Origin of the sequence: Providencia sp. PROV175 (assembly GCF_032707045.1) — a bacterium.
GTDB lineage: Bacteria > Pseudomonadota > Gammaproteobacteria > Enterobacterales > Enterobacteriaceae > Providencia > Providencia hangzhouensis.
In genome coordinates, this window is the sequence record NZ_CP120533.1 from 749,727 (window position 1) to 865,069 (window position 115,343).

General features: G+C 40.7%; 96 protein-coding genes (2 of these 96 cut by a window edge). 57 read left to right on the forward strand and 39 right to left on the reverse strand.

What is annotated here, in order from left to right:
* The 3 genes in view from P3L44_RS03180 to P3L44_RS03190 are tightly spaced (at most 45 nt apart) and all read left to right on the forward strand, a layout consistent with a single transcriptional unit that may run on beyond the window.
* Positions 1 to 1,121, forward strand: the 3' portion of a protein-coding gene (locus P3L44_RS03180) for an efflux RND transporter periplasmic adaptor subunit (protein WP_164454978.1). The gene continues 148 nt to the left of window position 1, outside the view; only the last 1,121 of its 1,269 coding nucleotides appear in the window; its start codon lies off the left edge, out of view; it ends in the stop codon at positions 1,119 to 1,121.
* 3 nt (positions 1,122 to 1,124) lie between these two features.
* On the forward strand, positions 1,125 to 4,262 hold the full coding sequence (locus P3L44_RS03185) for an efflux RND transporter permease subunit (RefSeq protein WP_272661683.1): 3,138 nt from the start codon (positions 1,125 to 1,127) through the stop codon (positions 4,260 to 4,262).
* 45 nt (positions 4,263 to 4,307) lie between these two features.
* Positions 4,308 to 4,730 carry a DUF411 domain-containing protein gene (locus P3L44_RS03190; RefSeq protein WP_125891909.1) on the forward strand — a complete coding sequence of 141 codons (423 nt, stop codon included), beginning with the start codon at positions 4,308 to 4,310 and terminating at the stop codon, positions 4,728 to 4,730.
* A gap of 48 nt (positions 4,731 to 4,778) precedes the next feature.
* Here the strand turns inward: P3L44_RS03190 and P3L44_RS03195 are convergent, their stop codons facing one another.
* The gene (locus P3L44_RS03195; RefSeq protein WP_140172075.1) at positions 4,779 to 5,771 is read right to left on the reverse strand and encodes an aldo/keto reductase; all 993 of its coding nucleotides are present in this window, start codon (positions 5,769 to 5,771) and stop codon (positions 4,779 to 4,781) included.
* A 191-nt stretch (positions 5,772 to 5,962) separates the two neighbouring features.
* Positions 5,963 to 6,739, reverse strand: coding sequence for a peroxide stress protein YaaA (gene yaaA / locus P3L44_RS03200; RefSeq protein WP_004905658.1), 777 nt, complete (start codon positions 6,737 to 6,739; stop codon positions 5,963 to 5,965).
* Positions 6,740 to 7,124: 385 nt separating this feature from the next.
* Here yaaA and tal point away from each other — a divergent pair, with 385 nt between their 5' ends.
* Together tal and mog are read left to right on the forward strand one after the other, a co-directional pair.
* A complete protein-coding gene (tal, locus tag P3L44_RS03205) occupies positions 7,125 to 8,078 on the forward strand; it encodes a transaldolase (protein WP_036958561.1) in 954 nt (317 codons plus the stop codon).
* A gap of 191 nt (positions 8,079 to 8,269) precedes the next feature.
* Positions 8,270 to 8,851 carry a molybdopterin adenylyltransferase gene (gene mog / locus P3L44_RS03210; RefSeq protein WP_004905653.1) on the forward strand — a complete coding sequence of 194 codons (582 nt, stop codon included), beginning with the start codon at positions 8,270 to 8,272 and terminating at the stop codon, positions 8,849 to 8,851.
* Positions 8,852 to 8,929: 78 nt separating this feature from the next.
* Here the strand turns inward: mog and satP are convergent, their stop codons facing one another.
* A complete protein-coding gene (gene satP, locus P3L44_RS03215; RefSeq protein WP_004905651.1) occupies positions 8,930 to 9,496 on the reverse strand; it encodes an acetate uptake transporter in 567 nt (188 codons plus the stop codon).
* 336 nt (positions 9,497 to 9,832) lie between these two features.
* On the opposite strand from satP, the gene dnaK reads away from it, so the two are divergent.
* Together dnaK and dnaJ are read left to right on the forward strand one after the other, a co-directional pair.
* Complete coding sequence (dnaK, locus tag P3L44_RS03220) at positions 9,833 to 11,749, forward strand: molecular chaperone DnaK (protein ID WP_272661682.1); 1,917 nt, start codon at positions 9,833 to 9,835, stop codon at positions 11,747 to 11,749.
* A 111-nt stretch (positions 11,750 to 11,860) separates the two neighbouring features.
* The gene (dnaJ, locus tag P3L44_RS03225; protein ID WP_109911858.1) at positions 11,861 to 12,997 is read left to right on the forward strand and encodes a molecular chaperone DnaJ; all 1,137 of its coding nucleotides are present in this window, start codon (positions 11,861 to 11,863) and stop codon (positions 12,995 to 12,997) included.
* A gap of 67 nt (positions 12,998 to 13,064) precedes the next feature.
* Here the strand turns inward: dnaJ and P3L44_RS03230 are convergent, their stop codons facing one another.
* A complete protein-coding gene (locus P3L44_RS03230; RefSeq protein ID WP_272661681.1) occupies positions 13,065 to 14,465 on the reverse strand; it encodes an amidohydrolase in 1,401 nt (466 codons plus the stop codon).
* A 115-nt stretch (positions 14,466 to 14,580) separates the two neighbouring features.
* Entirely contained in the window at positions 14,581 to 15,429 is an 849-nt protein-coding gene (locus P3L44_RS03235) for an EamA family transporter (RefSeq protein ID WP_140172078.1), read from the reverse strand.
* 389 nt (positions 15,430 to 15,818) lie between these two features.
* Between P3L44_RS03235 and nhaA the strand changes: the two genes are divergently transcribed.
* A complete protein-coding gene (gene nhaA, locus P3L44_RS03240; protein WP_004905642.1) occupies positions 15,819 to 16,994 on the forward strand; it encodes a Na+/H+ antiporter NhaA in 1,176 nt (391 codons plus the stop codon).
* Between the two features lie 189 nt (positions 16,995 to 17,183).
* Complete coding sequence (gene nhaR, locus P3L44_RS03245; RefSeq protein ID WP_125891919.1) at positions 17,184 to 18,104, forward strand: transcriptional activator NhaR; 921 nt, start codon at positions 17,184 to 17,186, stop codon at positions 18,102 to 18,104.
* A 55-nt stretch (positions 18,105 to 18,159) separates the two neighbouring features.
* On the opposite strand, the gene rpsT is transcribed toward nhaR, so the two are convergent.
* Positions 18,160 to 18,420 carry a 30S ribosomal protein S20 gene (gene rpsT, locus P3L44_RS03250; RefSeq protein WP_004914688.1) on the reverse strand — a complete coding sequence of 87 codons (261 nt, stop codon included), beginning with the start codon at positions 18,418 to 18,420 and terminating at the stop codon, positions 18,160 to 18,162.
* Between the two features lie 588 nt (positions 18,421 to 19,008).
* Here rpsT and ribF point away from each other — a divergent pair.
* The 9 genes from ribF (at position 19,009) to P3L44_RS03295 (ending at position 31,970) form a co-directional block, all read left to right on the forward strand.
* A complete protein-coding gene (gene ribF / locus P3L44_RS03255) occupies positions 19,009 to 19,947 on the forward strand; it encodes a bifunctional riboflavin kinase/FAD synthetase (RefSeq protein ID WP_004905636.1) in 939 nt (312 codons plus the stop codon).
* Positions 19,948 to 19,975: 28 nt separating this feature from the next.
* Positions 19,976 to 22,786: an isoleucine--tRNA ligase gene (ileS, locus tag P3L44_RS03260; RefSeq protein WP_110592418.1), complete on the forward strand. Its 2,811-nt coding sequence runs from the start codon at positions 19,976 to 19,978 to the stop codon at positions 22,784 to 22,786.
* On the forward strand, positions 22,786 to 23,289 hold the full coding sequence (gene lspA, locus P3L44_RS03265) for a signal peptidase II (protein WP_004905631.1): 504 nt from the start codon (positions 22,786 to 22,788) through the stop codon (positions 23,287 to 23,289). The genes ileS and lspA overlap by 1 nt, the downstream gene beginning before the upstream one ends.
* 82 nt (positions 23,290 to 23,371) lie before the next feature.
* Positions 23,372 to 23,842 (forward strand): FKBP-type peptidyl-prolyl cis-trans isomerase, encoded by a 471-nt coding sequence (gene fkpB, locus P3L44_RS03270; protein WP_004905629.1) that lies wholly within the window; start codon positions 23,372 to 23,374, stop codon positions 23,840 to 23,842.
* Complete coding sequence (ispH, locus tag P3L44_RS03275; RefSeq protein ID WP_004905626.1) at positions 23,823 to 24,776, forward strand: 4-hydroxy-3-methylbut-2-enyl diphosphate reductase; 954 nt, start codon at positions 23,823 to 23,825, stop codon at positions 24,774 to 24,776. The genes fkpB and ispH overlap by 20 nt, the downstream gene beginning before the upstream one ends.
* 298 nt (positions 24,777 to 25,074) lie before the next feature.
* The gene (gene dapB, locus P3L44_RS03280; RefSeq protein WP_110592416.1) at positions 25,075 to 25,896 is read left to right on the forward strand and encodes a 4-hydroxy-tetrahydrodipicolinate reductase; all 822 of its coding nucleotides are present in this window, start codon (positions 25,075 to 25,077) and stop codon (positions 25,894 to 25,896) included.
* A 445-nt stretch (positions 25,897 to 26,341) separates the two neighbouring features.
* Positions 26,342 to 27,505: a glutamine-hydrolyzing carbamoyl-phosphate synthase small subunit gene (gene carA, locus P3L44_RS03285; RefSeq protein WP_180359518.1), complete on the forward strand. Its 1,164-nt coding sequence runs from the start codon at positions 26,342 to 26,344 to the stop codon at positions 27,503 to 27,505.
* Positions 27,506 to 27,519: 14 nt separating this feature from the next.
* Positions 27,520 to 30,741, forward strand: a complete 3,222-nt coding sequence (gene carB, locus P3L44_RS03290) for a carbamoyl-phosphate synthase large subunit (RefSeq protein WP_004905617.1) — start codon at positions 27,520 to 27,522, stop codon at positions 30,739 to 30,741.
* A 203-nt stretch (positions 30,742 to 30,944) separates the two neighbouring features.
* Entirely contained in the window at positions 30,945 to 31,970 is a 1,026-nt protein-coding gene (locus tag P3L44_RS03295; protein WP_272661680.1) for a MerR family transcriptional regulator, read from the forward strand.
* Between the two features lie 203 nt (positions 31,971 to 32,173).
* Here the strand turns inward: P3L44_RS03295 and P3L44_RS03300 are convergent, their stop codons facing one another.
* Complete coding sequence (locus tag P3L44_RS03300; protein ID WP_004905610.1) at positions 32,174 to 32,851, reverse strand: DedA family protein; 678 nt, start codon at positions 32,849 to 32,851, stop codon at positions 32,174 to 32,176.
* A 158-nt stretch (positions 32,852 to 33,009) separates the two neighbouring features.
* A complete protein-coding gene (gene metC, locus P3L44_RS03305; protein WP_140172083.1) occupies positions 33,010 to 34,194 on the reverse strand; it encodes a cystathionine beta-lyase in 1,185 nt (394 codons plus the stop codon).
* 413 nt (positions 34,195 to 34,607) lie between these two features.
* On the opposite strand from metC, the gene exbB reads away from it, so the two are divergent.
* From exbB to yedF, 4 genes are all read left to right on the forward strand, one after another.
* A complete protein-coding gene (gene exbB / locus P3L44_RS03310) occupies positions 34,608 to 35,552 on the forward strand; it encodes a tonB-system energizer ExbB (RefSeq protein ID WP_272661679.1) in 945 nt (314 codons plus the stop codon).
* Between the two features lie 5 nt (positions 35,553 to 35,557).
* On the forward strand, positions 35,558 to 35,986 hold the full coding sequence (exbD, locus tag P3L44_RS03315) for a TonB system transport protein ExbD (protein WP_094961939.1): 429 nt from the start codon (positions 35,558 to 35,560) through the stop codon (positions 35,984 to 35,986).
* A 1,528-nt stretch (positions 35,987 to 37,514) separates the two neighbouring features.
* Positions 37,515 to 38,729: a selenium metabolism membrane protein YedE/FdhT gene (gene yedE / locus P3L44_RS03320; RefSeq protein ID WP_004905600.1), complete on the forward strand. Its 1,215-nt coding sequence runs from the start codon at positions 37,515 to 37,517 to the stop codon at positions 38,727 to 38,729.
* Positions 38,726 to 38,965, forward strand: a complete 240-nt coding sequence (yedF, locus tag P3L44_RS03325) for a sulfurtransferase-like selenium metabolism protein YedF (RefSeq protein ID WP_004905598.1) — start codon at positions 38,726 to 38,728, stop codon at positions 38,963 to 38,965. The genes yedE and yedF overlap by 4 nt, the downstream gene beginning before the upstream one ends.
* Positions 38,966 to 39,143: 178 nt before the next feature.
* Here the strand turns inward: yedF and P3L44_RS03330 are convergent, their stop codons facing one another.
* Positions 39,144 to 39,659 (reverse strand): GNAT family N-acetyltransferase, encoded by a 516-nt coding sequence (locus P3L44_RS03330; protein ID WP_004905596.1) that lies wholly within the window; start codon positions 39,657 to 39,659, stop codon positions 39,144 to 39,146.
* A gap of 236 nt (positions 39,660 to 39,895) precedes the next feature.
* Entirely contained in the window at positions 39,896 to 40,801 is a 906-nt protein-coding gene (gene rdgC, locus P3L44_RS03335) for a recombination-associated protein RdgC (protein ID WP_004905595.1), read from the reverse strand.
* Positions 40,802 to 41,004: 203 nt separating this feature from the next.
* Here rdgC and mak point away from each other — a divergent pair, with 203 nt between their 5' ends.
* Positions 41,005 to 41,910 carry a fructokinase gene (gene mak / locus P3L44_RS03340; protein ID WP_140172086.1) on the forward strand — a complete coding sequence of 302 codons (906 nt, stop codon included), beginning with the start codon at positions 41,005 to 41,007 and terminating at the stop codon, positions 41,908 to 41,910.
* A 765-nt stretch (positions 41,911 to 42,675) separates the two neighbouring features.
* A complete protein-coding gene (locus P3L44_RS03345) occupies positions 42,676 to 44,625 on the forward strand; it encodes a bifunctional 2',3'-cyclic-nucleotide 2'-phosphodiesterase/3'-nucleotidase (RefSeq protein ID WP_004905590.1) in 1,950 nt (649 codons plus the stop codon).
* A 166-nt stretch (positions 44,626 to 44,791) separates the two neighbouring features.
* Here P3L44_RS03345 and P3L44_RS03350 read toward each other — a convergent pair whose 3' ends face one another.
* The 3 genes from P3L44_RS03350 to P3L44_RS03360 all read right to left on the reverse strand — a co-directional run bounded on the left by P3L44_RS03350 (position 44,792) and on the right by P3L44_RS03360 (position 47,334).
* The gene (locus P3L44_RS03350) at positions 44,792 to 45,091 is read right to left on the reverse strand and encodes a type 1 fimbrial protein (RefSeq protein ID WP_094961944.1); all 300 of its coding nucleotides are present in this window, start codon (positions 45,089 to 45,091) and stop codon (positions 44,792 to 44,794) included.
* Between the two features lie 429 nt (positions 45,092 to 45,520).
* On the reverse strand, positions 45,521 to 46,120 hold the full coding sequence (locus P3L44_RS03355; protein WP_004905586.1) for a nitroreductase family protein: 600 nt from the start codon (positions 46,118 to 46,120) through the stop codon (positions 45,521 to 45,523).
* A 353-nt stretch (positions 46,121 to 46,473) separates the two neighbouring features.
* Positions 46,474 to 47,334 (reverse strand): MetQ/NlpA family ABC transporter substrate-binding protein, encoded by an 861-nt coding sequence (locus P3L44_RS03360; protein ID WP_136134858.1) that lies wholly within the window; start codon positions 47,332 to 47,334, stop codon positions 46,474 to 46,476.
* Positions 47,335 to 47,574: 240 nt separating this feature from the next.
* Here P3L44_RS03360 and P3L44_RS03365 point away from each other — a divergent pair, with 240 nt between their 5' ends.
* A complete protein-coding gene (locus tag P3L44_RS03365) occupies positions 47,575 to 48,609 on the forward strand; it encodes an isopenicillin N synthase family dioxygenase (protein WP_272661678.1) in 1,035 nt (344 codons plus the stop codon).
* A 48-nt stretch (positions 48,610 to 48,657) separates the two neighbouring features.
* The gene (locus P3L44_RS03370) at positions 48,658 to 49,941 is read left to right on the forward strand and encodes a cystathionine gamma-synthase family protein (RefSeq protein ID WP_200129221.1); all 1,284 of its coding nucleotides are present in this window, start codon (positions 48,658 to 48,660) and stop codon (positions 49,939 to 49,941) included.
* A gap of 47 nt (positions 49,942 to 49,988) precedes the next feature.
* Here the strand turns inward: P3L44_RS03370 and P3L44_RS03375 are convergent, their stop codons facing one another.
* Both P3L44_RS03375 and sbcD read right to left on the reverse strand, forming a co-directional pair.
* The gene (locus P3L44_RS03375; protein WP_272661677.1) at positions 49,989 to 53,672 is read right to left on the reverse strand and encodes an AAA family ATPase; all 3,684 of its coding nucleotides are present in this window, start codon (positions 53,670 to 53,672) and stop codon (positions 49,989 to 49,991) included.
* A gap of 1 nt (position 53,673) precedes the next feature.
* A complete protein-coding gene (gene sbcD, locus P3L44_RS03380) occupies positions 53,674 to 54,888 on the reverse strand; it encodes an exonuclease subunit SbcD (RefSeq protein ID WP_272661676.1) in 1,215 nt (404 codons plus the stop codon).
* Positions 54,889 to 55,138: 250 nt separating this feature from the next.
* On the opposite strand from sbcD, the gene phoB reads away from it, so the two are divergent.
* The 5 genes from phoB to nadS all read left to right on the forward strand — a co-directional run bounded on the left by phoB (position 55,139) and on the right by nadS (position 59,935).
* Positions 55,139 to 55,828, forward strand: coding sequence for a phosphate regulon transcriptional regulator PhoB (gene phoB, locus P3L44_RS03385; protein WP_036958559.1), 690 nt, complete (start codon positions 55,139 to 55,141; stop codon positions 55,826 to 55,828).
* A gap of 23 nt (positions 55,829 to 55,851) precedes the next feature.
* A complete protein-coding gene (phoR, locus tag P3L44_RS03390; protein ID WP_004905567.1) occupies positions 55,852 to 57,162 on the forward strand; it encodes a phosphate regulon sensor histidine kinase PhoR in 1,311 nt (436 codons plus the stop codon).
* A 491-nt stretch (positions 57,163 to 57,653) separates the two neighbouring features.
* Entirely contained in the window at positions 57,654 to 58,979 is a 1,326-nt protein-coding gene (gene brnQ / locus P3L44_RS03395; RefSeq protein WP_004905565.1) for a branched-chain amino acid transport system II carrier protein, read from the forward strand.
* Between the two features lie 161 nt (positions 58,980 to 59,140).
* Positions 59,141 to 59,464: a type II toxin-antitoxin system RelE/ParE family toxin gene (locus tag P3L44_RS03400; protein WP_180359519.1), complete on the forward strand. Its 324-nt coding sequence runs from the start codon at positions 59,141 to 59,143 to the stop codon at positions 59,462 to 59,464.
* Between the two features lie 168 nt (positions 59,465 to 59,632).
* On the forward strand, positions 59,633 to 59,935 hold the full coding sequence (gene nadS / locus P3L44_RS03405; protein WP_096864520.1) for a NadS family protein: 303 nt from the start codon (positions 59,633 to 59,635) through the stop codon (positions 59,933 to 59,935).
* A gap of 41 nt (positions 59,936 to 59,976) precedes the next feature.
* On the opposite strand, the gene ggt is transcribed toward nadS, so the two are convergent.
* From ggt to P3L44_RS03420, 3 genes are all read right to left on the reverse strand, one after another.
* The gene (ggt, locus tag P3L44_RS03410) at positions 59,977 to 61,743 is read right to left on the reverse strand and encodes a gamma-glutamyltransferase (RefSeq protein ID WP_140172092.1); all 1,767 of its coding nucleotides are present in this window, start codon (positions 61,741 to 61,743) and stop codon (positions 59,977 to 59,979) included.
* Between the two features lie 239 nt (positions 61,744 to 61,982).
* On the reverse strand, positions 61,983 to 62,585 hold the full coding sequence (locus P3L44_RS03415; protein WP_004905550.1) for a peroxiredoxin C: 603 nt from the start codon (positions 62,583 to 62,585) through the stop codon (positions 61,983 to 61,985).
* A gap of 217 nt (positions 62,586 to 62,802) precedes the next feature.
* Entirely contained in the window at positions 62,803 to 63,414 is a 612-nt protein-coding gene (locus tag P3L44_RS03420) for an ACP phosphodiesterase (protein WP_272661675.1), read from the reverse strand.
* A gap of 484 nt (positions 63,415 to 63,898) precedes the next feature.
* Here P3L44_RS03420 and queA point away from each other — a divergent pair, with 484 nt between their 5' ends.
* The 11 genes from queA to pgpA all read left to right on the forward strand — a co-directional run bounded on the left by queA (position 63,899) and on the right by pgpA (position 74,116).
* On the forward strand, positions 63,899 to 64,969 hold the full coding sequence (gene queA, locus P3L44_RS03425) for a tRNA preQ1(34) S-adenosylmethionine ribosyltransferase-isomerase QueA (protein ID WP_272661674.1): 1,071 nt from the start codon (positions 63,899 to 63,901) through the stop codon (positions 64,967 to 64,969).
* 91 nt (positions 64,970 to 65,060) lie between these two features.
* Positions 65,061 to 66,188: a tRNA guanosine(34) transglycosylase Tgt gene (gene tgt, locus P3L44_RS03430; RefSeq protein WP_004905543.1), complete on the forward strand. Its 1,128-nt coding sequence runs from the start codon at positions 65,061 to 65,063 to the stop codon at positions 66,186 to 66,188.
* Between the two features lie 94 nt (positions 66,189 to 66,282).
* Positions 66,283 to 66,615 (forward strand): preprotein translocase subunit YajC, encoded by a 333-nt coding sequence (gene yajC, locus P3L44_RS03435; protein WP_004905542.1) that lies wholly within the window; start codon positions 66,283 to 66,285, stop codon positions 66,613 to 66,615.
* Positions 66,616 to 66,641: 26 nt separating this feature from the next.
* Complete coding sequence (gene secD / locus P3L44_RS03440) at positions 66,642 to 68,489, forward strand: protein translocase subunit SecD (RefSeq protein ID WP_071585895.1); 1,848 nt, start codon at positions 66,642 to 66,644, stop codon at positions 68,487 to 68,489.
* A 10-nt stretch (positions 68,490 to 68,499) separates the two neighbouring features.
* Positions 68,500 to 69,468, forward strand: coding sequence for a protein translocase subunit SecF (secF, locus tag P3L44_RS03445; protein ID WP_004905538.1), 969 nt, complete (start codon positions 68,500 to 68,502; stop codon positions 69,466 to 69,468).
* 246 nt (positions 69,469 to 69,714) lie between these two features.
* Entirely contained in the window at positions 69,715 to 70,164 is a 450-nt protein-coding gene (gene nrdR / locus P3L44_RS03450) for a transcriptional regulator NrdR (RefSeq protein WP_004914623.1), read from the forward strand.
* Positions 70,165 to 70,169: 5 nt separating this feature from the next.
* Positions 70,170 to 71,285, forward strand: a complete 1,116-nt coding sequence (ribD, locus tag P3L44_RS03455; RefSeq protein ID WP_140172096.1) for a bifunctional diaminohydroxyphosphoribosylaminopyrimidine deaminase/5-amino-6-(5-phosphoribosylamino)uracil reductase RibD — start codon at positions 70,170 to 70,172, stop codon at positions 71,283 to 71,285.
* Between the two features lie 90 nt (positions 71,286 to 71,375).
* The gene (gene ribE / locus P3L44_RS03460) at positions 71,376 to 71,849 is read left to right on the forward strand and encodes a 6,7-dimethyl-8-ribityllumazine synthase (protein ID WP_004905531.1); all 474 of its coding nucleotides are present in this window, start codon (positions 71,376 to 71,378) and stop codon (positions 71,847 to 71,849) included.
* A 103-nt stretch (positions 71,850 to 71,952) separates the two neighbouring features.
* Positions 71,953 to 72,369, forward strand: a complete 417-nt coding sequence (nusB, locus tag P3L44_RS03465) for a transcription antitermination factor NusB (protein WP_036958557.1) — start codon at positions 71,953 to 71,955, stop codon at positions 72,367 to 72,369.
* Positions 72,370 to 72,612: 243 nt separating this feature from the next.
* Complete coding sequence (thiL, locus tag P3L44_RS03470) at positions 72,613 to 73,596, forward strand: thiamine-phosphate kinase (RefSeq protein ID WP_004905525.1); 984 nt, start codon at positions 72,613 to 72,615, stop codon at positions 73,594 to 73,596.
* A gap of 1 nt (position 73,597) precedes the next feature.
* Positions 73,598 to 74,116, forward strand: coding sequence for a phosphatidylglycerophosphatase A (gene pgpA / locus P3L44_RS03475; protein WP_004905523.1), 519 nt, complete (start codon positions 73,598 to 73,600; stop codon positions 74,114 to 74,116).
* A 465-nt stretch (positions 74,117 to 74,581) separates the two neighbouring features.
* Here the strand turns inward: pgpA and P3L44_RS03480 are convergent, their stop codons facing one another.
* From P3L44_RS03480 to fixA, 5 genes are all read right to left on the reverse strand, one after another.
* The gene (locus tag P3L44_RS03480) at positions 74,582 to 75,907 is read right to left on the reverse strand and encodes an MFS transporter (protein ID WP_410480045.1); all 1,326 of its coding nucleotides are present in this window, start codon (positions 75,905 to 75,907) and stop codon (positions 74,582 to 74,584) included.
* Between the two features lie 77 nt (positions 75,908 to 75,984).
* Positions 75,985 to 76,272: a ferredoxin-like protein FixX gene (gene fixX / locus P3L44_RS03485; protein WP_004905518.1), complete on the reverse strand. Its 288-nt coding sequence runs from the start codon at positions 76,270 to 76,272 to the stop codon at positions 75,985 to 75,987.
* On the reverse strand, positions 76,269 to 77,555 hold the full coding sequence (gene fixC / locus P3L44_RS03490; RefSeq protein WP_140172099.1) for an FAD-dependent oxidoreductase FixC: 1,287 nt from the start codon (positions 77,553 to 77,555) through the stop codon (positions 76,269 to 76,271). Before fixC ends, fixX begins: the two co-directional genes overlap by 4 nt.
* 54 nt (positions 77,556 to 77,609) lie before the next feature.
* Positions 77,610 to 78,551: an FAD-binding protein gene (locus P3L44_RS03495; RefSeq protein ID WP_004905511.1), complete on the reverse strand. Its 942-nt coding sequence runs from the start codon at positions 78,549 to 78,551 to the stop codon at positions 77,610 to 77,612.
* Positions 78,552 to 78,562: 11 nt separating this feature from the next.
* The gene (gene fixA / locus P3L44_RS03500) at positions 78,563 to 79,333 is read right to left on the reverse strand and encodes a putative electron transfer flavoprotein FixA (RefSeq protein ID WP_140172101.1); all 771 of its coding nucleotides are present in this window, start codon (positions 79,331 to 79,333) and stop codon (positions 78,563 to 78,565) included.
* A 533-nt stretch (positions 79,334 to 79,866) separates the two neighbouring features.
* Here fixA and caiT point away from each other — a divergent pair.
* The 6 genes from caiT (at position 79,867) to caiE (ending at position 86,966) form a co-directional block, all read left to right on the forward strand.
* Positions 79,867 to 81,384 (forward strand): L-carnitine/gamma-butyrobetaine antiporter, encoded by a 1,518-nt coding sequence (gene caiT / locus P3L44_RS03505; protein ID WP_140172102.1) that lies wholly within the window; start codon positions 79,867 to 79,869, stop codon positions 81,382 to 81,384.
* 34 nt (positions 81,385 to 81,418) lie between these two features.
* Positions 81,419 to 82,561: a crotonobetainyl-CoA dehydrogenase gene (gene caiA / locus P3L44_RS03510; protein WP_004905499.1), complete on the forward strand. Its 1,143-nt coding sequence runs from the start codon at positions 81,419 to 81,421 to the stop codon at positions 82,559 to 82,561.
* A 63-nt stretch (positions 82,562 to 82,624) separates the two neighbouring features.
* Positions 82,625 to 83,845 carry an L-carnitine CoA-transferase gene (gene caiB, locus P3L44_RS03515; protein ID WP_094961956.1) on the forward strand — a complete coding sequence of 407 codons (1,221 nt, stop codon included), beginning with the start codon at positions 82,625 to 82,627 and terminating at the stop codon, positions 83,843 to 83,845.
* A 71-nt stretch (positions 83,846 to 83,916) separates the two neighbouring features.
* The gene (gene caiC, locus P3L44_RS03520) at positions 83,917 to 85,476 is read left to right on the forward strand and encodes a crotonobetaine/carnitine-CoA ligase (protein ID WP_140172104.1); all 1,560 of its coding nucleotides are present in this window, start codon (positions 83,917 to 83,919) and stop codon (positions 85,474 to 85,476) included.
* An 88-nt stretch (positions 85,477 to 85,564) separates the two neighbouring features.
* Positions 85,565 to 86,350: a crotonobetainyl-CoA hydratase gene (gene caiD / locus P3L44_RS03525; RefSeq protein WP_272661673.1), complete on the forward strand. Its 786-nt coding sequence runs from the start codon at positions 85,565 to 85,567 to the stop codon at positions 86,348 to 86,350.
* A 22-nt stretch (positions 86,351 to 86,372) separates the two neighbouring features.
* On the forward strand, positions 86,373 to 86,966 hold the full coding sequence (caiE, locus tag P3L44_RS03530; protein ID WP_272661672.1) for a carnitine operon protein CaiE: 594 nt from the start codon (positions 86,373 to 86,375) through the stop codon (positions 86,964 to 86,966).
* Positions 86,967 to 87,044: 78 nt separating this feature from the next.
* On the opposite strand, the gene caiF is transcribed toward caiE, so the two are convergent.
* The 4 genes from caiF to xseB all read right to left on the reverse strand — a co-directional run bounded on the left by caiF (position 87,045) and on the right by xseB (position 91,323).
* Positions 87,045 to 87,437: a carnitine metabolism transcriptional regulator CaiF gene (gene caiF, locus P3L44_RS03535; protein WP_272661671.1), complete on the reverse strand. Its 393-nt coding sequence runs from the start codon at positions 87,435 to 87,437 to the stop codon at positions 87,045 to 87,047.
* Between the two features lie 595 nt (positions 87,438 to 88,032).
* Complete coding sequence (gene dxs, locus P3L44_RS03540) at positions 88,033 to 89,898, reverse strand: 1-deoxy-D-xylulose-5-phosphate synthase (RefSeq protein ID WP_272661670.1); 1,866 nt, start codon at positions 89,896 to 89,898, stop codon at positions 88,033 to 88,035.
* 252 nt (positions 89,899 to 90,150) lie between these two features.
* Positions 90,151 to 91,068, reverse strand: coding sequence for a (2E,6E)-farnesyl diphosphate synthase (gene ispA, locus P3L44_RS03545; RefSeq protein ID WP_272661669.1), 918 nt, complete (start codon positions 91,066 to 91,068; stop codon positions 90,151 to 90,153).
* Between the two features lie 3 nt (positions 91,069 to 91,071).
* Positions 91,072 to 91,323, reverse strand: coding sequence for an exodeoxyribonuclease VII small subunit (xseB, locus tag P3L44_RS03550; protein WP_125891971.1), 252 nt, complete (start codon positions 91,321 to 91,323; stop codon positions 91,072 to 91,074).
* A gap of 220 nt (positions 91,324 to 91,543) precedes the next feature.
* Here xseB and thiI point away from each other — a divergent pair, with 220 nt between their 5' ends.
* On the forward strand, positions 91,544 to 92,995 hold the full coding sequence (gene thiI / locus P3L44_RS03555; protein WP_004905472.1) for a tRNA uracil 4-sulfurtransferase ThiI: 1,452 nt from the start codon (positions 91,544 to 91,546) through the stop codon (positions 92,993 to 92,995).
* A gap of 70 nt (positions 92,996 to 93,065) precedes the next feature.
* Here thiI and P3L44_RS03560 read toward each other — a convergent pair whose 3' ends face one another.
* From P3L44_RS03560 to panE, 3 genes are all read right to left on the reverse strand, one after another.
* The gene (locus tag P3L44_RS03560) at positions 93,066 to 93,209 is read right to left on the reverse strand and encodes a Hok/Gef family protein (RefSeq protein ID WP_004905468.1); all 144 of its coding nucleotides are present in this window, start codon (positions 93,207 to 93,209) and stop codon (positions 93,066 to 93,068) included.
* A gap of 255 nt (positions 93,210 to 93,464) precedes the next feature.
* Positions 93,465 to 94,058 carry a protein deglycase YajL gene (yajL, locus tag P3L44_RS03565; protein ID WP_272661668.1) on the reverse strand — a complete coding sequence of 198 codons (594 nt, stop codon included), beginning with the start codon at positions 94,056 to 94,058 and terminating at the stop codon, positions 93,465 to 93,467.
* The gene (panE, locus tag P3L44_RS03570) at positions 94,018 to 94,932 is read right to left on the reverse strand and encodes a 2-dehydropantoate 2-reductase (protein ID WP_272661667.1); all 915 of its coding nucleotides are present in this window, start codon (positions 94,930 to 94,932) and stop codon (positions 94,018 to 94,020) included. Before panE ends, yajL begins: the two co-directional genes overlap by 41 nt.
* Before the next feature lie 187 nt (positions 94,933 to 95,119).
* Here panE and P3L44_RS03575 point away from each other — a divergent pair, with 187 nt between their 5' ends.
* Positions 95,120 to 95,611 (forward strand): YajQ family cyclic di-GMP-binding protein, encoded by a 492-nt coding sequence (locus P3L44_RS03575; RefSeq protein WP_004905465.1) that lies wholly within the window; start codon positions 95,120 to 95,122, stop codon positions 95,609 to 95,611.
* A gap of 205 nt (positions 95,612 to 95,816) precedes the next feature.
* Here the strand turns inward: P3L44_RS03575 and P3L44_RS03580 are convergent, their stop codons facing one another.
* The 9 genes from P3L44_RS03580 to P3L44_RS03620 form a co-directional block, all read right to left on the reverse strand.
* Positions 95,817 to 97,178 carry an MFS transporter gene (locus tag P3L44_RS03580; RefSeq protein ID WP_140172110.1) on the reverse strand — a complete coding sequence of 454 codons (1,362 nt, stop codon included), beginning with the start codon at positions 97,176 to 97,178 and terminating at the stop codon, positions 95,817 to 95,819.
* Positions 97,179 to 97,489: 311 nt separating this feature from the next.
* Positions 97,490 to 98,377 (reverse strand): heme o synthase, encoded by an 888-nt coding sequence (cyoE, locus tag P3L44_RS03585; RefSeq protein WP_004905461.1) that lies wholly within the window; start codon positions 98,375 to 98,377, stop codon positions 97,490 to 97,492.
* Between the two features lie 12 nt (positions 98,378 to 98,389).
* Positions 98,390 to 98,722 (reverse strand): cytochrome o ubiquinol oxidase subunit IV, encoded by a 333-nt coding sequence (locus P3L44_RS03590; protein ID WP_004905459.1) that lies wholly within the window; start codon positions 98,720 to 98,722, stop codon positions 98,390 to 98,392.
* Entirely contained in the window at positions 98,723 to 99,337 is a 615-nt protein-coding gene (locus tag P3L44_RS03595; RefSeq protein ID WP_004905456.1) for a cytochrome o ubiquinol oxidase subunit III, read from the reverse strand.
* A complete protein-coding gene (cyoB, locus tag P3L44_RS03600; RefSeq protein WP_036958554.1) occupies positions 99,327 to 101,318 on the reverse strand; it encodes a cytochrome o ubiquinol oxidase subunit I in 1,992 nt (663 codons plus the stop codon). The genes P3L44_RS03595 and cyoB overlap by 11 nt, the downstream gene beginning before the upstream one ends.
* Before the next feature lie 4 nt (positions 101,319 to 101,322).
* Positions 101,323 to 102,294, reverse strand: a complete 972-nt coding sequence (gene cyoA, locus P3L44_RS03605; RefSeq protein ID WP_140172112.1) for a cytochrome o ubiquinol oxidase subunit II — start codon at positions 102,292 to 102,294, stop codon at positions 101,323 to 101,325.
* Between the two features lie 427 nt (positions 102,295 to 102,721).
* On the reverse strand, positions 102,722 to 103,492 hold the full coding sequence (locus tag P3L44_RS03610; protein ID WP_125891979.1) for an outer membrane protein OmpK: 771 nt from the start codon (positions 103,490 to 103,492) through the stop codon (positions 102,722 to 102,724).
* A gap of 280 nt (positions 103,493 to 103,772) precedes the next feature.
* A complete protein-coding gene (ampG, locus tag P3L44_RS03615) occupies positions 103,773 to 105,275 on the reverse strand; it encodes a muropeptide MFS transporter AmpG (RefSeq protein WP_272661665.1) in 1,503 nt (500 codons plus the stop codon).
* Positions 105,276 to 105,405: 130 nt separating this feature from the next.
* Positions 105,406 to 105,987, reverse strand: a complete 582-nt coding sequence (locus P3L44_RS03620; protein ID WP_094962142.1) for a YajG family lipoprotein — start codon at positions 105,985 to 105,987, stop codon at positions 105,406 to 105,408.
* 257 nt (positions 105,988 to 106,244) lie between these two features.
* Here P3L44_RS03620 and bolA point away from each other — a divergent pair, with 257 nt between their 5' ends.
* From bolA to ppiD, 7 genes are all read left to right on the forward strand, one after another.
* Complete coding sequence (gene bolA / locus P3L44_RS03625; RefSeq protein ID WP_140172113.1) at positions 106,245 to 106,583, forward strand: transcriptional regulator BolA; 339 nt, start codon at positions 106,245 to 106,247, stop codon at positions 106,581 to 106,583.
* Positions 106,584 to 106,935: 352 nt separating this feature from the next.
* Positions 106,936 to 108,240, forward strand: a complete 1,305-nt coding sequence (gene tig, locus P3L44_RS03630; protein ID WP_004905445.1) for a trigger factor — start codon at positions 106,936 to 106,938, stop codon at positions 108,238 to 108,240.
* 539 nt (positions 108,241 to 108,779) lie between these two features.
* Positions 108,780 to 109,400, forward strand: a complete 621-nt coding sequence (gene clpP, locus P3L44_RS03635; RefSeq protein ID WP_004905443.1) for an ATP-dependent Clp endopeptidase proteolytic subunit ClpP — start codon at positions 108,780 to 108,782, stop codon at positions 109,398 to 109,400.
* 114 nt (positions 109,401 to 109,514) lie between these two features.
* Entirely contained in the window at positions 109,515 to 110,792 is a 1,278-nt protein-coding gene (gene clpX, locus P3L44_RS03640) for an ATP-dependent protease ATP-binding subunit ClpX (protein ID WP_094962144.1), read from the forward strand.
* A gap of 206 nt (positions 110,793 to 110,998) precedes the next feature.
* Complete coding sequence (gene lon / locus P3L44_RS03645) at positions 110,999 to 113,437, forward strand: endopeptidase La (RefSeq protein ID WP_004905440.1); 2,439 nt, start codon at positions 110,999 to 111,001, stop codon at positions 113,435 to 113,437.
* Positions 113,438 to 113,663: 226 nt separating this feature from the next.
* Positions 113,664 to 113,939, forward strand: a complete 276-nt coding sequence (hupB, locus tag P3L44_RS03650) for a nucleoid-associated protein HU-beta (RefSeq protein WP_004914513.1) — start codon at positions 113,664 to 113,666, stop codon at positions 113,937 to 113,939.
* 175 nt (positions 113,940 to 114,114) lie between these two features.
* Positions 114,115 to 115,343 carry the 5' portion of a peptidylprolyl isomerase gene (ppiD, locus tag P3L44_RS03655; protein WP_136134841.1) on the forward strand. It continues 643 nt past the right edge of the window, so 1,229 of the gene's 1,872 nt are visible here — the first part of the coding sequence; it begins with the start codon at positions 114,115 to 114,117; its stop codon lies off the right edge, out of view.

Sequence of the window (115,343 nt, forward strand, 5' to 3'; positions counted from 1 at the left end):
CAATGTATCCCAATACCAAATTTGATCAGCCAGGGAAATCTCCTTTTATGGATATGGATCTTGTTCCTAAATATGCGGATGAAAACTTGGCTTCAGCGAATAGCAAAGGGGTAACAATTAACCCAACACAGACACAAAATTTAGGGCTTAAAACGGTGGATGTGAAGTGGGGGAAATTAAACTATGACTTAACATTTCCAGCCGAAATTGCGTTTAATGACCATCAATTTGCTATTGTACAAGCACGCGAAAATGGTTTTGTTGAAAAAGTTTATCCATTCACAGTAGGTGAGAGGATCCAAAAAGGCGTTCCTATTGCTGAGCTAACGATCCCTGCATGGGTTGAAGCACAAAGCGAATATCTTGCGCTTAAGCAAATGAATGCGAGCCAACAAGATCTTAATAGTGTCATTGAGCGTTTACGTTTAAATGGCATGCCAGAAGGTGCGCTTTCTCAGTTTATTAAAACAGGGAAAGTGCAAACACGTTTTACTATTCAAGCACCTATTTCTGGGGTAATTACTGCACTTAATCTACGTTTAGGGATGAATGTATCCAAAGAAGTCGTTATCGCACAAATACAAGGAACAGATCCATTATGGATTAATGCATCTGTTCCTCAGTCAGTTGCTGAATTACTTAATCAACAAACACAATTTACAGTTTCTATTCCTGCCTATCCTTCGCAGTTATTTACTGTAAAAAACTGGTTGATATTACCCAGTGCAGATCAAGCAAGTCGTACAATTAATATTCGTACAGAAATTGCTGATCCTAACCATTTATTAAAACCAGGTATGACAGCATATTTAAATTTAGTTGCAGAAGGTAATGAAAGTTTATTGATCCCTTCACAAGCCATTGTGGACTCTGGGAAAGAACAGCATGTTATTGCTGTTGGTGAGAATGGTGAATTTATTCCCAAAAGAGTACGAGTGCTGAGTGAATCTCAACAAATGACAGCAATATCTGAAGGCTTACAAGTGGGTGAGCATATAGTGACTCAGGGTATTTTTTTGATTGATTCTGAAGCGAATATTGCTGGTGCATTAGCCAAGATGGAAGCGCTTCCTGAAGTATCAGCGTCATCTAATCATTCATCACATAAATCTCAGGAGTAGAGTATGTTGGAATGGATTATAAGACGCTCGGTTGCTAACCGATTTCTAGTGTTAATAGGAGTCGTGTTTTTAGTCGTTGCGGGTATTTGGAGCATTCGCAGTACACCAGTTGATGCATTACCTGACTTATCTGATGTACAAGTGATTATCAAAACCACTTATCCAGGGCAAGCTCCGCAACTGGTCGAAAACCAAGTTACCTACCCGATAACGACGACGATGCTATCTGTGCCAGGAGCAAAAACGGTACGGGGGTTTTCTGCATTTGGTGACTCATATGTTTATGTTATTTTTGAAGATAATACAGATTTATACTGGGCTCGTTCACGAGTTTTAGAATATTTAAATCAAGTCCAAAACCAATTACCCAAAGGTGCAGTAGCCTCCATTGGCCCTGATGCGACAGGTGTTGGTTGGATTTTTGAATATGCTTTAGTGGATAAAACTGGAAAACATAATCTAGCAGAACTACGTTCATTACAAGATTGGTTTTTGAAATATGAATTGAAGGCTTTGCCTAATGTTTCAGAAGTGGCAACCGTTGGCGGTGTGGTTAAATCTTACCAAATCTTAGTTGACCCACTCAAGCTCAGCCAATTTTCAGTGACATTACCTGAAACAAAACAGGCCGTTGAAATGGCTAACCAAGAAGCCGGTGGTTCATCGATTGAAATTGCTGAAGCTGAATATATGGTTAGAGCAAGTGGTTATCTTCAATCTATTGATGACTTCAATAAAATCTACCTAAAAACGCCAGAAAATGGTGTACCTATTTACCTACAAGATGTTGCTCGAATACAGGAAGGCCCCGAAATGCGTCGTGGGGTTGCTGAGCTAAATGGAGAAGGTGAGGTCGTTGGGGGAATTATTCTGCTTCGCTCTGGTGAAAATGCACGTAATGTGATTCAGGATGTAAAACAGAAACTTGAAGATTTAAGTGCTAGCTTGCCGGAAGGCATCGAAATTATCACGACTTATGATAGAAGCATTCTTATTGATAACGCGATTGATAATTTAAGTTATAAGTTACTAGAAGAATTTATTGTTGTCGCATTAGTGTGTGCCGTTTTTTTATGGCATTTCCGTTCTGCTCTCGTGGCAATTATTTCTTTGCCCCTTGGATTATTTATTGCCTTTATCGTCATGCGCTACCAAGGAATAAATGCAAATATTATGTCGTTAGGGGGCATTGCAATTGCGATCGGAGCAATGGTGGATGCCGCCATTGTTATGATCGAAAATGCACATAAAAAATTAGAAAAATGGCAACATGAAAATGAAGATAAAGTCATTGATAATGCCCAGCGTTGGAAAGTTATTACGGATTCCGCTGTTGAAGTTGGGCCTGCATTATTTATCAGTTTATTAATTATCACATTGTCTTTTATTCCTATCTTTACGTTGGAAGGGCAAGAAGGCCGTTTATTTGGTCCACTTGCATTCACAAAAACCTATGCCATGGCGGGTGCTGCGGCTTTAGCGCTGATTGTTATTCCAATTCTAATGGGATATTGGATCCGCGGTAATATTCCAAATGAAAATAAAAACCCACTGAATCGTTGGTTGATCTCACTCTATAGCCCTATTTTAATTAAGGTATTAGCGTGGCCGAAAACCACCTTATTAATTGGTTTCTTATCTTTATTTACGGTGATATGGCCATTAAAACATTTAGGTGGTGAATTTCTTCCTGCAATTAATGAAGGTGACTTACTTTATATGCCTTCAACATTACCGGGTGTTTCGCCTGCACAAGCGGCATTTTTACTACAAAATACGGATAAGTTAATCAAAACTATTCCAGAGGTGGATACGGTATTTGGAAAAGTTGGTAAAGCTGAAACAGCAACGGATTCAGCCCCGATGGAAATGATTGAAACAACGATACGTTTGAAGCCGCAAGCACAGTGGCGAGAAGGAATGACACTCGAAAAAATTATTGATGAGCTCGATGAAACTGTACGTTTACCTGGGGTTGCAAACTTATGGGTTCCACCTATTCGTAACCGTATTGATATGTTATCTACGGGAGTCAAAAGCCCTATAGGTATTAAAGTATCAGGCAGGGATCTTGAAGAAATCGATGCATTAGCCCAAGAAATTGAAAAAGTCACAAAATCGGTACCGGGGGTGGTTTCAGTTTTGGCTGAGAGGTTGGTAGGCGGACGCTATATTGATGTCAAAATTGATAGAGAAAAAGCGGCTCGTTTTGGTATGAGTGTCAGCGACGTACAAGTGTATATTTCAATGGCCACTGGTGGGGAAATGATTGGGGAAACAGTTGAAGGGATTGAGCGTTACCCAATTAGCATAAGATATCCTCAAGATTACCGAAATAGTGTATCTGCGATGAAGTTATTACCAATTTTAACGCCAAGCAAACAGCAAATAGTACTTAGTGATGTTGCAGATGTCTCCGTGAATATGGGCGCTCCCATGTTGAAAACAGAGAACGCACGACCAACAAGTTGGATTTATATTGATGCACGTGATCGTGATATGGTTTCTGTTATTAAAGATATTGATACAGCAATAAAAGATAATATTCAAATGAGGCCGGGTCTTAGCTATTCCTTTACTGGGCAATTTGAATTACTCGAAAGGGCTAACCAAAAATTAATGTTAATGGTTCCCGCGACCATCATGATTATTTTTGTACTGCTTTATTTAGCCTTTAGACGATTTAGTGAAGCTTTACTGATTTTATTAAGTTTACCTTTTGCTTTAGTGGGCGCGATTTGGTTCCTTTATTGGATGAACTTTAATTTATCAGTTGCAACAGGAACTGGATTTATTGCATTGGCAGGTGTCGCGGCTGAATTTGGCGTAGTTATGTTGATTTATTTACGCCATGCAATCGAAGATAAAGAAAAACAGCAAGGAATAAGCAAGCTATCAAACCAAGATTTAGACCGTGCATTATATGAAGGTGCAGTTTTACGTGTTCGCCCTAAAGCCATGACAGTTGCCGTAATTTTAGCCGGTTTATTGCCAATATTACTTGGAACAGGAGTCGGTTCAGAAGTGATGAGCCGTATTGCTGCACCGATGATTGGTGGAATGATAACTGCACCGTTATTATCCCTATTTATCATTCCTGCGGCTTATAAATTAATCTGTCAGTTACGCCATAAAAAATAGACACTTTTTAAGTACTAGTCATTATTATTGATAAGGTAAATAGCAATGAAGAAGATAATTTTAGGTGGAATGTTTTTACTGTCATTTTCTGCATTTTCTCAAAACCAGAGCGTGCAATTGTATAAAGATGCAAACTGTGGTTGCTGCCAATTATGGGGAGAAGGGGTTAAAAAAGCAGGGTATGACGTTGTGATCAATGAAATCAGTTATGATGACTTGAACAAACTAAATGATGAGCTGAATGTGCCATACAACTTACGCAGTTGCCACATTGCAAAATATAAAGGCAAAGTGATTGTTGGTCATGTTCCTGTCAGTAGCCTTGATGCTATTGATACCTTACCGGCGGATGTGGTAGGAATTTCTGTTCCTGGTATGCCAATTGGTAGCCTAGGGATGGAACAACCAGATGGTCGTACTCAGCCTTATTCTGTGGTGCAGTTTAAAGCCAATGGGGAATATCGTTAATTGAGATAAAATTCATTAAGTTGCAGGATATCCTGCAACTTATGAGGGTTATTCGTTTTCTAATATTAATTCGATGGCTTTGAGTTCATCTTGCGTAAAGTTACGATTTTTTAGGATCCCCATTGCATCATCAATTTGGCTAATACGGCTTGCACCGATGAGGACGGAAGTGATCCTATCATGTCTAAGCAACCAGGCTAATGCCATTTGGTTTAGCTTTTGTCCTCTTTTTATCGCCAATTCGTTCAGTTGTTTAACTTTTGATAAAATGGTTGAAGTGAGCCTTTCAGGGGGTAAAGAAGGATTGCCTGCCGCGCGTGAATCAGCAGGAATACCATTAAGGTAGCGATCAGTTAAAAGACCACCGGCTAGCGGGGAATATGCGATAGAGCCCACCCCTTCTTCTTCCAGTAAATCGAGTAAACCCTCTTCAGGAGTACGTTCTAGCATAGAATATTTCGGCTGATGGATCAGGCAAGGGGTTCCCAATTCATTGAGAATACCAATGGCTTCTTTGGCTAAATTCGTTGGGTAATTAGAAATCCCGACATACAGGGCTTTTCCTTGGCGAACAATGAGATCTAACGCTCCCATGGTTTCTTCTAATGGGGTGTTGGGGTCAGGCCGATGATGATAAAAGATATCTACATAATCCAAACCCATTCGTTTTAAGCTCTGGTCTAGGCTTGCCACCAAGTACTTTTTACTTCCCCAGTCACCATAAGGGCCATCCCACATAGTGAAACCCGCTTTTGATGAAATGATCATTTCATCACGATAAGGCAGGAAATCCTGTTGCATGATTTGGCCAAATGTACTTTCGGCAGATCCAGGAGGTGGTCCATAATTATTAGCCAGATCGAAATGGGTGATACCAAGGTTAAAAGCATGACGAAGCATGGCTTGGCAGTTATCAAAGGGTTTGTTATTGCCAAAGTTATGCCATAACCCTAATGAAATCAGTGGTAACCGTAACCCGCTACGGCCACATAAACGATATTCCATTTCAGTATAGCGCTTTGATGATGCAACATAAGGCATACTTCACCTCCAAAATAGTGGGTAAAACTCAATTTATACTGTCATAAAGCTAAAAAGTAGGCTGAGGAATCAATGCTAATTTGTTCTTGACTAGAAGGTTTATGAGTAAATTGTGATAGAGCCCGAAAAAAGAGTGAAGTATTTTGGCATTCGTGGGTATCGGCTGCGTGCCAATCCCCACGTTTTGTATATTAGGCTTGCTCTGAGCGGGTAAATACCAGCTCGTTACCTTTAGATTGGCTTTCATCAAATTGATAGCCTTCTAAATTAAAATCAGCTAGTTGGTCTGTTTTCGTTAATTTATTTTGGATGATAAAGCGGCTCATTAAACCCCGCGCTTTTTTTGCATAAAAACTGATAACTTTATATTTACCATTTTTTTCATCAAGGAAAATAGGCTTGATAATTTGCCCATCCAATTTCTTTGTATTCACCGATTTAAAATATTCATCTGAGGCAAGGTTGACTAATATTTGATCTTTTTGCTCCGCTAATGCGTGATTTAATTGCTTGGTAATGATGTCTCCCCAAAACTCATATAAATCTTTTCCACGGGTATTTTTTAATCGAATTCCCATTTCTAAGCGATAAGGTTGCATTAAATCTAGCGGTCTTAATATACCGTAAAGACCTGATAATATGCGTAAATGAGATTGAGCAAACGCAAAATCGTCTTGAGAAAAGGTTTCTGCTTGCATACCCGTATACACATCCCCTTTGAAGGCAAGGATCGCTTGGCGTGCATTTTCTGGGGTAAAGTCCGCATGCCATTCTGCAAAACGGGCAGCATTGAGCCCCGCAAGCTTGTCACTAATTTTCATTAAACTGGCAATATCTGCAGGGGTTAATTTACGACAGACATTAATTAATTTTTGTGACTCAGTAAGTAATTCAGGCTGAGTAAACTGCTGTGTCGCAAGTGGGCTTTCGTAGTCTAATGTTTTTGCAGGTGAAATTGTAATAAGCATGACTTGACCCTTTATAAAGAATGATACTGCTTACTTTAGCAAAAATTCTTCCTAATTGGCTAATTGATACGATAAGCCAAACCAATATTATTCTTTATTACAATGATAGCACAATATAACTAGCTAAAAGGATTCAGTTTCTAATTGGCTAGCGAAACCGATTGCCAATCAAATAGTTGCTTTTGACTAGATTTACTTGCTTGCAGCAATATAGATGCATGATATTATCTGTAGACGGTGCGGCGATAGCCACAATTCCTTTATAATACGCAAAGTAATTCAAGCTGTAGTTTGTTAGCCAACACCACAAGAGTCGCAAGAATTGTAGGTAGCTAACCACCGCTACAACTTGGAATATGACGGGTATAACAACGAGATTAAAGAAATGACCGATAAACTAACCTCATTACGTAGTCTGACAACTGTTGTTGCTGATACTGGCGACATCGAAGCGATGAAGCTTTACAAACCACAAGACGCGACCACAAATCCCTCGCTGATCTTAAATGCTGCACAAATTCCTGAGTACCGTAAATTAATTGATGAAGCGGTAGAATGGGCTCGTAAGCAAAGCAATAATCGCGAGCAACAAATTGTTGATGCTTGTGACAAGCTGGCTGTTAATATCGGTCTGGAAATTCTGAAATTAGTTCCGGGTCGTATTTCTACTGAAGTTGATGCGCGCCTGTCTTATGATGAAGAAGCTTGTATTGCTAAAGCGCGTCACTTAATCAAAATGTATAACGATGCAGGCATCAGCAATGACCGTATTCTGATTAAACTGGCTTCAACTTGGCAGGGTATCCGTGCTGCAGAGAAACTGGAAAAAGAAGGCATTAACTGTAACCTGACTTTATTATTCTCTTTTGCTCAAGCGCGTGCTTGTGCGGAAGCGGGCGTATACCTGATTTCTCCATTTGTGGGCCGTATTCTTGACTGGTACAAAGCGAATACAGATAAGAAAGAATTCGCACCACATGAAGACCCAGGTGTGGTTTCTGTTACTGAAATCTACAACTACTACAAAGCTCACGGTTATAAAACTGTGGTTATGGGCGCAAGCTTCCGTAACGTGGGTGAAATCATTGAACTAGCAGGTTGTGACCGTTTAACTATCTCTCCAGGCTTATTAAAAGAGCTGTCTGAATCACAAGGTGAATTAGTACGTAAACTGACTGATACAGGTAAAACTAAAGAGCCAGGCGCTAAGTTGACTGAAGCTGAGTTCTATTGGCAGCACAACCAAGATCCAATGGCGGTTGATAAACTGTCTGACGGTATCCGTAAGTTTGCAGTAGACCAAGAAAAACTGGAAAAAATGATTGCAGATTTACTGTAATTTGTTTCGTTTTTTCTTTCAAACCCAGCCAGTTGGTTGGGTTTTTTTATACCTATTTTTCATTGAGTTAGTTCTCAATTTCAAGATATAAAATCAAGGGCGCTTTATGCAATCGTTCATCATGGTATGATATTGCCCCTGTTTATTATTAAGTGAACAGTTTTTGATTGAATAATTTCTTTGAGGTTTGTATGGATGAATTGCGCATAGGTCTGGTTTCCGTTTCTGATCGTGCTTCGAGTGGTATTTATGAAGACAAAGGCATTCCCGCATTAGAAGAGTGGTTAGCGAAAACGTTGACAACCCCTTTTCGTATCGAAACTCGCCTGATCCCTGATGAGCAAATCATGATAGAGCAAACATTATGTGAGCTGGTGGATGAGTTTGCTTGCCATTTAGTCCTAACCACAGGCGGCACAGGACCTGCTCGCCGTGATGTCACGCCTGATGCAACCCTTGCGATTGCAGACCGTGAAATGCCAGGTTTTGGCGAGCAAATGCGCCAAATTAGCCTAAAGTTCGTCCCTACTGCGATACTGTCACGCCAAGTAGGGGTAATACGCAACCAGGCTTTGATTTTAAATTTACCTGGGCAGCCTAAAGCGATCGCGGAAACTCTGGAAGGTTTAAAAGACAAAGAAGGGAATGTGGTAGTTTCTGGTATTTTTGCCAGTGTTCCTTATTGTATTCAATTGCTTGACGGCCCATATGTAGAAACAGACCCTACGGTTGTGAAGGCATTTAGGCCTAAATCCGCAATTCGTCCTGAATAGTTTGCGATGTAATCAGGTGAGGCTTAGCTCACCTGATTAATAATATTTAATGCATAAAATCACATACGTTAGTTAAATTTAACCACGTTGGCCAATCGGTAATACCGTTTTGCCATATTGCTCATTTAATATTTCTGCGACCGCTAAATAAAATGCGCTAGCGCCACAGATAATTCCTTCAAAACCAGCAAATTTTAGTAATGCTGCATTTCCCGTAATATTGCCAATCGCTAATAAAGCGAATAATACAGTTAAGCTACCAAAGACAAATTGCAAAACAAAATTAGCTTTGAAGGTTCCTAAAAACATGAAAAAGGTAAAAATTCCCCAAATAGCGAGGAAAACACCTAAAAACTCAGGTGAAGTTGCTTCGGCTAATCCCATTGAAGGCAAAAATAATAACCCCACTAATGCAATCCAAAACATACCGTAAGAGGTAAATGCAGTTGCACCGAATGTATTGCCTTTTTTGTATTCAATCAGACCCGCAATAAATTGAGCAATACCACCATAAAAAATGCCCATACTTAAAATAACGGATGAAAGAGGGAAAAAACCTGCATTATGAATATTCAGTAGGATGGTTGTCATACCAAAGCCTAGTAAACCAAGTGGGCCTGGATTTGCAAGAGAGCTAGACTGCATATAACCTCTGGTAAAATATAAAAAATTCAAATAGATAAAAAACAAAAAGGTTTTGCCAAAGTGACAGCGGCGGCGCATCATACGCAGTTTTAATTGTTTAAACCATGATCACAAGACAGGTTTTTTTGCAATAAATGCAAATTTTTTTGATTCTCCCCCTTGATGAATGAATTTGTGACCCCATCTTAAAAGCATCAACTGATATCAATCCAAATTATTGCGTATTGAAAAATAATTTAGGCTCAGAGTGAAAACTCCCTTGAAAATGAAATATTGAGCCTCATATAGATTGATATCGAAATCATAGTGAAAAGAATTCCTTTGGAGGCGTTTTAGATGGGTAAAATCATTGGTATCGACTTGGGTACAACTAACTCATGCGTTGCAATTATGGATGGTACTACAGCTCGTGTTCTGGAGAACAGCGAAGGTGATAGAACTACTCCTTCCATCATTGCGTACACTCAAGATGGTGAAATTTTAGTTGGTCAGCCAGCAAAACGTCAGGCTGTGACTAACCCAGAAAATACTTTATTTGCAATCAAACGTTTGATTGGTCGTCGTTTCCAAGACGAAGAAGTTCAGCGCGACGTTTCTATCATGCCATATAAAATCATTGCGGCTGATAACGGCGATGCTTGGTTAGATGTGAAAGGCCAAAAAATGGCTCCACCACAAGTTTCAGCTGAAGTTCTGAAAAAAATGAAGAAAACAGCAGAAGACTATTTAGGTGAGCCAGTAACAGAAGCAGTTATTACTGTGCCTGCTTACTTTAACGATGCTCAGCGTCAAGCGACTAAAGATGCTGGCCGTATTGCTGGTTTAGAAGTAAAACGAATCATTAACGAACCAACAGCAGCTGCATTAGCATATGGCTTAGACAGAGAAGTTGGTAACCGTACTATCGCGGTTTATGACTTAGGTGGTGGTACATTCGACTTATCAATCATCGAAATCGATGAAGTTGATGGCGAAAAAACGTATGAAGTTCTGGCTACCAATGGTGACACACACTTAGGTGGTGAAGACTTTGATACACGTTTAATCAACTACTTAGTTGAAGAATTTAAGAAAGAACAAGGTGTTGACCTGCGTAACGACCCGTTAGCAATGCAACGTCTGAAAGAAGCTGCAGAAAAAGCGAAAATTGAGCTGTCTTCTGCACAACAAACAGATGTTAACCTGCCGTATATTACAGCAGATGCAACAGGTCCTAAACACATGAATATTAAAGTGACTCGTGCGAAATTAGAGTCACTGGTAGAAGATTTAGTTAAGCGTTCTATGGAGCCAGTTAAAGTTGCTCTGCAAGACGCAGGCTTAAGCGTGAGCGAAATCAACGATGTTATCTTAGTTGGTGGTCAAACACGTATGCCAATGGTTCAAAAAGTTGTTGCTGATTTCTTTGGTAAAGAACCACGTAAAGACGTTAACCCAGATGAAGCAGTTGCAATGGGTGCGGCAGTTCAAGGTGGTGTTTTAGTGGGTGATGTTAAAGACGTTCTGTTACTTGACGTAACTCCTCTGTCTTTAGGTATCGAAACCATGGGTGGCGTGATGACTTCGTTAATTGCGAAGAATACCACTATCCCAACTAAACATAGCCAAGTGTTCTCAACAGCTGAAGATAACCAAGCAGCGGTAACTATCCATGTTCTGCAAGGTGAGCGTAAACGCGCAAGTGACAATAAATCACTGGGGCAGTTTAACTTAGATGGTATTCAACCTGCACCACGTGGTATGCCACAAATCGAAGTGACTTTTGATATCGATGCGGATGGTATCTTGCATGTTTCTGCTAAAGATAAAAATAGTGGACGTGAGCAAAACATCACCATTAAGGCTTCTTCAGGTCTGAATGATGAGGAAATCGAAAAAATGGTACGTGACGCAGAAGCAAACGCTGAAGCTGACCGTAAATTTGAAGAGCTAGTTCAGGTTCGTAACCAAGCTGACCAATTAGTTCACGGTACTCGTAAACAAATCGAAGAAGCTGGTGATAAATTACCAGCTGAAGATAAAGCGAGTATCGAAAAAGCAACTTCTGAATTAGAAGCAGCAGCAAAAGGTGAAGACAAAGCGGATATTGAAGCGAAAATCCAAGCTTTAGTCACGGCATCTGCAAAACTTCTGGAAATCGCACAGCAAGAAGCTCAAACGGGCGGTGCAGCTGGCGCTGGCGCAGAAGCGAAAAAAGATGATGATGTTGTTGATGCTGAATTCGAAGAAGTTAACGACAAAGACAAAAAATAATGCCCTTAGCGGGCGCAGTAGCTATAGCAAATGATAGTTAATGGTTACTGATACCGGATACGGGCGTCGAGGAAACTCTACGCCCGTTCCGCATGTTAAGGGTAAAATTAAATGGCAAAAAGAGATTTTTATGAGGTATTAGGCCTCGAAAGAAATGCATCGGATAAAGATATTAAGCGTGCTTATAAGCGCTTAGCGATGAAGCATCACCCCGACCGTAATCAGGGGGATAAAGAATCAGAAGGTAAATTTAAAGAAATTAAAGAAGCTTACGAAGTTCTTTCTGACGAGCAAAAACGCGCCGCTTATGACCAATATGGTCATGCAGCGTTTGAGCAAGGCGGAATGGGCGGAGGCGGCGGCTTTGGTGGTGGCGCTGACTTTAGTGATATCTTTGGTGACGTCTTCGGTGATATTTTTGGAGGTGGCCGCAGACAGCAGCGCCCAAGCCGTGGTTCTGACCTACAGTACAACATGGAACTGACTCTTGAAGAGGCTGTCCGTGGAGTGACCAAAGAAATCCGTATTCCGACCTTAGAAACCTGTGATGTTTGTCATGGTAATGGGGCGAAACCGGGAACCAGTGCGGATACGTGCTCAACATGTCACGGTATGGGCCAAGTCCATATGCGACAAGGCTTTTTCTCTGTACAACAGCCTTGTCCAACGTGTCACGGTCGCGGTAAAGTAATCAAAGACCCATGCAACAAATGTCATGGTCATGGCCGTGTTGAAAGATATAAAACACTGTCAGTTAAAATTCCAGCAGGCGTAGATACGGGGGACCGTGTGCGTTTGTCAGGAGAAGGTGAAGCCGGAGAAAACGGGGCACCAGCAGGAGATTTATTCGTTCAGGTTCATGTATTACCTCATAACATTTTTGAGCGTGATGGTAATAACCTGCACTGCGAGGTTCCAATTAACTTTGCTGATGCAGCATTGGGTGGCGAAATTGAAGTGCCAACCCTTGATGGCCGTGTGAAACTGAAAATCCCAGCAGAAACTCAGACCGGTAAAATTTTCCGCATGAAAGGAAAAGGTGTGAAATCGGTGCGTGGTGGTTTGCAAGGTGATTTAATGTGCCACATTGTTGTTGAAACGCCTGTAAAGCTGAATGAAAAACAAAAAGAGTTACTCAAAGAATTTGGTGAATCACTAGGTGGAAAGAGCGGTGAGAAGAATAGCCCGCGCTCTAAAAGCTTTTTAGATGGCGTGAAAAAATTCTTTGATGATTTAACTAATAAATAATTAGTTAATAATTGGTAATGTTAGAATGGCTGACTGAGCATATTGCCAAGTCAGCCATTTTTTTATCTTATTTTACGACTTCACCACTTGCAACTACGGTTTCGCGGACTTTGTTAGCAAAGTTTTGAGCTTCTTTAATAATGGTGCCTTCATCTGCGGTCAGCAGCTGGCGGTCTTGCATCAATACCTTGCCATCAACAATAGTATGGCGAACATTAGCTCCATTTGCACCATAGACTAATGCGGCATAGGGGCTATACATAGGAACCATGTTTGGTGATTTAGTATCAATAACAATGATGTCAGCTAATTTCCCCGCTTCGAGAGAGCCTAATTTGTCTTCCATATGTAACACTCGCGCAGAACCCATGGTCGCCATCTCAACAACCGTAATGGGGGGCATCGTCGCTCTATCTTTATTGGCTAGTTTGTGAATTTTCCCCACTAAGTTCAGCTCATTTAATGTTGTTAACGAATTACTCGACATCGGACCATCGGTTCCTAAACCAACTCGAATACCTTTTTGAAGCATGGTCGTGACCGGCGCTACCCCCTTAGCAGATTTCGTGTTTGCACTGATATTATGTGCGACACCCACATCATACTGCTTGAGGAGATCCATATCTTTTTCATCAACCATGATTGCGTGAGCTGCAATAACTTTATTATTCAGCGCTCCAATATCAGCCATATATTGTACAGGGCTTTTCCCTCCCGTACGTTTGGCGATTTCTTCTTGCTCACGATCTGTTTCAGCAAGGTGGATCATCACTGGCACATTAAGTTCTTGAGACAATTTTGCGATTTTCTGTAAGTGCTCTGTGGTATTGGTATACGGTGCATGAGGTGCAAAGGCGGGGGTGATACGAGGGTGATCTTTGTATTGGTTGATAAAATTCACTGCATAATTGATACCTTCATCTGCATTTTTTGCATCAGCGACAGGAAATTGAATAACAGATTCACCAAGGACAGCTCTTAAGCCAATTTTATCAACGGTTTTAGCCACTTCATCTTCAAAATAATACATATCAACGTAAGTTGTGACACCACCTTTAATCATTTCAATATTAGCAAGGTTTGCGCCAACACGTACCATTTCACGAGAGACCATTTTGTTTTCTAATGGGAAGATATAACGGTGTAAACGGTCTGGCACATCATCGGCTAAAGAACGAAAAACGGTCATAGATGCATGTGTATGAGTATTAATTAACCCAGGCATGACAATGTCGCCATCAACATTTAGGATACTAGGTGCTTGATAACTTTGAGCCAGCTCAGGGCCACCAACAGCAATAATTTTATTACCTTTGATGACAACAGTACCATGGTCAATAACTTGTTTCTGGGCATCCATTGTTAAGATGGTTCCATCTACAATAATGATGTCAGCAGATGTAGCTGCAAAGCTAGAAAAAGAAGCACTAATAATGGAAATAGCCAGTAAAGATTTTAAAAACGACATTTTGGCCTCATATCTGGTGAGAAAATATAAAAATTATGAGTGAAAAAACATTAATACTATTTTTGAGAAAACTAAGTGTATTGCTTACTGATTGAATATTTAAAATAATAATTTTTTAATGGCTTAATTTTGCTAATAAAACACCAAAAACAATAACGACACAGGCAATGACTCGCATCACGTTGAATTTTTCTTTGAGAAATGCAATAGATAGGAACATGGCGAAGAGTACACTCGTTTCTCTAATCGCTGCGACCATGACAATTGGCGCTTGGCTCATCGCCCATATAGCAATGCCATAACTAATGAGCTGCATTAATCCCCCCAGTAACCCTGAACGCCAATATTGTTGAATTCCAACAAGTAAGGTTCCTCGGTATTTGATAAAACCAGGTACAGCTAACACCATGCCATTTAATAAAAATAGCCAGAGAGTATACGTCACGGGATCTTCACTTGCTCTGGCACCATAACCATCAGATAAGGTATAACAGGCGGTGAAGAAGGCTGTTGATATGGCAAAAACTAGAGCTTTCCCCTTGATATTTAATGTGAATTTTTTTCCTGCAAACGCAATCAGTACGACGCCACTAATAATGAATAAAACACCAATAAGTCCCATCAATGGAATTAACTCATTAAATAGCAAAGCACCTAATAGTGCCGTTATTAATGGTGCGGACCCGCGTGATATTGGATAAATCTGGCTTAAGTCACCGTGTGTATAAGCCTGACTTAAAAAATAGGTATAGCCAATATGAAACAGTACCGATAACGCTAACCAATGGATAGCTTCTGGTGATGGTAGGCCTAACCAAAGTATTGCTGGTATCGCTAAGGCGCCAGAAAAAACAGAAATCATGACTAGGCCGAAAAAACGGTCATTACCAAATTTAACTATAGCGTTCCAGCTTGCATGGCAAAAAGCTGCAAACAGCACAGAAAGTAATACGTAAGTTGTCATCGTTAAATTGTAATCATTAGTATTTTATTAGCAATCTAAACACATTGTTTTGCGAAACGTTTGGCAAATATTTTGTAAATAGTCTTCCATATTTATCGTTTTTACAAAAGGTATCGAAGAAAGAAACAGGCAAGTTTTTCTTGTGTAAATAAAAGGGATAAATTTTGATGTACTAGAAAAGTTGAATTTATAAAGTCTGTTTATCACAAAATTTATTATTTGTTTTTATAAAAGTTGTCTATAGTAAAATTAACGTTTTTTTCTCATTTGCCGTGATCTCTAACCCAAATAAGTCGGTAATTCCGAGTGTTAAGCGATAAATAAACGATTTTTTACGAATTAATAATTAGCATAGTATTAACATTCAAAAAAACATTGGGGTTAACTATATGACAGCAATTATTCGTAAATTTTTAAGGTTAGAAGCAGCAGGGGGCTTACTTCTGATTATTGCTGCCATAGTCGCTTTAATAATGGCTAACTCACCATTACAAGGGGCTTATCAGCAATTTTTAGATATTCCTGTATCCATTAAAATATCAGAGTTTGGTTTAGATAAACCGCTGATATTATGGATTAATGACTTCCTAATGGCGATTTTCTTTTTGGTGGTCGGCCTTGAAGTAAAGCGCGAATTATTAGAAGGATCCCTTGCAGGACGTGATAAAGCGATATTTCCAGCAATCGCAGCCTTAGGAGGGATGATTGCTCCAGCATTAATTTACCTATTATTTAATGGTGGAGATGCAGTTACCCAGCAAGGTTGGGCAATACCTGCCGCTACAGACATTGCTTTCGCGCTAGGTGTGATGGCCTTATTAGGTAAGCGAGTACCAACAGAACTTAAGGTGTTCTTATTAGCATTAGCTATTATTGATGACCTTGGTGTTATCGTGATTATTGCCTTTTTCTATACAAGTTCTGTTTCCTTGGTTGCATTGGGGTTGTCAGCACTGTGTATTGCCATTCTCTGTATGATGAATTGGCGTAGAGTAGAGAATACAGCGGCTTACTTAGTTATTGGGTTAATATTATGGGTGTGCATTTTGAAGTCTGGAGTGCATGCCACATTAGCAGGAGTCATTGTTGGCTTCTTGATCCCTTTACATGGTACTAACCAGACCAAGCCTTCAGAAGAATTGGAACACGTTTTACATCCATGGGTTGTTTACTTAATTCTACCTATTTTTGCGTTTGCTAATTCGGGTGTGCAACTTCAAGGTGTGACTTTTGAAGGTTTGTTGAGCCCACTGCCATTAGGAGTCGCTGCGGGGCTAATTTTGGGTAAGCCAATTGGGATTTTTCTGTTTAGTTGGATTTCGGTAAAACTTGGGTTTGCAAAATTGCCAGAGTCGATTAACTTAAAACAAGTTTTTGCCGTTTCTGTACTGTGTGGGATCGGTTTTACTATGTCTATTTTTATAACCGGCCTCGCATTTGATGGGCTGGATGAGGTGTATAGTACCTATTCGCGCCTAGGAATCTTGATTGGTTCTACGCTAGCTGCATTTTTAGGTTACTTTATGTTAAGAGTAGTGTTACCGAAACAAAAAGAACTAACCTAGTACAAGCTTATTGTGTAATTTTGCAAATTATTAGTAAGAATTTCCGAACTAATAATCTATGATATACCGTAGTGTGTTCATTAATACACTACGGTATTCATTTTAAAGGCCCTGAAAATATAGGGTACAGGTAAATGTGTATGGTCAATAGTAGTTACCATAACTAGCGACGGTACAAAAGGAATCGATATGCGGGTTTCACATCTTAATTTTAACCATCTTTACTATTTCTGGCATGTATGTAAAGAGGGCTCTGTTGTCGGAGCAGCAGAAGCGCTTTACCTGACACCTCAGACAATTACAGGGCAAATAAAAGCGCTAGAAGAGCGCTTAGGTGGCAAGTTGTTTAAAAGGCAGGGGCGAGGTTTAGTGCCATCTGAGCTTGGACAATTAATTTTTCGCTATGCAGATAAAATGTTTATGCTTAGCCAAGAAATGCTCGATATCGTCAATTACAGCCGCGAATCTAACTTACTGTTTGATGTCGGGGTTGCGGATACGCTATCAAAACAGTTAGTAAGTAAAATATTAGAAACTACGGTTGTTGAGCATGAACAAATTCATTTACGTTGTTTTGAATCAACCCATGAATTGTTATTAGAACAGCTCAGTCAACATAAATTGGATATGATTTTATCTGACTGCCCAGTTGACTCATCTCAGCAAGAAGGCTTGTTTTCGGTGAAATTGGGCGAGTGTAATATGAGTTTCTTTTGCCGTCAGCCTATTCCTAAAAAGCCATTTCCTGAATGTTTAGAGGAACGTCGGTTATTGATCCCTGGGCGGCGATATTTATTAGGTAGGCATATACTCGCTTGGATCCGCAATAAAAACTTGCAGGTTGAAGTATTAGGTGAATTCGATGATGCCGCACTTATGAAAGCATTCGGTATGCATTATAACGCAATTTTTGTTGCTCCGTCGCAATATACACCTGACCTTTTAGGTGGAGACGATATTGTAGAATTGGGGCGCTTAGAGAGTGTAAAAGAAGAATACTACGTTATTTTTGCAGAGAGAATGATCCAGCATCCAGCAGTACAACGAGTGTGTAATAAAGATTTCTCAGATTTATTTTCAGTTCCGCTTGATAGCCTAGATAAAAAATAATAATAAATAAAAAAACCGGCATAAGCCGGTTTTTTTAGCTAATCAAGAAGCAAGATTACATTGCTTTGATTTGAGCAACTAAGTTAGCTTTATGACGTGCTGCTTTATTTTTGTGGATCAGGCCTTTAGTAGCATGGCGATCAACAATAGGTTGCATGTCATTGAATGCTTTCTGAGCAGCTTCTTTATCGCCAGCAGCGATAGCAAGGTAAACTTTCTTGATAAAAGTACGTACCATAGAGCGACGGCTAGCGTTATGCTGACGACGTTTCTCTGACTGAACGGCACGTTTCTTAGCTGATTTGATATTAGCCAAGGTCCAACTCCCAAATGTATTCTATTGAGGACAATTCAAAGGTCGAGGAATATGCCCTTTCGCCCTTCATTTGTCAATGGATTTGTGCAAATAAACATCGTGTACTTCGATGTCCATGCGCTGTGAATGGTGCAAGATTCTATCAGCAAATATGAGAAGAATACAGATCTTCGCGTGAAAAAATGCGTAATTGATGGCAGAAATTTAAAAAGAGCGGAGACGAAAAAAAATTTTTGGCCTATCAATCAATGGTGAGTATGAAAATAGAACATAAAATGGTTGTTTTTTGTTCTTTTTAATCGTTTGGTTATAACCATTGAAGTGTAAAACATAAAAATATAATATTTTTAGAGACCTTGGAACAAATTTGTTGTATTGATAATCCATTGGTTACCCCAAAGTTTTTGATGTTCGAATGCAATAGCTCTGTTTGGGGAGCGTAATAACCCACTAATGGCATAAAATAGTGGGGAATAAATCGTGTAGAGATCAAAAAAATAGGGTTTAATGAAACCTTTTGTGAACTAAGGTTAACCTTATGCGTCGTACAAGGTATAATCCTGCAATTTCCTCGGTATTGAGCCTGTTATGGAGCTAATTCGCGGTATACAGAATATCCGGGCGTGCCATCATGGTTGCGTGCTGACTATCGGTAATTTTGATGGTGTTCATCGTGGGCATCAGGTTTTACTTCAAAATTTGAAACTTAAGGGTGCGCAGTTAGGGTTGCCAACTGTCGTAATGATATTTGAGCCACAGCCCCTTGAATTTTTTATTGGTGACAAAGCGCCGGCGCGTTTGACGCGTTTGCGAGACAAAGTTAAATACCTTGCAGATAGTGGTATTGATTACCTCTTATGTGTTGAATTTAACCAGCACTTTGCGTCATTAACACCTGCTGAGTTTGTTTCTGACTTACTTGTCAGTAAGCTTGGTGTAAAGTACCTCGCTATAGGTGATGATTTCCGCTTTGGGAAAAATCGCATGGGGGACTTTGCTTTTTTACAACAAGCGGGTAGTGAATTTGGTTTTGAAGTTGCAGATACAGAAAGCTTTTGTGATTCAGGGCTCCGTATCAGCAGTACAGCGATACGAAGAGCCATTCAAGAAAATAATCTTGAATTAGCAGAAAGCCTATTAGGGCACTCTTATCGTATTAGCGGGCGAGTGGTTCATGGTAACCAACTTGGTAGAACAATAGGTTTTCCAACGGCAAACCTACCGTTAAAACGTTTAGTCACACCAGTAACTGGTGTATATGCTGTAGAAGTTTACGGTTTAGGTGATAAGCCTTTACCGGGTGTGGCAAATATTGGCACACGTCCGACTGTATCTGGAAAAGGAACACAGTTAGAAGTTCATCTGATTGATGCAAATATGGATTTATATGGGCGTCATATCGATGTAGTGTTACGTAAGAAATTACGTGATGAGCAGCGGTTTGCTTCGTTGGAAGCGCTTAAGGAGCAAATTGCTAATGATGTAATTGCAGCGAGAGAGTATCTTACTGCAATAGGAATCAGATAATTTAGCGGAAAATTGGAACTGAGAATCGATGAGTGACTATAAAAATACCCTGAATCTACCGGAAACAGGGTTCCCAATGCGTGGCGATCTCGCTAAACGCGAACCACAGATGTTAGAGCGCTGGTACAAAGAAGGTTTGTATCAGGCAATCCGTAAAGCAAAATCGGGTAAGAAAACCTTTATTCTGCACGATGGTCCTCCGTATGCTAACGGCAGTATTCATATTGGTCACTCAGTTAACAAAATTCTCAAAGATATTATTATTAAGTCCAAAGGGTTGGCGGGTTATGATTCCCCATACATCCCAGGTTGGGACTGCCATGGATTACCGATTGAACATAAAGTTGAACAAATCGTCGGTAAGCCAGGGGAAAAAGTTTCCGCTGCTGAATTTCGTGCACAATGCCGTCAATACGCTAAAGAGCAAATTGAAGGGCAAAAAGCTGATTTCATGCGTCTTGGTGTTTTAGGTGAGTGGGATAAACCTTATCTAACAATGGATTTTAAAACCGAAGCTCATATTATCCGAGCATTGGCTAAAACCATTGCAAATGGCCATTTAGTGAAGGGGGCAAAACCTGTTCACTGGTGTACTGCTTGCGGTTCTTCATTAGCGGAAGCTGAAGTTGAATATTATGATAAAACCTCACCATCTATCTATGTTCGCTTCCCAGCCGTAGATGGCAAGGCTGTGTGCGAAAAATTTGGCATTGTTAGCGAAAAAACACCTTCGTTAGTCATCTGGACAACAACGCCTTGGACTTTGCCAGCTAACCGCGCGATTTCTTTAAACCCTGAGTTTAAATATGATTTAATCGAAGCAAATGGTGAGTTACTCATTTTAGCTGCTGACCTTGTCGAAGAGGTAATGAAAACGATAGGGGTTGAAGCGTGGGCAGTTCTAGGGGAGTGTGAGGGTTCTGCACTTGAACTTTTACGTTTCAATCATCCATTTATGGGCTTTGATGTGCCTGCAATTTTGGGTGACCATGTGACATTAGACGCGGGTACTGGTGCTGTTCATACTGCACCAGGCCACGGTCCCGAAGACTATGTGGTTGGTCAGAAATATGGCTTAGAAACAGCGAACCCTGTAGGGCCAGATGGTTGCTTCTTACCAAATACTTACCCAACATTAGATGGCGTGTTTATTTTTAAAGCTAATGACCTTATCGTTGAATTATTGAACGAAAAAGGCGCATTACTATACAAACAAGCGATTCAACACAGCTATCCATGCTGCTGGCGCCATAAGACTCCAGTTATCTTCCGTGCTACGCCACAGTGGTTTATCGGTATGGATAAAAACGGTTTACGTGAACAATCGCTGAAAGAAATTGATATTGTTCAATGGATCCCGGGTTGGGGGCGCGCACGTATTGAATCAATGGTTGAAAACCGCCCAGACTGGTGTATTTCTCGTCAACGTACTTGGGGTACCCCAATGTCGTTGTTTGTTCATAAAGACACTGAAGAGTTACACCCTCGTACATTAGAATTAATGGAAGAAGTGGCTAAGCGTGTTGAAGTGGATGGCATCCAAGCATGGTGGGATCTTGACCCAGCAGAGCTGTTGGGTGATGAAGCCGAAACATATCGTAAAGTACCTGATACCTTAGACGTATGGTTTGATTCAGGTTCAACGCACTTTGCGGTTGTGGACGCACGTCCTGAATTCCATGGTAATTCAGCGGATATGTACCTTGAAGGGTCAGATCAACACCGCGGCTGGTTTATGTCATCATTGATGTTATCAACCGCAATGAAAGGTAAAGCACCTTATCGCCAAGTATTGACACATGGCTTCACTGTTGATGGCCAAGGCCGCAAAATGTCTAAATCTTTAGGCAACACAGTGAGCCCTCAAGATGTCATGAATAAACTGGGTGCAGATATCTTACGTTTATGGGTTGCATCAACGGATTACACTGGCGAAATCGCGGTTTCAGATGAAATTTTAAAACGAGCGGCTGACTCATACCGCCGTATTCGTAATACTGCACGTTTCTTACTGGCTAACTTAAATGGTTTTAATCCTGAAACCGACATGGTGAAACCAGAAGATATGGTGGTTTTAGACCGCTGGGCGGTGAGCCGTGCTTTAGAAGCTCAGCAAGAGATAGCCAAAGCTTATGATGAGTACGATTTCTTATCTGTTATCCAAAGATTAATGCATTTCTGCTCCATTGAAATGGGGTCATTCTATCTGGATATCATCAAAGACCGTCAATACACCGCGAAAAGTGATAGCTTAGCGCGCCGTAGCTGCCAAACTGCGTTATTCCACATTGTTGAAGCATTAGTGCGTTGGATGGCTCCGGTTCTGTCGTTTACTTCTGATGAAATTTGGAATGAGTTACCAGGAAAACGTGCTCAATTTGTTCTTACCGAAGAGTGGTATGACGGCTTATTTGGTTTAGATGAATCAAATGAAATGAACAACAGCTTCTGGGCTGAGTTGTTAGCGGTTCGTGGTGAAGTGAATAAGGTGTTAGAACAAGCGCGTACTGATAAGCTTATCGGGGGCTCATTAGAAGCCGCTGTGACTTTGTATGCCGATAAAGCTCTGGCTGAAAAACTACAAAGCCTTGGTGATGAATTACGCTTTGTTTTACTGACATCACAAGCCCATGTCGCTGATATTGCAACGGCTCCAGCAGATGCGCAAGAAAGCGAATTGAAAGGCCTAAAAATTGCTTTCAGTAAAGCGGCGGGTGAAAAATGCCCTCGTTGCTGGCATTATGCAAGTGATATCGGTTCTTCGAGCGAGCAACCAGAAATTTGTGGTCGCTGTGTCACTAACGTAGCCGGTAACGGCGAAACGCGTAAGTTTGCTTAATGAAGACGCCAGTTTGTTCTACCGGTTTGCGTTGGTTATGGTTGACCATTGTGATCATCGTTGCGGATTTAGGCATTAAGCAATTAGTGCTTAGTGATCTAAATCTGTACGAGCCACACCCGATAATGCCATTTTTCAACATAATGTACGCACAAAATTTCGGAGCGGCATTCAGTTTCTTGGCTGATGAAGGTGGTTGGCAACGTTGGTTCTTTGCAGGTATTGCAATTGGGATATCTGTAATCTTGATGGTTATGATGTATCGCCAAAGTGCACAAAAACGCCTATCAAATATTGCTTATGCATTGATTATTGGCGGTGCTATCGGTAATTTAAGTGACCGTTTAGTCCATGGCTTTGTTATCGATTACCTTGATTTTTACGTTGGTAATTGGCATTGGCCGACATTTAACCTAGCGGATATGGCGATATGTATTGGTGCGGCACTTGTCATTTTTGAAGGTTTTTTACCTGATAAATCAAAGCAAGAAAAAGCCAAATAAGATGGCAGCGTACTAGGTTAGAATGCAATAACTCACAGCCCAGATTTTCTGGGCTGAATTTTATGATAAATAGGTTTGGTTTATGTCTACTCAAATACAGGCACAGAGCTCTGTTTTACTGCATTTCACATTGAAATTGGAAGATGGCTCTACGGCTGACTCCTCGCACGCACAAGGAAAGCCTGCGTTATTTGTTTTAGGGAATGACTCCTTATCGCCAGAACTTGAAGCCCAATTGATTGGACTTAATGAAGGTGAAAAGAAAAGTTTTTCACTGCCCGGAGATACTGTTTTCGGGAAACATAACCCTGACTTAGTTCAATATTTTTCATTGCGTGATTTTATAGAAACAGGCATTCCTGAAATTGGTACGATAATGCTATTTACGGCGATGAATGGCAGTGAAATGCCAGGTGTAGTAAAATCAATTGAAGGTGAGTCGATTACTATTGATTTTAATCACCCTCTCGCAGAGCAGCAGATTAGTTTTGATATCGAAGTGCTTGAAGTAGACCCGCAATTGGAGAATCACAATGCAAATATTAATGGCTAACCCTCGTGGGTTTTGTGCAGGCGTAGACCGCGCAATTAGCATCGTAGAAAGGGCGTTAGAAATATATGGTGCTCCGATTTACGTTCGTCACGAAGTGGTTCATAACCGTTATGTTGTTGATGATTTACGTCAACGTGGTGCTATTTTTATTGAGGAAATCTCAGAAGTACCAGATGGGTCTATTTTGATTTTTTCTGCGCATGGCGTTTCCCAAGCTATTCGTCAAGAAGCTCGCTCTCGCGATCTCACCATGTTATTTGATGCGACTTGTCCTTTGGTTACGAAAGTTCATATGGAAGTTGCACGAGCTAGCCGTAAAGGCAAAGAGGCTATTTTAATTGGCCATGCTGGGCATCCAGAGGTCGAAGGTACGATGGGGCAATATAGCAACCCTGAAGGTGGGATGTATCTTGTTGAAAGCCCAGAAGATGTTTGGAAACTGAAGGTGAAAGATGAAAATAATCTTTCTTTCATGACACAAACAACGCTTTCTGTTGATGATACTTCTGATGTCATTGATGCACTGACATCTCGCTTTCCAAGTATCGTTGGGCCTCGTAAAGACGATATTTGTTATGCAACGACTAACCGCCAAGAAGCAGCGAGAGAGCTTGCAGAACGCGCTGATGTTGTTTTAGTCGTCGGTTCTAAAAACTCATCAAACTCAAATCGTCTTGCAGAGTTAGCTTCGCGTATGCAAAAGCCTGCCTATTTAATTGATGGTGCGGAAGATATTAAAACGGAATGGTTAGCGGATAAAAATATTATCGGCTTAACAGCAGGGGCATCTGCTCCAGATATTCTAGTTAGGCAAGTTATTGATAGGCTTAAAGAATTAGGGGCTGACTCTGTTGTTGAATTGCAAGGGCGTGAAGAAAATATCGTCTTTGAGGTCCCTAAAGAATTAAGGGTTGAGGTTAAAGAGATTAATTAATCATTTGATTTCAATTATAGGAACAGCCGCGTTATGATTTATTCCTTAGCGGCTGTTGTAACTTATCCGCTCATCGCTCATATAGTCCCTTTCATCGTTTCTCTCCATTAACACTTTTACTGATAATCCTCGTGTTCTCTACGCTTTTGTTAATAACGATGCATTTTTGCTAGCAGAATGGGGTCAGGATAGTTAATCTGTATCACAATCATTTCTAAACTATGGGTAAAAATAGTTTTTTTATCCTAAACAACAGTTCAAATTTATCGATTTGCATTAATTAAAAAAAGGATAAGCCATGGCAAATTCAATGGTACGAGTCGCAATAGTTGGTGCCGGTGGGCGTATGGGGCGCCAGTTAATTCAAGCCGCGCAACAACAAGATGGAATTCAATTAGGTGCCGCGATTGAGCGCGAGGGCTCATCACTTATCGGGACTGATGCAGGGGAACTCGCAGGTATCGGTAAGCTAGGTATTGCCATTGTTGATTCACTTAATCAGGTTGTTAATGATTTTGATGTTGTCATTGATTTTACGCGCCCAGAAGGGACTTTACACTATCTTGCATTTTGTAAAGCAAACCAAAAAGCCATGGTAATTGGAACGACAGGGTTTGATGAGCAAGGTAAGCAAGCCATTGCCGAAGCTGCGAAATCTATTCCTATTGTCTTTGCGGCGAATTTCAGTGTTGGTGTCAATGTGGTGCTGAAATTACTGGAAAAAGCAGCAAAAGTGATGGGAAATTACACTGATATTGAAATTGTTGAAGCACATCACCGCCATAAAGTGGATGCGCCATCAGGTACGGCTTTGGCTATGGGAGAGTCTATTGCTAGTGCACTTGGGAAAGACTTAAAAGAGTGTGCGGTATATACCCGTGAAGGTTACACCGGGGAACGAGAACCTGGAACTATTGGCTTTGCAACTATCCGTGCTGGGGATATTGTGGGTGAACATACTGCAATGTTTGCAGATATTGGGGAGCGAGTTGAAATTAGCCATAAAGCCTCTAGCCGTATGACCTTTGCAAATGGAGCAATAAAAGCTTCAGGGTGGGTTTGTGCTAAAAATAATGGGTTATATGATATGAAAGATGTGCTTAGTTTGGATGATTTGTAGTTTTTTATTTTTTATTTTGTCTTTTAAATTATGGCATTGTAATCTATATTTATTATTATAATATCGATTTGAATTATTTTTATTCAAATCGATATTAATTGGTGTTTTCATGGTTTTTACCTTCAATTTTGCTCGTTAATTATCCTTTCTTCCTTCTTTTAGCTGAGTTATTATCAATAAACTAGTTATCTTGCTTTGCAACCGTTTACTTATTCATATTTACTGCTATTTATACTACTTATCCAACTAAAAGTGAGGTGGTTAAGTAAAAAAGTAAGATAAAAGTGAAAAAAATGCATTTTTTTCTAGACAAGACCCTATCTCATCATTAGAATGCGCGCAATTTGCCAAAAATTTGCTTAAAAACTCATTTTGGCATTGATTTAGATCGTGAAATCTGAATTAATATGCAAAAAACGTGATTTATTATTCTCCGGAGGGTGTTTTGATTAAGTCAGCTATATTGGTTCTGGAAGACGGAACCCAATTCCACGGGCGTGCTATCGGTGCAGAAGGCGCTGCAGTTGGAGAAGTCGTTTTCAACACGTCGATGACCGGATATCAAGAAATAATTACAGACCCTTCCTATTCCCGCCAAATTGTTACTCTCACTTATCCCCATATTGGTAATGTCGGCACTAATACTGATGACGAAGAATCCCCAAATGTTCATGCACAAGGCTTAATCATTCGTGACTTACCATTGGTTTACAGTAACTTCCGCGGGCAAGAAGGGTTATCCGAATATCTAAAACGCCATAATGTCGTGGCGATTGCGGATATCGATACACGTAAATTAACACGTTTACTGAGAGAAAAAGGCGCTCAAAACGGTTGTATCATTGCGGGTGATAACCCTGATGTTGCACTCGCATTGGAAAAAGCGCGTAGTTTTTCAGGTTTGAATGGGTTGGACTTGGCAAAAGAAGTCTGCACTAAAGAGATTTATAACTGGTCCCAAGGTTCATGGACGCTGGAAAATGGCCAGCAAGGCGCGAAAACTGCGGAAGAACTCCCTCTACATGTTGTTGCTTATGACTTCGGTGCAAAGCGTAATATCTTACGTATGTTAGTTGACCGTGGTTGCCGTTTAACGGTGGTGCCAGCAACTACACCAGCAGAAACCGTATTGGCGATGAACCCCGATGGTATTTTCTTATCGAATGGCCCTGGTGACCCGGCTCCTTGTGATTATGCAATCAAGGCAATTGAAACATTCTTAACCACAGAAATCCCAGTATTTGGTATTTGTTTAGGGCACCAATTACTCGCTTTGGCCAGCGGTGCTAATACCATGAAAATGAAGTTTGGCCATCATGGTGCTAACCATCCAGTTAAAGATTTAGACAAAGATGTGGTGATGATTACGGCGCAAAACCATGGTTTTGCGGTTGATGAATCGACACTTCCCGACACACTGCGCGTGACTCACAAGTCACTGTTTGATGGAACATTGCAAGGTATTCACCGTACGGATAAACCAGCATTTAGTTTTCAAGGCCACCCAGAAGCAAGCTCAGGGCCACATGATGCGGCAAATTTATTCGACCATTTCATTGAATTAATTAATGAATACCGTCAAAACACACCTCGTCAAAACGCACAATAATCGGGAGCAAAAAAATGGCAAAACGTACAGATATAAAAAGTATTCTGATTTTAGGTGCCGGCCCAATTGTGATTGGCCAAGCATGTGAATTTGACTATTCAGGTGCCCAAGCGTGTAAAGCACTGCGTGAAGAAGGTTACCGCGTAATCTTAGTCAACTCGAACCCTGCGACTATTATGACAGACCCAGAAATGGCGGATGCAACTTACATCGAGCCGATTCACTGGGAAGTTGTGCGTAAAATTATTGAAAAAGAGCGCCCAGATGCAGTATTACCGACCATGGGGGGCCAAACCGCATTGAACTGTGCGCTCGAATTAGAGCGTAAAGGCGTTTTAGCCGAGTTCGGTGTCACCATGATTGGGGCGACTGCAGATGCAATAGATAAAGCAGAAGATCGCCAACGTTTTGATAAAGCAATGAAAAAAATCGGCTTGGGCACTGCACGCTCAGGTATCGCACATAATATGGAAGAAGCATTTGCTGTTGCCGATGCGGTAGGCTTTCCCTGTATTATTCGCCCATCATTTACGATGGGAGGTACCGGTGGCGGTATCGCCTATAATCGCGAAGAGTTTGAAGAAATTTGTACTCGCGGTTTAGATTTATCCCCGACTAACGAATTATTGATAGATGAATCGCTGATTGGTTGGAAAGAATACGAAATGGAAGTTGTCCGCGATAAAAAAGACAACTGTATTATCGTTTGTTCCATTGAAAACTTCGATGCCATGGGGATCCACACAGGTGACTCTATCACCGTAGCACCAGCTCAAACACTGACTGATAAAGAATACCAAATCATGCGTGACGCATCGATGGCAGTATTGCGTGAAATCGGCGTTGAAACAGGTGGCTCTAACGTTCAATTTGCGGTAAACCCTAAAGATGGGCGCTTAATTGTTATTGAAATGAACCCGCGGGTTTCGCGTTCATCAGCGCTTGCCTCTAAAGCAACAGGCTTCCCAATTGCAAAGATTGCGGCAAAATTAGCCGTGGGCTATACCCTTGATGAGTTAATGAATGATATCACTGGTGGCCGTACCCCTGCATCATTTGAACCTTCCATTGATTACGTTGTGACAAAAATTCCGCGCTTTAACTTTGAAAAATTTGCGGGCACGAATGACCGACTCACAACGCAAATGAAATCAGTTGGTGAAGTGATGGCTATCGGTCGCACATTCCAAGAATCAATGCAAAAAGCGTTACGTGGGTTAGAAGTGGGCGCAACAGGCTTTGACCCGAAAGTAGCCCAAGAGGACCCTGAAGCTCTGACTCGTATCCGTCGTGAATTAAAAGATGCTGGTGGAGAGCGTATTTGGTTTATTGCGGATGCATTCCGTGCGGGGCTTTCTGTTGATGGTGTTTTCAATTTAACCAATATTGACCGCTGGTTCTTAGTGCAAATCGAAGAACTGGTACGTTTAGAAGAAGAAGTGGCTGAATTAGGTATCAATGGCCTGACCAAAGACTTCTTACGTGTACTCAAACGGAAAGGTTTTGCAGATGCCCGTTTAGCTAGTCTAGTCGGGGTTTCTGAAGCAGAACTGCGTAAATTACGTCAAGGCTATGATTTACATCCTGTATATAAACGTGTTGATACCTGTGCGGCAGAATTTGCAACAGATACGGCTTATATGTATTCCACTTATGAAGATGAGTGCGAGTCAAACCCAAATAATGCTAAACCGAAGGTGATGGTATTAGGCGGTGGGCCAAACCGGATTGGGCAAGGGATTGAATTTGACTATTGCTGCGTGCATGCATCTTTAGCGTTACGCGAAGACGGCTATGAAACCATTATGGTCAACTGTAATCCTGAAACCGTTTCAACTGACTATGATACATCAGATCGCCTCTATTTTGAGCCAGTGACACTGGAAGACGTACTTGAAATTGTGCGTATCGAGCAGCCAAAAGGCGTGATTGTGCAATATGGTGGTCAAACACCATTGAAATTAGCGAGAGCGTTGGAAGCTGCCGGTGTTCCTGTTATTGGTACGAGCCCAGATGCCATCGACCGCGCAGAAGATCGTGAACGTTTTCAGCAGGCCGTTAATCGCTTGAACTTGAAGCAACCACAGAACGCAACTGTCACAGCGATTGAGCAAGCAGTTGAAAAAGCAGCTGTTATTGGCTACCCACTGGTTGTTCGTCCATCCTATGTACTAGGTGGCCGAGCAATGGAAATTGTATATGACGAAATCGATTTACGTCGCTATTTCCAAACCGCGGTAAGTGTTTCTAACGATGCGCCAGTGCTACTTGACCGTTTCCTAGACGATGCGGTTGAAGTTGACGTAGATGCGATTTGTGACGGTGAGATGGTACTGATCGGCGGTATCATGGAACACATTGAGCAAGCAGGTGTGCACTCTGGTGACTCCGCATGTTCTCTACCTGCTTATACGCTTAGCCAAGAAATCCAAGATGTAATGCGTGAACAAGTTCGTAACCTTGCCTTTGAGTTACGTGTACGTGGCTTGATGAACGTGCAGTTTGCAGTCAAAAATAATGAAGTTTACTTAATTGAAGTCAATCCACGTGCGGCAAGGACTGTGCCTTTTGTCTCTAAAGCAACGGGTGTGCCATTAGCGAAAGTTGCAGCGCGTGTGATGGTAGGGCAAACCTTGGCACAGCAAGGGGTGACGGAAGAGGTTATTCCACCATATTACTCTGTGAAAGAGGTGGTATTGCCATTCAATAAATTCCCTGGTGTTGACCCAATTCTTGGGCCTGAAATGCGTTCAACAGGCGAAGTAATGGGCGTCGGCCGGACATTTGCTGAAGCCTTTGCTAAAGCGATGTTAGGCAGTAGCTCGACGATGAAAAAATCAGGCCGTGCACTGTTATCTGTTCGTGAGGGAGATAAAACTCGCGTGGTTGATTTAGCTGCTAAGCTGTTAAAACACGGCTTTGAGCTGGATGCTACTCACGGCACTGCGATTGTGTTAGGAGAGGCTGGTATTAACCCACGCCTCGTCAATAAAGTTCATGAAGGTCGTCCACACATTCAAGATAGAATTAAGAATGGTGAATATGATTACATTGTGAATACCACCGCAGGGCGTCAAGCCATTGAAGACTCAAAATTAATTCGTCGCAGTGCATTGCGTTATAAAGTCCACTATGACACGACGTTGAATGGTGGGTTTGCCACTACGATGTCGCTCAGTGCAGACCCAACCGATACAGTAATCTCTGTACAAGAAATGCATGCATTAATTAAGTAATAATTTAACGTTATCTATATAAGCCTCAGTATTCAATCTACTGGGGCTTTTTTATTGCTATTCTATAAAGCCATCTCCTGACGAGAGAGAAATTGTCTGCTGATATAATGGATAAGATGGAATTTTAATAAAAAGTGCAAAGTGGTGATTGACTCTCACGTAACGTGAGGCACTAACCTTAGTCGCAATTACAGGAGGAACATATGCTATTTCAAGTTGGTGAGATCGCGGAAAAAACAGGATTAACCGTCCGTACACTTCATCATTATGAAGAAATTGGCTTATTGGTACCAACTGCAAGAACCGATGCAGGTTATCGGCTTTACAACATGCAATGCATAGAGCGTTTAACGCAAATTCAATTGTTACGGCAAGTTGGAGTCAAACTGAAAAACATCGGTGAATTACTGGATGGCCAGAGTGGAGATATGACGAGTTTGCTGCAAGAGCGAATTGCATTATTAACGGAACAAATGGAGCAAATGGCGACATTACGTAATCGATTAGAGCAATTACACAGGCAAATGCAAACGGGGAATACTTTAACTCAGGCTGATTGGTTTTCTGTATTGGAGATGATGTCGATGTTTGATAAATATTTTACCCCTCAAGAATTGGAACAATTGCCATTATATACGGCGCATACGCTGAAAAACCAAGAGTGGCAACAGCGCGTAGCAACGGTAAGCAAGCTGATGGAACAAGGTGCAACACCTCAATCTACAGAGGTGCAACAAATTGCACATGAATGGATGACAGCGTTAGAAAGAGATACTGGAGGAAACCCTGATTTCTTTGCACGACTGAATCAAATTCATTTATCGGATAACACGTTAGCTTATTCATCAGGCATTTCTGTCGCAATGATCCAATTTGTTGCAGAGGGTTTTAGTGAATACCAATTATCACTGTTTAAACCCCATTTAACCGCGGAGCAATTTGCTTTTGTTCAGCAACATTATTTTGCTTCAGGGCAGGTGTGGCCTGAGTTAATTGCGGGTTTATATAATGCATTAAAAGCCCAAAAATCCCCAGATTCACCTGAAGTACAACAATTAGCACAAACATGGTTAACGATGTTCAACCAGTTTACGGGGGGAGATCCTGAGCTACAAGAGAGAATTCGGGCTATTTATCGTGAAGATCCCAAAATTTCTCAAGGGACATGGATGACTGCAGAAATTGGTCAGTACTTATTTTCTGCTATTAGTAGTTTGATGACTGAATAAACCAAATGGCCGCTGACTAGCGGCCATTTGGTTGTTGACAAAGCGGGATAAAAGCGTGGTTTTTCCCGCTTTGTGTTATCAGCCGAAAATCAATAAATTGATTTTCCTAGTTTATTTTCAAAACCTATTCGACTTGCCTCCAAACATAATATGTTTGTCAGCAGTCTGAATGGCCGCTGACTAGCGGCCATTGTTCAGTCATATTATGATTTCTCTTTGCTACTCGAGAGTGCTTTGCGGTGTTTCCAGTACATTACAATTGAGCCAATTAGGCCACTAATCAGTAGGATAACTGGGATAATCATCAACGCACTAATCACAATTTGCTCGTGTTCTTTCACAAAAGGAATTTGGTTTAGGGCATACCCTAAGGTGACAATCAAGCCAACCCATAACAAACCACTTAACCAGTTAAAAAACTGGAAACGGCGGTGGCTTAATTCAGATAATCCAGCAAGCAAAGGTAATATCGTTCTGACAAATGCAAGAAAGCGCCCTATAAGTAGCGCGTATAAACCTTGCTTATTAAACATATTGTTTGCTTTGGTGTGATATTCCTCAGGGATTTGCGCTAACCAGCGCTTCACAACCTTAGTTTCACTTAACCATCGGCCTTGCAGAAAACCCAACCAGCAACCTAAACTGGCTGCGGTTGTTAGCAATAATATCGTGGGTATAAAGTGCAAAACCCCTTTGGCAATTAATGCACCAGAAAGGATCAACAAGGTATCACCGGGTAAGAAAGCGGCGGGAAGGACGCCATTTTCTAAAACAATGACAACAAAAAGTACGGTATAAATAACCCAAAGCACTTCAGGGTTGGAGAGTTTAAGGAAATCGTGGTGCCAAAGTGCCAGTACGATTTCGCGTAGGACTTCCATAATCATTCCTGTATCTGCGTAAAAGCGAATTTCTTTATTATCTATATTACAGGAAAAAAAGGGTTCAAGTTTGATTTGTTTGAAGAATTAATCATTTAGTGGAGAAATTGCAGGAAACATTTAACGCAGCTCCTGCAATTAATATATTGATTTTTAATTTAAATTCTTTCGAAAGCTAATTGTAAATCGTGAATTAAATCATCGGTGTGCTCTAACCCGATATGCACTCGGAAGAAGGTTCCTTCTTTTGGTGAAAAATCATACTGCCGCATATTGAGTAAATCTTCTTTTTGGTATCCCAAAATCAGCGACTCAAAACCACCCCATGAATAACCCATTTTAAAATGATTAAAATTATCAAGAAAAGCGGTAAATTGCTCAGTGGTTAAGCGTGATTTTAGTTGGAAAGAGAAAAGGCCATTAGCACCTGTAAAATCACGGATAAAGAATTCATGGCCCGGTGAATTCTCAAGTGCAGGGTGAAATACCTGTTCAACTTCAGGACGTTGTTGTAACCAGTTAGCGACTTGTAAGCTATTAATTTGATGCTGTTTTAAGCGAGTCGGTAATGTATGTAGTCCTCGATTAGCCATATAAACGGTGTCTGGATCAGCGGTTTGGCCTAAGAGATATGAATTTTCGCGCAATGTTTCAATACAGCGTTGGTTTGCCACAGCAAGGCCGAGCATACCGTCGGAATGGCCATTGATATATTTAGTTGCTGATTGGATTGATACGTCAACATCAAATAATAAAGGTTTAAGTAAAACACCAGCAGCCCAAGTGTTATCAATCATAATCACAATTTCAGGGGATTTCGCACGTATTGTCTTTACGATTGTCGGTAAATCATGAACTTCCATGGTGATAGAACCGGGGGACTCCAAGAATACAATACGCGTATTGGGCTGAATTAAATCAGCGATACCTGTTCCGATGAGTGGATCAAAATACGTGGTTTGGATATTTAACTTAGTGAGAATATTGTCGCAAAAATTTTGAGTTGGGTCATAAGCTGAGCCTGTAACAAGGATATGTTCGCCAGCAGAAATAAACGACAAAATGGCATTTGTGATAGCTGCTGCGCCTGATGGGTAAAGGACGCATCCAGCACCTGATTCTAATTCTGTCATGGCCTCTTGAAAAGCGAAATGAGTTTGCGTACCACGGCGTCCATAAAATAGTACGTTATTTGCACGATGGCGAGTTGCATGTCGTTTTTCTTCAAGCGTATCAAAAATAATAGAAGAAGCTCGTTGAATAACGGGGTTTACTCCTTTTTGTGTGTATTTAGGGTTTCGCCCAATATGAACTAATTGTGTTTCAGGTTTTATGTCTGCCATGATTTTTCCCTACACAGGATGTGAACTAGTTAAACTCAAAGGTGATTTATACTAAGACGTTAAATGATCCTGATAGAAATGTAACCTGAGTATTCTTCAACTTTCAATTCATAGGTAAGTCTCATTTTCTCAGGTTGCGTATGAACACTTAATTGAGCTATGAATTATTAAGGAAAATAACCGCATAATAGAGAAGGACATGTTTGTCTAAACGCAAAAAAATATAAAAAAATCGCGAATACTAATGATAATTACTATCAATTCGCGCTGTGTTTGATATCATCAGCACCGTCTTTTTGAAAAGAGACGGACAGCGCGAGTCAAATTTCGCTTTTAAAGGTTAGTCGATGAATGGCACAATCATCGATATGAATTTTATTATACAACACTAAAAAGAGAGTAAAGGCCAACTGATGCGTAAACTAACAGCTTCTATTCTATTGGCGTTCGGCTTGATGGGGACGGCAGCAGTCGCTGAAACCACACCTGCAACAACACCAGCTGCGTCTCAAAATACACCATCAACACAACCGGCAGTAAACCCGGCTGCACCAACAACAACACCAAGTGCTGAAGTTGCATCAGTACCTGCTGAGCCTGCGCAAGGCGAAGCCGTGAACACAACAGTTGTTAATGAAAATATTGAAATTGCAACAGAAGCACCGACAGGGGGTTTTGATCAAGACTTATCTGTTTGGGGAATGTACCAAAATGCAGATAACGTGGTTAAAACCGTTATGATTGGTTTGGTGATTGCTTCTGTTATTACATGGGCTCTATTTTTCTCAAAAGGTTTGGAAATATTAGTCGCTCGTCGTCGCTTAAAAGCAGAAGCAAAAGCGATTGCTGAGGTAAAATCACTTGATGAGGCGGTCAGTATCGCAGAAGGCTTCAAAGCAAATAGCATTACTCGTATGTTATTAAATGAAGCTGTTACTGAGCGAGCTTTATCAGCGAATAGCTCTGATTTATCAGGCACAAAAGAGCGCACATCATTCCGTTTAGAAAGAGCTGTTGCTACGATTAGCCGTTATATGGGGCGTGGTAATGGCTATTTGGCGACTATTGGTGCGATTTCTCCATTTGTCGGTCTATTTGGGACTGTCTGGGGGATCATGAACAGCTTTATCGGGATTGCCCACTCGCAAACGACTAACCTCGCTGTTGTTGCCCCTGGTATTGCAGAAGCATTATTAGCGACAGCAATTGGTCTTATTGCCGCTATCCCTGCGGTTGTGATTTATAATATTTTTGCCCGTATGATCAACAACTATCGTGGTCAAGTAGGGGATGTCGCTGCTCAGTCCGCATTGTTACTGGGGCGTGATCTTGATCTGGCAAATAGCAAAGCAAGGTAATTATTATGGCAATGCGTTTAGGTGACGAACAAGACGATAGCGGTGAAATGCATGAAATTAACGTAACACCTTTTATTGATGTTATGTTGGTTTTATTGATTATCTTTATGGTTGCGGCACCATTGGCAACAGTTGATATTAAAGTCGACTTACCCGCCTCGACAGCGAAGCCGCAGCCGCGTCCTGAAAAACCTGTATTTCTAACGGTTAAATCGGATAGCCAGCTTTTTATTGGTGACCAAGCTGTGACAAAGGAACAGCTTGCTTCTACACTTGACCAAGCAACGAGTTCCAATAAGGAAACAACAATCTTTTTCCAAGCGGACAAGAGTGTTGATTATGAAACTATGATGGATGTAATGAATGCATTGCGTCAATCAGGGTACTTGAAGATTGGTTTAGTGGGAATGGAAGCGACATCATCCTCAAAATAAGCGAATTACATCGTATAAACGCGTTTTATCGTTAAAGGTAAAACGCGTTTTTTATTATCTAACCATACCATTAAGATAAGTTCGTGTCTTACTAACCTCCCTTAGGTACTATTTGTGAAAATCCAAGCGCATTTATTTATCTAATTAATTTTTTTTTAAAGAATTTTATTCTTATTTGACGCTTTTTATTCGCAATTTGATAAGGTAGCTTGACCATTGTGCCCATTTTTTTACTCTATTTTGGATGTTTTCGCTTGTATTCCCGATAAGTAATAAATATTTTCATTAATTTTTATAATGAATTATTGTGTGTTCTTCCTTTCTTATCATAGTAATTTCTATTGATATTACCTTTTTTTCTACCTACTCATTAGTCATATTGATTCATTTTCTTAGTTTTTTAATTCATAAATACGAGTTAAATAACCTATTAATTCTGGTTATTTTATCAATGACAATGCAATAATGATGTAAAACTTTATTAAAAATAAACCATGTTACCAATAAGGATTTATATAAGTATTATTTTTAATCTATTTTTGTATATTCCCTTATTAATAGGGCGGTTATTTAATAAAAGAGAGATTGGTCAAAAAATGATTGTTTATCATAGGTCTGGTTGTTTTTATTTTTAATTTTTAGGTTGATAAATCTTAATTACGTAAATACTACTAATAAATTATAATGAAAAATATGTTAATTTTATTAATGTTAAAAAAGTTTTATTATTCCAGGGAATATATTTTTAAAGCTAATTTATATATTTAATTAATATTAAATTTATTTTTAAATTTGAAATGAATTCTTTTTTATAAAAAATGTAAATTGTTTGTAATATCTTAACTATAGGTTAAATATTTTGCCTTATTCTTATGTTTTTTCTGTATCTTTTTGATTTGAATTGATTTTATGTTTTATTCTGTATCTTGTCATGAAAATGAAAAAACACTTGCGCAACAAAAGTGTTGCGCTATATTGCAACCAATAACATTTAGAAACACTTTTAAATACTTTATTATACTGAGTTATCTATTTTTATAATTTACTTATGCTAGGGAATCAATAAGGCCAATGCTAATTTGGAAATAATACAAAGTTAGTGAACGTTTAGGCCTTTGTATTAAAAATAGTTATAATTACTTAACAAGTAGGTCAGCTAAGTGAACGTATTTATACTGTGAGATAAGTGTTATTACTGGAGTCAAATGGGCTGACTACAGACTACGCATAGCAAGCGTCGCCGTAATAAGGCAATTTCATATTATACTCTTCTATAGATAAAATAAGACTACACTTCCAGCGTTATCATTGAGATAGCGCTTTTTTTTATTCCCATCTATTTCTTTAAATCTGAGTGTGCTCAAGATCAATCTGTCTCTCGTTTTATGATGAAATAACTTCACGAAAAAATTTATCGGAGTATGATGTTGCCACTTCGCTGTGGGGATCGATATAAATACTTATAACGATAATTATACAACGGCGAATTTCTCTGCCAAGGTCTGGCGTGAATGAATTGGAAGTAACAATGACTTGGTCTGATTTTAAATCTCGCTATCTCATCGGTTTTTGGAAACCATTACCTGCAGTTATTGCCGCAGGTATCTTATCAACCTATTACTTTGGCTTGACCGGCACATTCTGGGCGGTCACGGGTGAGTTTACGCGTTGGGGCGGGCACATCATGCAATTATTTGGTGCAGAGCCAGAGACATGGGGCTATTTTAAAGTTATTGGTTTTGAGGGTACACCTCTGGATCGTATTGATGGCGTGATGATCATTGGTATGTTTGCAGGGTGTTTTGCCGCTGCATTATGGGCCAATAATATTAAATTACGAATGCCTCAGCATCGGATACGTATTTTTCAAGCTATTTTAGGCGGTATTATCGCTGGATTTGGTGCTCGTTTGGCGATGGGGTGTAATTTAGCTGCATTCTTTACTGGTATCCCTCAATTTTCATTACACGCGTGGTACTTTGCTGTTGCTACTGCGGCAGGGTCATATTTTGGTGCGAAATTTACACTAATGCCAATGTTTCGCATCCCTGTGAAACTGAAAAAAGTCAGCACCGCATCGCCGTTAACACAAAATCATAATGTGGCGAAAAGACGCTTTAAACTAGGAATGGTGATTTTCACATTAGCACTAGCTTGGGGTTTTTATACTTTATTAGACTCCCCTGTGATGGGTTTTGCTATCTTATGTGGTATTGGCTTCGGGCTACTGATTGAAAGAGCGCAAATTTGTTTTACCTCTGCATTTCGTGACCTGTGGATCACCGGACGCACACATATGGCTAAAGCTATCATTATTGGTATGGCAGTCAGTGCAATTGGTATCTTCAGCTATGTACAGTTAGGCGCAACGCCAAAAATTTTATGGGCTGGGCCGAATGCAGTGATTGGTGGATTACTGTTTGGCTTCGGTATTGTGCTTGCCGGTGGTTGTGAAACGGGCTGGATGTACCGCGCGGTCGAGGGCCAAGTCCATTATTGGTGGGTAGGTTTTGGTAATATCATTGGTGCTACGGTGCTGGCTTATTACTGGGATGATTTAGGTCCTTGGTTGGCGACTGATTTTGACAAAGTTAATTTACTTGAAACCTTTGGACCAGAAGGTGGATTGCTAGTCACTTATGGATTATTAGCGGTCGCATTTGTGTTGATGTTGGTCTGGGAAAAACATTTTTTCCGTAAACGTTCTCAAAAAGCATCTAATGTATCCGTGGAGGTAATATGAGTAATAAAGACATTATCCCTGATTATCGTTTAGATATGGTCGGAGAACCTTGCCCATATCCAGCAGTAGCAACACTAGAAGCAATGCCATCGTTGAAAAAAGGCGAAATATTAGAAGTGGTAAGTGACTGCCCGCAGTCGATTAATAATATTCCTCTAGATGCGAAAAACTACGGTTATACGGTGTTGGATATTCAGCAAGATGGGCCGACTATTCGTTATCTTATCCAAAAATAACGGATACGCGTCATATTTTGCCCTGTCGCGGTGTTGGCTTCATGCGTTAGCCCTAGTCACATACTTGTGTATGCTCCTAGGTTCTAACGCATTTGCCGCTTTGCGACAGCACAAACTATTTAGCGTATTGGTATTGGTCATACTTCGTGCTGTAGCGTTGTTGACTGCACTTATAGGCTTACTCTTCTTGTTCTTGCCAATTAGTAATATCTAGGACCAGCTCGCATTCATCATCCATATAAGCGCCTGTTGGTACAAAACCAAGTTTTTTGTAGAACTCAAATGGGCTTTCTTCCCCTTCACCACAGCTATTATAAAGGCGTGGGTATCCTTTTCTTTTTAAATAATGGATGACTTGAACTAGGGCTTCACGGCCGAATCCCAGCTTTTGGTAGGGTTCAGCAATCATAAAACGCCAAAGCATAATACCGTTATATTCTAATTCATCATCATCTAACCCAGAATGCAGCATGATGAAACCGACAGGGACATCATCGGCGTAAATGCCTCGATACCATGCGCAATCAGAAAACTGGGCTTCCACCATGGAATAGGCATTGTCAGCCACCATATTACGTTGTGCTTCACTAAGCGTATGACTTAGTAAGCAAATTTCAGAAAAATTATCGGCGGTGACTTTTTGTAGGGTAACCAGTGAATTTTCATCTAATTCAGGTTCGATGAGCTCTTTCATAACATTTCCTTCGACAGAATATTGACCATAATCATCAGTGATGGGCTATTTTTATTATTGTTGTTGAACATAATTAAATATTAGAAATTTGCGATATGGATATAAATCAATCAACCAGAGATTTCACTACCAGTCAATGACTTAATTGTGGCTATGTAAGCGGGATCTAAAAAGTGATGGCAACTTACTTAAGTGTGAGTTGCCATTGTGAGGGCGATAGAGGGGATAGAAACAAATTAGTGCTCGGCTTCGCCACCTAATACATCAATCAAGCGAGCGATTAATGCACTAAGTTCACCTGTCATTAATACGTAATCAGCATCAAATTTTTGTGCGTAGTCTTCTTTAGCGATGTCGTCATTTTGGTCTTTTAATGTATCGCTAAATTTGAGGCGCTTCAGGGAACCATCATCAGATAACATGAACTGGATACGCTCTTCCCAATCCAAGGCCAGTTTGGTAACGAGTTTACCGGCTTCAATGTGGGTGGCAATTTCATCAGAAATGAGTTCTTGCTTCTTACAGCGGATAATACCACCTTCTTCTAAGATAGCTTTTAGCTCCGCTTCATCCATGACGGCAAAACCTTGTGGTAATGAGCCCGAACGGATCCATTCAGTGAGTGTTAGCTCTATTGGGTCTTTAAAAGTCAGAGGGACGACAGGTAAGGAACCTAAGCTTTTGCGGAGTAAGGCTAAATTGTCTTCAGCGCGTTTTGCACTTGCGGCATCAACAATAATTAATTGATTTACTGTATCAATCCAAATGTAGGTTTTACTGAATTTACTGAATGCACGAGGAAGGAGTGAGTGAACAACTTCATCTTTTAGTGAATCTTTTTCTGTTTTCTTCAGCTTACGGCCTTGGTCAGCTTCCAATTTTTCGATTTTATCCTGCAATTCTTGCTTAATTACAGGAGATGGCAGCATTTTTTCTTCTTTTTTAGCACAGATAAGAATTTGGTTACCCGCTGCATGTGTCAATGCATCACCACCATTCATAGGGGAAACCCAGCCAGTTTGCATCATATCTTGGCTACCACAAGGGTGATAGGCGAGGGCGGCAAGCTGTTTCTCTAAATCATCTGCGGAGAGTGCCAAATCCCGATTCAGGCGATAGACCAATATATTCTTGAACCACATGAAAAACCTACCTTTGTTAATAAATAGCCAGTTAGAGCAGGGGGCTATGATAGCGAATTGTCTGTTATTAAGCGAAAAAAAATGCGCTGTCGTTGAGGGCTGCTATCATTTCATTAGTTAACTATTGATAATACCCCTCAAAGCAAGCCATGATAGCTATAGAAGCCCTGACATAAAAACTTTAAATAGTAGAGAACATCATAATGAGAATAGGTATTGACCTTGGTGGAACCAAAATTGAAGTTATTGCATTAGATGACAGTGGCAATACTTTGTTTCGTAAACGTATTCCAACACCTCGTGGTGATTATGACGCGACACTTAAAGCGATAGCAAGTTTAGTGGCAGATGCAGAAACGGCGACTGGGTTGTCAGGTAGTGTTGGTGTGGGGATCCCTGGAACATTGTCTCCTGTGACTGGTAAAGTTAAAAATGCCAATTCCACATGGCTTAATGGTAAACCGTTTGATGCCGATTTAAGTCATCTATTAAACCGTGAAGTAAAAATGGCGAATGACGCTAATTGCCTAGCTGTTTCAGAATCGGTTGATGGTGCAGGTGCGGGTGAGAAGGTCGTGTTTGCTGTTATTATCGGAACTGGATGTGGTGCAGGAATTGCAATAAATGGGCAAGTGCATTCAGGGGGAAATGGCGTTGCAGGGGAATGGGGTCATAACCCTCTACCATGGCAAGATGAGCAAGATAGGCAATTTCTAGTAACAGAAAACTGCTATTGCGGGCTGACAGGTTGCACGGAATTGTTTGTCTCAGGCACAGGGTTTATGGCGGATTACGCGAAAATGTCAGGAAGCCAAAAAACGGGGATGGAAATTGTCGAATTAGCACAATCAGGTGATAAATATGCCAAGATCGCACTGGAAAATTACCTCAACCGCCTCGCAAAAGCCCTCGGACAAGCCATTAATATGTTAGACCCAGACGTGATAGTGCTAGGGGGCGGAATGAGCAATGTCGATTACTTATATGAAGCGTTGCCAGCAAGGATCCGCCAATGGGTATTTGGTGGGGAGTGTGATACGCCTATTCGTAAAGCGGTGCATGGCGATTCGAGTGGGGTGCGCGGAGCCGCTTGGCTATTTTCGTCCTAATTTACGCTGTAGCGTTGTTGGCGGCGCTTGGCTACTCGGGTCACATACTAATGTATGTTCCTATCTTTTCGTCATACTTCAAGCTGTGGCTGCGTTGGCTTCATTCAGTCACTCTAGTCACATACTTATGTATGTTCCTTGAGATGACCTCATTTTTCCGCCTTGCCACAACTTGAATTATTTAAAAAAAATGTAGTTTACTTTGAGGAGAAAACGACAAATTATCTTATTTTCGCCTAGTCATGGTACACATAAGTTAGAAAATAATATTGATATTTTAATGCTTAAATAATCATCTTTTTTTACTTAAATTAAATTTTAATTAATTGAAGATGATCTAATAAATATATTTATTAAATCAAATTTGATAAGTAAGATTGATTATTTTATTTATGTAACGAATTGTGGTTTTTTAATCAAAATAAGTTTACTTTGTATTAAGTGATATAAATCACAATTCTTTTTTTACTTCAAAAAATATTCACAATACCTCGACAAGATAACTTCAATTGTTTTGGGTGAATTTGTCATCATTAATTTATTTTTGTGAGCTATATAAAAATCAAGCCCAATAAAAAGATGAAAACCGTGATTTAGTCACAAAAAATGGTTAGTGTTTGCAGTGTATTATCATTAAAAATTGACGTCATGCACATAGTGTAAAATTTTAACGCTATTTTTGTTGTTTATTTGTTCAATTTTACAGGATAGGTACTCAAATTTGAGAGGCAATTTTCTCTCAATAATGGCAACTAAGGGGATTACATGAATAAAGTATTAAAACTTTCAACACTTGCTATGTTAGTCGCATTTAATGCGAACGCAGCAACAGTTGATTTACGCGTAATGGAAACATCGGATGTTCACAGCAACCTCATTGATTTTGACTATTATAGAGACAAGCCGACAGAGCAATTTGGTTACGTTCGTACCGCGACATTAATTAAAGCCGCTAAACAAGAAGCGACAAACTCAGTATTAGTGGACAACGGAGATTTAATCCAAGGTAGCCCATTAGCAGACTATATAGTAGGTGAAGGTTTAAAAGACGGTGAATCTCACCCTGCACATAAACTTTTAAATACTATGGGTTACACCGTAGGTAACTTCGGTAACCATGAGTTTAACTTTGGATTAGAATTCTTACATAAAGCTATTGATGGCGCAAAATTCCCATACATTAACGCTAATATTATTGATGCGAAAACGGGTAAAAACTACTTTAATCCATACATTATTGTAGATACACCGGTTAAAGATAGAGACGGTAAAACGCACACTATCAAGATTGGTTACATTGGTTTTGTTCCCCCACAAATTCTTATTTGGGATAAACCAAATTTAGAAGGCAAAGTTTTAGTTAATGACATTACTGAAACTGCGAAAAAATTTGTACCACAAATGAAAAAAGAAGGTGCGGATTTAGTTGTTGCTATTCCTCACTCTGGTTTTTCTCAAGAGCCATATAAAGCAATGGCTGAAAACTCAGTTTATTACCTCAGTGAAGTCCCAGGTATCGACGCTATCATGTTTGGCCACTCACACGGCGTGTTCCCTAGCAAAGATTTCAGCGATATCAAAGGTGTTGATATTGCAAAGGGAACAGTTAATGGTGTACCTGCGGTTATGCCAGGACAGTGGGGTGATCATTTAGGTGTGGTTGATTTAGTGGTCAATAATGATGATGGCGCGTGGAAAGTGGTTGATGCAACAGCTCATGCACGCCCTGTCTATGATAAACCAAATAAGAAAGCCTTGGTTGAGCGTGATGGCGACCTAGCAAAAATTATTGAACAAGAACACCAAGATACTCGTAAGTTTGTCGGAAAACATATCGGTAAAGCATCCGAAAATATGTACAGCTACTTAGCATTGGTTCAAAGCGACCCAACTGTACAAATCGTGAATGATGCTCAAATCGATTACACCAAAAACTTTATTCAAGGTGACCCTGACCTCGCAGATTTACCAGTTCTTGCAGCCGCAGCGCCATTTAAAGCGGGTGGACGTAAAAATTCACCGACTGAATTTATTGAAGTCGAAAAAGGTGATTTAACTTTCCGTAATGCTGCTGACTTATATTTATATCCAAATACATTAGTTGTAGTTAAAGCCACAGGTGCGGATGTCGTCGAGTGGTTAGAATGTTCAGCCGGGATGTTCAATCAAATCAACCCACAATCAACAGCACCACAAAGCTTATTGAATTGGAATGGTTTCAGAACTTATAATTTCGATACAATTAGTGGTGTAAATTACCAAATCGACCTGACTCAGCCAGCGAAATACGATGTTGATTGCCAAACAGTCAACAAAGATGCTAACCGAATCAAAAACGTAACCTACCAAGGTAAACCGATTGATCCAAAAGCAACTTTCTTAGTGGCAACGAATAACTACCGTGGCTACGGCGGTAAATTTGCTGGAACAGGTGATAATAATGTTGCATTTGCATCACCGGATGAAAACCGTTCTATTTTAGCGGCTTATATTGCTAAAGAGTCTAAAGATAAAGGACAAATTGCGACTAAAGCGGCTAATAATTGGTCATTCACTCCAATTAAAACAGACAAAAAACTGGATATTCGCTTTGAAACTGCACCAAGTGAAAAAGCAGCAAAATTCATCAAAGAGAATGCGCAGTATCCGATGAAACAAGTCGGTACTGATGATATTGGTTTCGCTATTTATCAAATAGATTTAACCGAGAAGTAATCTGAACACATTGATATCATTCAAGCCTACCTACGGGTGGGCTTTTTAGTGGCTAAATAATGTGTTTAAGAGGTACTTTTTAGAGGGGAAAATAGTGCTCGGAATATTAAGACAATTTTTACATTAAATATTCCGAGCAGTTATGATTAAGGTAACCATTATGGAGCTACTCATAAAAGACATTTAACATAGGTAACTTAGTGTGTTTATCATACTCAACTTTCACATATTCAGATTCTACCTTTTGGCCATTTTTTAAAGAACCAGTTATTGAAACATCTTTACCTTTTCGGTAACACGTAATATTCACTCGCTCTTTATGTTCAACCTTAACTGAACATTGTGGCTCATAGATATAACCTGTAAATGTAATTGTACCTCCTGATGAATTATTACTTGCATAGGTGAAAGAACAACTTGAAATGATTATAGCAACAACAGATGTTAGTAAAGATAAACCTTTCATAGTCCACCCCCTTAATAACACTTACACGATGGAACGTGTTTTTGTGCTCTCACTTTTAGTGTAGTTCAAATATCTATAATGCAAAACTAAAAATGAAAATATACTTAGAGTTTAGTAGGGTGATTGGCTAATGAATTGATAAATATCAACTTATGTAGTTGTCAAATTTCGCATGTTCAATTAATAGTCAGACGGTAACACGAGTGTAATAATAATAGTATAATTGTAAATATTTCTTTTTATTTCGATAAACTATTTTGAATAAATATGTTTTATTGAGGGTGCGGATTAATTTAGAATAAGTTATAAGTTAAAACTATGATCATCATTGGTGATGATATTGAATTATTCACCTTGATTATATCAAATAAATAAAATCCTCTCGTAAATATATTACGAGAGGATTATTTAAATTCTTAGTATTCTAGTTTATTTGAAAACTTTGAAACGAACATCGTCGTCCATAAAGTCTTTATCACCAGCGGGTGCATTAATCGAACCAAATACCATTTGAGCGCGTAATATCCAGTTAGCTGGTACATTCCATGTTGTTTGAACGTCATTATCAATCAGTGGATTGTAATGTTGCAAAGATGCACCGATATTTTCTTGTGATAATGCTGTCCAGACTGCAAATTGTGCGATACCACTGGCTTGTTCAGACCAAATTGGGAAATTATCCGCATATAAAGGGAATTGTTCTTGTAAACCTTTTACGATGTTTTCGTCTTCAAAAAACAGAATAGAACCAGCCCCTGCAGCAAAGCTATCAATTTTTTGTTCTGTTGAAGCGAAGGCTTGCTCAGGAACAATTTTACGCAGTGCTTCTTTAGTCATATTCCACAATTTTTTGTGTTCAGCACCAAATAAAATTACGACACGAGATGTTTGTGAGTTAAATGATGATGGTGAATGTTTAACTGCTTCTTTAATTAATTTCGTGACGTGTTCTTCTGATACAGGTAAAGCATCGCCGAGGTTATAAATGGTACGACGATTTTTAATCATTTCGATAAATGCGTTAGACATTTTAGTCTCCTAGCTTTTCATTAGCGCACGGCATGTTATTGAATAAATCTTAGAAGCCGTAGTGTGTTTCAATGGTTATTACTATAACTTGGCGAATGAAAAATCATAGAAAAAAAATTTAACGATAAGGTTCAAATTTTTGCACTAAGTTAAGTTTTGCTTTTAATTTTTTTAAAATCAATATATTAAATGTGTTTCTGGTGTGATTTTATGATGAGAGATGACATTAATAGGCACAAATGAATAATATACATATAAAATAATTGAGCATAGAAAAAGAGAGAATAGATGGGGCATTAAAGAGCCTAGCAAGAGGCGTAATCCTGCTAGGCAAGAATGATAACTAGTTTTACTTAATTGAGTTCACTAACATTTTTGGTTATTTCGATTTTAGTTCCACCAAAATTATCAATGATGTACTTTCTTACCGCTTCAGTGTGGTACAGTTCTGCTAATTTGGCAAATTTAGGGTTATCCTTGTTATCTGTTTTAACAACTAATAAATTGATATTATTAATAATAGTCTCATCATTCTCTTCCCTAAATAACGAGTCAGTTAAAACGTTTAACCCGCCTTCTTGTGCAGCGGTATTACCTATGACTGCAATATCAACATCAGGCAATGCTCTTGGGCCATGAGCATATTTTATTTGCCTAAAAACTAAGTCCTTAGGGTTCGAGACAATATCATTAGTAGACCCTGTGGCTTGGTTAAAATTAGGTTTTAATGCAATTAACCCCGACTTTTCAAGTAATTTAAGTGCACGTATATGGTTGGCGGCATCATTGGGAATGGCAACGATAGATTGCTTAGGTAAATCAGCTAATTTTTTATGTTTTACCGAATATATGCCCATTGGCTCAAAGTAGGTGGTTGAGATCGCCGTTAATTGGTTATTATGATTTTTATTAAAATCTTTTAAAAACCCCCAAGATTGAAATGCATTAACATCAACATCTCCGTCAATGGTAGCGACGTTGAGTGTTATTCCATCGTCAATAATTTTGACATCAATATCGAGGTTGGCTTGTTTAGCTTCCGGTGATTGGGCAATAAATTTCCATATATCCGCATCACTACCGTGGCTGCCAATAATAATTTTTTGTGAAGTTACTTTTTGTGGTGCTGTAATTTCATTGGTGTCTTCTTCTTGGGAGCAAGCCACTAAGGCTGATAACGACAAGGACAATAACACTGCAGGTAGTTTTTTCATTTGATGATCTCTAATTGGTTTTGTTCTCGGTATCTAACCAAATAAAAATAATGCTTTATAAATAATATTTTTTTCGTATTTCTTATTTTCAGTTATATAAGATGTGAACTGTTACAAAAAGTTATATCGATATAGTTTTAAATTATTTTTAGTAATATCAGATGTGGTATTTAATCGAGTGATAAATATATCGTGAATTTTATTCATTATTTAAATAAATATTTAAAAAGGCCGATTAATATGTCTATCACACAATTACCTATTATTGATTTACATGAGCTTGAAAACCCTGAAACACGAGAGAGTTTCTATAAAAGATTGCGCTTTATTGCTAGGGAAATAGGTTTTTTTTATCTAGTTGGACACAATATTTCCGTTGGCACCCGAGAGCAATTATTAGCGACAACCAAGCAATTTTTTGCCTTACCTCAAAGCGAAAAAGAAAGTATCTCGATGGAATACTCAAAGCATTTTCGAGGGTACACGGCATCCACTGAAGAGAGCACTCGTAGCCAGCCAGATTACCGTGAACAGATTGATATTGGCGAAGAGTTACCGGCATTACAACTTAATCAAGATGACCCTATCTGGTTTAATTTACATGGGCCAAACCAATGGCCGCAATCTTTACCTGAACTTAAATCTCAGGCACTTGCGTGGCAAAGTGAAATGCGAACCATTGCAGTAAAATTAATTAAAGCGTTTTTAGTTGCACTAGAATTACCTGAAAATAGTTTTGATAAAATTATTGCCGACCCTGCCCAACATTTATTAAAACTTATTCATTATCCGGCAAGGGAAGATAATAATGAAGGGGAGCAAGGGGTTGGAGCGCACAAAGATGCGGGAATTTTAACCTTATTATGGCAGGATAATAGTGGGGGGCTACAAGTTGAAACTGATGCTGGTTGGATAGATGTTGAACCTTTGGAAAATGCATTTGTGGTAAATATTGGAGAAGTATTTGAATTAGCCACTAATGGCTATTTACGTGCGAATGTTCATCAAGTTGTTAGGCGTAAAAATAGTCATTCCCGCTATTCCATTGCTTATTTTATTACACCAAATATTTTTGCGGAAGAAGTCCCATTATTAAATTTACCCCATTATTTAGCACAACAAGCGTTAGGGCCGGATAGCGATCCATTAAACCCATTATTTACTAATCTTGGAAAAAATGTCATTAAAGGGCGTTTGCGTTCCCATTTAACAGTAACTCGTCGCTTTTATCCTAAGGAATATGAGCAAATAATAAGTAATAATAATATTATCTGAGCAGTCGAGTCGTTAGAGATATGATGATAAACCGTATTGGAGCTAAAAATGTCAGAACAGAGCTATAAAAAGGACTTACAAGGTAAAGAATTATCTCCAGAAACCTTAATGATGAGTTATGGCTATGACCCTAAGCTTTCAGAAGGGTCAATTAAGCCACCTGTTTTTCTGACATCCACATTTGTATTTAAAACCGCTCAGGAAGGGAAAGATTTTTTTAACTTAGTTAGTGGGCGCACACAAACGAGCGAAAACCATAAACAAGGATTGGTGTATTCACGTTTTAACCACCCAAATAGTGAGATTGTCGAAGACAGACTCGCCCTGTATGAGGGGGCAGAAAGCGCAGCGCTATTTTCTTCTGGTATGTCGGCAATTACAACGTGCTTAATGGCAGTATTGCAACCGGGTGATGTACTACTCCACTCTCAGCCACTCTATGGTGGAACTGAAACCCTATTTTTAAACACGTTCACTCGTTTCGGAATAACTTCGATTCCATTTCAAAATGGGTACGAGCAGAAATCCATCTTAGAAGTTGCTAATCGAGTCGGGAAAGAGCAAAAAATTGCGGCGATCTATATTGAAACACCATCTAACCCATTGAATACACTTGTTGATATTGAATTAATTAGCCATGTGGCTAAGCAGATAGCTGCGAAGCAAAATGGGCAAACTCCGTTAGTCATTTGCGACAATACGTTGCTAGGGCCTGTATTTCAAAAGCCGTTGTCATTAGGCGCAGATTTAAGTGTGTACTCACTAACTAAATATGTGGGAGGGCATTCAGACCTAGTTGCGGGGGCTGTGGTTGGAAGTCAGGAGTTAGTCAAGAAAGTGAAGGCGCAACGTAATGCCATCGGTACACAGCTTGACCCCCATTCTAGCTGGATGTTAGGGCGGTCATTAGAAACATTACAGTTACGTATGGAAAGGGCAAATGAGAGTGCAAAAATATTGGCTGAATATCTCCATCAGCACCCTAAAGTCAGTAAAGTGCATTTTCCTGCTTTTTTTCCGAAAGCGAGTGTAGAGCATCAAGTTTATCAAAAACAATGTACAGGAGCGGGTTCAACTTTCTCTATCAATGTAGGGAATAATGAGGCGGATGCATTTCGTTTTCTAGACAACTTAGCAATCTTTAAATTAGCGGTTAGTTTAGGGGGAACTGAGTCGCTCGCCAGCCATCCGGCGTCCACAACCCATTCAGGTGTTGCTCAAAAGGTCCGGGAACATATTGGTATTAGTGATAATTTAGTGCGCTTATCAATTGGTATTGAAAATGTGAATGACCTTAAATATGCATTGGAACTAGCATTAGAGGCGATTTAATCATCAGGGTGGGGAAATTTCCCACCCTGAATGGTCACTAAATTGAGTTAGGTGATGCGATATTGTGCGGGAAGTTCGCTAAAGCCAAGCCCATTGCCTTTTTTCACTGCAATTTGGACGGGAATACGTTCTTTCATTGCTTCCACATGGCTAATTACGCCAATAGTTTTGCCAGATGCATTTAAACTTTCTAATGCATCAAGGGCAATATCTAACGTTTCTGCATCTAAAGTCCCAAAACCTTCGTCTAAAAAGAGCGATTCCAATTGTGTACGGTGACTCACCATATCGGATAGCGCTAGGGCCAATGCTAAACTCACTAAAAAGCTTTCCCCGCCAGAAAGCGTTTTAATGTCTCTAATGCTATCTGCTTGCCAGCCATCAATAACTTGTAACTCAAGGTTTGCTTGGTGGCTACGCTGTAATAAATAACGGCCATGAAGTTTTTCAAGTTGTTGATTGGCTAAAGAAACTAAACAATCCAAAGTTAGGCCTTGTGCATAACGTCGGAATTTATCCCCTTCAGCGGAGCCGATAAGTAAACTGAGATAGCTCCAATCGTCATAACTTAATTGGCTTTTCTCTATTTCTTGCAGTAAATCTTGTTGCTGATGGCGCAGTTGCTTATCTGCACTGAGTTGGTTAATTATCTGGCCTTGCTTTTGGTTTATTTGCTTAATTTCTTCATCAAGTTGAGTGACTACTGTTTGTAATTGCGTTTCAGTAAGCGCCGAAAAATCAGCAATGCGTTGTTGATTCAGTGCTTCAATCGCCTGTAGCCCCTCTTTATAACGTGTTTCACACTGAATACGAGCTTGGTTTATGCGCTGTCTTAGCTCTTCTAATTGTTGCTTTTCTTCGTGGCTTATTAACGCATCAAGAAAGGCTTGTTGATGGCTAAATGGGCTATCTGTAAGTGATTGAGAGAACAGGGTATTGACTTGTTTTTGTGCCAGTTTTGTTTTTTCACTGGCGTCAATGAGCTCTTGATAGCTTCCATTCATTGAGGCGATGGCTTTATCAATCTCATTGAGTTGTTTACTTAATTGTTCCTGAGTTTGGAAAAGCATGGTTTGTTTATCATTCAATTTCTGAATGAATTGGCTGATAGCTAAACCAGAAAGCAGTGTTTTCCGTTGCGCTATTTTTTGCTCTAAACCTAACTCAATTTGTTTAAGTCGATTTTCTTCTTGTTCAATTTGTTGAGTGAGAATACGGAGTTGTGCTGACTCAACTTTTAATGTGGCATTATTGACTTCAATTTGTTGGCTAAGTGTTTGCGCCGCCATTTTTTTGTTATTAAAGCGCTCACTTCGCTGAGTAACTTCGCGAAACCATTCATCAAACTTATCTTTATCTGGCGCGCTTAAGTTAAATGGATCTAGGGTGGATTGCCATTGCTCTATTTGTATCTGTTTACGCTGTTGGAGCTGATTATGTTCTTTTTGGAGCTCATCAAGTTGTTGCGTTTGGTTTTTTAAACGCTCTTCGACTAATAACAGCTCTGATTGCAGCTGTGTAAAGCTAGCTTGTTGTTCATGTAAATGATGTTTGGCTTGCTGATATTCACGTTCTAGAGCCGCCATATCCGCCACTATTCTCTGTTGCGTAGCTAATTGATCCGTTAATTGATTAACTAAGAGGGTGACGGCTTGCTCATTTTGGGCTAACTCAGGAGTGAGTGCTTGCTCACATGTCTTTTGCCACTGTTGGTTAAAAGCATCGAATTGTTCATTGGTTTGCTGTTGTTGCTGTAAGTTTTCGTTCTGACGTTGTTTTTGTGTGTGAAGTTGTGATTCTAACAGAGCTTGTTGCTGTTTTAATTGGTCGAGTTTATCTGTTAGTTCAATGAGTTGTTGCTGCGTTTCACTGAGATGGATTGATTGATAATCGTTAACTGCAGGGTGCTCTGTTGCACCACATAATGGGCAGGGGTTACCTGCTATGAGTTGCTGGCGCTCATGCTCTAGGCTGACAATTTTTTGTTCTAATTGTAATTTATCATTGGTTAGTTTGACGCGTGGGGCTAACTCATTAATACGTGTCAGGGCAATGCTCAACTCTTTTTGCGTTGCAGTGATACTTTGTGCTAATTCAGCATCTTTTTGAATTTCTTTCTGTTTTTGTGTTTGAGTATTAAGGCATTGAGATAATATTAGGGGTAATAACTTGGCATGCTGTAATCGAGCTTGTAGCTGTTCAATGTGTTGATTGATGGTGTTAACATTATGTTTTTCTTGATTTTGTTTGTAGGTTTCTTCTTGTTTTTTGAATGCGACGGTGCTGCGCTCTAACTCGAGACGTTTTTGGGCTAATTTTTCAGTTTGCAGCTGTTGTTGCCGTTGTAACTGTGCGACGCCATTTGAAAGTATTTGTTGTTTATTGTGTAAACTTGCCAGTTTGTCGGCTAATTCGAAAATAAAATGACCTTGTTGTTGCCAACTACCTATTTGGGAACTCAGTTCAGCGTCTTTTGGGTGCGCTTCTAGGAATAGGTTGTGTTTCTTTAACTCAATGTGAGCATTTTGGATCTGACTCTGTGTCTCATTAACTAAGTGTTGTTTTTGCTGAAGAGTTGTGTGTTGTTGTTCAATTTGCTGCGTAATTTCAGACTGTTGCTGTTTCAATTGTGCAATTTGGTTATCCAGAGGCCTGACAGTTTCATCAATCAATTGATGTTGTTGTTTGGCAAAATCAAGGTGTTGTTGATACTCGGATTGTGATTTCAACAACTTCTCTTGCAGTGGGTCTCGTTCAGCTTGCTGAGTTTGCAAGCTAAGTTGCAAACGTTGTTGTTTATTCGTGTATTCAGTGAGTTGTAGTTGCAGGCGTTCAACTTCCTGCCACAACGGACGAAGGGATTCTGCCGGAGCGCTGTCCGCTAACCGTTTCAACTGAGGCTGAGCGGCTTGGAACTCAAGCTCGTTTTTTTTAAGCTCATCATCAAGTGATTGCATGCGCTGGGTGAGTTGGTGATATTGTTGCCACCAATTAACCCCTTGTTGGTGGCGAGCCCGCTGTTGCTTGGTTTGAGTCTCTTGTTCAAGTAAATGGTTTTGTTGTGCCAATAACTCTTGATGTTCTGCTTCAGTGAGTAAATTAATGCTTTGCGCTTTCGCTTTTAGCAAATCTAAGTCAATTTTAGCTTGCTTGTGTTGATTAAAAACATAAATTGAAATTTGGCTATAAATTTCTGTGCCTGTAATTTCTTCAAGTAAATCAGCGCGCTCTTTCTCTGAAGCATTTAAAAAAGCAGCGAAATCACCTTGAGAGAGTAAAATTGATTTGGTAAAACGCTCATAATCAAGCCCAGTTATTTGTGCTACTAATTCCTTTATCTCTGTAATTTTTACGGTCAATATTTTCCCGTCAGTAACCGTTGCAAGTTCCGCCTTAGGCTGTTGTAAATTGCCGTCAGGTTTTCCTCCTGCTCGTCTTTGGCTCCAAAAGGCACGATAAGCTTTGCCTTTGACCTCAAACTCCACCTCCGCAAGGCATTCCCCAGTGTGGCGAGTCATCAGTTCATTTTGTGCGTTAGAAATGGTTTTTAAACGCGGTGTTCGGTGATAAAGCGCGAGGCAAATTGCATCCAATAAAGTGGTTTTCCCTGCACCTGTGGCACCTGTAATGGCAAATAGCCCATTGCTAGCAAATGGCTCTTCAGTGAAATCAATTTTCCATTCACCTCTAAGGGAGTTAATATTTTTTAAACGTAAACTTAAAATCTTCATATTAACTTTCCTTGCTCATTTGTAATGCGTCATAAGATTGTTGAAATAACTGCACTAGGCGCTGTTCACGCTCAGGATCTTCTAATGACTCTTGGGCAAGGCGACGTAAAAAAACGTCTTCTACGGTGAGTTCACTCAATGTTTCATTGGCCAAGGTTTGGTTTTGTCCCTGTATTTGCTTGCGTGCACGGCGTAGTATCACGATTTCGACAGGGAGCTCTTGTGTCAACGCTTCAATACGTTGTTGGATATCAGCGAGGTAATCTTGTGAAGCGACTTCAATATCAAGCCAAATCGGTTTATCACCTTGGTAATCTTTCCATATCACTAATTGCTGTTCTATTTGGCTTAAGGATCCTTTAATGCTTTGTAATGGCTGAATAATGGGGATTTCCAAGGGGGTAATTTGAGTTAATTCACTTCCAGTGAATTCAATAAGGCAGACACTTTTTTGTTGCGCTGTTTCGTCAAAACTTAATGCAATAGGTGAACCGCAGTAGCGAATATTTTCTTGTCCTCCAATCACTTGGGGGCGATGAATATGGCCAAGGGCAATATAGTCAGCAGGGGGAAAGGCCCCAGAAGGAAACGCATCTAACGTACCAATATAAATGTCTCTCACAGAGTCAGTTAAGGCTGCGCCGACAACGGTTAAATGGCCAGTTGCAATAATTGGGATATCCAACCCTAAAGCGGCTCGTTGTTCTAGTGCAAGTTGGTAGCTGGCTTGGTAATGATCATGAATAGCGCTTTGTAGTGAGCGTTGTTTCTCTTCAATATCTTGCCCTGCGATACTCAGTTGAATATCCCGAGGACGTAAAAAAGGAATGGCACAAACTAAGCCGATAGGTTGCGCTTGTTTATTCACTAATGTAATAACATGCGGCTCACTTCCAGATGTAATGACTTGTGTATTCAAGTAACGAAGTAGAGCACTTGACTCATTGAGTACAGAAACAGAGTCGTGATTACCGCTTAAAATAACCAGTTGGCAACCTGTTTTTTGTAAGTCGACAATAAATTTGTTGTACAGCTCACGTGCATAGCTCGGTGGTGAACCTGTATCAAATATATCACCTGCAACGATGACGGCATCAACATGGTGTAGTTCTACTTGCTCAACTAGCCAATTTAAGAAATGTTGGTGCTCAGGCGCACGGCTTTTGGTAAAAAAATACTGACCAAGGTGCCAGTCTGAGGTATGAATAATGCGCATGAGTTATCAATTCCTATCATCAATAATGAGCATGAACGTTCGATAATGAGAGTATACCTGATCCATATAATGGGTGAGGGGTGTTTGTGACTTTATTACCATGTTGCGGAAATATTTCACTTAAATGACATTTAACCGTTAAAATAAAGATTAATATGCGTTTTACACATGGATATTCATAATTCTGTCATAAAAGTGACGCATAATGCTTTCACATTTTAAATGTCTTCTTAATTTTACAGGAACAATCATGGCAAGACGCATTCTAGTTGTTGAAGATGAAGCGCCCATCCGAGAAATGGTTTGTTTTGTATTAGAACAGAATGGTTTTCAGCCTATTGAAGCTGATGATTATGACAGTGCGATTGCACAACTCGTTGACCCGCTACCCGACCTCGTCCTACTGGATTGGATGATCCCAGGGGGCTCCGGTATTCAAGTAATTAAGCATATGAAGCGTGATAGCGCAACGCGTGACGTTCCTGTCATGATGTTAACTGCACGAGGAGAAGAAGAAGACCGCGTAAAAGGTTTGGAAGTTGGCGCGGATGACTATCTTATCAAGCCATTTTCACCGAAGGAATTAATTGCTCGGGTAAAGGCAATTTTACGTCGTATTTCACCAATGGCGACGGAAGATATTATTGAAATGAATGGGTTAACATTAGACCCTACCTCTCATCGTGTGACCAGCAATGACATCCCTATTGATATGGGGCCAACTGAATATAAATTACTACATTTTTTCATGACTCACCCTGAACGCGTATATAGTAGAGAACAGCTACTAAATTATGTCTGGGGAGCCAATGTGTATGTTGAGGATAGAACCGTTGACGTGCATATTCGGCGGTTAAGAAAGGCACTAGAGACGGAAGGTCATGATAAAATGGTACAAACTGTACGTGGTACAGGTTATCGTTTTTCTATCCGTTATTAAAACCCACAAAGGGAGAGGCATGCGTGCTTGAACGTTTATCGATTAAGCAGCTAATTTGGGGGCTGTTTTTATTTATCTTACCCGCCCTTATTTTATCGGTTTTTATTGGCCACCTAGCGTGGCTATTAGTGATATCGCTACTTGCTGCACTGATATGGCATGGGTATAACCTGCTCAAGCTTTCTTACTGGTTATGGCTAGATAAAAGTATGTTGCCCCCTGAAGGGCGAGGTGGGTGGGAACCCATTTTTTATGGTATCTACCAGATGCAGCAACGTAATCGAAAACGCCGCCGTGAATTAGGTCAGTTAATTAAACGGTTTCGTAGTGGTGCAGAATCACTACCTGATGCAGTGGTAATGATGACAACCGAAGGGAATATCTTCTGGTGTAATCGCCATGCGCAGGCTTTACTCGGCTTTCGTTGGCCTGAAGATAATGGTCAACATATTTTTAATTTATTACGTTATCCTGATTTTAGCCGTTACTTCACCATCAAACGTTATGACCAAGCGCTGACTATCGAGCTCAATAGTGGTGAAATCGTTGAGTTTCGTATCTTGCCATATACCGAAGGGCAGTTATTGATGGTTGCGCGAGATGTGACAGAAAAACGTCGTTTGGAAAAGGCGCGTAGGGACTTTTTTGCGAATGTGAGCCATGAATTACGGACTCCCCTCACTGTCATTCAAGGTTACCTAGAGGTTATGGATGACCAAGAAAACGTGACTGCGGTCAATAAAAAAGCACTGCATGTTATGCAAGAGCAAACGCACCGCATGGATAACTTAGTTAAGCAGCTTTTGCAGCTATCACGCATCGAAATTGCCCCTCAAATTAACCTTGATGAGCAAGTGAATATCCCTGTCATTCTCAAAATGATTGAGCAAGAAGCGCTTAGTTTAAGCCAAGGGCGTCATCAATTTGAATTTCATGTTGATGAAAAATTGCGTGTTCATGGTAATGAAGAGCAATTACGTAGTGCAGTGGCGAACTTAGTCTATAACGCGATCAGCCATACGCCTGAAGGCACCAAAATTTGGGTTGATTGGCAGAGAAGCGGGCAAGGGGCGCGTTTTAGTGTGAGAGATAATGGGCAAGGGATACCCGCAGAGCATATCCCTCGTTTAACCGAACGTTTTTATCGAGTAGATAAAGCACGTTCCCGCCAAGGCGGTGGAGGTACAGGCCTTGGGTTAGCTATTGTTAAACATGCATTACAACATCATAGTAGTCAGTTGGTGGTGACGAGCCAGTTAGGTAAAGGGAGTGAGTTTTCATTTACGTTACCAACAGTACTAATTGTTGATGATAAAAAACTTAAAAATGGGTAAATAATTCCACTTTATTAATATGATCAAAATATTAATAAAGTGGAATTATTTCTATTCACCAGTCCATATAGGTATTCAATTCAATATTCATATATTTAATGCTGATAATTGTCGCCACGTTAATTATATATTCTGTTAAATAATCAATTATAATCACTAGAAAAAGATGAGCTGTTCATTTTTCGAACAAAGCATATAACGAGTATTGGGATTTTACTGAAAGTAATCACTAGTTCTGAAAATTAGTTTAGTTATTTATTCTTGTTTTTAGGTTTGCTATTGCCTTTTTGCCCTATAAAAGTTCTACTTGTTGTCAGTTATTGGCGAATTTTTCTGTTTTTTGACTTTTCATTTTGTGTGATACAAGCAAATATACTTTTTTATATTGTTAACAGTATGTTTATCAGAATTCTATCTCGCTATATATATTTCAAAGGGTTGCTAAGTGTAAACCCATAATTTTCTATTTTGTCACTTAAAAATAACATAATATGGCTCATCGTTTATCATCAAGAGATATCATCGCATTAGGCTTTATGACTTTTGCGTTATTCGTCGGGGCAGGAAACATTATCTTTCCCCCTATGGTTGGTTTGCAGGCAGGGGAACAAGTTTGGACTGCGGCACTAGGGTTTTTGGTTACTGGTGTGGGTTTACCTGTTTTAACGGTTATTGCGCTGGCTAAAGTGGGTGGGGGTATTGAAGCACTAAGTACGCCTGTTGGCAAAACTGCAGGGCTACTATTGGCGGTTGTTGCTTATTTGTCGGTAGGGCCTCTATTCGCAACGCCAAGAACGGCAACTGTATCTTATAAAGTCGGTATCGCACCATTATTCGGTGGTGAGTCCGATATGCTATTACTGATCTACAGCGTGGTTTACTTCGTTCTAGTTATTGGTATTTCATTATACCCAGGAAAACTGCTCGATAGCGTTGGGCACATTTTAGCGCCTGTAAAAATGCTAGCTTTGGCTATTTTGGGTATTGCGGCTGTCATGTGGCCTGCGGGTGACCCGATTCCGTCAACAATAGAATATCGTGAGATGGCTTTCTCGAACGGCTTTATCAATGGTTATCTGACAATGGATACCCTCGGTGCGATGGTATTTGGTATCGTTATTGTTAATGCGGCGCGTTCAAGGGGTATCGAAAACTCTTCATTATTAACTCGTTATACTATGTGGGCAGGGTTAATTGCAGGGGTATTATTGACGCTGGTCTATTTGTCATTGTTTAAGCTTGGTGAGAATAGTGGTTCGTTAATTCCAAACCCTGCTGATGGCGCTGACATTTTACATACCTATGTCCAATATACTTTTGGTAATTACGGTAGCTTCTTCCTTGCGGTATTAATATTTGTTGCTTGTATGGTAACTGCCGTCGGCTTAACTTGTGCTTGTGCAGAGTTCTTCAGCCGGTATGTACCGATTTCTTACCGTAAACTGGTATTGATCCTAGGTGTGTTCTCCATGGTGATCTCAAACTTAGGTTTGAGTAAGTTAATCGCCTTCTCATTACCCGTGCTAGTTTCAATTTATCCACCTTGTATTGTCTTAATTTTATTAAGCTTTACATTGAAGTGGTGGAAAAACCCAACGATAGTGATTGCGCCGACAATGTTAGTCAGCTTTGTGGTCGGTCTAATTGGCGCCGTAAAAGCGTCAGATCATCTGAAAGGTTATATTCCTGAATGGATGACTGCAATGCCACTGTATAAGCAAGATTTAGTCTGGGTATTACCAACTGTTGTTGTGATGGTCGTGGCAATTTTATGCGATAAGTTTGTGGCACCCGCTGCGCAGCATAAACAAGTATAGTAATTTCAATTATTGAATCGAAGGGCCGCTAATGTTAGCGGCCTTTTTTTGTGTAACCAGAGCGGTTACATAACTCGTTTTGAATGGGGCTAATGATATTTTTTGTTGAAGTTAGTACGGAGTACTAGTAAATTGGATAGGAAATGCGCAAGGAGGTGCAAATGAATTATTTAGAGTTTGTTGAAACTAGAATTTTTAGTCAGCAACGTAAACTAATTATGGAAGATAATGAATTTCAATTATTTCAGGCCTTCTTATTAGAAAACTATGAGTATGGTGACGTAATAAGCCGCTCTGGAGGATGTAGAAAAATACGTTGGAGAGCCTTAAATAAAGGAAAACGTGGTTGTGTTAGGGTTATCTATTATAACAGAACCATGAGCGGTAGGTTGTATTTGCTTACGATTTATACTAAGAACGCAAAGGAAGATTTGAATGAACAAGAAAAAGCGATTTTACGAGCAATCATTCAAAAGCTTGCTTAATGGTTAAATATACTCGTAATCTTTCAAGTTGCAGCGGTGTTGATTACGCTCAGATAGCCGAGTCACATAGTTTATCTATGCTTTCCGTCTATCTTCCTTTATCACCTAACTGCCGCTCGAATTATTTAAAATATAGAATTGAATGAGTTATGTAATAAGGATAATGGTATGGGAAAAAAGCTTTTTGACGATTTAGTGAGTAGCTTAGAAGAGATGGTTGCTATCGAGAAAGGTGAATTAGTTCCTGCTAGTGAAAATATTCATCGCTTCGAACTACCAGATGTTAAAGCTATTCGTAAACACTCTGGTATGAAACAACAAGAGTTTGCAGAAGCGATAGGTTCTAGTGTTGATTTGGTCCGTAGCTGGGAACAACAACGTCGGTTTCCATCAGGAATGGCCCTCAAATTGTTGTATCTTTTAGAAAAGAAACCAAGCCTGATTAATGAGTTGAGGGCCATTCATATTTAATCCAACCCCATCAGTGAAGGGGTTGGATCCTTCGACAGCGATTAATCAACCCCAACTGCACTGCCTGCTGGGCGCCTTACGTCATTCGAGCCATAGATAAAGCCTTCGCGTACTTTTCCTGAAACAGCGGAATCATTACCCGAAGATTTGGCACTAACACCAGCGCCTTCAGGGATCGCGACCATAATCAACTCGGCAGCTCCCCATGGCGTTTGCTCAACCATCTGGTAACCCATTTTATCGAGGAGCGCTAAGGTGTCTTTAGAAACCCCTCTTTGCTCATAATAAACCTCATCAGGGAGCCATTGGTGATGAATACGTGGCGCATTAACGGCTTCTTGCGGTGGCATACCATGGTCGATAATATTTAAAGCGGTTTGCAGCGTAATTGAAATAATCCGTGAGCCTCCCGGTGAACCGAGAACTAAAAATACCTTGCCATCTTTCGTCACGATAGTCGGGCTCATGGATGATAATGGGCGTTTACCCGGTGCAATAGAGTTGCGTTCCCCTTGTACTAAGCCATATAAATTCTTCTCGCCGACTTTCGTGGTGAAATCATCCATTTCATCGTTTAAGAAGAACCCTGTCCCCGGAGGGATAACAACAGAGCCGAATCGGCCATTAATCGTATAAGTCGTTGAAACCGCATTTCCTTTTTCATCTACTACAGAGTAATGTGTTGTCTCTGGTTTTTCGTGTGGCCCTATTCCCGGTTGAACTTGGGTTGATGGCGTTGCTTGGTTGGGTTTGATTTCTTTGCGTAACTCTTCTGCATAAGCTTTACTGAGTAATTTTTCGGTTGGATTATCGACAAATTCAGGGTCACCAAGGAAGGTGTTTCTATCCATATAAGCATGGCGCATCGCTTCTGTAAGAGTATGAATATAGTCCGCAGAGTTAAAGCCCATTTCTTTGAGGTCATATCCTTCTAAAATATTAAGCGTTTGGCAGATAGTTACCCCGCCTGAACTAGGTGGTGGAGCAGAGATAAATTGATACCCTCTATAGGTACAACTGACAGGCGCTGTATCTGTAATTGTAAAATCCGCAAAATCTTTTGCTGTTAAGATACCACCATTTTTTTTCGATGCTTCTTCAACAATTTTGGGGATTTCTCCTTCATAAAAGGCAGATGGGCCATTTTTGGCAATTTTTTCTAGTGTGTTAGCTAAATCGGTTTGGACTAATAAGTCGCCTGGTTGGAAGGCACTGCCATCTGGTTTTAAGAAGATACGAGCCACTTCAGGGTCTTGTTTAAAACGTTCTGTTGTGGTGTCGAGAACATCGGTATCTGCACGGGTTAGAGTAAAGCCTTCTCTGGCTAATTTTATGGCAGGAGCCATCACCTGTTGGCGGCTCATTGTCCCGTATTTTTCTAAGGCATAGTCTAGGCCTTTAACGGTACCGGGTACGCCAGATGCGAGGTAGCCATACAAGCTGGCATCTTTAATCAATTTACCATCTTTATCTAGATACATATCTGCACTAGCGGCACCGGGGGCAGTTTCTCTAAAGTTGATGAATAAATCTTTGCCATCAGCTAGGTGAATAGTCATAAAGCCACCACCACCGATATTGCCGCAGCAAGGGTTAACAACGGCTTGTGCATACCCTACCGCAACAGCTGCATCAATGGCATTACCGCCTGATTTTAGAATATCAGCCCCAATTTGTGATGCTAAATGTTGGGAAGAAACGACCATGCCTTTTTTTGCTTCAACCGCAGGTTCGGAGGCGGCATATAGTTGACTGGAAACAAGTAAGGAAAGAAGTAGAACCGCAGGGCGTAATGATGTTTTTATCATTCGTATCTCCCAGTTAAGGTTAGGTGAGGTGTTCTATCGCACAAATATTCAATATGAATAATTTGTTAATTATTTGTGCTTTTAATGTATAGCACACAATAATACAAAACATTGAGTATTTGAGTTAAGAATTGTTAACTGAGTGGAATAATTGCTAGTAGGAAGAGAAAAGATAGACTTGGTTCACAAAAAGTAAAAAGCGGGCCTAATGCCCGCTTTTCAAAAACTCGCGTAACGAATTACAGTTTTGCAGAGTTTTTAGTCAGGTAGTCAGCAACGCCTTTTGGAGAAGCATTCATACCTTCTTGGCCTTTTTCCCACTGAGCTGGGCAAACATCACCGTGCTCTTCGTGGAATTGCAGCGCGTCAACCATACGCAGCATTTCGTCAATGTTACGGCCTAATGGCAGGTCATTAACGACTTGGTGACGGACAACACCGTTTTTGTCAACGAGGAAAGAACCACGCAGTGCAACGCCTGCATCTGGGTGTTCAATACCGTAAGCTTTGATGATTTCGCGTTTGATATCAGCAACCATTGGGTATTTAACTTCACCAATACCACCGTTATCTACTGGTGTTTTACGCCATGCGTTATGAACAAACTCAGAGTCAAAAGAAACACCTACAACTTCTACGCCACGTTTTTTGAATTCTTCGTAGCGGTGGTCGAATGCGATCAGCTCTGAAGGACAAACGAAAGTAAAGTCCATTGGCCAGAAAAAGATCACAGCTGGACGGCCGTTCAGGTGGGTTTTCAGGTTGAAGTTATCAACGATTTCACCATTACCTAAAACAGCTGCAGCAGTAAAGTCAGGGGCTTGACGTGTTACCAGAACCATAATTTACTCCTATGAGTTTGAATTAAAGTTTTTTGTCCTGTCTATTTAATCACTGATAAATAGTGTGGACATAGACTGCCAAAAGAATAGAAAAATATCTTTTGATAATAAAGACATTTAAACCGATTATTGTGATAGGTTTTGGCTATCAATCATACTGGTTTATTAAATTAATATCAATAAGATAGTTTTATTCCATTAAAGTGCAAGCTTTAATTTATTCCTTTGTGTTAATTGTGACATTTTGTACAAAAAAATGTTGCAGCGCATTAGCCATCATTTCTGGATAAAATTGAAAGAAAATATTTTCTAACGCATCATACTGAAATAAAAAGTCGTTAAATGAACCACTTAGCGCTCCAAGCTTGGGGCGCCTTCTCGCCATACCATTCAGTGATTTACCAATATAATTTTTATCCGCATAGCGTATCAGCCACTGCTGTGGCCAAAGGAATTCATTTAACTCCTGAAATTTTTCAGGAGTATGACAAAGTTGTGGCTCAATTATTGTTCGGCAGTCGCGTACAAAGCCCGCTAGCGATATTGATGGCTCAATAGTCGACCAGTGCAGCGACAAAAAATGATCCCAGACTAAATCCAAGGTTATGGGCGCAACACGGCGATATTTATCACGAAACAACAACTTAGCTTCTTTGACTAAAGGGTGGGTATCCGTAATGCGGTCGACGGCTCGATGCATAAAGATACCAGAGACAACTTCAGATGAATAAAGGCCCGTAGGGTTTCCGCGGACGTAGTCAGCCATGATGTTGCCGAGCAAGGAGCTGTCAGCGAGGTGGGCCAGGTGGAGGTGCGCTAAATAATTCACTTTAAAATGTCCGTCGTCTTTCAAACCACAGGGGTGTTAGCTTCGTAAAGCCACCCGAATCACATACTCATGTATGCTCATCGGGATATCTTTACTTGCTGCCTACCTGTGATTCGAAATCCATAGGACATGCAGCGCAGCTTAGCTAGCTTTTTGATTGCTCAAACTATAGCAGTAATTATGTTGAATTCGAAACTCACAGGACATTACTTGGCAGAGGAATAAAGAATTCCTCTAATTCGAAATTCATGGGGTATCAGTACTGAGAGAAAAAAATAAAAAAGTCGAAATAAATTTGTCATGAAAGTTTATTGAAATTGAAATAATTCATTCTTTGAATGAACAAATAGCGTACAGAATTTTTTGCTAACAAAATATTTGTTAAATAATGGTGTTTTTCTGTACTATTTTACGCTTATTTCTTGCGCCAAAGTCAGCGCGGCACTAGACTAGTCGCCTGTTTTTTTAGATTGATGTCAATACAATGCGTGTTTCTGATTTTACTTTTGAATTACCTGAAGAACTGATTGCCCATTATCCGCAGGCTGAACGTAGTTCTTGCCGCTTATTAAGTCTCGATGGCGGTTCAGGGCAGCTCACGCATGGTGTTTTTACCGATATTCTAGAAAAATTGGAGCACGGTGACTTGCTAGTGTTCAATAACACTCGCGTGATCCCTGCACGGTTATTTGGGCGCAAAGTTAGTGGTGGTAAAATTGAAGTTCTGATTGAGCGTATGCTAGATGAACACCGCGTATTAGCCCATGTTAGGGCATCAAAAGCGCCAAAAGAAGGGGCTGAATTACTGTTAGGTGAAGATGAAAGCGTGAAGGCGACCATGGTCGCGCGTCATGGTGCATTGTTTGAACTGTGCTTTGATGATGAACGTGATGTATTAAGCATTCTAAACCAAATTGGTCATATGCCTCTGCCGCCTTATATTGATCGCCCTGATGAAGAGTCAGATAAAGAACTTTATCAAACCGTGTATAGTGAAAAACTAGGGGCTGTCGCAGCACCAACGGCAGGTTTACACTTTGATGAGCCGTTACTTGAAGCATTGCGCCGAAAAGGCGTAGAAATGGCGTTTGTGACATTGCATGTGGGAGCCGGTACCTTTCAACCAGTACGTGTTGATACTATCGAAGATCACATTATGCATTCTGAATATGCAGAAGTGCCACAAAAGGTCGTGGATGCCGTTTTAGCCTGTAAAGCTCGAGGTAATCGCGTTATCGCCGTTGGAACGACGTCTGTTCGGTCACTAGAAAGTGCCGCAAAAGCAAGCCAAGACGCTTTAATTGCTCCATTTTTTGATGATACCCAAATCTTTATTTACCCTGGGTATGAATATCAGGTGATAGATGCACTAATCACCAACTTCCACTTACCTGAATCTACATTAATTATGTTGGTTTCTGCGTTTGCTGGATATAAAAACACCATGAATGCATACGAAGACGCCGTTAAACAAAAATACCGTTTCTTTAGTTATGGTGATGCTATGTTTATTACCCCCAATACAAACGCTCGATTTGAGAAAATTGGTGAGTAATCAGTTTTATAAGCGGTGGCATCGGCTGCTTGCTTAGCAAATTAATATTATCGATAGCAACAGACTGTTTTTCTGCTGCTAGGAGGCAAATGTGAAATATGAATTACAAACGACTGACGGCAATGCACGCCGTGGTCGCTTAGTATTTGAGCGCGGCGTGGTGGAAACCCCTGCATTTATGCCAGTAGGAACCTACGGTACAGTCAAGGGGATGACCCCTGAAGAAGTGAAAGAAACTGGCGCTCAAATCTTATTAGGGAATACTTTCCACCTGTGGTTACGTCCGGGTCAAGAAATTATGAAGTTACATGGTGACCTCCATGACTTTATGCAATGGCAAGGGCCAATTTTAACCGATTCAGGTGGCTTTCAGGTCTTTAGTCTTGGTGCGATGCGCAAAATTAAAGAAGAAGGTGTGCATTTTCGCAACCCTATCAACGGTGAAAAAGTTTTCCTAAGCCCTGAAAAATCGATGGAAATTCAGTATGACCTCGGCTCAGATATTGTCATGATTTTTGACGAGTGCACGCCGTATCCAGCAGATTGGGACTATGCAAAGACATCAATGGAAATGTCGTTGCGTTGGGCTGCACGTAGCCGCCAACGCTTTGACGAACTAAACAATAAAAATGCTTTGTTCGGTATTATTCAAGGTAGTGTTTACGAAGATTTACGTGATATTTCAGTTAAGGGACTGGTGGAAATCGGCTTTGATGGGTACGCTGTAGGCGGCTTAGCCGTAGGCGAACCGAAAGAAGATATGCACCGAATTTTAGAACATGTCTGCCCGCAGATTCCAGCTGACAAACCTCGTTATTTAATGGGAGTTGGCAAACCTGAAGATTTAGTTGAAGGGGTTCGCCGTGGTATCGATATGTTCGATTGTGTGATGCCAACACGAAATGCACGAAATGGGCATTTATTTGTGACAAATGGCGTGGTAAAAATTCGTAATGCTAAGTATAAATCAGACACATCAACACTGGATGCTGATTGTGACTGCTATACTTGTCGTCATTATAGCCGTGCTTATCTGCATCACCTTGATAGATGTAATGAAATCCTTGGTGCAAGGCTCAATACCATCCATAATTTACGTTATTACCAGCGTTTGATGGCAGGTATTCGCCAAGCCATTGAAAATGGGAATTTTGAAGAGTTTGCTAAAGATTTTTACCAAAAGATTGGTAAACCCGAACCTTCATTAAATATCGAGTGAATTTAAGTGCGAAATGCCACTAATCTGTGTAGCATATCAAACTTAGCTTTTTTGTATGTAAAATTGCTTTCAATAAAACAATGAGGAAAGTTGAATGAGTTTTTTTATTTCTGAAGCAGCGGCGTCAGCAGGTGCACCAGCGCAAGGTAGTCCATACACCATGGTTATCATGCTTGTTGTTTTCGCGCTGATCTTCTATTTCATGATTTTGCGTCCACAGCAAAAACGTGCGAAAGAACACCGTAAATTGATGGAATCTATCACTAAAGGTGATGAAGTTTTAACAACTGGCGGTTTAATCGGGCGTGTAACTAAAGTGTCTGAAACCGGTTATGTGGTTCTTGAGTTGAGTGAGAACACAGAAGTAACCATCAAACGTGATTTCGTTGCTGCTGTTTTACCTAAAGGCACAATGAAAGCAATTTAATTCTGATTCTCCCGAAGGGAACTGCCGTGCTAAACCGTTATCCTTTGTGGAAGTATCTGATGTTGATCTTTGCGATCCTCATCGGTTTGCTTTATGCACTTCCAAACCTATATGGTGAGGATCCGGCTGTTCAGATCACTGGCGTGCGGGGAACCGCCGCCAATGAACAAACGCTGATCCAAGTCCAAAAATCGTTAAAAGACGATAAAATTGAGAGTAAATCTATCTCTCTAGAAAATGGGGCAATTTTAGCCCGATTCAACAACTCTGATGTTCAGTTACGTGCGCGTGAAGTGATCATGAATGCACTGGGTGACCAGTATGTTGTTGCATTAAACCTTGCACCTGCAACGCCTAAGTGGCTCGAAGCGATCGGTGGTGAACCGATGAAGCTTGGTCTTGATCTGCGTGGTGGGGTTCACTTCCTGATGGAAGTTGATATGGACACTGCATTAGGTAAATTGCAGGAACAAAACATGGATGGTTTGCGTAATGACCTGCGTCAAGAAGGCATTGCGTACTCTTCTATTCGTAAAGGCAATGATTACAGCGTGGAAGTTCGTTTCCGTAACGCGGACGATCGTAGCCAAGCTGAAAAAGCATTGTCTCGTAAATACCCAGACTTAGTCTTTAGTGATGGCAGCGATAACACCATGATTGCTGTTATGACCGACGAGCGTTTACGTGAAGCACGTAACTATGCAGTTTCTCAGAACATTACTATTATTCGCAACCGTGTAAACCAATTAGGTGTTGCGGAGCCACTCGTTCAACGCCAAGGTGCTGACCGAATTGTGGTTGAATTACCCGGTATCCAAGATACTGCTCGCGCAAAAGAAATTTTAGGTGCGACTGCGACATTAGAATTCCGTTTGGTGAATACTTCAGTCGATTCTTCCGCAGCAGAAAGTGGCCGTGTACCAGGTGATTCAGAAGTTAAATATGACCGTGAAGGCATGCCTTACGTTTTATATAAGCGTGTGATCTTAACGGGTGACCATATTACGGACTCAACCTCTGAAGCGGATGAAAATGGCCAACCACAAGTGAGTATCAGTCTTGATAGTGCTGGTGGTTCTATCATGTCTGACTTTACACGTGATAACCAAGACAAGCTGATGGCAACGCTGTTTGTTGAATACAAAGACAGTGGTAAAAAAGATGCAACTGGCCGTTCAATTTTGGTGAAAGATGAAAAGGTCATCAATGCGGCACGTATTTCTGCGCGTTTTGGTAGCAAATTCCGTATTACGGGTATTACTAACGGTACTGAAGCTCGCCAGCTTTCATTACTGTTACGTGCTGGTGCGTTGATTGCGCCAATCCAAATTGTTGAAGAACGTACCATTGGTCCAACACTGGGTATGCAAAATATCGAGCAAGGGCTGAAAGCATGTATCGCAGGCCTGTTAGCTTCTATCCTGTTTATGATTATTTATTATCGTAAATTTGGTCTGATTGCGAGTAGTGCGCTGTTAGCAAACTTGGTGTTAATTGTTGGTGTGATGTCCTTATTACCGGGGGCAACACTGACCATGCCAGGTATTGCGGGGATTGTATTAACCCTTGCAGTTGCAGTCGATGCTAACGTTCTTATTAACGAACGGATTAAAGAAGAGCTCAAGAACGGTCGATCTGTTCAGCAAGCGATTCATGAAGGGTATAAAGGCGCCTTCTCAAGTATTACAGACGCAAACTTAACGACACTTATCACTGCGATTATTCTATATGCAGTGGGTACTGGGTCTATTAAAGGCTTTGCGATTACGACAGCGATTGGTGTCGCAACCTCTATGTTTACAGCTATCGTCGGTACACGTGCTATCGTGAACCTGCTTTACGGCGGTAAACGTATTAACAAGCTGTCAATTTAAGGAGCACGTTGTGGCACAGGATTATACTGTTGAACAATTGAACTATGGTCGTAAAGTTTATGACTTTATGCGCTGGGACAACGTTGCCTTTAGCATTTCTATCGTATTACTGATTGCTTCTTTTGTGATTATCGGCGTCAAGGGTTTTAACTGGGGCTTAGATTTCACAGGTGGTACGGTAATTGAAATCAACTTAAGTCAGCCAGCTGATTTGGATAAAATTCGTGATAGCTTGTCTAACTCGAACCATAAAGATCCACTAATCCAAAACTTTGGTAGCAGCCGCGACATCATGATCCGTATCCCTCCTATTGAAGGCACCGCGGGTCAAGAAGTCGGCAAAGAAATTATCACGATTATCAACCAAAGTGTGGATGATAAAGCAACCGTAAAACGCATTGAATTCGTGGGGCCAAGTGTTGGGGCTGAATTGGCGCAAACAGGGGCTTTGGCTCTGTTAACTGCGTTGATTTGTATCCTAATCTATGTTGGGTTCCGTTTTGAATGGCGCTTGGCTGCGGGTGCCGTGCTATCTCTTGCGCATGACGTGGTGATTACTTTAGGTATTCTGTCTTTGTTCCATATTGAGATAGATATGACTATCGTGGCGTCATTGATGTCGGTTATCGGTTACTCGCTGAATGACAGTATCGTTGTATCAGACCGTATCCGTGAAAACTTCCGTAAAATTCGTCGTGGGACACCGTACGAAATCATGAACGTCTCTTTGACGCAAACATTGAGCCGTACCATTATGACATCAGCAACCACATTATTAGTGGTTCTGATGCTATACCTGTTCGGTGGCGCAATGTTGGAAGGCTTCTCATTGGTTATGTTAATCGGTGTAACTATCGGTACTATCTCATCTATTTACGTGGCTTCTGCATTAGCACTGAAGATGGGTATGAAGCGTGAACACTTGATGCAAGCGAAAGTCGAAAAAGAAGGTGCAGACCAAGAGTCGTTACTGCCTTAGTTTTAAAAACGATGAGTAACTAAGCCAATTAGTGCTCAAAATAGTTCGTGTTGTAGGTAGGCGGCAAGTGTAATTAATCCCTAGGATCATACATAAAGTATGTGACTAGGGTTAATAAACGATGCCAACACCCCTACAACGCGAAATATGAAGAGCAACGAGAACACCCTAGGAGGCATCTTCTAGGGTGTTTTTTCTCGCATAGTAGGGTAAACTATCTCCCCCTAAATAGATTCAGGAAACGCTATGCACTGCCCATTCTGCTCAGCTGTAGATACGAAAGTTATTGACTCGCGTCTGGTCGGTGAAGGGTCCCAAGTCCGTAGACGCCGCCAATGCTTACTGTGCCATGAACGCTTCACAACCTTTGAAGTGGCTGAACTTGTCATGCCTAGAGTCATTAAAAGCGACGATATTCGTGAGCCTTTTGATGAAGAAAAGCTTAATCGTGGTATGCAAAAGGCATTAGAAAAACGGCCTGTAAGTTCTGATGATATTGAACAAGCTATTATTTCTATTAAATCCCAGCTTAGGGCTACCGGGGAACGTGAAGTCCCGTCGAAATTAATTGGCAGTTTGGTTATGGATGAGCTGAAAAAGCTCGATAAAGTTGCCTATATCCGTTTTGCTTCTGTTTACCGCAGCTTTGAAGATGTGCGTGAATTTGGCGAAGAAATCGCTAAATTACAGGATTAACGCCAATGATTGAACAAGACAACATGTATATGGCTCGTGCTTTTGAGTTGGCACGAAAAGGGCGTTTTACCACATCACCTAATCCAAATGTCGGGTGTGTGATTGTGCGTGATGGTACTATTGTCGGTGAAGGGTATCATCAAAAAGCGGGGGAACCCCACGCAGAAGTCCATGCACTAAGGATGGCAGGAGATAAAGCGCAAGGGGCAACGGCTTATGTCACCCTTGAGCCTTGCAGTCATCACGGTCGTACCCCACCTTGTGCAGAGGCGCTGATCAAAGCGGGTGTAAGCCGCGTTGTTGCTGCCATGCAAGACCCAAACCCTCAAGTTGCGGGCCGTGGCCTGTATATGTTGTCGCAAGCAGGGATTGAAACGCACAGTAATGTTTTACTAGATGATGCTGAAGCGGCAAACTGCGGCTTTTTAAAACGTATGCGTACCGGGTTTCCTTATATCCAGTTGAAACTTGCCGCTTCACTCGATGGCAAAACCGCCCTTGAATCAGGGGAAAGTAAATGGATTACCAGCTCGGCAGCTCGCAAAGATGTACAAGCTCTTCGAGCCGAGGCTAGCGCTATCTTAAGTACGAGCAGCACGGTTGTTGCTGATGACCCTTCTTTAACGGTACGTTGGAACGAGCTCCCATCAGACATCCAACAAGTTTATCCAGAAAACCAAGTGCGCCAGCCCATTCGTATTGTGTTGGATAACCACAATCGTGTGACTTCTGGCCATAAAGTCACTCAATTAGATGGTGAATGCTGGTTAGTGCGTTCAAACCCAGATGAAAATGCAGTATGGCAAGGGCAAGTTGAGCAACTCGCTGTTCCTGCTGATGAAAACGGCACCGATCTCGTTATTTTGATGATGCAATTGGCTAAACGTAATGTGAATAGCATTTGGGTTGAAGCAGGGGCAAAACTTGCAGGCTCATTGCTTAAGTTAGGTTTAGTGGATGAGCTGATTGTCTATATTGCGCCTAAATTATTAGGAAATAGCGCTCGAGGTCTGGTGGACTTCCCACCGCTTAATGCCCTTATTGATGCGCCAAAATTTGAATTTACAGAAGTGAAGCAAGTCGGGCCAGACCTACGCGTCAGGCTTCGTCCCGTATGGTAAGTGGTTTTTTTGAAAATCATACGTACGATACACGAAAGAATGTGATAAAATCCGCGCCCCGCGGGTTATAATTAATATTAGAGGAAGGCTATGAACGTAATTAAAGGTGTTGTTGCTGCTCCACAAGCGCGTGTTGCTATCGCTATCGCTCGTTTTAACAACTTTATTAATGATAGTCTGCTGGAAGGTGCTGTTGATGCGTTAGAGCGCATTGGTCAGGTTTCAAATGACAACATCACAATTGTGTGGGTTCCAGGCGCTTATGAGCTACCGTTGACCACAAAAGCATTAGTTGAAACTAATAAATATGATGCAGTAATTGCATTAGGTACCGTTATTCGTGGTGGTACAGCTCACTTTGAATATGTTGCAGGTGAATGTAGTTCCGGCCTATCTCATGTCGCGATGAACAGTGAAGTGCCAGTGACTTTTGGTGTGTTAACCACTGAAAATATCGAACAAGCCATTGAACGTGCGGGTACTAAAGCAGGTAATAAAGGTGCTGAAGCTGCACTGACAGCACTTGAAATGATTAATGTAATTAAGGCCATCAAAGGCAAATAATACACAATTAGCTCTTTGTTGCCGTTTTTTCGCCACAATGGTGTAGATAACGCAATGCAACAAGTGTTTTTTGTGTACAGTTTTTAAATTTAAGGGGAATCTTGTGAAACCTGCTGCTCGTCGCCGCGCTCGTGAGTGTGCTGTACAGGCCATTTATTCATGGCAATTATCTGGCAATCCAATTGCTGAAGTGGAATATGAGTTTATTGCTGAACAGGACATGTCAGACGTTGACGTAAACTATTTTCGTGAACTGTTATCAGGTGTTGCGACCAACGCGACAAAACTTGATCAACTGATGGCGCCTTATTTATCTCGTCAGCTAGAAGAGTTAGGGCAGGTAGAAAAAGCGATTTTACGTGTCTCTATGTTTGAATTAAGTTTCCGTGAAGACGTACCTTATAAAGTTGCAATCAACGAAGGTATTGAATTAGCGAAAGTTTTTGGCGCAGAAGATAGCCATAAATTTGTTAACGGTGTATTAGACAAAGCGGCACCTGCAGTTCGTCGTAAAAAATAATAATATCAGGGTTCCCTCCTGTAGCACTACAGTAATAAATAGGTAGGCTGGGTTCCAGTCTACCTTTGTGTTTATATGCTCGCGATATTTCAATGACAGGTGAGCGAAGAATAATTGTAGCCAATTAGATACGCTGTTTAGGTTAGCAATTGTGTGCTATTTACCTATTATTGAATTATTAGGGTGTAAATTATTTGCTTCGTCTCAAACGAAAATAGATATAGCGAAAACGGAAAATCTACCATGTCATATGGCGAATTTGACCTCATCGCGCGTTATTTTAACCGTCAAACCACTAACCGACGTGATGTTAATATCGGTATTGGCGATGATTGTGCGTTGATGACCATTCCAGAAAAACAGCAACTTGCAGTAAGTACTGACACTCTCGTTTCTGGTATCCATTTCCTACCTACCATTTCACCGGCTGATCTTGCTTATAAATCATTAGCATCTAATTTAAGTGACCTTGCAGCGATGGGCGCAGACCCTGCATGGGTTTCCTTAGCCATTACATTGCCTTGTGTTGATTGCGATTGGTTGCAATCTTTCAGTGATAGCTTGTTTGAACAGCTTAATTATTATGGAATGCAATTGATTGGTGGTGACACAACTCGTGGGCCAATGAGTTTAACGTATACGGTTCATGGTTTAGTACCAAATGGTAAGGCGATGTCTCGCGCAGGAGCGCGTAATGGCGATTGGATTTATGTCACTGGTACTCTCGGTGATAGCGCGGCAGGCTTAGCTATTTTGCAAGACAAACTGAATGTTGAAAATGTAGAGCATCAAGAATGGCTAATTGCGCGCCATTTACGTCCGCAGCCACGGATTTTACAAGGCCAAGCGTTGAGAAACCTGGCTTCTTCTGCAATTGATATTTCGGATGGTTTAGTTTCCGATCTTAACCATATCTTGAAAGCGAGTGGTTGTGGTGCACGGATTAATTTAGATGCATTGCCTCAATCAGAAGCGTTGAAACAAAGTTGTAGTATTGAGCAAGGGCGTTTATGGTCTTTGAGTGGTGGTGAAGATTACGAACTCTGTTTTACTGTTCCTGAAATTAATCGTGGAGCGTTAGAGATGGCATTAGCGCATACGGGGTCAGGCTTTACGTGTATCGGGCAAATTAAGCCGCAGTCTGAAGGAATTAGCTACTTTTGCAATAACCAAGAAGTTGATGTAAACCTAAAAGGTTTCGATCATTTTGTTTCGGAAGGTGCATAGAATGGCAAGTCGCCAAGAAAAAGCAGAAGCAAAAAAACGGCTGAATATGCGTAACCCTTGGCACTTATTGGCCACAGGATTTGGGAGTGGCCTTTCGCCTATTGTGCCTGGCACAATGGGCTCTCTTGCTGCGATACCTTTCTGGTTATTAATGGCAAACATGCCAATTTGGAGTGTGTGGGTACTCATTATCGTGGGTTTTTGGATTGGTTGCCTAATTTGCCAACGCACTTCCGACGATATGAAAATTCATGACCATGGCAGTATTGTTTGGGATGAATTTATTGGGATGTGGATTACGCTAATGGCGATCCCAGTTGTTGATTATGAGTGGGTCATTACCGCCTTCTTTATTTTCCGTATTTACGACATGTGGAAGCCATGGCCAATACGGTTTTTTGACCGAAAAGTCAGCGGCGGTTTTGGTATTATGATTGACGATATCATTGCGGCGATTTTTTCTTATGTCACTATTTGGTTGTTGGTTTGGTATGACATTATGCCATTCTCAACCAACTAAATATGCGTCATATTTTGCGCTGTGGCGTTGTTGGCTGCGTTCGGTTACCCGAATCACATACTTGTGTATGCTCATCGGGATAACCTCGATTGCCGCCTAGCCACAACCCAAACTATTTAGCGTATTGGTATTTATCGTATTTCAAACTAAATACGCGTCATATTTCAAATTGTAGGGGTGTTGGCTTCGCTTATTCGCCCTAGTCACATACTTGTGTATGCTCCTAGGGTCTTATTCGCTTGCCGCCTACCTACAATCTGAACTATTTAGCGTATAAATACGTGTCATATTTCAAATTGTAGGGGTGTTGGCTTCACTTATTCGCTCTAGTCACATACTTGTTTATGCTCCTAGGGTCCTATTCGCTTGCCGCCTACCTACAACCTGAACCATTTAGCGTATAAATACGTTTATATTTGATGTGATTGCATATCGTGGTGACTTCTTTTACTTCTTTTACTTCTTTTACTTCTTTTTGCGCCGAATACCCATCACTGAGGTTTGTGCTAAGGTTAAACCTTTGGTTTCTGGTGCAAATAGAATCGAAACAATTAGCCCGAGTAAAGAAACGCCTGCCCCCATTAATACCACCGAACTGACACCGTATTTAGTGATAAACAGCGGTAATGCCCACGTTGAAAAAATGGTTCCAATACGGCTGATGGACATTATTACCCCAACGGCAGAGGCTCGAATATCTGTTGGAAACAGTTCATTAGGGTAGAGCCATTGTAAAATACCCGGCCCGCCGGAGAAGAAAGCGTAAATGCCAAACATAATAATCACAAGGCAAATACCGAGGTTTGAGAATAGCCCAAGTATGGCAAGTGCAAGGGTCATAATCGCAAAGCTACCAATCAATAGTGGCCGCCGGCCCATTTTATTTAACCAATACATCGCGGGTAAACAGCCTAACATAAAGAATAAGCTAATAACCACGTTACCCAGTGCGGCATTTTTCCCCTGATCCCAGCCCAATTGCCCAACAATTTGTGGGCCAAAGGTGTAAATTGCAAACATCGGGATCACTTGACAGGTCCAAATAATGGCAGTGAATAGAACAAAAGAAAAATGGCGCTTAGTGAATAATTGGATGAAATGTGTTTTTTGTTGTTCTTCGGCTTCGAATACCACAGGCTGACCAAACAGCTTTTCCATCATTTTTTCGCATTCTTTAACGCGCCCTTTGCGGATCAGCCAAAGAGGTGATTCAGGTAAATCAAAACGACCAATCAAAATGATAATACAAGGGATCACTGAGCTACCAAGCATCCAGCGCCAGCCATCTTCCACGTCATACAACATATAACCGACGAGATTGGCACAGGTTGCACCCACATACCACATTGCCGCAATAAACCCGACAGCAAATGCGCGCTGTTTGGTATTGGAAAACTCAGTGATCATTGACGTTGCAATTGGGTAGTCCGCACCTATTACTATCCCGATTAAGAACCGCATGATAAGCAGCTCCATCGGTGTTGAGACAAACATGGTCGCCACTGAAATAGCACCAATGGCAACAATATCAATTAAAAACATTTTACGACGACCGACTTGGTCGCAAATATAGCCGAATAGAGAAGTACCGATGAATAGGCCCGCTAATGTTGCAGCGCCTAATAAGCCAATCCATTTACTACTTAAGCTTAATACGGGTGTGAGTTGTTCTAAGGCAACGCCGATCAGGACTAATACATAACCATCCAGAAAAGGCCCTCCACTGCCCCAAAGCATAATCCGCCGATGAACGGAGGAAAATTGGATATCATCAAAACTTTTTGGTTTCATTATGCATCCCAGTGTCAGCGTAAATAACCGCTTGAAAACTCTCGAAGTTATTAGCTCCGAGAGTTATGCTAAATAAATCAGCCGTAACGAAATTCAATACCGAAAGTGCCGCGTGGGTATTCCCATTTTTCTAATGCGCTACCTAAGCCAAGAATGCGGCAGGTTCCACATTCAAGACAACCGGCATAATCGAAACGTACTGAGCCGTCCTCTTGTTTTTTATATAATCCCGCTGGGCAAGCTTTAGTTAATGTTTCGAGCACATTCATATCTGGATGCTCTTTTATCACAATATGCGGGTTTTCTTCATCGACATTAAATTTATTAATGCCGAGTTTGACATCAACGTTGACTGGATTACTCATATTGCTCTGACTCCTTTAATTCCATCTTTGAGCAAATTCATAAAGCCCACTTTCTTCGCGTGTTGTAACATGGTCTTACGTAAAGGCACAGGAGCTTCATCTGAAATAGTGAAGAGTTTTTTGGCAATACCAACCGCCATTTCTGGGTAAGCAGAAAACATGCGCGGGTTATCCAAAAACTCAGGCATTTTTTGGTACATTTTCATGTCCCGCAGTGGGCCTTCGTTGAGCAGTGTGAGGTATTGATTTAAATTTTGTTTGCTGAAATCGTCGGTTTTCATTGCGCTAAGTACGGCTTTTGCTGCCGCTTCACCGGAGGCAACAGCTAAGTCCATACCACGAATAGTAAAACCTAAATTCATACACATACCAGCCGCATCACCAGCAATTAATACCCCATCACGTACTAATTCTGACTGCATTTTTAAACCTGCTTCAGGAACAACGTGAGCGGCATATTCGACCATTTTTCCGCCTTCAATCAACGGTGCAACGGCGGGGTGCTGTTTAAAGTCTTCAAGCATTTGCGGAACAGATTTCTTAGCGTCTTTGATGTGGTGTAAGCCACAGACTAAACCTAAAGAAATAGTATCTTCATTGGTATAAAGGAAGCCTCCGCCCATCAAGCCATCGGTCGGTGAGCCTGCAAATAGCCAAGCAACGCCCTCGTTCTCATTTAAATTAAAGCGGTTGCACAACACATCTTTTGGTAGTTCAATTAATTCTTTAACCCCAACGGCAACATGTTCTGCATTGACGCGTTTTGTCATACCAAGTTGTTCTGCCAATAGTGAATTGACACCATCTGCTAAAATGACCACTTTAGCTTCAAGAACATCACCATCAGCCTCCACACCGACGACCTTGCCATCACGTTCAACTAACTTATCAACTCGAATACCCGTAATACACTGTGCACCAGCATTTTCGGCCTGTTCAACTAGCCATGGATCCAATTTACCGCGTAGTACAGACCAAGACGTTTCATCAGGGCTTTGTTCTGAGCCATTTTGGAAATCAACTGTAACAGCGCCAGTTTCGGTCATAAACGACAGTTTTTCGCGTGTGATCATGCGCTCAATAGGCGCTTCTTGGGTAAAGCCTGGAATAATGCGTTCTAAGCTATGGGCATACATTCGCCCACCTGTTACGTTTTTACCGCCCGCGTAGTTTCCTCTTTCGATTAGGAGAACTTGCGCACCTTCACGGGCAAGCACCAATGCAGCCACAGAGCCGGCTAGGCCTGCACCTACAATGATTGCATCAAAAATATCATCGGACATAGTTTCTCCAAAGGTCACTAAAACAGTGAGGAAAATGCCTCACTGTTATTGAGTTTATTTCGCCAGTTGTTGCGTTAAAGCAGGTAAGATTTTGAACAGATCACCTACTATCCCGTAGTCAGCAAATTGGAAAATAGGGGCATTTTTATCTTTGTTGATAGCGACGATAGTTTGTGCGCCATTTGCACCGACCATATGTTGAATTTGCCCTGAAATGCCAACAGCGAGATAAAGCTCTGGTTTGAGCATTAAGTTGGAAATACCCACGTAGCGCTCATGTTCCATCCATTTTTCATTTTCTGCGACTGGGCGGGAACAAGCGATTTCAGCACCTATTGTGTCGGCAAGCGTTTTAGCAATAGCGATGTTTTCTTGACTACCAATACCCCGTCCTACACTGACAACTAAGCGTGCTTTATCTAATTCAACTGAGCTACCTGCTTTTTTCTGAATCGAGGTACGTACAATAGATTGTTTTGGTTCGACCCATTGTGTAGCTTGAGCCGTGCCGTTACGTGATGCATCACTTGGGGCTGCTTCAAATGTACCAGAGGTAAGTGTTGCAATTGAAAATGCGCTATCTAGAGTCTCTTGACCGAAGGCGAGACCACCGTAAACCATATGTTTAATTGCAGGTTTTCCAGATTCGATTGTAACTGCTGTTGCATCGTTAGAGACGACTGCTTGTAGTCTAGCCCCTAAGCGTGCTGCTAGTAATTTACCTCTACGGGTATTCGGTAACAGTAATAAACCTTTATCACCATGCTGTTTGATGGTTGAAACGATAGTGTCTGCATAATCTTCAATAATACGGTCGTCGGGTTTACCTGCTAATTGAAAAACTTGGGTCGCACCAAGTTGAAAAGCTTGTGAGCTTTGCGCTTCATCTAGGGCGAAAACATTGACTTGCTCACCAAGGGTGAGAGCACCGCCGATAAGTTCAGGCAAACGGGAAGTCATGTCACTAAATACCCAAACGGTTGATAATTTGCTCATAACTCCTCCGATTAAATGATTTTTCTTAAATGTTCTGCAAATTGCGCAATTTGGTCATCTCCATCACCTTCAATAATGATTCGCTGGCGAACTTTTTGTTTAGGCGCTGAGATAGATTGAGACGATAATGCGGCAACGTTATCTAAGCCAATATCTGCCATCGTCCAAGTTTGGACGGGTTTTTTAGCAGCACCTAAGATGGCTTTCATGGATGGAATAACGGGAACGTTAATATCGGAGGTAACAGCGATAATGGCTGGTAATGGAAGGGATAACGTTTCAATTTCGTCTTCCAGTTCACGCTCTACAATCACCGTATCGGCTGTGATAGAAACAATGTTTTTCACACCATTAATGGCAGGAACTTGCAGGGTTTCACCTAATAAAATACTCACTTGTTGTGCATTGAGATCTGCGGAACCATCACCGCAAATAATTAAATCAAAGCCCACTTTCTGTGCCGCGGCACCAAGGGTAATCGCAGTTTGATGGGGCAGTGCATGCTCAAGTTGGTCATCAATCACAACAACCAGCTCATCTGGGCCACGCGATAGCACATCTTTACGTGCTTTCATATTCGTGAGTGCTTTACCACCAATACTTAACGCAATTACTTTGCTGTCTGCTTGCTGCGCTTTTATTTGGTTGGCAGTTTCAATTGCATTTAAATCATATTGACTGATTTTGGTATCGGCACGTGAAAAATCTAAAGAACCATCTGAGCTATTTACAATAATATCTTGTTCATCAGGAACAGATTTATAGCATGTAATAATATTCATTACATCTCCTAAAATAATATTAATAAATATGATCCGTTTCGGTTTCGGATTATATAATTATCATGATCTGGATATTTAAAAATAAAACCTAAGTCACCAATATTGAAAACCTTAAATTAAAGGGAGTTTAATTACTCATACTGATACCCTACTCACCAATATTATAAAAATCACCTAGTTATCAATGAAATGTTCAATATTGCTACCTGAATCACCAATACTGAAGGTATTTAATAACATTAACGTTACACAATATTTTATCTCTATGTATTTATTGGTATTTAGAGTTATTTTAAATAGAAAAAACAATAACAATTATTTATCACGAATAATATTGTGACCTTAATAACAGAATTGTTAATGGGGACTAGACATGATTTAGATAGAATTTGAATTAATACTTAATTAGGTTTCTCGGGATTTAATAATAAATATAAGTTTTAAATAAATGTAAGTATGAGGTTATGTATTAGGTATTGAGAATAATATCTATTTTAAAACTTATGTATTAAATAATAAATTGGGATCGAACTATGAGCAAAGAAAATAAAAAAGGTGGAATAGAACCTAAGGTTTTTTTTCCGCCGTTGATCATTGTTGGACTATTGTGTTGGTTAACTGTCCGTGACCTTGATGCTTCAAATGAAGTTATCAACCAAGTTTTCAGCTATGTCACCAATGTGTGGGGCTGGGCATTTGAGTGGTATATGGTCGTGATGTTTGGTGGCTGGTTTTGGTTGATTTTAGGGCCATACGCTAAGAAACGCCTAGGAGAAGAGAAGCCTGAGTTTAGCCGAGCAAGCTGGATTTTCATGATGTTCGCATCTTGTACTTCGGCCGCCGTGCTGTTTTGGGGGTCGATTGAAATCTATTATTACGTTTCTGCACCGCCTTTTGGCTTTGAATCTTATTCAAATGAGGCCAAAAATATTGGGCTTGCATACAGCCTATTTCACTGGGGACCACTCCCATGGGCGACCTATAGCTTCTTATCTGTCGCATTCGGTTATTTCTTCTTTGTGCGCAAAATGGATGTTATTCGTCCAAGTAGTACGCTAGTTCCTCTGGTAGGGGAAAAACGGGTAAACGGGTGGTTTGGTACGCTTGTTGATAACTTCTATCTCGTTGCGTTGATATTAGCAATGGGAACTAGTCTAGGATTAGCAACACCGTTAGTTACTGAATGTATTCAATATTTATTTGGTATTCCTCATACCTTACAACTTGATGCCATCATCATTTTCTGTTGGATCATCCTAAATGCAATTTGTGTGGCTTTCGGCCTGCAAAAAGGGGTGAAAATTGCGAGTGACGTCCGTAGCTACCTGAGTTTCTTGATGTTGGGATGGGTATTTATTGTTGGTGGCGCTAGCTTCATTGTGAACTATTTCACCGATTCTATCGGTGTCCTAATGATGTATATGCCTCGCATGCTGTTTTATACCGATGCGGTAGGTAAAAGTGGCTTCCCACAAGGCTGGACAGTGTTTTACTGGGCATGGTGGGTTATCTATGCCATTCAAATGTGTATCTTCCTCGCGCGTATTTCTAAAGGCCGTACCGTCCGTGAGTTGTGTATCGGGATGGTGGCAGGCTTGACGGCGGGAACAACGTTAATTTGGACTATTTTAGGGAGTAACACACTCCAACTTGTTGACCAAAATATTATTAATGTTCCCAAACTAATTGAAGAATTCGGCGTTGCGCGCGCCATCATTGAAACATGGGCTGCCTTACCTTTGAGCACTGTAACAATTTGGGGCTTCTTCATCCTCTGCTTTATCGCCACTGTGACACTCATTAATGCCTGTTCCTACACCCTCGCTATGTCGACTTGTCGCGCAGTGAAAGATGGTGATGAGCCGCCATTGTTAGTGCGCATCGGTTGGTCTGTCTTAGTCGGTGTTATCGGCATTGTTTTGCTGGCGTTAGGCGGATTAAAACCCATTCAAACAGCGATAATTGCCGGAGGATGCCCACTTTTTTTCGTCAACATCATGGTAACGCTCTCCTTTATTAAAGATGCCAAAGTGCATTGGAAAAATGACTAATTTACTCAGAAACAACATTTAAGAGGTTATTGATATGGATTTTAGATTGAATGATGAGCAGGAGCTGTTTGTCGCAGGGATCCGTGAACTGATGGCCAGTGAAAACTGGGAAAGCTATTTCGCTGAATGTGACCGCGACAGTAAGTATCCTGAACGCTTTGTAAAAGCGTTAGCGGATATGGAAATCGATAACCTGCTGATCCCAGAAGAACATGGCGGCTTAGATGCAGGGTTTATCACCGTTGCTGCGGTATGGATGGAGCTGGGTCGCCTGGGAGCACCAACCTATGTGCTGTACCAACTACCGGGCGGTTTTAATACAGTGCTAAGAGAAGGAACTCAAGAGCAGATTGATAAAATCATGGCGTTCCGCGGTACGGGTAAACAAATGTGGAACTCGGCGATCACTGAACCGGGGGCTGGCTCTGACGTAGGTAGCCTACAAACCACTTACCAACGCCGTAATGGCAAAGTGTATTTGAACGGTAGTAAATGTTTTATCACCAGTAGTGCTTACACCCCATACATTGTGGTGATGAGCCGTGATGCGGATTCACCAGACAAACCTGTTTTCACCGAATGGTTCTTAGATATGAGCAAACCAGGTATCAAGGTGAACAAACTTGAAAAATTGGGTTTACGCATGGATAGCTGTTGTGAAATCACTTTTGATAATGTCGAACTTGATGAAAAGGACATGTTTGGTCGAGAAGGTAATGGTTTTAACCGTGTAAAAGAAGAGTTCGATCATGAACGTTTCTTAGTGGCCTTAACTAACTATGGTACTGCGATGTGCGCGTTCGAAGATGCGGCTCGTTATGCTAACCAGCGTGTTCAATTTGGTGAAGCCATTGGCCGTTTTCAGTTAATTCAAGAAAAATTTGCACATATGGCGATCAAGCTCAATTCAATGCGCAACATGTTATATGAAACTGCATGGAAGAGTGACAATGGATTGATCACCTCTGGAGATGCAGCAATGTGTAAATACTTCTGTGCAAATGCGGCATTTGAAGTCGTGGACTCTGCGATGCAAGTACTCGGTGGTGTAGGAATTGCAGGTGAGCACCGGATCGCCCGTTTCTGGCGTGATCTGCGTGTGGATCGCGTATCAGGCGGTTCAGATGAAATGCAAATACTGACATTAGGCCGTAGCGTACTAAAACAATACCGCTAATAACTGAACGTAATGGGATGGCTTTCAAGGGAAGGCCAACCCTGCTTCACAGGAGATAACAACATGGCAGAGCATCTACCTATGCCAGAATTTGGCCCTCTAGCTGGGGTTAGAGTGGTATTTTCAGGAATTGAAATTGCTGGCCCATTTGCAGGGCAAATGTTTGCAGAATGGGGCGCTGAAGTGATCTGGATAGAAAATGTCGCTTGGGCAGACACTATTCGCGTTCAACCCAACTACCCTCAGCTGTCACGACGTAATTTACGTGCGTTGTCATTGAATATTTTCAAGGATGAAGGACGTGACGCATTTTTGAAACTAATGGAAACCACAGATATATTCATTGAAGCGAGTAAAGGCCCCGCATTTGCTCGCCGTGGTATCACGGATGAAGTACTTTGGGAACATAACCCTAAACTGGTCATTGCACACTTATCCGGTTTCGGGCAGTACGGTGACCCACAATATACCAACCTTGCAGCTTATAACACCATCGCTCAAGCTTTCAGCGGCTATCTAATCCAAAACGGTGATAAAGACCAGCCAATGCCTGCTTTCCCGTATACCGCAGATTATTTTTCTGGCATGACCGCCACAACAGCGGCTCTCGCGGCATTGTATAAAGCGCGTGAAACCGGAAAAGGTGAAAGTATTGACGTTGCCATGTATGAAGTGATGTTGCGTATGGGGCAATACTTCATGATGGACTACTTTAATGGTGGAGAAATCTGCCCACGTATGACAAAAGGGAAAGACCCCTATTACGCAGGTTGTGGTCTCTATAGCTGTAAAGATGGTTATATCGTGATGGAAATTGTCGGCATCACGCAAATTCAGGAAATTTTCAAAGATATTGGGTTAGCGCATCTGTTAGGTACACCAGAAATACCGGAAGGCACACAGCTAATTCACCGTGTGGAATGCCCTTATGGGCCTTTAGTGGAAGAAAAACTCGATGAATGGCTAGGTTCACGTTCGATTGATGAAGTGTTAGCAAGACTCGCGGAATTGAATATTGCTAGCGCCAAAGTCCTTACGATTCCTGAGCTAGAAACCAATCCTCAATACATTGCACGCGAATCTATTACCAGTTGGCAAACAATGGAAGGAAAAACCTGCCGTGGTCCTAATGTCATGCCTAAATTCAAAAATAACCCCGGACAAATCTGGCGAGGCATGCCATCACACGGTATGGACACGACAGATATCTTAAAAAACATTGGATACAGCGAAACTGATATTCGGGGGTTAGTCGATAAAGGGCTAGCCAAAATAGTTGATTAATTGAATGGGTACTCAGGGCAATGATGACTATTGAACTGAGTATTCATCAGGGAAATGATGGGTAACAATTAATGGATGTAATCGGTAAACAAAATTTGCGTCAAATGTGGGATGACTTAGCAGTCACCCACGGTAACAGTCAGGCGCTTATCTTTGAATCCTGCGATGGAAAGGTTAGCAAGTTCAGCTATTTAGAAATGAACCAGCAAATTAATCGCACCGCCAATCTCTTTTTAGCTTATGGCATTCAAAAAGGCGATAAAGTGGCTTTACATTTAGATAATTGCCCTGAATTTTTCTTTTGCTGGTTTGGCTTGGCTAAAATTGGGGCGATTATGGTCCCAATTAATGCGCGTTATAAATACAGTGAAAGTGCCTGGATCATGCAGAACTGCCAACCCAAAATGGTGGTAACTTGCTCCTCTTTCTTAGATATTTATCAACAAGTATTCGCTGATGAAGCGACCAGCTTAGAACATATTTTTTTGATTACAGAAACGCAAATTGAACCCGTAGAGCATATTTCTGACTTTTGGCTTGAGCAGTCACAACAACATACGCAGTTGACTCAGGTGGTTGAATTGCATGTCGAGGATACGGCCGAAATTTTATTTACTTCTGGTACCACCTCGAAACCTAAAGGGGTGATTATTACTCACTATAACCTCCGCTTTGCGGGTTATTACTCTTCTTGGCAAAACAGCTTGCGCTCCGATGATATTTATTTAACGGTCATGCCTGCTTTTCATATTGATTGCCAATGTACGGCTTCTATGGCTGCATTTTCTGCCGGTGCTACGTTTGTTTTATTAGAGAAATACAGCGCACGCCGTTTTTGGCAACAAGTGGTGAAATACAAAGCGACTGTCGTCGAACTTATCCCAATGATGATCCGCACATTATTAAGCCAGCCGCTGGCGGATAACGAAAAAGATCATTGTTTACGAGAAGCCATGTTTTACCTCAATTTAAGTGAAGAAGAACGCGACCAGTTTATGGCCCGTTTTGGGGTGAAGCGGTTTTTAACTTCGTATGGAATGACGGAGACGATAGTTGGTTTGATTGGTGATAGGCCTGGCGATATGCGTCGTTGGCCATCCATTGGCCGCCCTGGTTTTTGTTATCAAGCTCAAATTCGGGATAGAAATAACCAACCTGTCGGAACAGGGGTTATTGGTGAGCTTTGTGTAAAAGGTGAACGTGGTAAAACCCTCTTTAAAGAGTATTACAACAGCCCTGAAGCGACAGCAAAAACCTTTGACGAAGCGGGATGGATGCATACGGGTGACTTTGCTTACCAAGACAAAGACGGCTTTTTCTATTTTGTCGATAGAAGTAGCAATATGATCAAACGCGGTGGAGAAAATGTCTCTTGCAGTGAAATCGAAAATATTATCGCCTCACATCCTGCCATTGTCGATGTTGCGGTGATTGGTATTGTGGATGATATCCGAGATGAAGCGATTAAAGCCTTTATTGTGCTTGAAGAAGGGGAAACCTTAACTCAGGAAGAATTTTTTGCTTTTTGTGAAAAACAAATGGCGAAATTTAAGGTGCCAACGTGTGTTGAGGTACGTAAAGATTTACCGCGTAACTGTTCTGGAAAAGTATTGAAAAAATATCTGCAATAATCGACAAACTTGATTAATTTTGCATACATTTTCGGGCTGCACATGTGCAACCTGAAGCGTCACTGCACGACGAAGAAAGGATTATATTATGAGCGAATCATTAAAAATCACTCGAAATGGCGCTATTTTAGAAATCATGCTCGATAGACCTAAAGCAAATGCAATAGATGCAAAAACTAGTTTCAAAATGGGAGAAGTTTTCCTTAATTTTCGCGATGACCCTTCTCTGCGTGTCGCCATTATTACCGGGGCAGGAGAGAGATTTTTCTCTGCGGGTTGGGATTTAAAATCTGCGGCGGAAGGTGAAGCACCTGATGCTGATTTTGGTCCAGGAGGCTTTGCCGGTTTGACTGAAATTTTTAATTTAAACAAACCTGTTATTGCTGCGGTGAATGGATATGCGTTTGGCGGTGGTTTTGAACTGGCTTTAGCGGCAGATATGATTATTTGTTCTGAAAATGCCAGTTTCGCATTACCTGAAGTCCAACTCGGGATTGTTCCGGATAGCGGTGGTGTTTTACGTTTACCTAAAATTTTACCTGCGCCAATCGTGAATGAAATGGTGATGACCGGCAGACGAATGGATGCGCAGGAAGCATTACGTTGGGGAATTGCTAACGATGTAGTGCCTATTGAGAGTCTGATGGATAAAGCCCGTGAACTTGCAGAACAAATCACCCAAAGTGCGCCACTTGCTGTCGCTGCACTGAAAGAAATTTTCCGCGCTACAGGTGAACTTACAGTTGAAGAGGGGTATAAACTTATGCGTAGCGGCGTGCTGAAAAACTACCCTGCGGTTTTACACTCAGAAGATGCAACAGAAGGCCCGCTGGCGTTTTCCGAAAAACGTTCACCGAGTTGGAAAGGGCGCTAGTACGCTAGCAGTGAGGTGAATCTTGAGTTTTTACGCTTTTGAAGGGGTGATCCCAGTTGTTCATCCCACCGCATATGTACATCCATCAGCGGTAGTGATTGGTGATGTGATTATCGGTGAAGGAGTGTTTGTCGGGCCTAACGCCTCTTTGCGTGGGGACTATGGTCGTTTGATCATAGAAAAAGGGGCAAATATTCAGGACTGTTGCATTATGCATGGCTATAGTGATGTTGAAACGATTGTCCATGAGTGCGGACACATAGGTCACAGTGCTATTTTGCACGGATGTATTATTGGTCGTGATGCTTTAGTCGGTATGAATAGTGTGATCATGGACGGTGCTGTCATCGGCGAACAAAGCATTGTTGCTGCGATGAGTTTTGTTAAAGCTGGGTTTCAAGGAGAATACCGTCAGATGTTAGTCGGAAGTCCAGCCCGTTTTTTACGCTTAGTGACTGATGAAGAACTGCATTGGAAGCAGTTAAATACTAAGGAATATCAAGACCTAGCGTGCCGGTATCAGCAACACTTACAGGAAACCCAGCCACTAATAGAGCTTGAAGCTAATCGACCCCAATTATTTGGTACAACGGATGTAAAACCTAAGGGGCAATGATTCACAAAAAGGCCGTAAAATAAAAAACGCAGATAGTGAAGTCTGCGTTTTTTATTGATGTGAAGCTAAGAAATAGGTTTAACGACGTTGTGCTTTTGATAGCATCCATTGCCATTTTTGCTCTCGATTTAATTCACTTGGTGGCATAGAGGCTGCTTTTATAGGAGAATCGATAGTGACTTTTTCAGCTTGATGATTTCTTAAACGTGCATAAAGCTGGTTATCAATTTTCTTAACTTTAATAAGCCGCTGACATTGGCAGCCTCGTCCCGATAATTTATTTGGGATCATTTTTACTTCACACTGAATTTCAGCAACATCAGATAAAATATAAGAAACAATATTGACAGCATTAGGATGCGGAATATCAAAGTGATTAGATATTTCTCTAGCTGTAGTCCAATGGCCTTGTTTCATTACCCAGTTTGCGATAGATAAATACAAGGGTTCATTAATATATTGTCCACACATAAGCGCTCCCAAATCTATTTATTAAAATTGGCTAAATAAAAAGAAACTATATGCAAATTGTAGTTGGAATAGCGTTTATTTGTTTCCTGGTTTGTTAATTAAGAAAACAAAATAATTAATTATTAACTTTTGGTTAAAATTGTTAAAATAATATATTCGTTTTTAATGTTAATTATCATTATTTTAATATGAAAACTTATATTTCATAATGATAGGTGTCGAATATAATTCAGAGCCTAAATTACGCCGTCATACAGTGACAAAGTTCATATTAATAGATTTTAAAATAATTTGCATGCCTTTATTGTGAAAATTTACATTCAAGACAAAAGTTTTGTTTATATTCAGATTCTAGGTAAATAACTGAATATCGTTGTAGATAAACTGATTATATTTGGTTTTATATTTGATTATAATGATCTTGAAATATAATAAAAATGTGACATGGGTGATTTTTTTAATTGAATATTAGCGAGTAAGCAATTACAAAGAGTTAAATAATTTTCTAATATATTAAGAAAGAGAATAAGAGTGATTGGCTTTGTGATTGAATAGGGCATTGCGTGTTGATGCAATGCCCTCCTAGAGATAAAAATTATTTGGCTAAGTAGTTATTAATAGAATTAACAAGACCTGTGGAATCTAAGCCCAGTTCAGCAATAAGTTCTTCTTGGGTACCTTGAGAAATAAAATAGTCAGGTAAGCCAAGGTTTAAGGTTGGAATGATTTTTTTCTCATGCATTAAGAATTCATTCACACCGCTACCTGCTCCACCCATGATGGCATTCTCTTCGAGAGTGACAAGTACATCATGAGTATTGGCCATTTCAAGGATAAGCGCTTCGTCTAAAGGCTTCACAAAGCGCATATCAACAACAGTTGCATTAAGTTGCTCAGCAGCAACTAATGCGTGGCTTAATAATGTGCCAAAACATAAGATAGCGACTTTTTCACCTTGGCGACGAATAATACCTTTACCAATAGGCAGTGGTGATAATGGCTGTAATTCAGCGCCTGTTCCTGTACCTCGAGGGTAACGAACCGCACATGGGCCATCTTGGTAATGGTAGCCAGTATGCAGCATTTGGCGGCACTCATTTTCATCACTTGGAGCCATAATAACCATGGTTGGTATACAGCGCAGGAATGAAATATCAAAAGAACCTTGGTGAGTTTGTCCATCAGCCCCAACAATGCCTGCCCGGTCAATTGCAAACATGACAGGTACCTTTTGGATAGCCACATCATGAATGACTTGATCATAACCGCGTTGCAAGAAAGTGGAATAGATAGCAACAATAGGCTTATAGCCACCAATGGCGAGGCCTGCCGCAAAGGTGACAGCATGTTGCTCCGCGATCGCGACATCGAAGTATTGCTCTGGGAATTCTTTAGAAAACCGAACCATACCAGACCCTTCACGCATCGCAGGGGTGATAGCCATCAGCTTGCTATCGTCTTTGGCCTCTTCACACAGCCAATCCCCAAAGATTTTAGAGAATGTTGGCCCCGTCTCTTTGCTTTTAGGTAAAGTGAAGGTACTTGGGTCAAATTTAGGAACAGCATGCCAGCTAATAGGGTCTTTTTCTGCTGGCTCATAACCCCGGCCTTTCTTGGTCATGATATGTAAAAATTGCGGGCCTTTTAAATCACGCATATTTTTTAACGTTTGAACTAAGGCAACAACATCATGGCCGTCAACAGGGCCAATATAGTTAAAACCTAATTCTTCAAACATGGTCCCCGGTACGACCATGCCTTTAATGTGTTCTTCTGTCTTTTTCAGTAGCTCTTTAATAGGCGGCATGTTAGAAAAAACTTTTTTTCCACCTTCACGCAATGTTGTGTAGAGCTTTCCAGAAAGCAAGTGAGCTAAGTGGTTGTTTAGTGCGCCAACATTTTCTGAAATAGACATTTCGTTATCATTTAAGATAACCAACATGTCAGGTGCAGCATCCCCAGCATGGTTCATCGCCTCAAATGCCATTCCTGCGGTAATGGCGCCATCACCAATCACACAAACCGTTTTACGGTTTTGTTTTTCTTTTTCTGCGGCAATGGCCATGCCTAAACCGGCACTAATGGATGTTGAGGAATGGCCAACGCTTAAAATGTCATATTCACTTTCTTCACGCCATGGAAAGGGATGTAAACCATTTTTTTGACGAATGGTATCAATACGGTCACGGCGCCCCGTTAATATTTTATGTGGGTAGGCTTGGTGGCCGACATCCCACACAAGGTTATCAAACGGCGTTTTATAGACATAATGTAGTGCGACGGTGAGCTCAACAGCGCCAAGACCAGAAGCAAAGTGACCGCTAGAGCGACCTACGCTACTCAGTAAAAATTGTCTGAGTTCATCACAAAGCTTGGGCAAACTCTCTTTAGGCAACAGACGAAGCTCATCTGGTGTCTCTGCCAAGGCTAGCGTTGGATATTTAGCGATATCAATACTCATTAGTTGCTCACTTATAATTAATAAAAAACCCAACTTACTTAGCCATAACAAAATGACTATTTTCAGTATTTAGCTGCATAAAGCCTCTATGTGCTGTTGGGTTGCCTTCGTTTATCGTCTGCCTATAACTCTCGAGTGATTAAGAAGTCATCCATCTATTTTGTTGTGTTATAGGAATGATTCGAAGATACATTAGGGTAATAAATTGCCGTAATTATCGATCTTCTTGTAGCCAAAAGGCAAAGCATATTGTCAGCTTTTACGTTCAATAATGAAATTAGCTAAAGCGCTTAACATTTCTATATTATATCCATGGGACTGGAGTGTCTCTAAAGCATCTATTGCATCATGATATAGCTCACGTGCTTTTTTCTGCGCCGCTTCAAGCCCTAATAGCGATGGATAGGTACTTTTTTCATGTTCGGCATCAGTTCCTTGGCGTTTACCCGTGACTTCACTATCACCGATAACATCTAGGATATCGTCCTGTACTTGAAAGGCAAGACCGATGGATTGTGCATATTTATCTAAAACAGGTAACAATTGTTGACCTTTTTCACCTGCCGCAAAAGCACCAAGACGGATTGCAGCACGAATCAATGCCCCTGTTTTATGTTGATGAATGCGCTCGAGAGATTCAAGGCCGACTTGTTTTCCTTCTGCATCTAAATCAAGAGCTTGCCCACCACACATCCCCGCTAAACCACTTGCATATGATAACTCTGCAATCATGGCTATGCGGTCTTTGTCTGTTACATCTGGCATTGGTGCAGATGACAGTAATTGGAACGCCAATGTTTGCAATGCATCTCCAGCAAGTACCGCATTGCCTTCACCATACTTAATATGACAAGTCGGTTGGCCACGACGCAAATCATCATCATCCATTGCAGGTAAATCATCATGGATTAATGAATAAGCATGAATACATTCGACTGCGGCAGCTGGGACATCAAGGTTTTCTTGGCTAACACCAAACATAGAACCGACGACATAAGTTAAAAATGGGCGTAAGCGTTTTCCACCTAATAATGTGCCATGACGCATTGCTTGTGCAAGTGGAAGGTCTGCAAACGGCAGTGCGTTTAAGGCATCTAATAGGTATTGATTGACTCTGTCGTAGGCTTGCTTTTGTTGCTGCGTAAAGCTATCTAAATGTTGTTCAGACATAATTTATTCTGTATCAGGTGAAAAATCGGCTAGAGGTTTATTTTCGTCATCACTTAGCAAAATTTGTACACGTTGCTCAGCTTGCTGTAGTACTTTTTGACCTTGCTTAGCAATTTGAACACCACGTTCAAACTCATTAAGGGCATCTTCTAAGGGAAGATCACCTGATTCTAGGCGAGCGACGATCTGCTCTAGCTCTTGAAGCGAGTTTTCAAAACTAACAGTTGGAACTTGCTGAGTTTTTTCTTTAGCCATAATATTTAACCACTAATGTGGGATCAGTTAATTCGATGGGTTTTAAATATTCAGCAGACTAACGCAGTCTTGCTACGGTTACAATTTATTATTGGGGTTTTTAGATTCAACCCGCAAGATAGTGTTATAATACGCCTCATTATTGACAATTGGTAACGTGTCATGTGTCTCTGTTAAGGCACATTCGTTTGCCCCCAACCACCATGAACATGCAGCTATTATGAAGTTTATCATTAAGTTATTCCCAGAAATTACCATTAAAAGCCAAACTGTTAGGCTACGTTTCATTAAAATTTTGACCAGTAATATCCGTAACGTGCTTAAACCACTTGGCGAAGAAATTTCGGTTGTCCGTAATTGGGATAACATTGAAGTGCGTGTGAAGGGGGAAACAAAACACGATGAAATTTGTGACATGCTAGGGCGTATCCCAGGTATTCACCATATTCTCGAAGTGGAAGAAAAACCGTTTACTAGTCTGCATCATATTTACGAAATGACACACGAAGCCTATGGCGAGTCATTAGAAAATAAAACATTCTGTGTGCGGGTGAAACGTCGTGGTAAACATGAGTTTTCATCCATCGATGCTGAACGCTATATCGGTGGTGGGTTAAACCAGCACATTGCATCTGCAAAAGTTAAGCTTAAAGACCCTGACACCACGATTCACTTAGAAATCGAAGATGATAAACTTATCTTAGTTAAAGCACGTATTGAAGGCATTGGTGGTTTCCCTATAGGGACCCAAGAGGATGTGTTGTCACTCATTTCCGGTGGTTTTGATTCAGGTGTCTCGAGCTATATGTTGATGCGCCGTGGCTGTCGTGTTCACTACTGCTTCTTTAATTTAGGCGGAGCTGCGCATGAAATTGGTGTGAAGCAAATTGCACATTATCTGTGGAACCGTTTTGGTAGCTCCCATAAAGTCCGTTTTATTGCTGTAAATTTTGAGCCAGTTGTGGCTGAAATTTTAGAAAAAGTGGATGATGGCCAAATGGGCGTTGTGCTCAAACGTATGATGGTAAGAGCAGCATCGAAAGTTGCTGAGCGTTATGGTGTGCAGGCGATTGTCACAGGTGAAGCTCTGGGGCAGGTATCAAGCCAGACTTTAACAAACTTGCGTTTAATTGATAATGCTTCTGATACCCTCGTATTAAGGCCGCTAATTTCCCATGATAAAGAACATATTATTAAGTTAGCTCGCCAAATTGGTACTGAAGATTTCGCAAAAACCATGCCTGAATATTGTGGTGTAATCTCAAAAAGCCCAACAGTTAAAGCGGTGAAAGCGCGGATTGAAGCGGAAGAGGCCAATTTTGATTTTAGTATTTTAGAGTCTGTTGTTGAGCAAGCTCAAAATATAGATATTCGACAAATTGCACAAGAAAGTCTTGAAAAAGTTCCTGAAATTGAAATGGTGAGTGAGCTTTCAATTGAAAATGAAGTGATTTTAGATATTCGTTCAATTGATGAATTCGAAGACAAACCACTGAATGTAGATGGAATGGAAATTAAGCACATTCCATTCTATAAGTTGAGTACGCAATTTGGTGACTTACCAAAAGATAAAACCTATTTATTATATTGTGACCGTGGGGTAATGAGCCGCTTGCAAGCGCTATACCTAAAAGAACAAGGTTATGAAAATATAAAGGTTTATCGCCCATAACTTAAAACAGGGTGCTTGTATCACCAACTCACAATCAGAGAGAAATGTGGGGGAAATTTCCCCCACAAGACTAGTTATCGCAGGATAACGTAGCTTGAACCAGCGTGTTTCCGCTGCTGATACTGAAAGAGCACAGTCTTTCTTGCATCAATAACGAAAAACACAATACCGTCAGACACACGGTAACTAGCCCCAGAAGGGCAATTTTGGCCATTCCTCTTGACTCCTTTTCTAAAAGGAGACAGAATCCAATTGTGTGAGTTGGAGACTGCCTCGGATTAAGATTAACATCTAAATTCGGGGCTTTCGTCTTTTTGGCTCTCACTAATGCTTGAACCAAATGATCCAAGCACCCGCGGCAATCATAGCAAAAAAGTACTCTAAACACAGATTTTTTTTGCTGTTTAATTTTTATTATTCAATAAGTTAAGTTATATTTCTAATTCGTTTTTTATAATGAGTTTTATATTTAATCTTCTAAATAATCGTTAATACCATTAGGTAAAACGAGTTGAGTGGCAACTTGGGCTGCAGTCTTTCGGCCTGCCAATAGTTCAATTAACTTTAATGCAAAGTCAAAAGAAGTGGCGGGCCCTTGGCTAGTTAATAGATTGACACGTTCATCAAAGTAAACTCGGCGATCGACCCATTTATGAGCTGCGATTTTATCTTTCATTGATGGAAAACAGGTCATATTACCTAGTGGAAACAATTGGTGATATTCAAGTACAAGCGCTGGTGCTGCACAAATAGCTGCTACGATTTTACCATCAAGATGCATACGGCGAACTTTTTCAACCACCAGTGGGCTATCGCGGAACGTTTCTGCGCCCGCTATACCACCGGGCAGCACAATGGCATCAAAAGGCTCATCAGCGACTTTAATCAATGGGGTATCGGCAATAATTTTTAGGCCTCGTGAAGCGGTAATGGTTAAAGAACCGTCTTCCGTCACACTCGCTAAGGTCACATTAATGCCTGCTCTAACTAATAAATCAGCAGTAATGGTAAATTCAATTTCTTCACTCCCATGAGCGATGCAAATTAGAGCGGAAGTCGTCATATTGTTGTTCTCTATTTTTGACTAAATGATAAAGGCGAACGTTTTCAGGTGTACTGATCCCATGAGCTCGTGCTTGTTTGATTAAAAAGCCAGTGATGTAATCAATCTCTGTACGGCGATTATTTCGCATATCTTGTAACATAGAGGAATAGTTATCAGTGGTATTATTGATAATGCCGTAAATATACTCAGTCAGTTCTGCTTTATCCGTATGCAGCCCTTCTGCCGCCATAACATGACATATTTCATCAATGATCCGAGATATCTGTGTGGAATGTTGGATTAATTCACCATTTTTACAGTCATGTTCGACGGTAAGGGGGTTAATGACACAGTTTACAATCAATTTACGCCAGCAAGTGGTTAAAATATTATTATGCCAAGCTACATCAGGTAAGGCTTCATGCAAGATATCTGCTATTGGGTAGTAAGCTTGTGCTTGGGAATTGATAGCGCCGATATGTGTGATGCCATTTGCGACATGAAATACTTGGTTATTTTCTTGCCAAGCTGCATGGGTTGTGACGCCCGCTAAGATAGGATGACGTAAAGGCGCCAGCTCTTCAATCGTCCCCATGCCATTATGCAGTAATAGAATAGGCGTATTTTCTGGGATAGTATTAATCAAAGGTAATAAAGCGTCAGAAACTTGCCATGCTTTTAAACAAACAATGATCAACTCACTGGTTTGCAAGTGGTTAATATTATTACAAGGAATCAGCTCTCGGAAACTACGCCCATCAGGTTCATTAACATCGACGAATAAATCAGACTGTGCAACACGTAGCCAACCTTGTATTTCATGCCCTTGTATTGCAAGTGAAGCAAGCCACAGTTTACCTATCGCACCACAACCAATTAGAGTTATTTTCATTGTTTCCCCTTTGAAAATGGGACTTTAACGTCTTATAAGGTAAGGCGGAAGTGATCTCTTATCATTATAACCTTTTACGATACGAAGTTGTAGTTAACGAAGTATCACAGACCCTGATAACTTGAAGTGATGTGAATAAAAACGTTATCATGCGCACAGTCTAAAAATTATCAGTGAGGTTCTAGCTATGCCATCATTTGACATTGTATCTGAAGTGGAAATGAATGAAGTACGTAATGCGGTGGAAAATGCGCAGCGTGAGTTAACCAGCCGTTGGGATTTTAAAAATGTCGAAGCTAGTTTTGAGCTAAATGACAAAAATGAATCAGTTAAAATCACTAGCGAGTCTGATTTCCAAGTACTCCAGTTAGTTGATATCTTAAGAGAAAAAATGGCAAAACGCGGTATTGATGGTGCTGTATTGAATGTGCCAGAAGATATTGTTCATAGTGGAAAAACCTATAGCGTTGAAGTTACGTTCAAGCAAGGTATTGATGCTGCAACTGCTAAAAAAATCGTTAAATTAATTAAAGACAGTAAACTGAAAGTTCAAGCACAAGTTCAAGGTGACCAAGTACGTGTGACGGGCAAAGCCCGTGATGATTTACAATCGGTTATGGCATTAGTACGTGGCGGGAACTTAGGCCAACCTTTTCAATTTAATAACTTCCGCGATTAGTTATTTTTCAAGCATTCATTTAAAGCCCGCGATAGCGGGCTCAGACTGCTGACAAACATATTATGTTTGGCGGCAAGTCTAATAGGTTTTGAAAATAAACTAGGAAAATCAATTTATTGATTTTCGGCTGATAACACAAAGCGGGAAAAACCACGCTTTTATCCTGCTTTGTCAACAACCTCAGCCCGCGATAGCGGGCTAATTTTTACTGATTTATTAATGCTTCAAGTTGTTCTCGATTGATGATTTTTCTATCAACTTTAACATAAGCACTAAATTCCTCATCAACGACAAGCGCTTCCATCACCCCTTCTTGAGCTTGTAACTTTTTCTCAAGGGCTCTTGTATCTCCAATATGGTTGGGTAATTCAATACGAATACTGCTGACATAAGGAGGCTGCTGCATGGTCAGGCTAATGATAAACCAGATAATGGTCAAAATTAAACCACCAATAAAAACGGTACTAGCCCCTTCAAAACTATATAACCACCCACCAACAATCCCCCCAATGGCAACGCCTAAAAACTGGCTGGTGGAGTAAACGCCCATGGCAGTTCCTTTATAACCCGCAGGTGCTTCCTTGCTTATTAGTGATGGTAAAATGGCTTCCATGATATTGAAAGCGATAAAAAATAGTTGAATACCTAAGAAAATCACCCATAAGTGATTGCCAGAAAACCATAAGGTAATTTCGGCCAATGCTAAAACTGCAATACAGAATAAGAAGACTTGTTTCATTTTGCGGTATTTTTCCGCATAAATAATGAAAGGAAGTACGGTGACAAAAGCGATTAACATTGTGACTAAATAGGCTTTCCAATGGTCTTTCGCTAAAAAGCCAGAGTCAGTCATGATAAGAGGCAGAGCAACAAAACTGGACATCAGTAGGGTGTGTAAGCTGAGGATCCCTATATTTAATTTGAGTAATTGGGGGTGCATTAAAACCGCTTTTAAATTACCTTGCACAAATGCAGACTCACGATTTAAGACATGAGTATTAGTATTAGGAACAACAAAAACAGTCACTGCAATAGCACCAACTGCAAGTAGCGCTATCCCCCAAAATAAGCCACTTAAACCAACCCAATTAGCGATAATTGGGCCAAGTACGAGGGCGATAGCAAAAGTTAAACCGAAACTAATACCTAAAAATGCCATGGCTTTAGTGCGATTTTGCTCTCGAGTTAGGTCAGAAAGTAATGCCATGACGGCAGCAGAAATTGCTCCGGCGCCTTGTAAAGCCCGCCCAATAATAATTCCCCAAATAGAATCGCTTAGTGCTGCAACGATACTTCCGATAATAAAAATAACTAACCCAATAATAATTAAAGGTTTCCTACCAATTTTATCTGACATTAAACCAAAAGGGATTTGAAAAACGGCTTGGCTAAGGCCATAGATACCAATAGCAACACCCACTAAGAACTCGCTAGCACCTTGTAAATGCATCCCATAGCTGGTCAAAATAGGTAATACCATAAACATTCCAAGCATTCGCAAGGAGAAAACGGAGCCTAATCCCCAAGTGGATCTAAGCTCTGCGGATGTCATTTTGTTATCATTCATTTTTATTCTTCATATTTCGTGCTGTAGCGGTGTTGACTTCTCTCAGCTAGTTAGGTCACACATTAATAAATACAACAAGTTGAATAAATACGTATATGTTGTGGCAATATGTTTTTAATCTCAACCTATTAGCATTTTAATAGTGCATTTGATATCTAGCTTATCAATAGCAAGCGGCTATTTAACCATAAAATAGATTCATAAGGATAGGCAGAATAAGTAAAAGTGAGTTGTAAAAGCAGTTAGGGACAAATAAAAACGGCGGGGAAGGCCCGCCGTTTAGACATCGTTATCATCAGTAAACAGATAAGTTATCTGACGAGAGCTATAACAGTATCGCTTGAAACGATAGGGTCAACTGACATCATTACGCTCAATGAAGTAATCGCTACGATTGAGAAAATGAACAGTTTTCTTGCCCAGACCCGGTCGTCATTTTCGGTTTTGAAGCCCGAAATTGCCATACCTAGCCACCATAAGCTGACTGCTGCACCTACGATGAGGTACTTATAGCCCGCGTATCCACTGATAGCTAACATTAATGTTGCGACCATAAACGCTAGGATATACAGGAAGATGTGCGTTTTCGCGACGGAAATTCCTTTAATAACCGGTAACACAGGAATGTTTGCGGCTTTGTAATCCTTAAAGCGGAAGATAGCAATGGCATAAGAATGAGGCATTTGCCACAAACTGAATATCAATAATAGGATAAGTGCACCCATATCGAATTCATTCGTAACAGCGCAGTAACCGATAACTGGTGGTGCCGCGCCTGAAAGACTGCCAATCAGTGTGCCATAAACGGATTTACGTTTCATATATAGGCTATAAATACCTACATAAACAATGAAACCGATAACTGCAAGCAGCATTGCCAGAGCATTGGCTGCTACAAGTAGCAGCACCATACCAGCAATACCTAATGCAGCAGCGTAAATCAGGCTAACTTTCGGATCAATCAACCCTTTAACTAAAGGGCGATTCTTCGTTCTTTCCATGATACGGTCGATATCACGGTCGATGTAGTTGTTAAAAACACAACCAGAAGCCACGACCAGTGATACACCCAGCAAAGTCGCAACGAACAGTGGGTAATCAATTGACCCTTTTGAAGCCAATAAAAAACCACCGATCACAGAAATCAAGTTTCCGAATATAATTCCTGGTTTGGTCACTTGCAGGTATTGCTTAAACATATCGGCAACTCTTTAATCGAGCATCATATTGATGTTCAGGTTGTACATAATCCACAGTGAGCCAATGACCACAATGCCAACAATCAGCATGGTGAACAGGAAGGCAACTAAATTCCAACGCTCATCTGATGATGTATTCATATGTAAGAAACAAACCAAATGAACTAGAATTTGCACAACCGCCATGCCTACAACAGTCCAAAGGATTGCTGAAGTTGACGCTGTACCTTCCATCACCATCCAGAAAGGGATCACTGTCAGGATAACTGATAGGATAAAGCCAATCAGGTATGTTTTAACGCTACCGTGGCTTGCTCCAGTGTGAGCATCTTTTGCATGACTCATTTAAATAGCCCCCAGAAGATAAACAACGGTAAATACACAAATCCACACAACGTCTAAGAAGTGCCAGAACAAACTTAGGCAGTTTAAACGTGTTTTGTTGACATCAGTCAGGCCACGGCGAGTGACTTGGATCATCATGATAATAATCCAGATCAGGCCCGCAGTTACGTGTAGACCGTGAGTCGCAACGAGTGCGAAGAAGCCAGATAAGAAACCGCTACGGTCAGGACCAAAGCCTTCTGCAATCAATTCATGGAACTCATAGATTTCCATGATGACGAAGCCAAGACCTAACAGGAACGTTGCAAACAGCCATAAGTTAACAGCAGCTATCTTACCTTTGTGCATCGCTATCATTGCGAAGCCGTAAGTGATACTACTCACTAACAGTAAGAAGGTTTCGCCTAATACGAACTTCAGACTGAAGATATCTTTACCAGCAGGTCCGCCAGCAGTTCCATCGGCCAAAACAACATAGGTCGCAAACAAACAAGCAAACAGAATCAAGTCGCTCATGATATAGAGCCAGAAACCGAATACTTTTGTTCCACCTGCATCGTGGTGCCCATGCTCAGCATGGGCGATATTTTGGTTAGTCATTGTATTAGTTGACATCGTTCACACCTGCCTTACGCAATTCTTCAAAGTGCTTATTCTCGATTTCTTCGATTTCAGCCACAGGTACGTAGTAATCAACATCTTCGTCGAAGCTTTTTGCAATCCAAGTTACGATCATTCCACCGAAACCAATGATTGCGAGCCACCAGATGTGCCAGATCATTGCGAAACCTAAAACTAGGCTAAATGCAGCGATAATAACGCCTGCGCCTGTGTTTTTCGGCATATGAATTTCTTCATATGAAGTTGGTTTCTTATGAGCAAGGCCTTTCTCTTTCAGATCCCACCATGCATCGCGGGTTTGAACGTGTGGTTCAATCGCAAAGTTATAGAAAGGTGGTGGAGAAGATGTCGCCCACTCAAGTGTACGTCCACCCCATGGGTCACCGGTTAAATCACGGTTTTCATGACGGTCACGGATACTCACAATGATTTGGATAACTTGGCATGCAATACCGATTGCGATTAACGCAGCACCGCCTGCAGCAACAACTAACATTGTGTGGTAAGTCGGGTCAATATTCTGACTTAAACGACGGGTCATACCCATAAAGCCAAGAATGTACAGTGGCATAAAGGCTAAGAAGAAACCGATGATCCAGAACCAGAAGGCACGAACACCCCATTTCTCATTTAGCGTGAAGCCATATGCTTTCGGGAACCAGTAAGTCATACCCGCGAAGCACCCGAATACAACACCACCAATGATAACGTTATGGAAGTGAGCAATCAGAAATAGACTGTTATGCAGAACGAAGTTTGCACCTGGAACAGCAAGCAGAACACCAGTCATACCACCAACAGAGAAGGTGATGATGAAACCGATAGTCCACAGCATAGGTGATTTAAACTCGATACGGCCTTGGTACATGGTAAACAACCAGTTGAAGATCTTAACCCCTGTAGGGATTGCGATAATCATTGTGGCGATACCGAAGAAGGCGTTAACGTTAGCTCCTGAACCCATCGTAAAGAAGTGGTGCAACCAAACGATGAAGGACATAACGGTAATAACGATTGTCGCCCAAACTAATGAGGTATAACCGAATAAACGTTTTTTCGAGAAGGTTGCTGCAACTTCAGAGAATACACCGAACACTGGCAGAACAAGGATATACACCTCAGGGTGACCCCATGCCCAAATCAGGTTGATGTACATCATCATGTTGCCGCCCATATCATTAGTGAAGAAATGGGTGCCTAAATAACGGTCTAACGTCAGAAGCGTTAATGTAACAGTTAAGATAGGGAAAGCAGCAACAATCAATACGTTAGTACATAACGCAGCCCAGCTGAATACAGGCATTTTCATCATCGACATACCCGGCGTACGCATACGGATAATAGTCGCGATAAAGTTAACCCCTGTTAATAGTGTACCAATACCGGATATCTGGAGACTCCAGAGCCAGTAATCGACCCCGACCCCAGGGTTGTACTCCAAGCCGGATAATGGCGGATAAGCCAACCAACCAGTTTGTGCGAATTCACCTACCCCTAGAGAGATGTTGATTAACACAACACCAACAACAAAGAACCAGAAGCTCAATGAGTTAAGGAATGGGAACGCAACATCACGTGCACCAATTTGCAGAGGCACAACTAAGTTCATCAGACCGACAACGAATGGAGTTGCCATGAAGAAAATCATGATAACGCCGTGTGCGGTGAAGATTTGGTCATAGTGATGAGGATTCAAGAAACCCTCTTGGCCAGCAGAAGCAAGAACTTGCTGCCCACGCATCATGATAGCATCCGCGAAGCCACGGAATAACATAACCATTGCGACAATGATGTACATGACACCAATTTTCTTATGGTCAACAGAGGTTAACCATTCTTTCCACAACCACTTCCATTTACCAAAGTAAGAAATCACACCTACTAAGCCAAGTCCACCTAGGACAATAGCAATCAGGGTGACAACGATAATCGGCTCATGGAGCGGAATTGCATCTAGTGTTAATTTTCCGAACATGCCCTTATTCCTCAGCGCCAGCAGCATGAGCACTATGGCTCATTTGCATTGAATTGCCTGTAGCATCGTTATGGTTAGTCATTGAATGACTTTGATTTTCTACAGGAGCGTGACCTTTATGGTGCTCATGACCAAACTTCAGAACGATATCTTCATAAAGTTTAGGCTTCACGCTAGAGAAGTAGGTAACAGGAACGTTCATGCTTGGCTTAGCGACTTCGTCGAATGCCTGCATGGTATCCATTGTTTTAGGAGAAGCTTTTACCTTTTGTACCCACTCATCAAAACCTTGACGGTCTGGAGTTGCAATAGCATTGAACTTCATGTCAGAGAAACCGTGGCCACTGTAGCTTGCTGAGAAGCCTTTGTAGGTACCTGGTTCATTAGCGATTAAATGAAGTTTAGTTTGCATACCTGCCATCGCGTAGATTTGGCCACCTAAAGATGGAATGAAGAATGAGTTCATCACCGAATCTGACGTGATTTTGAAGTTAACTGGCACACCTGTAGGGAATGCGATTTCATTAACTGTTGCAATGCCTTGCTCTGGATAAATAAATATCCATTTCCAGTCAGCAGAAATAACTTCAATAGTGACAGGTTCCTGATCACTCACTAATGGCTGATACGGGTCCAGCTCATGTGTCGTCTTCCAAGTGATAGCACCTAGAATAATGATAATGATGATAGGAACGGTCCAGCAGACTAACTCAATTTTATTTGAGTGAGCCCAATTAGGACGGTAGGTTGCTGACGTGTTGGATTCACGGTATTTTCTTGCGAAGATAATCGTCATGAAAATAACAGGAATAACAACAAGTAGCATTAAGCCAATTGCAATAAGAATTAGCTCTTTTTGTTTAACGCCAACGGCGCCTTTTGGATCCATCAACACCATATCGCAACCACCTAGTAGTAAGGCAGCTACAACGAGTGAGATTGCTCCGATGCTTTTTTTGTAGTTCATAAGTCTCATCCACGACCCCAAATGACAAAGATTCTAATTGTCGTTTCATCAGTGCGGGCATTTTACGGTAAGGTTATGCGAGTGTAAATGATTGTAAGGCAAAGAAACTGAATTGTTAGCTCTTTATGTTAATATGATCACATGTAATGAACTTATAAACAAAAAGTTAAAATTGATACGAATTATAAGTATGTGTTGATAAAACTCTATTAATACTAAATTATCTTGGTAATTTTTCAAAGAAAAATATATACAAAAGAAATAAAAAAAGAGGGAAACTGATATAAATGATTAGCAATATGCTAAGGGAAATTACAGTTTTTAGTGCCGATAAAGCTATTTTAGTTGCTTTATCGGCCAAATGATAAAAAAAAATTTTATTTTACTGATAGAAAAAAGAAATTTGTTAAATTTTGATCCAGTTTTCTATATCGAATTAAAATGTGTACTTTAATGTATAAATGATTGCATCCTGATAGAAGGTATCCCCTAATTTATTATCTGCATAGCGGTATTGTACCCCTGCAGAAACATGATTTGTAGCATTCCACCAAAAAGCAAGAGCGCCATTTATGCCATTACTCTTACCGCCGTTATAGCGTTTGTTCCTAGCAAACTCCATTTCATGCCAGTTTGTTATCATGAAATTTTCTTCGAATGCGCTGAAATTATAACCGGCTACCCAACCTGCGACATATCCATTATTACCGGAATAGAATGTCTGATCGGTGTAATTAAGAGCAATAAAAGGCTTAAACCATAAGTCACCGAATGCAGTGTTATAACCAATACCATATAAGGTGTTCACATCGTGGAAATTACCACCATACTTGGCTCCCGGTAATGACCAAGTACCATAAACGTGTCCATATAAGTTAAAACCAGTGTCACCTAAGTAAAAGCGGCCTGTTGTTTTAATTGTATAACGTTTATTCCGCCCTGAATCGGTATGTTGGCTGTGGAATGGATTTTCGAGATCAAAAAAACCATATAACTCACCCCAATTAAAATTGGCCCCACCTTCAAGTTCAATATAGGCAAAATCTTTTTTACGTGTCGTTTTTTCTGTTTTGGTTTCAGTGCGATGTGACCAATCTAAATAGTTTATATTGACATCAGCAAAGCCATTTTTATAGCCAATAATATCGTCAGAGTATGCTGTACCTGCTAGAGAGATTAAGGCGGTAATGTAAATGATTTTTTTCATAGATAGATTATCTTCGCTTAATAATTGATGAGGTTTAGCAGTTTGCTAGTTGTTAACACTTTAATTAACCTATTTGTAACTTGTGATATATTAGGCTTGAAAATTGCAATTAAGAAATATTTTACACGAACAAAGTGATCTTAATCACGATTTTTTGATGATTTTAGTTTGTTTTGTTATTTGGAACTGATTTGTAGTAAAGATCAAATTCCCTAAATAAATAAACTTTACTTAGGGAATTTCGAGGTGAATAAGTTAATGTGTTAATGTATAGAAAGGGTTATTGTTGTACTGTTTTACGAACGGCGAGGAAATCCAAACTACCACCAATAACTAAACTGATAGCACCAATGCTAATACCTGTATTAAAGATGAGGTTTTGGTAATGAGGCAAGCTCAGCCAAAATTCAATTTGTGTCGTAAATAAATAAATTCTCATATCACTAAATGAAAATACAAGTAATGAGAGTAGCCAAATAGCAAGGCAGCTTACGGCAGTAATAAGTGCATATACGGCAATACGATAGCCTCTAGTGTACAATTGACGTCGTTGAAATAGCCCTGTTGTTTGTGTGTAAATTAAGGATGTTCGGCAAGCTAATAAAAGCAAAACGCCAGGAACAGCAACCGCGATTGAAATAAGGTAGAAAAGTGGCCAGCCATAGTTACTGACAAAAATACTCGCGACTGGGCCAATGTAAACACGGCCAACAGCAGAAAGAGCAGAAAGAAGTGCAAACTGTGTTGCAGATAACGACTTATTACATAATGTCATTAAGAGGGCGACAAACGCAGCAGTTCCCATTCCAGAGAAGATATTTTCTAGAAATATAATCGACCCCATGGTTAAGATATTAGGTGGGGTTATCGCTAAGAACCAATATCCGATATTAGAGCCGCCTTGTAGAAGCCCAAAAATAAATAGAGCTTTAAATAAGCTCATATTTTTCATTAGGTAACCACCAAGTAATGCCCCAACTATAGTTGCTGCCATACCTACAGTTTTATTGACGGTGCCTACTTCACTTAAACTAAAGCCAAGCGCATTTAATAGAAAGTTGGTGTTGAGCGCCATGACAAAGGCGTCACCGAGTTTGTAAAAAACTAATAGAAGTAAGATTAGCCATGCATTGTTCCGGCTAAAAAATTCAGCAAGTGGCTCGTAAATCGCTTTTTTTAGCGAGGTTGGTGCAGCACCGCTCTCTTCAGGTTCTTTTGCGAGCAATGTTGCGATAACACCGATAATCATCAACCCTGCCATAACTAAATAAAGTTGTTTCCACGTTAAAAACTTATCCGCTAGCCAAAGTGCAAGCCCACCAGAAACGAGCATGCTGATCCGGTACCCCATAACGGAGGTTGCCGCACCAATTCCGCGTTCTTCAGCACTGAGTAAATCAGTTTTATAGGCATCAAAAACAATGTCTTGTGAGGCTGAACAAAATGCAACAGTAACCGCTAGCGCAGCAAGGTACCACAAATGCTCTGAGGGGTTCATAAAGCCCATAGCGACAATGCTGATAATCAACAGAATTTGCGTGGTTAATAGCCATCCTCTTCGACGACCAAGAAAGGGCGGAGTATAGCGGTCCATCATTGGGGACCAAAGAAATTTCAACACATAAGCCTGTCCGACTAATGAAAAGAAACCAATAGTTTTAATATCGACATTTTCAACAGTTAGCCAAGCTTGTAATGTACCTGCAGTTAAAGCTAAAGGTAGACCAGAAACAAAGCCTAAAAGGATTAAAGTGATGTTATTTGGTAGAGTAAAACGAGGCATTATTTCCCTCTAAGCCAGTGTGATATTGCTACAATACATTGCGCTGCAGAGGTATTGGCTGCGCTATGCTACCCAAACTCAATCAGTGAGAGCTTAGGTAGCTTAATACTTAATGATAATGATTGCTCAGTTAATAGCGTGAATTTTGTCTGATAAAATCGGTGATTTCCTGGTCTGTTGCCATATCTGCAATTAAATCAGTGAGTGCGCTATTGATAGCTGTTGCTATCTTGTCATTATTGGCTGCTAATAACTCTTGTGTATTAAAATTGCGGGTAAATGAACGTGTTTTTGTCGAACCATTTGGGGCTGTTGCAATAATACTCACACTGGAGTTTACGGTAATATTATGGCGCAAGCTGCCTTCACTGACTTTGGTATCGAGTTTATTCAATTGAACGACTAGATTCACATTTGCCGGTGATGTCACCATAAAGCCACGTGCAGCCATTTGTTTTTCGACGGCTTCTTGCATCAGATAACGAGGATCGCGTGAAGGGTTCAGTACGACTAAACTGCCATTGCGGTTGACTTCCGCTAAGGATTTATTCGTACGATTGTCTACACTGCTAACACTGATTGAAGTTGCATTCAGTGTGGGGTTTTTTGTAGGTAAAGCTATCTTAGGCTCAAGTGATAATGTATTGCTGCTGGTTGCACAGCCCGCAAGAAGAAATAACCCTAAAAGTGGAAAACACAGTTTTCTTAACATAATTTTTTCCAGTTCATCTTTCCTAATTGAAAATGTTTCGTTATGGTGCGGGTAGCCGTCGTTCAATATAAAGCTTAGCGGCTTATTTATCCTAAACTGTTAGACAACAATTTTTGAAAAAATTCGCATCAATGTGCCGCTATCATAACATTGGCAAGTTATTATCGGATATTTCTATAATAAGAAGATAGCAATAATCAACACGTACAATAAAAGATAATTGCCTCTGAGCATAATTTTTAATTAAGGAGCATTTTATGGTCGCTAATGCAGCTCAAAGTATGCAACCTCTTGTGAGCCAAAAATTACAAGCTGCTTTCGAACCGACACATTTGGAGGTAATTAATGAAAGCCACCAACACAATGTGTTACCGGGCTCTGAAAGCCATTTCAAAGTTATTTTAGTGAGTGATAAATTTGAAAATAAACGAATGCTTGCCCGCCACCGCGAAATTTATGCTATTTTAGCCAGCGAATTATCGGGAGGGATCCATGCCCTTGCTTTGCATACATATACGCAACAAGAGTGGAATGAGCTTGCTGACACTGCGTTAAAATCACCTGCTTGTCGTGGTGTCGGCGGTGTTAATCGGTAATTTTTTGTTTCAGTTAATACACTGAAACTATGCTTTACATAATCAGCCATGCTCAATGATGAGCTTGGTGAATGTTTTTTCTTCACTTTAGGTGAAAAAACAAAAAATTTAGTCAGAAAAGTCACAAATAATGAGGAAAAAACGCTTCTTTTCTCAGCTTTTCTCGACTCAGGGCGCATGCATCGGTATAATGCTGCGTCTAATTTTCAGTAAGGTTTCGGGACGCTTCTGATATCAGGGATTGACCGTTACGAAAGTAACGCCCCCGGTTCTGGAAGGGAGACAGCCGTTATGATTTAATGGCATAACTCTGGAGTAGACCGATCACTAAGATTTATTTTGAGGTAAGAAGATGCAAGTTTCTGTTGAAACGACTCAAGGCCTTGGGCGTCGTGTAACAATCACCGTTCCTGCCACTGATATTGAAAAAGCAGTTAATAGCGAATTAGTTAGTGTTGCTAAAAAAGTACGTGTTGATGGTTTCCGTAAAGGGAAAGTACCAATGAACATCGTTAAACAGCGTTACGGCGCGTCTGTTATGCAAGACGTTCTGGGCGATGTAATGCAACGTAACTTCATCAACGCAATTATTGAACAAAAAATCAATCCAGCGGGTGCGCCTAGCTACAAACCTGAGCAACTCGAAGACGGTAAAGATTTTGTTTATTCAGTTGAATTCGAAGTTTACCCAGAAATCGAATTAACAGGTTTAGAAACGATTGAAGTTGAAAAACCAGCTGTATCTGTAAAAGATGAAGATCTGGAAAACATGTTAGAAACTCTGCGTAAGCAACAAGCGCAGTGGAAAGAAGTTGAAGCGGCAGCAGAAGCTGACTCTCGCATCACTATCAACTTTACCGGTTCTATCGATGGTGAAGAATTCGAAGGCGGAAAAGCAGAAGATTTCGCACTCGTTATGGGCGAAGGTCGTATGATCCCAGGCTTCGAAGAAGGTGTTGTTGGTCATAAAGCGGGTGAAGAATTCGATATCGAAGTTAACTTCCCAGAAGACTACCATGCTGAAAACCTGAAAGGTAAAGCGGCGAAATTTGCTATTGTTCTGAAGAAAGTAGAACAACGTGAACTGCCTGAATTCACTGAAGAATTCATCAAGCGTTTTGGTATCGCTGATGGTTCTTTAGATGGCCTGCGTGCAGAAGTACGTAAAAACATGGAGCGTGAGCTGAAAAATGCCGTGCGTAACCGTGTTAAAGCACAAGTTCTTGATGGCTTAATCAAAGCTAACGACATCGAAGTTCCAGCAGCAGTTGTTGATGGTGAAATTGATGTTCTGCGTCGTCAAGCGGCACAGCGTTTTGGTGGCGACGAAAAACAAGCGATGGAATTACCTCGTGAACTGTTTGAAGAACAAGCAAAACGTCGCGTAGTGATCGGTCTGCTGTTAGGCGAAGTGATCAACAAAAACGAACTGAAAGCTGACGAAGATCGCGTTAAAGCGCTGATCGAGGAAATGGCTTCTGCGTATGAAGATCCAGCTGAAGTTATCGAATACTACAGCAAAAACGAAGAGCTGATGAATAGCGTTCGTAACTTAGCTTTAGAAGAACAAGCTGTTGAAACTGTATTGGCTGTTGCTAAAGTGACAGAAAAAGAAACTAACTTCACTGAACTGATGAACCAAGTTCAAGCAGGTTAATTCTTTCTTGCTGTACAAAATAATGAAACCCGTGGTGTAATACTACGGGTTTTTTGTCAATTAAAGCCTTTAAATTATCACTTTAGCGAATTTAATTAGGATACCCTTGAAAAACACATTTAAACCCTAATTATATTATCTATACTTCAAGTAGTCTAAGTGGGGCTTTAATTGCAATTTGAACTATTTTGAATAGCTTAATATTGTAGAAAATAGTGATATTAACTAATCGAGTTATTTCGTCATTTTTGAAAATCAAGTATGGTTTTCTAATGGTATAATTCCGTGTAACCCAATAGACTTGTGTTAAACTCTTTTACAGAGCGTCTTGTTTACTGCAGCATACTTAGCTGCATTTTCTTCTTATTTCGCCAGTTATTTGGTTAAATATTAGCTAAACTAGAAAATAAGAGAATTGAAAGAGCCTGCAGACACAGGAATTTTTTAAAACCGTTGTTTGTGGCATGATCTCTGCTCAAAATAGCAGGCAGACAGCAAATTAGGCGCAAGCACCGGAACGTTTTTAATAGGAGATTTCGATGTCACATTTTGGCAGTCAGGAACAATTAGCATCTCAAATGGCCCTTGTGCCTATGGTCATAGAGCAAACTTCTCGTGGTGAGCGCTCGTATGATATTTACTCACGTCTATTAAAAGAACGTATTATCTTCCTGACCGGTCAAGTGGAAGACCATATGGCGAATTTAATCGTCGCTCAGATGTTATTCCTTGAAGCAGAAAACCCTGAAAAAGATATTCATTTGTATATTAATTCACCGGGTGGCGTTATTACCGCAGGAATGTCAATTTACGATACGATGCAGTTTATCAAGCCTGATGTAAGTACTATTTGTATGGGACAAGCTTGTTCCATGGGGGCTTTTTTATTGACGGCGGGTACCAAAGGTAAACGTTTCTGCTTACCAAATTCACGCGTGATGATCCACCAACCATTAGGGGGTTATCAAGGTCAAGCGTCAGATATCGAAATTCATGCTCAAGAAATTCTTAAAGTGAAATCTCGAATGAACGAGCTAATGGCTCTACATACTGGTAAATCCATTGAAGAAATTACTCGAGACACAGAGCGTGACCGCTTCTTATCTGCAAATGAAGCAAAAGAGTATGGTTTAGTCGACCAAATTTATAGTAGCCGTTAATGGGTTAACTTTTGGTATAATTAGTTCATACCATAAACTATTTTAAAGAAAATCGTTGTTTTGTTTTTTAATTGAATGAAAACAAAACAATATGGATAAAAGTGAGGTCAACTGATGACAGATAAACGCAAAGAGGGGACAGGAAAACTGCTTTACTGCTCTTTCTGCGGAAAAAGTCAGCATGAAGTTCGTAAGCTGATTGCCGGTCCGTCAGTCTATATTTGTGATGAATGCGTAGATTTATGTCTCGATATCATCCGTGAAGAAATAAAAGAACTTACGCCGCATCGCGAGCGTAGTGAGCTGCCTACGCCACATGAAATCCGACAGCATCTTGACGACTATGTCATCGGCCAAGAAAAAGCGAAGAAAGTCTTAGCGGTTGCGGTATATAACCATTACAAGCGCTTGCGTAATGGTGATAAAACCAGTGATGGCGTTGAATTAGGCAAAAGTAATATTTTGCTAATTGGCCCAACCGGTAGTGGTAAAACGCTTTTAGCTGAAACTTTAGCGCGTTATTTGGATGTACCATTTACAATGGCTGATGCAACGACATTAACTGAAGCTGGTTATGTCGGTGAAGACGTTGAAAATATTATTCAAAAATTACTACAAAAGTGCGATTACGATGTTGAAAAAGCTCAACGTGGTATCGTATATATTGATGAAATTGATAAAATTTCACGTAAGTCAGATAACCCATCAATTACCCGTGACGTTTCTGGTGAAGGTGTGCAACAAGCCCTTCTGAAACTAATCGAGGGAACGGTTGCAGCAGTACCGCCACAAGGGGGACGTAAACACCCTCAGCAAGAGTTCTTGCAGGTTGATACTTCAAAGATCCTCTTTATATGTGGTGGGGCATTTGCAGGGCTCGACAAAGTAATTGGCCAGCGTTTAAATACCCGTTCAGGTATCGGTTTTGCTGCCGAAGTGAAAGGTGAATCAGATAAAGCAACGGAAGGTGAGTTATTAACTCAGGCAGAGCCAGAAGATTTAATTAAATTTGGTTTAATTCCTGAATTTATTGGCCGTTTACCTGTTGTTGCAACATTAACTGAATTAAGTGAAGAAGCATTAATTCAGATTCTGCAAGAGCCTAAAAACGCTTTAACTAAACAATATCAAGCCTTATTTAGCCTTGAAAATACTGAACTCGAATTCCGTGAAGAAGCACTAAAAGCAATAGCTAAGAAAGCTATGGCACGTAAAACCGGAGCTCGTGGTTTACGCTCTATTGTTGAAGCTGCATTGTTAAATACGATGTATGACCTTCCTTCAATGAGTGATGTTGAAAAAGTTGTCGTTGATGAAAACGTCATTAACGAACAATCAGAACCGCTATTGATATATAGCAAACCTGATGCTCAAGCTTCTGGCGATAACTAATCCCATATAAAACGTTCAATAGTTAATCAAACGAAATGAGGGGTTTCCCTCATTTTGTTTTTTATGTTCAACTAGCCATTGAATGCTAAAATCTTGTCCCCATATAGTTTATATTCTGAGGTGTGGTTTCCTTGTTCTAGAAAGTAATTTTAAAACAAGAGATAGAAACCCTTAAACTAGCGTGAGCTAAACGAAGAGAGAGCTTTATGAATCCTGAGCGTTCCGAACGCATTGAAATACCAGTATTGCCTCTGCGTGATGTAGTGGTATACCCACATATGGTGATCCCACTGTTTGTTGGACGTGAAAAATCCATTCACAGTCTGGAAGCAGCGATGGATCATGACAAGCAGGTAATGCTGGTTGCGCAAAAAGAAGCCTCGACTGATGAGCCAGGGGTGAATGATTTATTTGCTGTCGGTACAGTCGCATCCGTTATTCAGATGCTAAAACTGCCTGATGGCACCGTTAAAGTCCTCGTTGAAGGTCTACGACGCGCACGTATTACCAGTTTGACAGATAATGGCGAATATTTCTTAGCGCAAGCAGAATATTTAGCTGCAGAGCAAAATAATGAATCTGAACACGCAGCGTATGATGAAGCGACAGCGGGTTCTCAATCATCAGACGCACTTGATGAAAAAGAAAACGAAGTGTTGTACCGCACTATCGTTAGTCAGTTCGAAAGTTATATAAAACTGAATAAAAAGATTCCACCTGAAGTATTAACCGCGTTACATGCGATTGAACAAGATCAGCTAGACAAACTGGCAGATACCATTGCCTCTCACATGCCACTAAAATTAGCGGATAAACAACGCGTTTTAGAAATGGCAAATATCGCAGAGCGTGTAGAGTTTTTGATGGCCATGATGGAGTCAGAAACTGAGCTGCTGCAAGTGGAAAAACGCATCCGCAATCGTGTTAAAAAACAGATGGAAAAAAGCCAGCGTGAGTATTATCTGAATGAGCAAATGAAAGCCATTCAGAAAGAGCTGGGTGAAATGGACGATGCGCCAGACGAATATGAATCGCTAAAACGTAAAATCGAAGAAGCGAAAATGCCAAAAGAGGCACAAGAGAAAGCAGAAGCAGAATTGCAGAAGCTGAAAATGATGTCGCCAATGTCAGCAGAAGCTACTGTTGTCCGTAGCTATATTGATTGGATGGTGCAGGTACCATGGCATAAACGTAGTAAAGTCAAAAAAGACTTAGTTAAAGCTCAAGAAGTGTTAGATACCGATCACTACGGTTTAGAGCGTGTGAAAGACCGTATTTTAGAGTATTTGGCAGTGCAAAGCCGCGTCAGTAAAATTAAAGGGCCAATCCTTTGTCTGGTTGGGCCTCCGGGCGTGGGTAAAACCTCTTTGGGGCAATCTATTGCTAAGGCTACTGGCCGTCAATACACTCGTATGGCATTAGGTGGGGTGCGTGATGAAGCTGAAATTCGCGGTCACCGTCGTACCTATATCGGTTCAATGCCAGGTAAGCTGATTCAAAAGATGGCAAAAGTAGGGGTCAAAAACCCACTATTTTTATTGGATGAAATTGATAAAATGTCATCTGATATGCGTGGTGACCCAGCCTCTGCATTATTAGAGGTGCTTGATCCAGAACAAAATATTGCCTTTAACGATCACTACTTGGAAGTGGATTACGATTTGTCTGATGTGATGTTTGTTGCAACATCCAACTCGATGAATATTCCAGCACCATTGTTAGATCGTATGGAAGTCATCCGTCTTTCTGGCTATACAGAAGATGAAAAACTGAATATTGCGAAAAAACATTTGCTGTCTAAGCAGATTGAACGTAACGCATTGAAAAAGAATGAGTTAACTATCGATGATAGTGCTTTAATGAGCATTATTCGTTATTACACTCGTGAAGCTGGAGTTCGTGGTTTAGAGCGTGAAATCTCTAAATTGTGTCGTAAAGCGGTTAAAGCGCTGCTCATGGACAAAAAGCTTAAGCACATTGAAATCAACGCTGATAACCTGAAAGATTATCTGGGTGTTCGCCGTTTTGATTATGGCCAAGCAGACACAGAAAACCGTGTTGGGCAAGTTACAGGCCTTGCTTGGACTGAAGTTGGTGGTGACTTACTGACTATTGAAACTGCATGTGTGCCAGGCAAAGGCAAACTAACTTATACCGGTTCTTTAGGTGAAGTCATGCAGGAGTCTATCCAAACGGCATTAACGGTTGTTAGAGCTCGAGCAGAAAAACTGGGTATAAATAGTGATTTCTATGAAAAACGTGATATTCATGTTCACGTACCAGAAGGCGCTACACCAAAAGATGGCCCGAGTGCGGGGATTGCGATGTCAACCGCTTTAGTCTCTTGCTTAACGGGTAACCCAGTTAGAGCTGACGTAGCAATGACAGGTGAAATTACTTTAAGAGGTTTAGTTTTCCCGATAGGCGGCCTGAAAGAAAAATTATTGGCTGCACACCGCGGAGGGATTAAAACCGTATTAATCCCTAAAGAAAACGAACGTGATTTAGAGGAAATTCCTCAAAATGTGATCGCGGATCTCGAAATTCATCCGGTGAAAACAATTGAAGAAGTTCTTTCTTTAGCTTTAGTTAACCCTCCTTTTGGGGCAGAAGTAGTTAAAAAGAAAGCTAAAAGAGTGAGCTGAATCAAGAAGTTTGTATAAAATTAAGACTGACAGCTAATTTAGGGCTTGTCAGTCTTTTTTTTCATCGCTAATTTAACGATGATTCTGATAATTGTTTGTATGCAATCTGTTCTCTTGCCATTGGTAATCAGGATTGATATAACGGCTGCATCATTAATTAACTATACTAATAACTGCTATAGTTAATTAAGAGATTTATAGTCCAACTAATATGGGGATGATAAGAGTGAATAAAGCTCAACTGATTGATCAAATCGCTTCTGATGCGAATATTTCTAAAGCTGCAGCAGGTCGTGTTGTTGACGCGTTCGTTGCTACTGTAACAGGTTCTCTGAGTAAAGGGGATGATGTTGCTCTAGTTGGCTTTGGGACTTTCTCTGTTCGTGAGCGTGCAGCACGTACAGGCCGTAACCCTCAAACGGGTAAAGAAATTAAAATCGCTGCGGCGAAAGTTCCTGCTTTCCGTCCAGGCAAGGGTCTTAAAGACGCTGTAAATAGCTAATTAGGTATTTAAGTTTGTCTTTCTCGTAATTTTGCGAAAACTCAAACTGACGGAATGTCTTTAATCAGCTAATATATAAGCGCACCATTGAAATGGTGCGCTTTTTTTTCTTTCTGAGTTAAGATTAGCGTATTATCAGGAAATTGAATTCAACAAAGCGGAGTTAAGCCTTTTTATGATGGAAAATTTACGCACAAAGGCGAATAGTCCTTTGCTCAAAATAATACTGGCGCTGATTATCCTTTCATTCGTGTTGGGTGGCGTTATGATGGGGGGCCTCGGTGGCAACAGTGCAAATAATGCAGCTGAAGTTAACGGGCAATCAATAAGCCGTGAACAGCTACAGCAGGCTTTTCAACAAGAACGCCAATCATTACAAGAGTACCTAGGGGATAAATTCTCAGAAGTCGCTAGTAATGAAGAAAGTATGAATTTACTGCGTCGTCAAGCTCTTGATAACTTGATTAACAATGAACTGATTAATCAGTATGCTAATGAATTACAGCTCTCAGCAAGTGACCAGCAAATTGAGCAATATATTTTCTCAATGCCTGTTTTCCAGACAGATGGCCGGTTTGATAGCGAAAAATATCGTGAGATCTTAAGTCGTAACAACATTAACGCGGATAGCCTTGCGGCTCAAATTCGCCAAGACCTTACACGAGCTCAGTTAGGAAAAACCTTTACTGGAACGGATTTCGCTTTACCATCAGAAGTTAAAGCATATGCTGAATTATTTATGCAAGAACGTGAAATTCGTACTGCAATCTTAGATTTAGCAGAGGTTCAAGCAAAACAAACAGCTTCTGAAGAAGAATTAAAAGCCTACTATGATGCCAACCAAAATAGCTTTATCTCACCTGAGAAAGTACAAGTAAGCTATGTTGAAATGGATGCTGCATCAATGCCGCCAGCGACAGTGTCAGCTGAGGAAGTAAAAGCGTATTATGATCAAAACCTGAAAAATTATACTCAGGCAGAGCAAAAACAGTACAGCATGATTCAGGTAGCTTCAGAAAAAGAAGCAAATGATATTCTGAATGAATTAAAACAAGGTGCGGACTTTGCAACACTGGCAACTGAAAAATCAACGGATAAATTCAGTGCAGGGCAAAAAGGCTTGATTGGTTGGATGGAAGCGGCATCAACGCCAAGCGAAATTGTGGACGCAAAATTAACAGAAAAAGGGCAACTTTCGGCACCTGTTAAATCACAAAATAGTTATGTTATCTTTCGCTTAGATGATATTAAACCTGAATCTATTAAACCGTTTGAGCAAGTTGAAGAAAGTATTAAAACTAGCTTACTTCAAGATAAAAACATTAAACAATTCTATGACTTACAGCAGAAGGTTAGTGAGGCTGCCACGAGTGATATGGAATCATTAGTTTCGGTTGAATCTGT

Excerpts from the sequence above, each read along its gene's own strand:
- P3L44_RS03185 (WP_272661683.1), top strand. The coding sequence starts at position 1,125 with ATGTTGGAATGGATTATAAGACGCTCGGTTGCTAACCGATTTCTAGTG.
- P3L44_RS03190 (WP_125891909.1), top strand. The coding sequence starts at position 4,308 with ATGAAGAAGATAATTTTAGGTGGAATGTTTTTACTGTCATTTTCTGCA.
- P3L44_RS03195 (WP_140172075.1), bottom strand. The coding sequence starts at position 5,771 with ATGCCTTATGTTGCATCATCAAAGCGCTATACTGAAATGGAATATCGT.
- yaaA (WP_004905658.1), bottom strand. The coding sequence starts at position 6,739 with ATGCTTATTACAATTTCACCTGCAAAAACATTAGACTACGAAAGCCCA.
- tal (WP_036958561.1), top strand. The coding sequence starts at position 7,125 with ATGACCGATAAACTAACCTCATTACGTAGTCTGACAACTGTTGTTGCT.
- mog (WP_004905653.1), top strand. The coding sequence starts at position 8,270 with ATGGATGAATTGCGCATAGGTCTGGTTTCCGTTTCTGATCGTGCTTCG.
- satP (WP_004905651.1), bottom strand. The coding sequence starts at position 9,496 with ATGCAGTCTAGCTCTCTTGCAAATCCAGGCCCACTTGGTTTACTAGGC.
- dnaK (WP_272661682.1), top strand. The coding sequence starts at position 9,833 with ATGGGTAAAATCATTGGTATCGACTTGGGTACAACTAACTCATGCGTT.
- dnaJ (WP_109911858.1), top strand. The coding sequence starts at position 11,861 with ATGGCAAAAAGAGATTTTTATGAGGTATTAGGCCTCGAAAGAAATGCA.
- P3L44_RS03230 (WP_272661681.1), bottom strand. The coding sequence starts at position 14,465 with ATGTCGTTTTTAAAATCTTTACTGGCTATTTCCATTATTAGTGCTTCT.
- P3L44_RS03235 (WP_140172078.1), bottom strand. The coding sequence starts at position 15,429 with ATGACAACTTACGTATTACTTTCTGTGCTGTTTGCAGCTTTTTGCCAT.
- nhaA (WP_004905642.1), top strand. The coding sequence starts at position 15,819 with ATGACAGCAATTATTCGTAAATTTTTAAGGTTAGAAGCAGCAGGGGGC.
- nhaR (WP_125891919.1), top strand. The coding sequence starts at position 17,184 with ATGCGGGTTTCACATCTTAATTTTAACCATCTTTACTATTTCTGGCAT.
- ribF (WP_004905636.1), top strand. The coding sequence starts at position 19,009 with ATGGAGCTAATTCGCGGTATACAGAATATCCGGGCGTGCCATCATGGT.
- ileS (WP_110592418.1), top strand. The coding sequence starts at position 19,976 with ATGAGTGACTATAAAAATACCCTGAATCTACCGGAAACAGGGTTCCCA.
- lspA (WP_004905631.1), top strand. The coding sequence starts at position 22,786 with ATGAAGACGCCAGTTTGTTCTACCGGTTTGCGTTGGTTATGGTTGACC.
- fkpB (WP_004905629.1), top strand. The coding sequence starts at position 23,372 with ATGTCTACTCAAATACAGGCACAGAGCTCTGTTTTACTGCATTTCACA.
- ispH (WP_004905626.1), top strand. The coding sequence starts at position 23,823 with ATGCAAATATTAATGGCTAACCCTCGTGGGTTTTGTGCAGGCGTAGAC.
- dapB (WP_110592416.1), top strand. The coding sequence starts at position 25,075 with ATGGCAAATTCAATGGTACGAGTCGCAATAGTTGGTGCCGGTGGGCGT.
- carB (WP_004905617.1), top strand. The coding sequence starts at position 27,520 with ATGGCAAAACGTACAGATATAAAAAGTATTCTGATTTTAGGTGCCGGC.
- P3L44_RS03295 (WP_272661680.1), top strand. The coding sequence starts at position 30,945 with ATGCTATTTCAAGTTGGTGAGATCGCGGAAAAAACAGGATTAACCGTC.
- P3L44_RS03300 (WP_004905610.1), bottom strand. The coding sequence starts at position 32,851 with ATGGAAGTCCTACGCGAAATCGTACTGGCACTTTGGCACCACGATTTC.
- metC (WP_140172083.1), bottom strand. The coding sequence starts at position 34,194 with ATGGCAGACATAAAACCTGAAACACAATTAGTTCATATTGGGCGAAAC.
- exbB (WP_272661679.1), top strand. The coding sequence starts at position 34,608 with ATGCGTAAACTAACAGCTTCTATTCTATTGGCGTTCGGCTTGATGGGG.
- exbD (WP_094961939.1), top strand. The coding sequence starts at position 35,558 with ATGGCAATGCGTTTAGGTGACGAACAAGACGATAGCGGTGAAATGCAT.
- yedE (WP_004905600.1), top strand. The coding sequence starts at position 37,515 with ATGACTTGGTCTGATTTTAAATCTCGCTATCTCATCGGTTTTTGGAAA.
- yedF (WP_004905598.1), top strand. The coding sequence starts at position 38,726 with ATGAGTAATAAAGACATTATCCCTGATTATCGTTTAGATATGGTCGGA.
- P3L44_RS03330 (WP_004905596.1), bottom strand. The coding sequence starts at position 39,659 with ATGAAAGAGCTCATCGAACCTGAATTAGATGAAAATTCACTGGTTACC.
- rdgC (WP_004905595.1), bottom strand. The coding sequence starts at position 40,801 with ATGTGGTTCAAGAATATATTGGTCTATCGCCTGAATCGGGATTTGGCA.
- mak (WP_140172086.1), top strand. The coding sequence starts at position 41,005 with ATGAGAATAGGTATTGACCTTGGTGGAACCAAAATTGAAGTTATTGCA.
- P3L44_RS03345 (WP_004905590.1), top strand. The coding sequence starts at position 42,676 with ATGAATAAAGTATTAAAACTTTCAACACTTGCTATGTTAGTCGCATTT.
- P3L44_RS03350 (WP_094961944.1), bottom strand. The coding sequence starts at position 45,091 with ATGAAAGGTTTATCTTTACTAACATCTGTTGTTGCTATAATCATTTCA.
- P3L44_RS03355 (WP_004905586.1), bottom strand. The coding sequence starts at position 46,120 with ATGTCTAACGCATTTATCGAAATGATTAAAAATCGTCGTACCATTTAT.
- P3L44_RS03360 (WP_136134858.1), bottom strand. The coding sequence starts at position 47,334 with ATGAAAAAACTACCTGCAGTGTTATTGTCCTTGTCGTTATCAGCCTTA.
- P3L44_RS03365 (WP_272661678.1), top strand. The coding sequence starts at position 47,575 with ATGTCTATCACACAATTACCTATTATTGATTTACATGAGCTTGAAAAC.
- P3L44_RS03370 (WP_200129221.1), top strand. The coding sequence starts at position 48,658 with ATGTCAGAACAGAGCTATAAAAAGGACTTACAAGGTAAAGAATTATCT.
- P3L44_RS03375 (WP_272661677.1), bottom strand. The coding sequence starts at position 53,672 with ATGAAGATTTTAAGTTTACGTTTAAAAAATATTAACTCCCTTAGAGGT.
- sbcD (WP_272661676.1), bottom strand. The coding sequence starts at position 54,888 with ATGCGCATTATTCATACCTCAGACTGGCACCTTGGTCAGTATTTTTTT.
- phoB (WP_036958559.1), top strand. The coding sequence starts at position 55,139 with ATGGCAAGACGCATTCTAGTTGTTGAAGATGAAGCGCCCATCCGAGAA.
- brnQ (WP_004905565.1), top strand. The coding sequence starts at position 57,654 with ATGGCTCATCGTTTATCATCAAGAGATATCATCGCATTAGGCTTTATG.
- P3L44_RS03400 (WP_180359519.1), top strand. The coding sequence starts at position 59,141 with ATGAATTATTTAGAGTTTGTTGAAACTAGAATTTTTAGTCAGCAACGT.
- nadS (WP_096864520.1), top strand. The coding sequence starts at position 59,633 with ATGGGAAAAAAGCTTTTTGACGATTTAGTGAGTAGCTTAGAAGAGATG.
- ggt (WP_140172092.1), bottom strand. The coding sequence starts at position 61,743 with ATGATAAAAACATCATTACGCCCTGCGGTTCTACTTCTTTCCTTACTT.
- P3L44_RS03415 (WP_004905550.1), bottom strand. The coding sequence starts at position 62,585 with ATGGTTCTGGTAACACGTCAAGCCCCTGACTTTACTGCTGCAGCTGTT.
- queA (WP_272661674.1), top strand. The coding sequence starts at position 63,899 with ATGCGTGTTTCTGATTTTACTTTTGAATTACCTGAAGAACTGATTGCC.
- yajC (WP_004905542.1), top strand. The coding sequence starts at position 66,283 with ATGAGTTTTTTTATTTCTGAAGCAGCGGCGTCAGCAGGTGCACCAGCG.
- nrdR (WP_004914623.1), top strand. The coding sequence starts at position 69,715 with ATGCACTGCCCATTCTGCTCAGCTGTAGATACGAAAGTTATTGACTCG.
- ribD (WP_140172096.1), top strand. The coding sequence starts at position 70,170 with ATGATTGAACAAGACAACATGTATATGGCTCGTGCTTTTGAGTTGGCA.
- ribE (WP_004905531.1), top strand. The coding sequence starts at position 71,376 with ATGAACGTAATTAAAGGTGTTGTTGCTGCTCCACAAGCGCGTGTTGCT.
- thiL (WP_004905525.1), top strand. The coding sequence starts at position 72,613 with ATGTCATATGGCGAATTTGACCTCATCGCGCGTTATTTTAACCGTCAA.
- pgpA (WP_004905523.1), top strand. The coding sequence starts at position 73,598 with ATGGCAAGTCGCCAAGAAAAAGCAGAAGCAAAAAAACGGCTGAATATG.
- P3L44_RS03480 (WP_410480045.1), bottom strand. The coding sequence starts at position 75,907 with ATGAAACCAAAAAGTTTTGATGATATCCAATTTTCCTCCGTTCATCGG.
- fixX (WP_004905518.1), bottom strand. The coding sequence starts at position 76,272 with ATGAGTAATCCAGTCAACGTTGATGTCAAACTCGGCATTAATAAATTT.
- fixC (WP_140172099.1), bottom strand. The coding sequence starts at position 77,555 with ATGTCCGATGATATTTTTGATGCAATCATTGTAGGTGCAGGCCTAGCC.
- P3L44_RS03495 (WP_004905511.1), bottom strand. The coding sequence starts at position 78,551 with ATGAGCAAATTATCAACCGTTTGGGTATTTAGTGACATGACTTCCCGT.
- fixA (WP_140172101.1), bottom strand. The coding sequence starts at position 79,333 with ATGAATATTATTACATGCTATAAATCTGTTCCTGATGAACAAGATATT.
- caiT (WP_140172102.1), top strand. The coding sequence starts at position 79,867 with ATGAGCAAAGAAAATAAAAAAGGTGGAATAGAACCTAAGGTTTTTTTT.
- caiA (WP_004905499.1), top strand. The coding sequence starts at position 81,419 with ATGGATTTTAGATTGAATGATGAGCAGGAGCTGTTTGTCGCAGGGATC.
- caiB (WP_094961956.1), top strand. The coding sequence starts at position 82,625 with ATGGCAGAGCATCTACCTATGCCAGAATTTGGCCCTCTAGCTGGGGTT.
- caiC (WP_140172104.1), top strand. The coding sequence starts at position 83,917 with ATGGATGTAATCGGTAAACAAAATTTGCGTCAAATGTGGGATGACTTA.
- caiD (WP_272661673.1), top strand. The coding sequence starts at position 85,565 with ATGAGCGAATCATTAAAAATCACTCGAAATGGCGCTATTTTAGAAATC.
- caiF (WP_272661671.1), bottom strand. The coding sequence starts at position 87,437 with ATGTGTGGACAATATATTAATGAACCCTTGTATTTATCTATCGCAAAC.
- dxs (WP_272661670.1), bottom strand. The coding sequence starts at position 89,898 with ATGAGTATTGATATCGCTAAATATCCAACGCTAGCCTTGGCAGAGACA.
- ispA (WP_272661669.1), bottom strand. The coding sequence starts at position 91,068 with ATGTCTGAACAACATTTAGATAGCTTTACGCAGCAACAAAAGCAAGCC.
- xseB (WP_125891971.1), bottom strand. The coding sequence starts at position 91,323 with ATGGCTAAAGAAAAAACTCAGCAAGTTCCAACTGTTAGTTTTGAAAAC.
- thiI (WP_004905472.1), top strand. The coding sequence starts at position 91,544 with ATGAAGTTTATCATTAAGTTATTCCCAGAAATTACCATTAAAAGCCAA.
- P3L44_RS03560 (WP_004905468.1), bottom strand. The coding sequence starts at position 93,209 with ATGGCCAAAATTGCCCTTCTGGGGCTAGTTACCGTGTGTCTGACGGTA.
- yajL (WP_272661668.1), bottom strand. The coding sequence starts at position 94,058 with ATGACGACTTCCGCTCTAATTTGCATCGCTCATGGGAGTGAAGAAATT.
- panE (WP_272661667.1), bottom strand. The coding sequence starts at position 94,932 with ATGAAAATAACTCTAATTGGTTGTGGTGCGATAGGTAAACTGTGGCTT.
- P3L44_RS03575 (WP_004905465.1), top strand. The coding sequence starts at position 95,120 with ATGCCATCATTTGACATTGTATCTGAAGTGGAAATGAATGAAGTACGT.
- P3L44_RS03580 (WP_140172110.1), bottom strand. The coding sequence starts at position 97,178 with ATGAATGATAACAAAATGACATCCGCAGAGCTTAGATCCACTTGGGGA.
- cyoE (WP_004905461.1), bottom strand. The coding sequence starts at position 98,377 with ATGTTTAAGCAATACCTGCAAGTGACCAAACCAGGAATTATATTCGGA.
- P3L44_RS03590 (WP_004905459.1), bottom strand. The coding sequence starts at position 98,722 with ATGAGTCATGCAAAAGATGCTCACACTGGAGCAAGCCACGGTAGCGTT.
- P3L44_RS03595 (WP_004905456.1), bottom strand. The coding sequence starts at position 99,337 with ATGTCAACTAATACAATGACTAACCAAAATATCGCCCATGCTGAGCAT.
- cyoB (WP_036958554.1), bottom strand. The coding sequence starts at position 101,318 with ATGTTCGGAAAATTAACACTAGATGCAATTCCGCTCCATGAGCCGATT.
- cyoA (WP_140172112.1), bottom strand. The coding sequence starts at position 102,294 with ATGAGACTTATGAACTACAAAAAAAGCATCGGAGCAATCTCACTCGTT.
- P3L44_RS03610 (WP_125891979.1), bottom strand. The coding sequence starts at position 103,492 with ATGAAAAAAATCATTTACATTACCGCCTTAATCTCTCTAGCAGGTACA.
- ampG (WP_272661665.1), bottom strand. The coding sequence starts at position 105,275 with ATGCCTCGTTTTACTCTACCAAATAACATCACTTTAATCCTTTTAGGC.
- P3L44_RS03620 (WP_094962142.1), bottom strand. The coding sequence starts at position 105,987 with ATGTTAAGAAAACTGTGTTTTCCACTTTTAGGGTTATTTCTTCTTGCG.
- bolA (WP_140172113.1), top strand. The coding sequence starts at position 106,245 with ATGGTCGCTAATGCAGCTCAAAGTATGCAACCTCTTGTGAGCCAAAAA.
- tig (WP_004905445.1), top strand. The coding sequence starts at position 106,936 with ATGCAAGTTTCTGTTGAAACGACTCAAGGCCTTGGGCGTCGTGTAACA.
- clpP (WP_004905443.1), top strand. The coding sequence starts at position 108,780 with ATGTCACATTTTGGCAGTCAGGAACAATTAGCATCTCAAATGGCCCTT.
- clpX (WP_094962144.1), top strand. The coding sequence starts at position 109,515 with ATGACAGATAAACGCAAAGAGGGGACAGGAAAACTGCTTTACTGCTCT.
- lon (WP_004905440.1), top strand. The coding sequence starts at position 110,999 with ATGAATCCTGAGCGTTCCGAACGCATTGAAATACCAGTATTGCCTCTG.